The organism is Labrys sp. ALF-8 (assembly GCF_059699065.1).
The window spans coordinates 1-85,160 of the sequence record NZ_AP048539.1; the positions used below are offsets into that span (position 1 = coordinate 1).

An 85,160-nucleotide genomic window follows, 5' to 3' on the forward strand; every position below is an offset into this window, starting at 1 on the left:
TATGGCCCTTGTGGCCTGGACGTACGATCGGCATCTCGATGGGTGTCTCGGCTTTGCGGTTTATCGACAGGATCTGGGTGCTGGGACGGAGGCGCCGTTGCCAGCCCTGGCCCGGTTCAAGGCCACGCAGAACCAGAAAGATGCGACGACTGCAGACGCTCCGGTTCAGAAGTTCTGGTGGAAGGATTTGGGTGTCAGGCGGGGAGCGCATGTTCGCTACCGCATTGTTCCGCTTGGTGGGGCACCAGGGTCACTTAAGCCGCTCCCGGGTGTTCAGCCGCTCCTCTCCAATTCCGTCACCGTCACGGCGGATCGAGGTCTGTTCAAGGCCTATTTCAACCGTGGCATCGTTGCGACGCAGGCGGTGACCCGCGCTCTCGGCGACAAACCGGACGTTGCTCTGCTGAAACGCCGGATTGCCGATCCCGCCGACAGCATCCGCAAAGGCCTAGAGGGCGAGCTTTTTACGGGTGTCACCTCGCTGCTCGACGAGGCCGATGCGCATGGTTCATCAGTCCTTGCGGCTCTGTACGAGCTGAACGACCCGAAAGGTCTGGAGGTGAGACTGGGTGCAAAAGACCACGGCAACCCCGCCTCGCGCAAAGTGATTCTTGGCAACGAGCGCGATACGAAAACGGGGGCTGAGGACGTTGACACTGATAATCGCCAAGCCTTGAAAGCCGCTGGGGTCGACGTGACAGACCGGATACTAGGGAAGAATGCGATCCCCCATAACAAATTCATGGTGCTGCAGGAGGGCAATGCGGGCGCCGCCGTCCTGACCGGTTCCACCAACTGGACGGCGAGTGGACTTTGTACCCAGACGAACAATGCCTTGGTGATCCGATCAAAGCGGGTTGCGGCGCTCTACATCAACTATTGGAACGCTCTCCAAAAGGATATCAAGGACGCCGCGGGCGCTCAGAAGGACCTGCAGGGCGCCGACTTCCGCCGCACAAATCACGCCGGCAACGCGAGGCTGCTGCAAACGCCGATCGAACTCGAGGACGGCAGCGCACATCTCGAGATCATGTTCTCCCCGAACACGAACCACCAGCTGGCGAGCCCGCCACGCGAGAAGCCGAACGATATGGGGCGGTTGTTCGATCTGGTCGCGGCCGCCAAGCAGGCGGTGCTTTTTCTCGCCTTCGATCCTGGCAACAATTCGATCCTGGACGCCGCTGGCGCGGCGCTTCGAAATAATCCGAGCTTGTTCGTCCGCGGCGCGCTGACCAGCCCCGCGCGCGCTGTGAATTTCACCGATGCTCTTCACGGCAAGGGCGACCAGCAGCCGGACGACAAAGGATTCACGGTCGGCGTCGTCGGAGAGCCGGCGGGACCCAAAAAAGCGGTGGGCAAACGCGGCGGCGAGCCGGATTACCGCGCCATCCCGGCAGGACGCATCACCCCCGACGACGCCTTCGGCGCCTGGGAAGCCGAGATCTACAATGCCGGCTTCGCCATCATCCACAACAAGGTCCTTGTCATCGACCCGTTCAGCGACGAGTGCGTGGTCATTACCGGGTCACACAATCTCGGCTTCCGCGCCTCCCACAACAACGACGAGAACATGGTCATCATTCACGGCCACCGACCGCTGGCAGAGGCCTACGCCTGCCACGTGCTCGATCTCTACGATCACTACGCATGGCGCTATTGGCTGCAGAAATTCCCCGACAAGTTCGGTAAGCCGCTCGATGAGAACGATCGATGGCAGGAGCGCTACATCGCACCGGACGGTGTGAAATCGCCGGAGTTGCGTTTCTGGCTGAGCGCCGAGGCGAGCGCCGCCTAGTGGATAATATCGAAGCCAGGGCGGCTGATGGTGGGCGACTCAATCATGCTGATGCGACTGCGGGCGGCAGCATACGCCTTACGTTGCATCCTGACCGATAGACCGTACATTGGAAGCTGACGGCGCGAAGAACTTCATCATCGTCCGGCGAAGGTCTCGGTCGGCACGGACTGGAAATTGCGAAGCGACCGTGAGCGCGGCAAAGGCAACCGCGGCGAATGACTGCAGGTCGTGCAAGTTCTCCGGATGCAAGCTCCTTTACAGCGGTTGTAGCCTGCGGGCTAAGGACTGACGCGACACAATCCCGGGCGCCAGCGATCCTCAACCAGATTGGACTACAATTGACCCACTGATTTTCGATGGGTCGCCCGCATTCGTCATGATGACCGTCCGGAGGGAAGCGGGCTGCGGAGTTCGGGAAGCGATCGAGCTCTATTCGGATCGCTATTGCATTCTACGAGAGGAGCATCCCGAGAAATTTAAGCTCCCGCATGAAAAGCATTGGGAAGGATTTCACAACTGACTTTTGGGGTGAGAGGATGCGAAATTCAGTTTCCGCAGTTCAGGCATGCCGCACCGCCGAGTAAACCATGGAATTGATTCGCTTCGATTGTAATGTTCAGCGTCACGCCTTGGTCATGGAACTGAGAGGAGACTGCGGTTCGTACCTTCTATCTCGGTTAATCAGAGAGTGTGAACGTTGGCATGTCGTTTTACCAGGAGCTGGCAGAACATATCGGCCATCGCGTGCATCGTTGTGGCAGGTGGAGCTGTGTGCATGGAGCGTCCGTATGCTCAGAGTGCGGGTGGTGAACCGCCTCCGTCAGCATTTGTGGTCCATGGCTAGGAGTTCCAAGGGAAGGGTAGGCCTGGAGATTTCACCTGGATGATTGGCAAGCCGGCGTATCGCGGCACGCTATTTGTGTTCAACGACAATGAGGAGCAATTCCTTGCTCACCAGGCCGATGGCAATGATCCATTCGGTTGTACGGCTGGCGACGGAAACGGAGCAATGCGGCCGTACCAATGTGAGGATCCGCCTAGAGCCGTGGGAATTCCGACTGGCGATTGAAACGGCGGCTATCCGTCGCTCACACTTCATGCGAAAGCAGTTATCGATCGGGCACTTGCGAAAGTGAAAGCTGTGGCGCTGCAAAGCCATGCGAGCGCCATAGCTTATAATAGTACCAGCCCAGACGGCACCATCGGTCACGGAATCTTTTCGCCTGGGAGTGATGTGTTGGCATACATCACCGTAGGCTTAAAAAACTGCGAGGCGGGGGTGAATTAGTTCGTGAAGGCTTGTGTGAGTGCTTTTTAACGTGAGCCAGAGTGCGATTTGTAAAGAAATGAACAATATAACATAGAAAATTTTCCCACAAAGTTTGCATATGCATCCGTTGTTGCTAGGTCTTCCAGTAAATGTGGCTGATCGCCAACAATCCTTTAAGGTTTGAAAATTAAATGCACAAATTTCTATATTAATATCTATGTGTATAGCAGGACTCAATGAAATATACATTTGGAATTTCGATTAACGTCGATGTCACGCCCACCATGTCGTGATGATAGCGCATAACGTCATGGGGGAATAACATGTTTAGTTCGGGGAGAGTCACAAATATTTTCGCGGCGGCAATATTAATATCGGTCATTGCCGTGAGTTATGTCTCGGCGCAAGGAGCTCTTACGGTTGGAATGATTCAGAGTGCACTGACAGATGCACTGAGTAGTCTCAGAGAAGGCATGAAGGAAGCAACTTACGATGCGCAATCAGTAGGTAATTCGTTTCAGGCTAACGCCCAGAATGTTCTGAGTGACATGAATAAGATGTTTAAGGACAATGTCAATCTGACATTCGATAAGCTTACCGACCAACAGCGACAGCTAGTGCAAAATGCTCAGCAACTCATTGCACTGACAAAGGAAGCGACTGATGAAGTTACAAAGAAGAACTTCGATCGTGCTCGCGTCCTGATGATCCAGGGCGATATTGTCGCGTACAACGCAAGCTACTCGCTGCCTTGTCGCTCGGCTACGCCGAGGGTCATGATGATTGAGCCGGAAACACTGGACCAAGGTGCTGACACCGCTGTTGTCAAAGTCAGTGGCAATTTCCTGATGCAGGGTAAGGACCTTAAGGTCATAGTCGGCAAGGATGAAGCGCCGATCCTTCAGAGGGCCGACACTCAGATTAGCTTTTCAGTTCCTCAAAACACCCTGGACGCCGCGAAAAGCAAACAGATCACAGCGACAGCCCGCATTGATGGCCTTGTTAAAATCAATCGCAGGGTCGGTCTGCTATTTGGATGTAAGGAAAAAAGCGAGGCATTGGCTAGCTCCCCGTCGGTGCAGTTTTTTGTCAATCCACCGATCTCGTATAGAGTTTCGGGTACGTTGGTGACCACTCATCTCACCACAGCAGTGGTGAAAGATCTAAATGGCTCTTTCGCCAATACCGGCGGCGATCACTGTGACGATTCCTACGCCGTGAACCAAAATTTCTGCCTGATCAATAAAACAGGGACCTTTGACCATATTGATATTACTGGTCAAAGTGCCAATTGCGGGAGCAGCATTGGCCCCGTCAATCCGTCTGGTGATCACTGCGTCTTTGTCGGAGGTCACGTGCAAGGTTGCGGGGCCAACAGAGGGCCCTTCAATACTTGGCTTGGCTGCAAAGGGCGCGGCTGGGTAAAATATTCCTATCAGCTTTGGAGGAAGGACACCGTTCGGGAGGAAGCGAGCAGAACGGAGATTTCAAAAGAGGGCATTCCTGGCGAGAGCCAATTTGCGTTCGCCTTTCCAATCGCAAAGGAGGAGCCTCAATACCAGTTCAGTGTGGTGGTGGAAAAGCTTCGCGGTGACCGTATTCTGGAGCGCGCCACCTTAACGGATGCCGCGGCGGTTCACGGCACTTGGCGGGCGGATGTAAAGGACGGCCAATTGTCAGTCTCGGTCCAATGAAGCTGCGACATTAGTCTCTGGATGTCGTGGGTCTATATAGCTGGAGATTGGGGAAGTCCGGAGTCTGGGCTCCCCCTTTTTTGAATTCAACTGGTTCGTCCAGCATCGGCGAGGAAGAGATCTTGAGGGCAATATGACCAAGTCGAATCTAACTAAGCTCTTCCAGGCGATTGCGTTGGTCGGCTTCGCCATCGCCCTCAATGCCCTTCTGATAGGGCAGGGCGGCAAGGCGTTACTCAGCCAGCCCATTCTTGGTGAGGACCGGATTACACAGGCGTTCTTCGCCATTTATGTGGTCTCGGCCTTGCTGATCCTGATGTCGATTGTTGGAATCTGGCATTCCCTTCGCTTCGGTCGCAGGTGGCACGAGCGCATGCCAGTCGTGTGGCTGGAAGGTGTGGATACCTCACGCTTCGATGCGAGGATCTATCAGGCCGTGATCATCGTGCTGCTCGTGGTCGCGCCGGCGGTCGGCCTGCTCAAATTCGAGGATACCCTGCAGGACGGCAAACTATGCGTGACCGATACCGGCAAGGTGCAGTTGGTCAAAGATATGTGGCAGTTGCCCAACGCGGCCGGCCCGGGCCAACAGGTCCGCCTGTTGGCGGACCGCCCTAAAATCGATGGCAAGGAAGTGTGCGCCGGCGGCGCACAAGTTTGGCCAGTCGAGCAGTTCACCTGGCTCTTGCGCCTGCAGAAGCTCGCTATTGGCCTAGTGATCCTGTTCCTGGCAAGCTTGCTGCGAGGACCGTTCCTGACCGGGCCTCAGGAGGACGTTTCTGGGCCAGCGCCAGTCAACACCTGATAATGGCTTCCTTCAGGCGGCGTGGAGTTCCCATTCGTCAGGCTGGCCGGCTACCGGATCGGCCGTCCATTCAAATTTCTTGTTGCCTAGGAGGCCGACCGGGAGCGGCACTTTGGCGAGCGCGTTGTGGACCGTATAGGTTTCGAATTTACCATTGCTAAGCCGTTCTCCCGCGCATCCGAGCACGGCGCTGACATGAGCATATTCGGGCTGAAGGAATGGCGTTGTCGGTACGTCCGCGCCGTTCCGGTTTTCGATCGAGAAGCGGAGCGAGGTATACTCACCGCCGATAAATTTACCGCTGCTCCGATCGACTTTGAAGGCCCGGGGCTCAACGGGGTATACCGCCTCGCCCCCGAATGGAAACCCGTGATGCCTTCTACGAGCGGCTGCGGCGTGGCGACACGCTGGCTGCGATGGAAGATCTCGACGGTTCGGCTGGTGGCACGAATATCGACCTGCTCGCGGATCAGGACATGAGGTACCGAATAGAAGAAGCCGTCGAACTCGACATGGTAGTCGAGCGAGACACGGGCCAGGCGCCATTCGACGAACTGGTAGTCGGCCTCGGGCAAGGCGGCGAGTGCCGGCCGCTCGATCGTCTCGAACAGATGCCGGCCGCTGACGCCAAGCCTGCGCTTGACATGGGCGTTGATACGGTCGACCGCCATCGCGATGGCTGCGTTCGCCTCGGTCAAAGAGAAGAAGGTCTGCTTGCGCAGGCGCCCGAGAATATAGCTTTGGGCAAAGCGCACGCCGGCTTCGATCTTGGCCTTGTCGCGCGGTTTGCGTGGGCGGGCCGGCAGGATGCCGACGCCAGAGTGGGAAGCCATCATGCCGTAGGAACGGTTGATCTCTGGATCGTAGAACGAGGCCTTGTTGACGCCTGACTTCAGATTGTCGGGCACCACAAGCCGCGGCACACCGCCGAAGAAGCGGAACATGCGCGCATGGGCCCCGATCCAGTCTGGCAAGGCCGGTGTCCAGCTCTCGTAATCAGGTCACTACGATCGAGCTCAGGGTTGTTCCGGGCTCGGTATTAAAGGACGCAGGGTAGTCGAGGCCTGGCTCAAACAGGCAGAGGGCGTGCGAGCAGAGGGTGACGTTCCGCCTGGGCGAACGGCTTAGGTGCGAAGCCGGCCCGCATGACGGGACTGCCGCATGGGCTCCTGGCCCGAAGGCGGAGATCCTCAGGAGTTATCTGTGCACCGCCAATAGAGCCTGCCCGTACACAGGGACAGAGGGACCACTCGGCGACCGGTTGTCTGCGAGCTTTCCCCGGCGAGCGGCGCCGGCGCCAATTCAATCGAGAGGAAGGAGAGGGGAGCCAACGGTGTCGATATGCGCCTGGTTGAAGGCGTCAACTGCATCGTCCCGGATGGTGAGCACCTTGCCAGAGGGCGCGCCGGCGATTCCGGGCATGTGCCGCCGCTCTATAATGCCACGTGCTTCCATCACCTTTGCCAGCAACTCGGTTTGAGAACCGTTCGAGCCCACGCCACGCGCCAGATTCGTCGCAGTCGGACGATTGCCCATGGTGACCTCGGCCGAGATCATATTGACGAAGGCGATCTGGCGATATCTGGCCGCGCCGGTGTCACCTTCGAACCGGGATTTGTGAATCATCCGCGACAGTACGAGGAGATCGGCCTTGGTGGGAGCGATTTCCGGCGGCTGCAGATCCAAGGGCTTGGCTTTCTTCCCCTCGAGCGTGGCAAGATAGGAGACCACGCACTGGCCGATCACGACCGGGATCCGTTCACCCAACTCCTGCGCGATTTCGACGAGCTTTGCGTGTTCTTCCCGGGGGAGGAAGAGTTTCGTCTCGACGAATCCTTCTTCCAGGGACTTCGCCCTCCACTCTTCCCGCCACTTCGCGTATTTGGACTTCGACTTCATTTTCTCGGTATGCGGTCTTTCATGGCGTTGAACAGAATCAGGTTCGGGTGGGGCAGGTCGGTAAACGCCCATAGCCCGGCCCGGGCCTGTTTCGCGGTTGCCTCTGCGACAAGGTAGGGCATGTAGACAGGTTTTGCCTCATTTGTAAAAGCCGCAAAGGCAAAGCCTCTTGAAACCAATATGGTTCCCAGGTCCAGCGAGTTATTGCCAATATGCGCCGAACATATGACCAAAATCTCCGGTATCCGGGAGTTTGGTGCAAGTGGAAGCTGCGCGACAGCCGAACATGTAGGCTTCGTATCGCGAACCAAAGCAGCAAGCATCGCTAACGAGACTGTACCGCAGTCCTGTTTATTCCCGACCTTGTCCGTGTAATACGTCCCGCGGAGGCAAGACTGTATTCCATAAAGCCGCATTATTTGCGTGCCCTGTTGCCAGGAATCTCCCGTCAGGAAACGAACGCCACTTTGAGGAATCGGAAAAACTGGCGCCGCAGAGCCGTTGGGGGCGGATTGTTGCTGTCCATATACAGGATTATTGACCCAACAAAGGGCGAGCGAGAGCGCGAGCAGAATAGATTTCACGAGCGACGTTCCTTGAGGAAAATTAATGTGGGAATGAGGCCGATGCAGGCCACGGCCGCCGCTGCCAGCCAGCCGAATGGATAGGGAAGCCTAGCCCGCCTTCAAGCAGCCAGCTGAAAGCAATTGCTGAAGGCTCGGGTTTTAGTATCAACTCGGCCCCTCGAAAAACTCCACCTGAACGATTGTACTTCAAGCGCCCCAGGGAGCGTCTTGGCCGCACAGAGCAATTGAGCATGCGAGTCACGGTGGAAACGATCAACCATTTCCGTGAGTGGTGCGCGCAAAATCGCTTCACTGCAGTCGACGGCTTCACCCATATCGTAAGCCAACTGGAATTGAAGGCTACGGATTAGGGCAGTGGCCGTCCTCAGCCCTACTGCACCGGTACAACAATCGAGCATTTTTGCTCTGTATTGCTTTTTCTCGCGGCCGCGCGACAGGATCGCAGGGCGTCGACATTGGCATTCAGCAGGCGTGAGGTCGCCCAGAGCTCATTGGATCCTGCTGGGTTGTCCACCTGCATCAAGCTCGCGCCCGCTTGCCAGCGATCGACAATCCCCATCGCGAGCGCGGCCAGATAGCTGCCGCCTGGCGCGAAAGCTCCGAGCAACGGGAACAGCACCAACCCAGCCGCCAGACCTGCCGCGAGCGTCCAGAGCAGCGCTCGCCTTTGCGCGTGCCGGGTACGCGTGGTTCCAACGATCTCTGCCAGCTGCCGCCGCTCGCGTCCCAGATCCTCGCTTTCGTCCCGCAAGGCTCGGGCTGCTTCTCCAACGAGTCCGGCACCGGCCCTGCTCATCGCCTGCGCATGCTGCTCGGGCGTCAATTTCAGCGCCGGCTGTTGCTCGATGCCGGCAAGCCGCTTCTCGACGGTGCCAAGCGTCTGCTTGATGGCACTGAGGGAAGGCGTGTAGTCCGGCCTTATCATGCTCTCCAGCACCGGCAGCAGCCCTTCCAGGGCGGAGCGCATCCCTCCGACCTCGGTCCTCAACCTTTCGAAGGCAAGCGTGGCGCTATCCTCCTCCTGCTCGATCGGTACCAGATCCCGAGCCTTGTCGTCCGCCATGCCGTCTTCCTCCGTCATCTCGATAGATCCTGTCCACGTTGCCGCTCGCCACGCTCAAGGGCGCGCTCGAGCGCTTGTCCGGGCTGCTCCTGGCGCAGGGCGCGGCCGAGGGTGCTGTTGTGGGTAATGCCGAGATCCTGCTGCTTGTCCCGCAGCACGGCCTCGACGGGAGCATCGCGCTTGATCTCGCCGGCGATGGCCCGCATGCCGCTCTCAACCTCTTGGCGCTCCTCACGCTGCTGCCAGCCTTTCAGTTTGCCGTGCTCCTGCTCGAGCTTGTTCCAGCGTGCCACCAGGCGCTCGGCCCTGACATTGGGATCAAGCTGGGCCTGGCGCTCACGCTCCATGCCGGCGAGCAGCTGTTCGGCCCGCTCGTCTCCTCGCATTTGCGCCAACGCGGAACGGGTCTGGGCGTCATGCTGCAGGGCAGAGGTCAATTCCTGCGTTCCGCCCGGCCGAACCGCCTCCAGCGCCGCGCCAGCCTTCCGCAGCGCGATTTCCTGGTGCTCGACCACCGGCAGGCCCTGGTCCTTCATGCGGGCGACATCGACAAAGGCCCGCGCCAGGTCTTCCGTCGCGCGCAGCAAGCGGCCATGCTCGTCGTTCTCGGCAAAAGCAGGGCCTCTTTCCGGTCGCGCTTGTGCATTCTCTGCCCCTTGCCGCGCCCGGTCCTGTGAGGGCGTTGGTCTGTCAGCCCCGGCATTGAGCTTCAGGCCGGAGAACATGCCCTGCCGCCTTGCCGGCCTTTGCGGGCCAGGCTCCTCGGTCTCGCGGGGCAGGGCAGGGGGCTGCGCCTCGTGCTCTTGCCGCGCCGGGCGAGAATCCCCGCGCTGCGACGGAGTGGCATCCTCGCGCAAGCGCTCGCCGCCCGGCCGCGCCTGCGCCGGGATTTCCAGGGCCAGCTTCTCCTGCATCCGGCCTTGCTCCGGACGCTCGATCTCGCTGCGCAGGCCCAGCTGCTCGGCGATGCCGCGCCGCTCGGCATAGCCGGCGGTGTAGTCGAGCGTGGTCTCCTTCGAGCCGTCCCGGCTCAGCCGCGCCGCCAGCGCCGGCATGCCGCCCTTGAACTCGTCCTGGCCAGCGTAGAGCCTGGCCTCGTCGCGATGACGTGTCATCGCCACATAGGTCAGATGCCGGTCCATGGTGCTCGAGGCCAGCACGAAGCCGCGATCCACCGTGGCGCCCTGCGTCTTATGGATCGTCGTCGCATAGCCATGGTCAAAGGATTGGTAAGTTTTGGGATCTATCGTCACCTGACGGGCCCCTTTAGATCCATGCGCCCCGCCGTCGAGCCGAATGCGTATCGAGTGCGGCTCGACGGCCTCCACCTCTCCCAGCATGCCATTCTTCACCCCGAGATCGCGGTTGTTCTCCAGGAACACAAAGCGGTCGCCCGCCGCAAAGCTGCGCTCTCCGTCCCTGGTCTCATAGATCTGCTCCCGGCCAAGACCCGCCTTGTCTTGCTCGCCGGTCTCCCGCCCCCCTTTGGCCAGCTCGCCGCGCGCCTGGCGGGCAGCGCGAATATCCTCGTTCAAAGCCCGGACATCGACCCGCCGATGCGCCATGGCCAGACGCGTGCCCTCCGGACGACGCTCGAGGTCCGCCATGTAGTCGCGCACGATCTCGGCCCGGGCCGCCTCGCGGGTTTCCTTCAGCGAGACCGCGCCGCGCTCGGCATAGGTTGAGAGCGCTTCGCCTGTGCGATGTCGGGCAAAATCCCGTGAGGCACCGCGCTGCCAGTCCTCGCGCTGACGGCGCACCTCCGAGAGTTCGGCAAAGCCGATGCGCTCGGCGATCGCCCGAAACGGAGCGCCGGCGCCGATCGCCTGCAACTGCTCATGGTCACCGACCAGCACCAGCTTGGCGCCCGACCTCTCCGCCTCGCCGACAAAATGCGCGAGCTGGCGCGAACCCACCATGCCGGCTTCGTCGATCACCAGCACGTCCCTGGGACCGAGCCCGCCACGCCCGGCCTGCCAGCTGTGCTCATAGGAGGCGAGGGTACGGCTGGCGATGCCGGAAGACTCCTCCAGCCCCTCCGCCGCCTTGCCGGCGAGGGCAGCGCCCCGGACCGTATAGCCCCGCGCTTCCCAAGCCTCGCGCGCCGCCGCCAGCATGGTGCTCTTGCCGGCGCCCGCCAGGCCCACCACCGCCGCGATCCGCTCGCCCCCGGTGACATGCTCGACCGCTTGCCTTTGCTCATCGCTCAACCGCGCCGAGGCGATCTCAACCTCGCCGGCGGATCGCGACATCGTGCCTGCCTCAATCTGTCGCTTCACATGCGCGCGTACGCCCGTGCGGATCGCCCAGTCATGGCGCTCCAGCGCAGCCTCGACATGACGCGACTGCACGCCATGGCTGGAGGCCTCCGCCATGCGGCCAGCGTCTTGCACCAGGCCGCGTTCGAGGTTGATCATTTCCTGGGTCGAATAGCGGGCCGGCGAGATCTCGCCATACCGATCGACGCGCTCGGCCTGCAGCTCCACTAGGGCAGGGGACGCCATTACCTTGGCGAAGGCATTCTGGAAGGCTTCGGGCTCATCGATATAGCGATGCAGCGCGCGGGCGACATCGCGCCGATCGAACACGCTCTTCTCCCCGGTGATCAGCGTCAGCACCTGTTCCGGCTTTTGCCGGATCAGCTCGGCATTGCGCCTGGCCGCCTCGGCATCGAGACGCGCACGCGAGACATCAAGGCCGCGCCGCTCCATCTGCGTGGCATGCACGCCCATATGCTCGGTCGGCTCGATCTCCAGCCCGCGCTCCTGATGCGAGCGATGATCGATGGTAAGATCCAATCCCGCCGCGGCGAGACGCTCATTGGCGATCTCTTCCCAGGACTGCCGCAGTTCGCGAAGCTGCATCGGCGGTGTCGGCTGGCCCTGCGCCAACAGCCATTTGTTCTCGCGCTCCAGCAGCGTCTTCTCGCCAAGTCCGTCTCGGCCCACAGCGCGAACCGTCATCATCACATGGGCATGATGATTGCGGATATCGGTCTCGCCATGGGGAGAGTGAATGGCGAAGTCGACCGCCGCGCCATAGCGATCCGCGAGGGCCTGGGCGAAGTCGCGCGTGGCCTGCAATCGTTGCTCGGCCGTCAGCTCATGCGGCAGGGCGATCTCGAACTCGCGGGCCACGCGCGCGTCCTTGCGTTTCTCGGCCCGCTCGGCCGCGTTCCACAGCGCCGATCGATGCTTGGCCCAATCGGCTTCCACGCCGGCGGGCAGGATGATCTCGGCATGCTCCACGCCCTCGCGCCGGGTGAAGTCGTGCGTCAGGCCATCCCGTTCATTGGTCAGGCATTCGCCGGCGCGATAGGCCGCCGCCGCCACGGCGCTGCGGCCGGAGGCCCGGCTGATCGGCTTCATGCTCAGATGATAGATCGGCAAATCGAGACTTCCGCTTCCGATCTCACGGTAGCGCGCCTTGAGTTGCAAAGCAACTCGTAAGTGCGCCCTTAATCTCCTTTCGCTTCGCTTTGTTCGATTATCGGTATCTTCCTACGACATGAGACGTATCATAACTTCAACACGGTAAAAACAATTGGCATTTCCCTGGTGTAAAACTCACCAGAGAACCAATCTCAAGCCTCGACAATCGGATATCTTTGACCTAATGCGCGATATCCACCAAGGGAAACCGCGCATGGCCCGTATCACGATCGAGGAACGCATCGCCCAGCTCGAAGCTCGCAAGAAAACGCTGCAGGCCAGACTAAGCAAGCAGGAGCGTGTCAACGATACCCGCCGCAAGATCCTGCTTGGCGCCTTGGTACTCGACCGCCTGGAACGCAGTGACGATGCGGATTTCGCCAGGCGCCTGCGCGAATGGCTGCGCCGCGAACTGCCGGGCTTCCTCAGCCGCGAGGCCGACAAGGTGTTGCTCGAGGATCTGATCGCACCGAGCGCGCCGGCTGATCCTGTTTCCTCTCCCGCCTCCGCGCCCGCCGAGCAAGGGCTGGGGCAATGACGCAAACCTGGATCGCGTTCCGGAACATGCTCGCCGCCGCCCGGCGCGATCCGCTCTGGGCCGTCATGCGCATCATCATGGCTCCCTTCAAGGTCGGGCGCTATCTGTTCGGCTTCCTGCTCGTCTGGCTGGTTGCTATCGTCATCCTGATATTTGTCTCCAGCTATATCGGTTCGCGCCTTGGCATCTCCTACAACAGCTGGTGGAATGGTCTCATTGCTCTGCCAGGTTTTGTGCTTGCACTCGCTCTGCTCTGGCGGGTGATCACCTTCCCCCTGCTGACGCATTTTGGCGGCGACGGCGGCGACAGCCATGGCTCCGCCCGCATCGCCAGCCAGGCCGAGATGGCCCCTCTCTCGGCCACCAATCAGGGGCTCCTGATCGGACGCGATGGCAAAACGCGCAAGCTTCTGCGCTACGACGGTCCAGCCCATCTTCTGACCATCGCGCCCACGCGCAGCGGCAAGGGCGTCGGCACCATTATTCCGAACCTGTTGACCCTCGACCGTTCCGTGATTTGCATCGACCCCAAGGGCGAGAACGCGCGTGTCACCGGGCGCGCCCGGGATCGCTTTGGCCGCGTCCATATTCTTGATCCCTTCGGTGTCACCGGCAAGGCCACAAGCGCCTTCAATCCGCTGGCCGCCATGGACCCCTATGGCCTCGATATTGCCGAGGAGGCCGCCACACTCGCCGAGGCGCTTGTCTTCGATACCGAAGGCAAGAGCGACGACGCGCATTGGAACGAGGAGGCCCGCGCTCTGATCGGTGGTCTCATCCTTCATATCGTCACGGCCGAGCCCGCCGATCGGCGCAATCTCTCCACCCTGCGCACGCTACTGACCCTGGCGCCCGATGGCTTCAAGGCGCTGATGGAAAACATGCAGGACTCGAACGCGGCTGGCGGCCTGGTGGCCCGCGCCGCCAATCGGCATCTCAGCAAGGCGGAGCGGGAAGCCGCCAGCGTTCTGTCGACGGCGCAACGCCATACCCACTTCCTCGATTCACCGCGCATGACCGCCGTGCTCGAGCGCTCGGATTTTAAGTTCGAGGATCTGAAAAGCCGGACGGCAACGGTGTTCCTGGTGCTGCCGCCCGATCGCCTTGCCACCTATTCGCGTTGGTTGCGCCTGATGATCACCCAGAGCCTCAAGGACATAGCGCGCTCGTCCGCCAAACCCGCCACGCCGGTGCTCTTCCTGCTCGACGAGTTCGCCGCCCTCGGCAATCTCTCAGCCGTCGAGCGCGCCATGGGCCTGATGGCCGGCTACGGCGTGCAGCTCTGGCCGATCCTGCAGGACATCCATCAGCTGCGCGCCACCTACGGGCAGAGAGCGGGTACCTTCCTCTCCAACGCCGGCGTGCTGCAGGTCTTCGGCGTCAACGATCACGACAGCGCCCGCTTTGTCTCCGACCTCCTCGGCCAGACCACCGTGGCCTTCCAGACCATAGGTCGAGCGCTCGATAGCGAGAAAACCGGCATCAGCTACAGCGAGCAGCGCGTCGGCCGCGCGCTCATGACGCCAGATGAGGTTCGTAATCTGCCGGCACAGGTCGAGCTATTGTTCCTCTCGGGGCAACGGCCGATCATCGCGCGCAAGCTGGCGTACTACGAGGACAAGGAATTCGAGGGGCGCTTCGATGCTCTATAGTCCCCTCACCAAGATGCTATGCCTAATTGCGAAATCCATATGATGAGCAGCTATTCCCCTGTCCCCCGATTCAGGTAAGTTGGCGAAATGAAAATGAATCTTGCCCTCGACCCTAATTCGGCCAGCAATGTAATTTCCTTGCGAGCCCCCGTGCCTTCAAAGGCATCCCAAGGCTTGCCGGATCTCGCAGCCCGGTATCCTGAGTTGCGTTACATGGGGTCCAAGAAGCGGCTTTTGCCATGGATCCATCAGGTGCTAGATGCACTCGACTTTGAGACGGCACAGGATCCCTTTTCCGGAACCGGCTGCGTGCCTTACCTCATGAAGGCTATGGGTCGCCGCGTCGTCGCATCCGACTTTTTGAACTTTTCTACTGTCATCGCCAGGGCAACCATAGAAAACAGCCACCATCGTCTCGATGGCAAAGCAATTAAGCAGCTGATCGACCGCACGCCCACCGTTCACAAATTCATCGAGAAGACCTTCGCCGGCGTCTTTTACACCCGCGACGATTTGCAGTTCCTCGACCGCGTTTCCGGAAACATCCGCCAGCTCGAGAACCCCTACGAGCAGGCGCTGGCCTTTGCCGCACTGTTCCGTTCTTGCCTCAAGCGCCAGCCCCGCGGTGTTTTCACCGTTTCCGGCGATCTATCTCGGTATGACGATGGCCGGCGCGATTTGCGGCTCTCCCTCGAGGAGCACTTTCTTGAGCAGATTGAGGTATTCAACGCGGCCGTCTTCGACAATGGCCGCAAAAATCACGTCATTCGGTCGGATGTTTTTGAATTATCCCGGCGCAAGGTCGACCTGGTCTATCTGGATCCCCCTTACGTGCCGCGCGCCGATGATAATTGCTACATTAAGCGCTACCATTTTCTGGAGGGGCTATCCTGCTACTGGCAAGGCCTGCCGATCGACACTTCCACTAAGGTCAAAAAGATTGCGAAGCGCTACACCCCCTTCAGCTATCGACGCACGGCCGTCGATGCGTTCGATCGGATGTTCGCCCGCTTTGCCAAAAGCACAATCGTCCTTTCTTATAGCTCGAACGGTTTTCCCGACCTTGAGCAACTCGAGGCGCTGCTCCGCCGCTACAAAGACTCTGTCCGGGTATTCGAGAAACCCCACCGCTACCACTTCGGCACCCATGGGGCCGTAGAGCGCGCCAGCGTTACCGAGTACCTCATCGTGGGACGCTGATGCAGGTTGTTGATCAGACCTTTGAGGAAGTAATTGCAAACTTAAGCCCACTCGCCGTCGACTGGATGGATGAGATGGCTGCCAATGCGATTGCTAAACTTGCCGATATTCCACGCAAAGCTGCGTATAGTCGCGATGATATTGCTGCTCTCCTTGATGGTGACTTCGATGAGGGGATCCTGTGTTGCAGGCTGTTTCTAGCGCTTTCCAAGGATACAATGGAGGGCGAACTACGCAAGGAGCTGAGTGGCGGCATCGGTGTGAAGCGTTTTCAAGCAGAGCGTGAGGGCTACCTCGATGTGTTGGAGCGTCTCGGTCTGCTGGACGCGATGGCTAGCACTATCAATTACGAACCGATCTGGAGCGACATTCTAGTCGAAAGGCTGCGCTCCGGGCGTGGTTCCGCTATTCAGGGTCAGAAGCGGGGTCGCGGCCTTGAGGATTTTGCCGAGGCACTTGTCAAAGAGGTGTTTGGCACGGGGACCTACGAAACCCGCTGCACCTTTACAGGCGCCGATAACAAGACGGCCAAATGCGACGTCGCTATTCCCGGTCGCGAGCGGCCGCGGATTATCATCGAGGTGAAGGGTTACGGCGCCACCGGCTCCAAGATGACGGACATCATCGGCGACCTCGATGCGATCATTGATGCCAAGCGCCACGACACGGCGCTTTTGTTTGTCACGGACGGCACAACCTGGAAGGCAAGGCCTTCAGACCTCCGCAAGATCGTGAAACGCCAGAATGAAGGCAAGATCACTCGTATCTACACGACGAAAATGCGCGAGCAATTCCTTGAAGACCTCAAATCGCTCAAGCAGGAGTTTCATATCAGCTAGTGAATCCTATCGAATTCTATCAAACAGTTGTAGAACTGTTGGCGGCAGAAGATGCTGCCTAACCGGTGATCCTGAGAACAAGGGGAGGATCATGGATTTCGATCTTGCGGCGTCATTTGACGACAACATGGCGGTATTCAGAGCCGAAGCTGATGGACTTGATCCCGAATGCGCACGGATCCTGTTTGACAATCTCGCAATCCTCTCCCGAGATGGTGATGCAGCGCGTAGCCGTCAGGCCATTCAGGAATTCCATCGTGCCGTGCTGGCGGCTGTAGAGGCCCTACCGGACCCGCCAGCACAATGAGCCGGTATTTCTTGTCATCCGTCACCATTGAGGGGTTCCGGGGCATCAATAACGATGGCGACCCCTTGGTGCTCCGGTTTCGCCCCGATGTCGTCAACTCGGTCCATGCCCCCAACGGCGTCGGAAAAAGTTCGATTTTCGAGGCTTTGCACTTCGCCATCCATGGAAATGTGGCTCGCCTCGAAGCACTGCAGGGGGCAGAGCAAGGGGATCGCTACGTCGTCAATAAATTCCATCCCGCCCAACAGGCAACCGTCGCCTTGGTCTTCGCGAGTGACGACGGGTCAGCCGACATTGCGATCACCGTCACCCGTCAGGCTGCTGGGGGAAGGGTCATCACATCACCTTCCGGCCATGCTGATCCAGAGGCGTTCCTCGCGAGCCTGCGCGAAGATTTCGTTCTGGTCGATTATCCGCGCTTTGCATCGTTCGTTGATTGCTCCGCTCTAGATCGTGGGAGGTCGTTTGCGTCGCTCGTCGGTCTAAGCCGATACTCACGTCTGCGTCAGGCGCTTGATGGCACAAGAAACACCCGCAACATTAACAGCGATCTTGGAATCTCGACCTTCGAAACGGAAGTCACGACGGAAATTCGATCCATCGCCGGGATCGAAACTCGCCTTAAGACCGCGTTTCAGGCCGTCACGGGGAGGCAAATAGCAGCGATAGACGATGCGAGCTTACTGACGGCCGAAGTAACGGCTGCGCTTGCCGGAATTCCACTGTTCGCTCCACTGTTGAACAATATCACAGTCATGGAATTGGATTTTGATGCTGCCGAGCAGGCGATCGACCGAGAGGAGGGCGGCCAGGCTCGAAAAGCGCTTGATGCCCTGAACAATACCGTCGTGGCACTCGCGAGCCTGCAGGTCACGCAGGCCGATCTTGACGATGCCGACGCCCTAGTAGCTTTCGCCCAATCTCGCGATGAAGCAATGAGGAAGGTTGGCGCCGCCTCTATCCACGCCCTTCTTCGGGACGCTTTGGCGGTCGTCAACGGTGACGATTGGCACGATCCACGCCAATGCCCCGTTTGTGAGAAAATCTCAGACGCGCCACTCACCGATCATCTCGCCGCACGCATCGCCCTCTATGACGAAGCCGATAGGCTCGACACTGATTTAAAGCGGCACGCTGCTGCCTCGGCCAGCCTGACGAAACTAAGGCAGCTTGAAGAAAATGTCGCTTTTGGCATTTCCGCTGACAACCGTATCACATCGGGAATTGCGCCTGCGTTGCGGCAAACCTCGATAGCTACAGGTGATCTGGAGCGTGCCAAGGCACAGCTCGTCGAGCTGGAAGCTCGACGCGTGACCGCGACCGATACCGCCAATGCCGAAATCGCTCAACTCCAAGCAACGCTTCCCCCCTCGCTCGTTGCCGTCACGCGCACACTGGGCCAGGCAAAGCAGTATCGCGATGCGGTGCGCGAGCGAGAGAACGGCCTTCCGCGATTGATAGAAAAGAAGCGGAAACTCGCCAAGCTCAACCGCTGGAAAACATTCATCACCAATGCTGCCCAGAGCTTTGCGACGGCAGAAACCACCCTGGCAAATGCGCGGGTGGCCGAAATACAAGCGGATTGCCAGGCTCTGTTCGGGGATCTTGTACGCGGCGGTCCCGATGTGCGGCCAACCCTAAATCGCGCTCAAAACACCGAACAGGTGGATTTGAAGCTAGTTGACTTTTTTGGTTTGCCTGATCTGAGCGCACGCGCCTTGCTGTCGGAAAGTTATCGCAACGCAGTCGCGGCCTCGATCTTCCTAGCTGCAGCCTCAAGCCACAAGGGTGTACCCCGTTTTATGGTGCTGGATGATGTCACGTCCAGCTTTGACGCGGGACACCAATTTGCCCTTATGGAGGCGATCCGCTGCAAGCTTCGGAATGGCGCCGCGGGCGGCGTGCCGGATGGCCTGCAATTCATCATCTTGAGCCACGACACGTTGCTGGAGAAATATTTCGACCGTCTCAATGGCACCACAGAGTGGCATCATCAGAAGCTGCAGGGGATGCCGCCTCGAGGGCGTCTCATGGTTGCTGCCCAGCAGGCCGATCGTCTTAAGGGCCAGGCAGAGCACTATTTGAACGCAGGACAAATCGACATAGGCGAGCCGTTCTTGCGGCAATATCTCGAATACAAGCTCGGCCAGATCATATCTAGACTGTCGATACCCGTACCACCCGATTACGCGACTCGGGGCGATAAGCGCACGCTTTCGACATTCATGGACGCAATCACTGATGCCGTTGGCCTTTTTCGGGCCGCCAATAGGTGCGTTCTCACAGCGCAGCAGGTTGCCGATCTGCAGCAGCGCCATGCACCATCAATCATTGCGAATTATGTCAGCCACTACGAAACCGGAGCAGGTAATCCGTTCAATGCCTATGCGCTCTTGGGCGTCCTACAGAGCATTGACGATCTTGCGAACTGCTTCACTTGGATAGACCCTGCCAATCAGCAAAAGAAATATTATCGACGTATAGATCAACGGTAGATCTCGAAAACCTCAGTTCTGGCCCTCACTCGCGCCCGTACTGGGGAGCGATAGGGTGGCACGCGAACTTCGTACTCAGTCCCGGCGGCGCGCCGCATATTCCGCTATTCTAGTTTGGATTTGGCATCACTAGCCCAAATCGGGATCGACTAATGTGATATATTGCCTCAACTTGGGGCAGAAGGGGTCTGACAAGATGTGGAGCGATCGCGAGAGCGCGAAAGATTTCCTGAACTTCACAGAGCTGGCGGACCAGATTGGCGTACTCGCGACGACGAAGGAGATGCTGCCGCTTTCGATCGGCGTGTTTGGAACATGGGGAACCGGCAAGTCGACTGTCTTGAGACTGGTCAGGGGCAAGCTTGAAGGTGGCGACTCGCCACCACTCTTTATCGACTTCGACGCCTGGCTCTATCAAGGCTTCGACGATTCCAAGGCCGCTTTAATGGAGGTCGTCGCCGACACCCTGCTAAAGGCCGCAAAAGACGACGAGAAGCTGATCGAGAAGATCAAGCGACTCGCGTCGCGCGTGAATTACTTCCGTGCGATCGGCATGGCAGCCGACTTCGGCATTGGGATGGCGTTCGGCGTGCCGCCCGGGCTGTTGACCAAGGCTGGTTCGGCGATCTCGTCGATTGTGGCTGGCGCTGGCGGTGGCGACGATGCGGAGCATTTGAAGGAGGCGGCAAAGGAAGCACAGGAAGGCTGGTCCAAGCTGATCAAGCCCGAGGAGGCTAAGACACCGCCGAAGGAGATCGCGGCGTTCCGCAAAGAGTTCGGTGAGATTCTCGACGAGCTTGGCCGGCCACTGATTGTCTTTGTCGACAATCTCGATCGCTGCCTTCCGGATGTCGCGATCGGCACGCTTGAGGCGATCCGTCTTTTCCTGTTCCTGCCCGGCACTGCCTTCGTGGTCGCGGCGGACGAGGATATGATTCGCCATTCCGTCGCCAAGCACTTCAGCGATCCCAACGCAAAGCACGTACACGACTATCTTGACAAGGTCATACAAGTGCCGTTCCGGGTCCCCCGTGTCGGAGTCGACGACGTACGCGCCTACATGTACTCTCTATTTACGCAGCAGCTCGCGCCCGACGCGCTCAGCGATGTCCAAGAAGTTCTACTCCAGGCGCTACAGAACGCGTGGAACGGCGCCAGCTTCACAGCCGACCAGATCGACGGGGTCGCCGGGCGTCCCGCTGGCCTTCTCGAGATGCTAGGCACTGCCGATGGCCTCGCGCCGACGCTTACCACAGCAGAAAAGATCGACGGCAACCCACGCATCATCAAGCGCCTTCTCAATGCAGTAATGTTGCGCAGGGCCCTGGCCGCAACGAGGAAGATGAAGATCGACCTTGGGACCTTGGCGAAGCTTGCGATCTTCGAGCGCGGGACGAACGCTGATGCGACCCAAGCTCTCTATACGATGATCATGGCCGGCGAGGAAGGCGCCGACCTGCAGCTCAAGGCGACCGAGGACTTAGGTGACGGCATTGATCGCCCGCAGACCCCTCCTGCATGGAAGGCGCATGAAGCGTTCATCGAGGAATGGCGACGGCTGAAGCCCCGTTTCGATGATGCCAAGGCTCTGCAGCCGGCACTGTTCCTGAGCCGCGACGTGATGGCCTCGCCCACCAGATCGAGGGCGAACGACAGCGTCGGGGCGGCCGTGAAGGCCCTGCTCGGCGTGACCAGCGTAAATTCGCCGGTCGCGACGGAAGTGATCGACCGACTAAGCGTTGACGAGCGCGTCGCCGCGATGGCGGCAATGGTCGCGAGCCTGCGGGAGGGTGACTGGACCGCCAAGCTACCGGGTATCCAAGGGGCCATACTGCTGGGCGAGAAGTCGGAAGGGGGTAAGCGCCAGCTGCAAGCGCTGATCGATGACATTCCGCAGGATACGATGAATTCGGGGGTGAAGTTTGCCCTCCGCGGAAAGGGCTATCTCGGGGGGAAGTAAATGGGCACATCGCAGTCGAAGCCGTCGACACCGGGCGGATCGCCCCTCGTCGCACCTTGGGCGGATCAGGATCCGCCGGCGCCGGATCAACCACAGCCGGCGCCGGCGGTGCCTGACGTGCTACCTGCGGCACCACTGTCCGGAGTGCGCCGGGCGCTCAGAGAATACATGAGCACCGGCGATAGAGCAGCAGGCCGCCGCGCGCTCGGGCGGTACGCCAGGGCCATGGGCGGCTCGCGAGCGTCGGCGCGCCATGCGCGGGCCGCGCGGACGGGCGGGGCCGCTTTGTCGGCCCTGGCGTCCGTTGCGCAGGCAAACGGCGCAGCAGTGGTCATCGCTGGGTTCGATCTCGGGACTCTCGCCGGCCGGCCGCTGGAGGAGGCAATCACCGCGATCGTCGATGAGTTCTGCCCGCCAGGCATCCTCGACGAGGACCTGGTTCGATCAGCGATAGCCGAGGCGCTCTTCGACGCACTCGGAGATCAGGCGGTGTTCGACCTTAACGCCGTGACCGACCACGTGGTCGTTGTCGCAACGGTTTGCTTCGTAGCGGAGCTGGTGTTCGCGTCGGTCGCCGCCGAGCAAGGCAAGTCAGCAGAGAACGAATCGCCTGCGATCGCAGTCCAACGAGAGAATGCCCTCAGGGACTTGGTTCGTGCCGCCGCGGATGAGATCGCCACGCCGATCGTCCAGCGGTCTGGCGGCTCGCTGGATCCGGCGGGTCTTGATAGGATCGTGACCGAGATAACGAGTGCAGTCTACGGGGAAATGGCCAGATGGTAGACCTCAGTGTCCAGGCGACGCCTGTCATGGCCGATGCTGTCGCGGCCCACCGTCGACCCAACACGATCGGCATCCACCTCTTCGCGAGCGGGAGCCCGGACCTGCCGGGCCTCGGTGCCACGTTGGCCGAGCGCGTAAGCTTGGGGATCCCTGGCGCGCCTAGCGTGGCGGCCTGGGACTTTATGTCGATTGCGATGTCGGTGTTCGCGGCCGACCGATTTGTAACACGGTACGGATCCCCGAACGGCTGGACGCGCGTCATCGGCCTGGATGTCGCCGTGGTCGACCCGGCACCATGGACGGCGCTCGCCGCTGAGCTGGCCGGGGCGCTTCGCTTTCTCACAGGTGACGTGTGGCATCTTTCCTTCCGGGCGGGCGGGCGCGCTTGTCCGCACGTCGAGGGGCAGCTCCACGACCGCGACGTAGTCTGCCTCTTCTCTGGCGGGCTCGATAGCTTCCTGGGCGCGCTCGCAACATTGAACAGTGGCGGCCGGCCACTCCTAGTCAGCCAAGGATCGAGTAAGGAGATCGGACCGCAACAGCGTCTCGCTGCCGCCTTGGAACTCGGAGCCCATCGCTTCGAGGGCCGGGTCGCTGAACGTTGGCGCCAACCCTACGAAGGCTCGACCCGCGCGCGGTCGATCTTATTTTTCGCCTACGGGGCGCTGGCGGCGACGGGTTGCGGGATCCGCGAAGTGCTGGTGCCGGAGAACGCGCTGATCGCCATTAATCCACCGTTTACAGTCAGGCGGATGGGATCTCTCAGCACGCGGACGACCCACCCCCATTTCATGTCGCGACTGAATGATATCTGGGCCAAGGCGGGGATCGACGCGGAGCTGCGCAACCCGTTCTATGCAACTACCAAGGGTGAAATGCTGGCTCAGGGGCATCACCCGCGCTTGGTCGAGCTTGCCGCCACCACCTATTCCTGCGGCAAGGGCAAGCGTGCTAATGGGCAATGCGGCAGGTGCGTACCCTGTCTCATCCGGCGCGCATCTTTCCACGCCGCCGGGATGCATGACGGCACAATATATCTAAACAACCTGCGCGACAGCTCGCGCAACGACGACGTGCTGGCGGCACGGCATACGGTAGCCGCCCACGACGGAGCCAATCTACGCGATCTCGACCGGTGGGCCGCGCGGGCCGGTCCGCTGCCCGCGGATGCGGCGACGCGCGCCCTCACCGTTGGTGCCGTCGGCCGCGGATTGGCCGAGCTCGGCGCCCTGTTCGGTACTGTGCGATGGCGCTGATCGACTTCCACTGCCATCTGGACCTCTACCCCGATCCGGCGGCGACAGCCCGTAAGGCAGTCGAGGACAAAATATACATCTTGTCGGTTACAACGACGCCGAGCGCGTTCGCCGGGACGTCGGCGCTCGCACCGGCCGGCGGCAGGATTCGTACCGCGCTCGGGCTGCACCCCGAGCTGGCGGCAAGCCGGAGGAGCGAGCTGAGTCTTTTTCACGACCTGCTGCCGACCGTCGCATATGTCGGTGAGGTTGGGCTCGACGGTTCGCCACCACACCGCGAAAATCTGCCAACCCAGGCCGAGGTGCTGCACGAGATACTTGACGCCTGTGCCGCCGCTGGGGGCCGCATCATTTCCCTGCACAGCCGCGGCGCCGCCGACATGCTGCTCGACATGCTGGAGTTCGAACCGCTAGCCGGGACGTTCGTGCTTCACTGGTTCTCGGCAAAGCCTGCGATCATCGAGCGTGCCGCCCACATTGGGTGCTGGTTCTCATTCGGGTCGGGCATGATGGCCAGCAGGTCGGGGCGCGACGCCATCGACGCCATGCCCATTGATCGCGTTTTGCCCGAGACCGACGGCCCCTTCGGGATGGCGGATGGTGTCCCGCTCGCTCCCGGCGGCGGTGGTTCGGTCTATCGCGACTTCGCCCGACTAAAAGGTATTTCCTTCAAGGCCGCAGAGCGCCTCATGACCAAGAATTTTTGCCGGTTGGTAGCTTCAGGTTCGTGCGCAGCCGAAGGTTCAAGCGGATGATCGATAGGCATCGCGAAACCCGGATGTCCAGCACTCGGCGTCCGCTGAAGGCCGAGGTGGCGCGAAGTCAGAGGGCCGCTGTACCGTACAAAAGAAAGGCGCTCGACCCTTGCGGGGAGCGCCTTTCACATGGTCCGGCCCGGATCGCAGGGGGAGCGACCGTAAGCGAAACCACTTGCTCCGATATAAGCGCGGCGATCCGGTTTTCAAGGCGCCACCATATATGATAATATCCTTTATCAGTTAAAAGGAGATGCCGCGTGGAGGCATTGCACGATAAGTTTGGCCACGTCCGCGCGTGGCTCGATTTGAACACTGGACGCATTTATGGCTTGCGAGGAGAGAACCTCGCTTTCGTAGACGGCGATAGCATCTATGACTGGCATGGCCGCCATGTCGCGTGGTGGAAGGACGCCCATGTCAGGGATAGATTTGGTGCCGTGGCCTACTTCACTGCGGACTCGGTAAACCTTGGAGTTGCAAGGCCTGTGAAGGCAGTTAAGCCCGTGAAGCCGGTGAAGGCCATTGCGCCAGTGAGACCCATCAAACAGGTTAAGCCTGTGAGACCCGTCAAGCGCTTGTCTTGGTCGGGCGAGTTACCGTTTTGATCGGCGACGTTGCTACCCGTCTGCACTTCTACGTGCCAGCTGCTTTTGACCAAGCTGGCGAACGCGCTGTGCAACGCTTCCTCGAGTTCTTCACCGCCCATATCCGCAACCCACACACCCGACGCGCCTATGCCGGCGCCGTCGACGACTTCTGCGAATGGCTTGAGCGCCAGGGTCTGCTCTCGATCGCCTCCGTCACCTCGCTGCATGTCGCCACCTATGTCGAGCTGCTCGGCCGCGAGGTCTCGGCGCCGACCGTGAAGCAGCATTTGGCCGCGATCCGCTCGTTGTTCGACTGGCTGGCCAGCGGCGGCGTGCTGCCGTTCAATCCAGCCTCGGCCGTGCGCGGACCCAAACACACGGTGAAGCGCGGCAAGACGCCGGTGCTCGCTCCGGAGGAGGCGCGCCAGCTCCTCGATGCCATCGACGTCTCAACGCCGGCCGGGCTGCGCGATCGCGCCCTGATCGGGCTGATGGTCTATTCCTTCGCCCGCATCGGCGCGGCGCTCGCGATGAAGGTCGAGGATATCTATGTGCAGCAGCGCCGGCTATGGGTGCGGCTGCATGAGAAGGGCGGCAAGCGCCACGACATGCCCTGCCACCATAATCTGGAGGCTTATCTGCAGGCTTATATTGATGGCTGTGGCCTTGGCGATGATCCGAGGGGCTTCCTGTTCCGAACCATCGGCCGCGGCACCGGCAAGCTGAGCCAGACGCCGCTGCCCCAGGCTAATGCCTACGCGATGATCCGCCGGCGAGCCGAGGCTGCCGCGATCAAGACGAAAATCGGCAATCACACCTTCCGGGCGACAGGCATCACCGCCTATCTCAGGAATGGCGGCACCCTGGAGAAAGCGGCCGCCATGGCCAACCATGCCAGCACGCGCACCACGCAGCTCTACGACCGCCGTCAGGACGAGGTCAGCTTCGACGAGGTCGAGCGCGTGCTGATCTAACCTGAAAGAGAAAAGAGAGCCTCATGCTGAAAACAGCTACCCGCCAGGCGAATTGGCGCCGCGCCAATCCCGACAAATATGATGCTCACCTTGCTGTGCATAGAGCAGTGAAGGCGGGGGAGCTTGAGAAGCAGACTTGCGAGGTCTGTGGAAATGAAGCGGTTGATGCCCATCACGATCAGTATGGCGAGCCTTTGAGGGTTCGATGGCTATGCCGACGCCATCATACCAGGCTCCATAGCCATGGAGAGGACATGTTCCCGATCCGGAGCAACCCTTAACGGCTCGTCGTGACGCCGGTCTGCCTTTGCCGAGTTGACCCGTAAACAGTTGAGAGGGAGCGCCCGGGTCAATTTTGCAGATCTCGAGCTCGTCGATGCCAAAAGACTTCTTGCGCACCGGACAGCCGTGGTGACGTCGATCGAAGACACCCTGAACAATGGCGGCGACACCACGATCAAGCCGGGATGGCGGCCCGGAACCAGCGGCCACATCGGGTTTGAGACGACCTGGATCTTATTTGTTGTACCACGCGTCACTGTCGAACCCCGCCAGCGAAAAGATAAGCCGTGCGGCAATAACGATATTATTCAACAAAGACATCAATGCCAGCGGCTCAGATTCGCAACCGACTCCCACGCCGTATGAATATTTGACCAAGTATTGGTAATATCCACAAATATTCACTTTATTGGCCAGTTTTTATCTGTAACACCAAGGAAATGCCCGCGGCGCCGGGTTAATTATCGAGCGCTATCAGTCGTTTTATTTAAATACTAACTTAGTATATACTTGATAGTGACGCGCGTAGCAGAGTCGAATCTGAATCATGCCCTTACGTTATGTTCTATTGACTCTAGAATAATTACTCATTAACTCGACGTAATATGACGCTTCATCCCCGGAACGGTGCGGATTTGTCTGGCGACTGCAATAATGTTCGAGCATTGAGCGACAATGGGCATGTGGACGGTGCTACCGCTTCGAGGATCTCGGCTCTTTGCGTCGCCGCCGCCATAGTAATGGGTTGCAACGGTGCTCTTCGCGCGGAGGAGGCTCCAACTTCTTCCTCACAGCCTGTGGAGTCGAGTAGGCAGGAGCATCCGCTGCTTGAACAGCAGCCCTCCCCTTCCTCCAAGATCATGCAATTTGGCGATTGGGAGGTCTCATGTGTCCTCCCGACAACTTCACCATCTGCGCCTGCACCGCCGCCAGCCGCGGCAGCGGCAAACGCCGCTAACAGCACCGCGTCCTCGACAGCCGCCTGCCGCGCGATCCAGCGCCTTGTTGTCAAGGAAAGCGGTGAGACAGTGTTCGCCACCACGATCATGCCGAATACCGCAGCCAAGCCCGGAGAGGCCTTCATCGGCATCGTGTCGGTGCCGCTCGGCGGCTATCTCGCTCCCGGCATGCAGCTCTCGATCGACAAGGGCAGGGCTTACAAGATCCTGTTCGAGACCTGCAACGAGGCCGGATGCCATGCAGGCTTTCCCATCGCCGGTCCCGTGCTCGCTTCCTTCAAGAAGGGCAAGGCTGCTTCCTTCCGGCTGTGGACGACCAAAACCAAGCCGGCAACGGTTTCCGTTTCCCTGAAGGGCCTGCCCGAAGCCCTTGTCGCGCTCACCAAGGGCGGAGTCTAACATGTCCGCTGTCTTTCAAATCCATCTCTCCTCATTGCGCCTCGGCCTCATCAATGGTGCCGGCGCCGCCCTGCTGATCTGTCTGCCGGCGGTCGCCCAACAGGTGATCCCCGATGGCGGCACCGCCACGCAGATGGGCGCAACGACACCAGCCGGCCGGCCGACGGTCGAGATCGCCACGCCCAATGCGAGCGGCATCAGCCACAATACCTATACCGATTTCTCCGTGGGCACGGCCGGCCTGAACCTCGACAACAGCACGGCCAACCCAAACCTCAAGGGCTCGCCCTTCGCCACCACCATCGTCAACGAAGTGACTTCCTCCAGACGCTCGACGCTCAATGGGCCGATCGAGGTACTGGGATCGAGTGCCCACATCATCATCGCCAATCCGAACGGCATCACTGCCGACGGCGTGTCCTTCGTCAACACTGGCGGCGTGGTGCTGTCCGGCGGCACGGTTACCTATGCCCCCTCGTTGACCTCTCCGGGCATGGTGAACGCCATCGTCTCCTCGGGCTCCGACATCGAAGTGAGTGGCAAGGGCCTTGCCGGCGCCATGCCGACCCTCCAGCTGCTCGCCTCGAAGATCAAGATCGATGGCCCGATCACCAATACCGATCCGAGCCCTAACGCCGACATAAACGTGAATGCCGGCGACGCGCAATTGACGCTCGACTCCACCGTTTCGCCAAATTCCACGGTGAAGACCTGGGCCACGAAGACCAAATCCGGTAGCGGCAGCGCCAGCGAGATTCTCGTCGACGTAACGCCCGAAGGCTCGCTCTCGGCGAGCCGCGTGCAGATTGCCGTCAATGCCAAGGGGGCCGGCGTCTCCTTCGCCGGCAGCGGCAATGCCGCCATCGGCGGCTTCTCAATTACGGCTGATGGCAGGGTCGGCATAACCGGCGCCAAGATCAAGGCGGAGAAGACGGTCAAGATCGTCGCCCGCTCAATCGATATCCGCAACAGCGCGGCCGCCCAGTCGACCGTCACATCGGTCACGGGTGGGGTTACGCTGCTCGCCAATGATGGGGACATCAATCTGGAAGGGCAGGTCTCCGGCGCCCAGCGACCATCCGCCGACCCGACCGACCCAGACTATGATCCCAATGCCGAGGGCGCGGTCACCATGGTGGCCACCGGCGACATCAACCTGCTCTCGCAGAGCGCCGATCGTCTCGCGATCGCCTTCGCCGACAAGGGCGACCTGTCGATCACCGCCGGCGGCGACGTCAACAATGACACCGGTCGGCTCCTCTCCAACCATAACGTCATCATCAAGGCCGGCGGCGCGGTGAACAACACCGTCGACGTGGTCGGTGCGGTGAATGGGGGGCAGCCGGTGACACGGGTCGTGCATGGACCGAAGTTTTTCTTCGGCCTGTTCGGCGGCCACCGATCGCGACGCGTCACCACCGTGACCTACGGTGATCTGCGCTTGGCCAACCAGCTTGGCTACATCGTCGGCCAGGGCGTTTTCATTGATTCCGACAGTGTCAACAACACCGGCGAGATCGATGCCCAGGACGGCGCCATGAAGATCACCACCGGTTCGCTCGTCAATGGCGGCGTGGCGACCGGCTCGATGACGCTGATCCGAAAGTGCAACATCTTCTTCTGTACCACCCGCGGTGGTTCCACGATCTCCAACACTGGCGGTAGGATCAACGCCTCTCTCAGCCTGGAGATCGACGCCGCACGGTCAATCGCCAACGACGGCGGACAGATCGTCAGCTACGGCAACATGATCCTGAACTCCCCGCGGATCACCGCCACGGCCTTCTTCGCGCCCGACGTGATGACACAGGCCGGCGGACTGTCGAAGTTCTTCTCAGGCAGGCGTGGCTGGATTGTCGAGCAACCGATCGGCGGCCAGTTCATCGCTCCGGTCGGTTCGATCACGGTCAATACCAGCCAGCCGGTGGTGCTGGACGGCGGCGAACTCCTGGCCGGTACCACCGTGATCAATCCGGCCGGCGTCGTGGTGAAGGCGCCCGCCCAGCCCCGCTTTGTCGGCCAACCGCCGCATATCGGCGTCTTCCGCGGAGCATTCGAGTAGATCGCATGCGGGGACCGGAGAATTCATCGACACGGTGGATGGGCACACCATCCTGGTCGCAGCCGCTCGTGTTCGCCACCATCGTGGCGCTGGCCGTGACCGGCCCGGTCAGGCCGGCCGGCGCCCAGCCAGAGCCTGAGACACTCAATGCCCCACCGGCGGACACGCTCAATTCTCCCGCGACAGCCGGCCCGCCAATCCAGCGGCGGCCAAAGCCGCGCCCGGCCAGGCATGTCGCCAGACCGATCCAAGCCAAGAGCGCCGTGCGGGCCGATCTGCCCAAGCCGGATCCTGATGCACCCGTTCTTGTGATTCCAACGGCGGCGAAGAGCCAACCCAAGATCAAGGATCTGGCCGGAGATCGGTGCTTCGAAGTGCGCGAGATCGAGATCCGCGGTGTCGGGCTCATCGATCCGGAGGGCGTGCGCAAGGCGGTCGAACCGCTGGCCTGGCACTGCGTCGGCAATGTGCTCGCCAACAATATCGCCGGTGTCGTCAACAAGGCCTATGCCGACAAGGGCTACATCACCACGCAAGCTTATGTCGTCGAGGGGCAGGATCTCGTCAGATCCCGTCGTTTTGCCCTCAATGTCATCGTCGGGCGCATCGGGACGATCCGCTACCGAGAGCACCAGAAGCAGGAAGGCTTGCTCGAGGCCTGGCGTCGCACGCGCGAGGCACACAATCCCTGGCAGGTTCTGTCGGGCTTGTCAGGCATGCTGGATGCCCTCGACAATCCGCTCGATCGCTTCCAGCTTCTCAGCGGCAAGCGCTTTCCCGCCATCAAGCCCCGGATGGCGACACCCGTCGGCCTGCGCGATCCCCTGCAGCTGGACCGCCTCCAGCAGGGCCTCGACCAGATCAACACCGCGCCTTCGTCCCATGCCGGGGTCAAGCTGACGCCCGGAACGCAGGTGGGAACCTCGGATGTGGTCATCGACAATCCGATGGACGACAGCTTCCGGCTGTTCGCCGGCTACGAGATCAATGGCGGTTCGCTCAACGGCCTCGGCGGCACCACAGCCGAACGTTTGCGCGTGGATGCGGCCAAGGACAATCTGCTCGGCATCAACGACAGCTGGAATGCCTCGCTTGCTTCTGGCCTCGACACCAACGAGCTGCGCGGATCAGTCTCCGTCCCCTGGCGCTGGTGGACCTTCTCCTATGCGCAGGGCTATTCGGAATCGCTGCAGCCAATCGGTACCACGGCCGAGCTGTTCATTCGCACTTATACCTCAAACCTGGCGGCCTCCTACCTCGCCTGGCGCAGCAGCGATCTGCAAGTCTCGCTCGATTCAAGCCTCTCCTGGCGCCGGAAAAACCGCTATATCGATGTCATCAACCTAACGCCGCAGTCAGTGACGGCCCCGCGCTTTGGCCTCTCCGGCACCAAGCGCTTCGATAGCTCCCAGCTCACCCTCGGGCTCGGCATCAGCCATGGCATCGCCGCCCTCGGCGCCATGCATGATCCCGCCAATCCCGCCGACAGCACGCCGCGCGCCCAATATCTCAAGATCGACGGCTCGCTGAACTATGCCTATGCCTGGCAGAAGATCGGCGTGTTCAAGGCCGATCTTTTCGGGCAGTGGACCAACCATCCGCTCTACCAGGACGACCAGATCACCCTGGGCTCGCCCACCACCGTGCGCGGCTTCACCTCGAACGCCGTAACGGTGGACAGCGGTTTCGTGCTGCGCACCGAATATGCGCCCGCCATTCCCTTCGGTCTCTTCCTCGACATGCCCAAGCCCAGCGCCGACGGCAAGGACGGCGCCAAGGCCGAGCCCGGCTTTCTGGCCTCCGTGCTGCCGCCGCTGCAGCCCTATGTCTTCCTCGACTACGGCTTCGGCCGTGACATCGCCAACAGCACGAATATCGCCCGCGCCGGCGTCGGGGCGGGCATCCGCTACAAATATGAGCGCGTCAACCTCGATTTCAGCGCCGCCCAACCGATCTATCGGGCCGGCAGCACCGGACGATTCCGGCGCGATCCCGAGCTCTATCTAACCCTTTCCGTCAAGGCCTTCTAAACGCGCCCCGCCCTCGAAACAGGTTCGCACATGTCCAAGCTCTCCCTCCTCGGCTTCGCCTCCCTCTTCCTCGCCGCCACCGCTTTGCCGGTACAGGCCGATACCAAGCCCGCCAAGCAGCCGGCGGCGCCCGCCTCCGAAGCCCAGCAAGCCGCACCGAGCGCCGATGCGCAGGCCAGGATCAAGGACGGGTTGAAGGCGCTCGACGACAAGAAGTTCGACGTTGCTCTCAAGGCCTTCAACGATGCCTTCGCGGCCGGCAATGGCGACGGGGCCTTCTATCTCGGCCGCATGGTCGAGCTCGGCGTCGGTCTGAAGGCGGACTTCGACAAGGCCCGCGTGCTCTATCTCGCCGCCGCCAACAAGGGCAGCACCAAGGCGATGAACCGCCTCGGCCTGATGCATTATCGCGGCGAGAAAGTGCTGCAGGACTACCAGGCCGCCTATGAGCTGATCTGCAAGGCCGCCGATCTCGGCGACGCCGATGCCCAGTTCAACTGCGCCGGCCTCTATGCCGATGGCCGCGGCGTGACCAAGGACCTTTCCAGGGCCCTCGCCTACTATGGCAAGTCGGCCGACCAGGGGAATATCGGCGCTCTCAATGCGCTCGGCTTTGCCTATTACCAGGGCTTGGGCGAACCGGTGGATCCGGCCAAGGCCGAGGGATATTTCGAGAAGGCTGCCGCCAAGGGCAATCCGGTCGGCCTGTTTGAGCTCGGCACCATGTATGAGCGCGGCCAACCGATGGGCCGCGATCTTTCCAAGGCGCACCTCTACTACAACCTCGCGGCTGCCCGCCAGCACCCCGCCGCCTCGGCCGCGCTCCAGCGCGTCACGGCGCTGATGTCGGCCGACCAGGTCGCTTCCGCCCAGGCTGCCGCCAAGAACTGGAAGGCGACGAACTGAGCCCTCACCGCTCCCTCCCGTGCGATTTTCCCCTTCCGCTCACAGGTATTGCACCATGCGCTTTCCCACCCTCGCGTTCGCTTTGGCGTTCAGTTGCAGCTTCGCCGCGATCTCCCAGGCCGATGACGCCAGCCGGCTGACGCTCGCCCGCCAGGTCGTGGTGGACTCCCACGCCGCCGACACCATGCGCCAGGTGCTGCCGGCGATGCTCAACCAGTTGAAGCCGATGCTCGCCCGCCAGGGCGCCAGCCAGCAGATGATCGACGACATCATGGGCCGCTTCCAGGCGAAGATCGAACCGGAGCTCGGCAAGTTCGCCGATCTGGCGGCGCAGATCTACGCGCGGGAATTCTCGGAAGAGGACCTGGCCAATCTCGACACCTTCTACAAGTCTCCCACCGGGCAGAACCTGATCGCCAAGCAGCCGGCCATCGTGCAGGGCATGACGGTGCTCGGCACGCAATGGGGCCAGAACATGGCCCGAGAGGTGCTCCAGGACTATCAGCGCGAGAAGCTGAACGGCGCCGGTACGGCGACGCCCTGAACTCTCCCTCAAGCCACTTCACGGACAGTATGATGAATAAGTCTTTCAGGATTGCCGCCCTCGCCCTCTCAGGCGCGGTGCTGGCTTCATGTGCAACCGGCCGCAATTTCGCGGAAGTCTCAAGCGCGATTCCTCACCTGAAGCCGGGGAACGGAAGAATCTACTTCGAGCGCCCCGACTACATGGCTCTGGCGATCCAGCCCCAGATCCGTCTCAACAACGAGGTCGTCGGTAAATCGCAGGCGGGCGGCTTCTTCTATGTCGACCGCCCGCAGGGAGACTACACGGTCGCCCTGACGACAGAGACGACGAATTCGGTGGCGTTCCACCTCTCCGCGGGTGAGACGAAGTATATCAAGACGGCTCCGTCCATGGGCCTTTTCGTGGCCCACATCGTGCCGACGATCGAGTACCCGGAGCAGGGTCAATCCGACCTCCGCAATCTCAAATACACCGGCACCGCGGCCCCCGGCAGCTAATCCCGACCATTTGATCGACATCGCTCGCGGCAGGCTTGCCTCGGGCCTTCTCAGCTCCTCGACCTTCCCTTACGGAATAAAGAAGAGCCGAACCGCCCAGATTGAAGTGGGAATGACGTGATGACCAGCAAGCGCAATCGGCAGCAACGGGATCGGACTGCGATGCCTTTGACGGATGAGGTTGGCCTCCCATTGCTCGAAGAGCGTGGCGGCTATGCCCGGCGTCGTCTGTTCGCCGCTTCTTCGGACCTGTCCCCTCTTTCAGGCTGGCAGCATTTCGGGAGGGCGCTGGTGTCCACCGCGCTCAGCCTGGCGCTGGTGGTGCAACCCTTCCTGACGCAAGGGACCTACGCGCAGGTGATCTCCGACCCGAACGCGCCCATAACGTTCCGCCCAACGGTCGGCACCTCGTCCAATGGTACGCCGACCGTCAACATCGTGACGCCAAGTTTTGGCGGCGTGAGCCACAACAAGTACCAGAACTATAACATCGACACGCGCGGAATCATCCTGAACAACAGCGCTTTGGGTGGAACGTCCGTCATTGGCGGTCAGGTGTCCGGCAATCCCAATCTCGTTGGATCGGCGCCGGCGCGTGTCATTATCAACGAAGTTACCGGTTCCGGCTCGTCGCTAATCAACGGTCCGACCGAAGTGTTCGGTTCGAAGGGCGACGTGATCGTCGCCAATCCGAACGGCGTCTCCTGCATATCTTGCGGCTTCATCAATGCCGGCCGCGTAACCCTGACCACCGGCACGCCGACCCCCAACTACGATACCGGCGCCGTCAGCTACAACGTGACCAAGGGCACCGTCTCGATCTCGGGCGCCGGCCTCAACGGCGGTCCGGGGGTCGACGCCAATGGCCAGGCAGGCCTGGTGGCGCTCGGCGATATCGACCTCATCGGGCGGCAGCTCCAAGTCAACGGGCCAGTGCTTTCCAAGGGCGATGTGCGCCTGCGCGCCGGGGCGATCAATTACGACCAGAACGCCGATGTGACGACGCCGATAGCTGGCGCCGACGCGGTGAGCGGCCCCGCAATCTCCTCCAGCGCGTCCGGCACCATCACAGCGGGCTCGCTCTCGGTGCTCTCCTCGGATGTCGATCTGGCCATCGACCTCTCCGGTAACATTACCACGCTGGATGGCAACCTCACCGTCAAAGGCGCCGGCGATGTGACTCTCGCGACCGTCGGCAGCAACAAGGATATTGCCGTCACCGCCGCCGGCACCGCTACTTTCGAGGGCCTGGCGCAGGCGTTCGGGCGCATCACCGCCAACGCCCGGGCCATCACCGTCACCGATCCGGCCGTCCTCGCCGCCAACGATGCGATCATCCTGCAGGCGCTCGACAGCATCTCTTCGACCGGCACGGTGGAGTCGGGAACAGCAGTGAGCCTGACCGCGGGCGGCGACATCACCGCCTCCGGCGTGATCGTCGCCAACGGCCAGGTTGCCATCGAGGGCGCCAGCGTCCATGCCGACAATCTCAGCGCTGCCGGCACCACGGTCACCGTTTCGGGGTTGAGCGCGGTCTCGCTCGACGACACCGGCCTTGCCGCCACCGGCGACATCCGCGTCAGCGCCCCCTCGATCAGCCTGGGCCAGCAGACCGGCTTCCAGGCCGGTGGCACCATCGCGCTCCAGGCGAGCCAGGACTTTTCGACGGACTCGATCCTGAACTATCCCAACCTCGACCTCATCGTCCGCGACAAGCTCAGCATTGGCACCCATGGCGGCATCGTCGCCGACAATCTGGCTTACTCCGTTACCGATACCATCGACAATGCCGGCCTCATTTATGGCCGCCTGTCCACCGTCCTCGACGCCGCCACGATCACCAACGAGACGAGCGGCATCATCTACGGTCCCGACGTCACGCTCAATGTCGGCTCCAGCCTCACCAATCTCGGCAAGATCCTGTCCGACCACACCATGGCGGTACTGGCTGGCGGAGCCGGCGTCAGCAATAACGGGCTGATCCAGTCCAACGGCACGCTCTCGCTCACCTCGGCGAGCTATACCACTCATTCGGCCGAGGGCGCGCTTGCCGGCGCCACCGCGACGCTGATCGTCTCCGGCGTGCTCGACAACGCCGGCTCGATCCTCGGCACCGACAGCCTCGACATCACCGCCGGCTCGCTCGACAATGAGGGCACCGGCAGCATCCGCGGCGCCACCGCCCGGCTCGCCGTTATCGGTGACCTCGTCAATGCCGGCCTTGCCGGTGCCGTCTCGGACCTGACCATCAAGGCAAGCACCGTCGCCAACAGCGGCAGCCTGATCGCCGCCCAGGGCGCGCTCGATCTCGATGCCGGCTCGACCACCTCCTCCGGCACCATCGCGGCCGGCGACACCGTGAAGCTCAGCGGCGGCAGCTACGATGGCGGCGCGGGCTCCGAGCTCGGCGGCAAGGCGGTTAGCGTCGATCTCTCGGGCCTGTTCCACAATGCCGGCCTGGTCGCCGCCAACACCACGCTGACGCTCCAGGCCGGCTCGCTCAGCCAGGATGCGGGCGGCACGCTCTATGGCGGCGACAGCGCGAAGCTCACCCTTTCCGGCGACGCCGGTAGCACCGGCGATGCCGACAATGCCGGCGCCATCATCGCCACCGATCTCACCCTCACCGCCGCCGAGCTGACCAACCAGGCCTCCGGCACGATCAAGGCCGGCATCGCCGATCTCACCACGGCCGGAGACCTCACCAACAAGGGCAGCATCGCCGCGCTCGGCCTGCTCGGCATCACGGCGGGCGGCGCGCTCGACAATGAAGGCAGCCTGGAGTCCGACCAGGACATGGGGCTGGCCGTCACCGGCGCCTGGACCAACAATGGCACGGCGGACGCCGCGGGGACGCTGGTCGCCAGCGCCGCCTCGCTCGCCAACGGCCCGGCCGGCCATATCCAGGCCAACGCGCTGCAGCTCGGCCTCACCGGGGACGCCGTCAACCACGGCACCATCGTCTCCGACACCGACCTCGTGCTCCAGGCCGCCAGCCTCGCCAATGCCGGTAGTGCCGATGGCGCGGTGGCCGAGATCTCCGGCCAGGACCTGACCGTCGTCGTCACCGATGCGCTGGCCAACGGCCCCTATGCCGTCCTTCAGGGCGGCAAATCGGCGACGGTCGCGGCCGGCACCTCTAATCTCGACCTCACCCATTCCAACGATATCGCGGCGGGCCAGTTCAACTTCGGCAAGAGCCTGACCTATGAACTCACCAATTCCGGCCTGACCATCGACGCGGGCAAGACGCTGGAGGTGGACGGCAAGCTCGCCATCCAGGTCTCGGGCGATATCGACGTCCTCGGCACCGTCGCCGCGGCGGGCGATCTCTATTTGCAGTCGACCGGCGGTTCGATCAACATCGGCAATGCCGATCCGAACAATCCGGGCGGGGCGGAGGTGTTCACCCTCGGCAACGCCACGCTGGTCTCGGCCAAGGACATCGTCAACAACAACTCGATCATCCAGGCCGAGGGCGATATCGTGCTCTCGGCGGCGGGCAGGGTCGAGAACCTGCGCATGGGCGCCATGGTCTGGCCGGACGAGTTCCAGGCCTGGCTGGACGGGGCCTATTCCGCGGATGCCCATCGCGCGCCCACGGGCTGGTATGAACGCGATCCCGGGCCGAAGGACGGGCAATACCTGTTCTACTATGCCCAGATCGACGAGTTCCCCAACCTGTATTCCTCGATCGAGGCCGGTGGCTCGATCCAGATCGTGGCGCAGGAGCTGGATAATGTCGGCTCCACCATCGCCGCCAATGGCGACCTTATCGTCCGGGCCCAGACCGTCAACAATACAGCGCGCACGTCCGAGGTCTACCGCCAGGAATGGCGCGTGCAGGGCGACGACAAGGGCGCGCGCGGCGGGCCCGTCAAGGTCACCGCCGACGAGGATTCCAACGCCATCGTCCAGACCCCGGCGCTGCCGGTGATGTTCGCCGGCGGCACCATCGACATCGTCGACGCCAACGGCACCTTCAATCTCGCCGGGACGCTGCAAGGCCAGTACATCCATATCGACGGGCAAACCGTCACCACCGGCATCTCCGATCCCAACGAGTTCGTGCTGCCCAACAAGGTGCCGGACACTTCGATCGACCTGGCCTCCTATTATGTCGGCGCCGGCGCGGTGAACGCCGCGGGCGGCGGCTTGGGCGCGCCCGATCCGGTCACCGAGAACGGCGTCACCTACCTGCACGGGGCTCCCCTCGCCCCGGCCGGCCAGCGCGATCCCTCCTGGATCCTCGCCCAGGTTGGCAACACCAGGGGCGATCTCACCTTCTTCGCCGATCCCCTCACCGAGCAGCATCTGATCGAGCAGGCTCTGGTCGACCAAACCGGCCGCGCTTTGCTCGACCCGAAGTACAAGGATCCGGCCCAGCAGCAGGAGGCGCTGTGGCAGGGCACGGTCGACTTCCTCAAGGCCCATCCCGACATTCATCTCGGCGATGAGCTGACCGACGCGCAGAAGGCCTCGATCACCGAGCCGCTGCTCTGGTACACCAACGACAATGGCGTACTGACGCCCGAACTGCTGCTGCCCAAGGACCAGGTCGACGCCCTCACCAAGCAGATGGGCGGCATGGTGCTGGGGCGGGACATCTACATCTCCGGCGACCTCGTCACCAATACCGGCAACCTCGTCGCCTCCGACCAGCTGTTGATCACCGCCGGCGGCTTCATCAACAACCAGCGCGCCGTCTATGACGGCTGGGACGCCCATCTCCAGGACGGCGGCTCGATCAAGGCGGCCGACATCGGCATCCTGACGATGGGCGATCTCGATGTGGTCGGCGGCTCGCTTGCCGCCTCCGGCGACATCACGCTGCAATCGCTGATGGGCGATGTGAACATCCTGCCCCAGATGGAGCAGGTGGTCACCCGCACCGCCGACGACGGCGAGGTCACCACCGTGACCCGCACGATCGCCGCCGGGGCCGACATCCAGGCGGGCGGCGCGCTCGACATCGTCGCCAACACTGGCAACATCGTCATCGAGGCGAGCAACCTGAAGGGCGATGGCATCGTCATCGATGCCGCGCAGGCGGTGAAGTTCCTGGCCGGCACCGACGAAACCCTGGTGCAGGTGACCGGCAAGCGCGACAACGGCATCACCGTCACGCATTTCGACCACGGCTCCTACGACACCAGCCTGGTCTATGACACCATCGACGCCGGCGCGGGCGGGCTCACGGTCAGCGCGCCCGGCGGTGTCGTCATCGACTACGAGAAGCCGGCGGGCGCCGGGGCCTGGCCGAGCGGCCTGCCGCCCTCCTTCGCCGAAGCCATCGCCGGCACGCTCTCCGACGGCCTGCAGTCCGGCGCGCTCGCCGGGGCGGGACAGGCCCTGACGCCCGAGCAGGCGGGCCTGGGCTGGATGAGCCAGGTCGTCAACGACCCCGCCCTCGCCGTCTCCTTCGACGGCCTCACCACAGAACACCAGACCTGGAACAACGACGTCACCACCATGAACCCGGTGGCGGCGGCGATCATCGGGGTGATCGCCGGCATCGCCGTGCCCTTCGCGCTCGGCGCCATCGGCCTGACGGCCGGTATCGCGAGTGCCGCGACCTCGGCCCTGGGCAGCATGGGCGTTTCCGCCGCTACTGCCTCCATCATTGGCGGCGCCATCGCCGATGGCGTGGTGGGCTTTGCCACCAGCCTGACCACCGGCGTGCTGGAAGGCGCCATCACCGGCAACATGGACATGGGCGCCATTCTGATGGGCGCCCTCGCCGCCGGCCTGACCGCAGGCCTCATCAGCGGCGTCAACGCCGAGCTGTTCGGCACGAACGGCACAGGCGTCATTGTCGATGCGAACGGCGACGCGGTCGGAAACGGCCTGTTCGGCTCGACGGTCACCGGTGTCCTGGCGCCCGAGAGCATGAATGGCCTCGGCATGACCCTCGCTGATCTCAGCACCGGGGATATCGTCAACAGTCTCATCAAGATCGGCGTCGACGCCCCCATCCAGGCCGGCGTCAGTTCACTGCTGAACGGGAGCGACTTCGAGGATGGCCTCGTATCCGGCCTGCGCTCAGGCCTCTCCAACGAGATCATAGAGCCCATCGGCTTTGCCTATGTCGGCGACATCATCGGCTCTCAGGGCGCCGGCAGCCTGGAGGCCGTACTGCTCCATGCCGTCGTCGGCGGCGCAGGCGGCTTCGTCGTCAACGGCGTGAAGGGGGCCGAAGGCGGCGCTCTCGGCGCTGCGTTCGGGGAACTGCTCGTCAACGTCGACGGCAGCCTGCCCACTTCCGGCCTCATCACTCAAGCAAGCCTGACACAGCTCGCCGGCGCGCTCGGATCGATAATTGTTGGCGACGCTACCCTGGCAGGCCAATCGGCAGCCATGAACGGCTTTGAATACAATTATCTAAGCCACAAGCAAATAGACGAAGCAATTAAAGAGTTAGAAAATTGTAAGTCGGATTCGGATCCGAAGGCGTGCATGGATGCCGTTGATGACAAGTATTTGAATCTGTCCGCCAAGCAGCAAAATGACCTATACAACTGCCCAGACGAGGCCTGCGTTCAAAAGGCAATTGCCGAAATACAAGACGAATATGCCAATATCGATGAAGACATGGCAAGGTTGAAAGCTCTCGGCGATGATTATTTTGCGGACTCGCTATTGAAGAGCTTGCAATATCCCAACGGAGGGGGAGCGCTCGCCTTCACCGCTGGGATGAGAGGGGTGTCAGCCGATGAGCAATTGGCCAATCTGGCGCTGGATGCCGTCAGCGTCTGCCATGGCGATATTGCTTGTACCAATAGCTACATCGATGCCCGCTCGGGAGGAATTGGGCTCAGCGGCATATTGGCGATCGCAGGCGGAAAGCTGGGCGGTCTTCCGGAAGAGTCCGCGGGGACAGGCTGCTCCTTCGATGGGACGACCCTGGTTGAAACCAATCATGGCTTCATGGCCATCCGCGATGTTCGCCCCGGCATCGATGAAGTGTGGTCCCGGGACGCGGACGGACAGGCTGGGTTCAAGGTCATCCAGAAGCTGTTCGAAGACTGGCATCCGACCCGCCTCTACCTGACGATCCGCTCGCTCTCCAACGCTGCCGAGCAGACAATCACCACAACGACGAACCATCCCTTCTTTGCCGTGCCGAAAGAGGGTGCACCCGTCTCTGTTGCACTCAAGGATGAAGCCCATGCCTATAATGGCCCGATCGAGCATGGTGGTTGGGTACCCGCGCAGGAGCTAACAGCCGGATACCGCTTGCTCGATGCCGGTAATGGCTGGGCAGAAGTCGTTTCGACGCGAACTGAGGCCACACCGCTTGTAGCCTACAATCTCACGGTCAAGGACTTCCATACCTTCTTCGTCAAACAAGCTGGCAACGATAACGCTCCTGCCGTTCTGGTGCACAATGCTTGCGCGGGATCATCTCGGCCTGCTGGAGCGAATACCCTATATGACGCCGATGGGCCGGTGATGGTGACGGAGGTCGAGGGCCTGCCCGCCGGAGTGACCGTTGATGACGGCCTGGCTGATGTGGAAACGGCAGGAGGCAAATATTACGTCAAGGCCAGCGACGGAAATTATTACGAGGTATCGAAATCTGAAAATGGAACGTGGAGCAATACGCCCACGCCTCAATCAGTCAGTTCGGCTATAACGTACACTAGCCCAAAACTCGCAAGCATTGGAGACACAATAGATCTGTCCGCGTTTACGGTTAAAACTAAAATAGATGGAGAATACTATTTGGAAGACCCCGCCACTGGTTATTACATTCAAGTAGATACCGCTGGCCATGGCGGATCCGCCTATAAGTTGTATCAACCAGGTCCAGGTAACGTGCCTCCATCGCGAATATATTCCGTCGGGTCGGACGGAACAATCTTCAAGCGCTGACTTTTTCTAGGAGAAAATAACAATGAAATACAAAAAATACATGATATCAATTCACGATCATATTTTATCTTACGAAGAATCCACGATGACCCCGATGACTATGAAAGAAATACCGTGTAATGATAGAAATGTCATAGCTCTTGAATTTAACGATTTGTACCAAAAACAATTTTTCGATAGAGAATTTATCGACTACTCCTCAAATATTAACCTTGCAGCGAGAGAGAGAAATATAGATATTATAAATTACATAAATATTTATTATAAAAAGGCCTTGCGTAATAATTCTAACCGCCGTGGCGCTAGTATAGATAATTTCTTATCGGAGAGGCGTTTATCTGTATTCTATTCGAAAAACATTAAAGGTTATATTGTTGAGTTACATGATCTTAGTTTGATAATTTATTCTATATCAGATAAAGCAATGGATTTTTCTGAATATAAAAGTTTGCATATATTCCGCCTATAGCAAAGGCTTTTGGTGGCGCCCCCCGAATTCCGTGGCCCGGAGATAAGCCATGGCCTGAAAACAAAACGGCCTGTAGAAAATTGGGCAGAACCGCTATACTCAGATTACCCAATTGATCAAGGCTTAATTCTGGATTGGCTTTTACTTGGCGTTCGCTGCCGCCAACCGCTAATGCGACAGTTCCTCCCCCCAAAATTACAATCGTCTGGACTGCCCCCGGTCTGGCAGACAACTACCAGCCTCAAGCCGTGGCGCTTTCGAACGCCTCGGGACTGACGCCGCCGAGATGACTATGGCGGCGGGCTCGATTGTAGAAGACCTCGTTATAATAGAAGATGTCGGCTTGAGCGAGGTCTCGGGTAGATGCCTTTTCGTATGCGTTCCTTTTTTCAGGCTGCTCGTGTCTAGGAGGCAGCCCTGGCGCTGCCTCCCCCAACTGGCTGCGTCTCACCCTGCGGTGGCAATGGCGATACCTGCCTCCATCAGCTCTTTAAGAGCCTTCTGGATCTCAGGGTCATTAATGGTGTTCGCGAGTTTGCTCCACTCATCTGGCGTCGGAAGTGGCCCGTGGGACAGAAACACAAACTTAAACCCGTCCCCTTCCCGAAAGGCCATGTAGTGATCATGACCCGGCGTGGTGAAAATCATGAATTTACTGGAGTGATCTCCCAAATTACCGCTGGCGCTCACACGGTGATGGAAGAATTGGCCGTCTTTCCAGGACGCATCCCAGCAGTCGTTCCCGTCGGTTGAGTACTGTATGAAATCCCCATCATGCGAAGGCCCATTATGAGCCGTAGGTACAAAGTGAAAGCGGTCCCCGGCGATCCAAGTGGCGTCCCAATCACCACTCCCACATGAATCAGCCCTGAGAGTCTTGTCATAGTGAACTTGACCAACCTCCTGGGCGGAAGCGAAGTTTGGAAAATAAAGACAAACGATGGCGGGTATCAGCAAAAATGTTCTCACTCGATCCTCCTCTGTTTTCACTTTTCACTAAACACTTCTGCAGAACCACAATGTGCCTATAGTTGCGTTTCAGCAATAGTGCAGGCTTGGAGAGTATACGGCCGTGTTTCGCCTCTCGATGTCCGCCTGCGCTTGAGTGTCAAAAGCGCCGCTCTGCGATGATGCGGGCAAGGGCCCTGAAATATCCACCTGCGTCTCGCAACTGCTGGGCGCCGGAGGCCGCGTCATCGATATGCTTCTGGAGCACTGAAGCCAGCAGCTACAGTGTCCACGATATGGACCTATCGGGTCAACGCCTCCGGCCAGGCTGACTCATGCGCTGCAAAGGCCAGCGACGATCGCTCCCACTTCATCACTGATGGGTAGCTCGACACCAGTTCGTCTGGCGCTGACGGCTCAGTTTCTCGGTACCACTGAGCAGGCTCCGCCTGCCAGCGAAGCACGAACAGGGCTTGCCCGTGCCGGCGCAGCAGGCTGGAGGGGTGAACGCGCTTTCATATTGCGCCGAAGAGAACCCCGACAGACTGTGGGCAAACCCGCCCAAATTCCAAGTTTCGGTGGCACAACGTTGTTTTTAAACCGGCAATCCAAGAGCATTCGGGCCGCTTCATCCCATCAATTCCCTGAATCCTACGAGGCCGAACGATTCACAGAATGAATTGGATCGGCGTGATGCGGCGGGCAAGAATGGCTTATGGCAAAGCCCCCTGCCCTCCCCCGGCTCCATTATGTTCTCGAGCGCATCGATGCCTCGAGGAACATGGCCCGCTACTATGTGCTCTCGATCGAGCCGACCCTGTTCGAGGAGACCGCTCTTGTCCGGGAATGGGGCCGTCTCGGCGCACCTGGCCGCAGGATGAGCAATCTGTTCGATCTGCCTGCGAGTGCCGTCGTCGCGCTCGATATCTGGCTGGCTCGCAAGCAGAAGCGAGGATACAGGCGTATCGGCTGACCCCTGCGCCCCAGCGATGCGCCTGGACATCGCCAGCCGCTGCTCCATTGCCTTCCCCTCACGCACTACGCCGCTCCTTGCCGAGCTTCGATCGGATCAGGGCCATCAACATGGGACCGAGCGAGAACTGCCCTGCCCTCGCCCTCTGCGTAAGGTTGCGCAGATAACCGCCCGGGCTCTTGATCGCCTCGCCCTTCTGCAGCATAGCGGCAATGACGATATTCGCACCCTCTGCACCCAGGGCTTCCAGCGCCTCCTCCCAGGCGCTCGGGCTGACACCGAGGAATTTGCGCACAAGCGCCACCGCACCTGCCAGATCGCGCCAGGATCGAATGCCGTCCGGAGCATAGTCGGCGATCTCGGGGCAGGCCTCCAGCACCATGCCCAGCGGATAGGTCTTCGACGCAGGTTGCGGCCGGGGCATCTCTCCCGGTCCATCGGATATCCGCGCGCTCGGAGGCGCATCCGGCCCCGGCGCCGTGCGGCCTGGAGCGGTCGCGGCTTCACCCGGCGGGTCGATGATCAGGAGGGGCACTGCCTTCGCCTTTGCTTTTTCGAAAGCAAGTTCAGATTCAATAGGGGAGTCTGGGTTTGAATTCTGTATGTGGCGCTCACTTTGAGACTCTTTGGCGCTTAGATTCCTGGAAAAGACATGCGTTTCCAGGATATTGCGGATCCTCGCCGCCATCTGCGCCAGTTCCGCCTCGACAGGCTTGAGTTCCTCATACGTCGCAGAGCGCGGAATCCCGCGCGTGAGACCGAGATAGCCCTCGTGCAGGCCTTCCCAGTTCCCAGGAACCCCCTCCTCCAGCCCGGCCGCGATCATCTTGGCAATGTCGCGCCGAAGCAGCGTGACCCTTTCCCGCAGCAGCAGCATGGCCTGCCTCTCCGCCTTCACCGCTCCCGCGAGATGCTCGAACTCTCCGGCGCGGGCCACGAGCGGCGCGAGATCGAAGCCGAAGGCATCCTCGATGGTTCCCCCCTCCCCTTTTCGCGCATAGCGCTTGCCGTTGGGACTGTCGCGGCGAACGATGAGGCCCCGCTCGACCAACACCGCAAGGTGGCGCCTCAGCGTCGCCGGCGCCATGCCATGCGCCCGCAGCGACAGATGACGGTTGGACGGGAAGACCACCAGGTCCCCCTCCCCTGTCAGGGTCGTGTCCGGATGGAAGCTCAGCAGCGCGTTCAAGACCGCCAGCGCCCGGTCGGAAACACCCAGCCGCGTCTTCGCCTCGCAGATCGCATGGAAGACCTGCCATTTATGAACGACCGCATCCGGCGGACAGCCGCGCGCGGTGACCTGCGCTGCGATCATGCCAAGCGACAGCGATCGGCGCCCAAAGGGCGTCGTTGCGATTTCTGTCATGTGTCCTTTGCCTTCAGTTAGGCAAAAGAATCCTGCTCGCCAAAACGACGCCAAAAAAACTTGACTGCAAATCGTGGAAGTGTGATTCTCTCAATCGTCACATATCGAGAAGGGCTTCCATGACGGCGACGTTTTGGGGGCCTTTTCTTTTGCTGCCTCAGTCTCCTGTTGATGACGTGCCGGACGAAGTAAATGAGCTGTAGAGTTCATCCAGACGTTCAGCGATGTATGCTGCAAATCGCGGGCCATTCCGGGCACTTATAGCTAGGGTGGCTACCGTTCCGTTGTTCCTAAGAACGGCACTTACGGATCTATCGGCAGCCGACCAGGCATGCGTCGTCGGTTTCTTGACGGGTTTTTCTTGCGCCGCCAGTGCCATGGCCTCGAACGCTTTCATAAAGCGATCGTCAGTGGACGCACTGCGAAACGCGTCCTGTTGAGTGAGATTGGCCAACAAGGATGGAGCTGGCTGCGCTTCGTATCGCTTTAAAAATTCTTCCCAGCGCCCTCGTCCAACGCCGGGGGCCTTTCCAATGGCCGTCAAGATAGCGCGTGGTACCTGGCCAGCTATCTTAATCATTTCGCTCACGTGAGATTTGCCGGTAGACAATGACGCGCAGATCGTATCTCGACCGAAACCAGCCTGCTCTTGCGCCAGAGCAAAAGCACACTTCTCAATGAATGAGAGATCTTCTCTGGCGGTGTTTTCCTCGCCCTGGAAGATGATAGCCTGTTCGTCAGTAAGGCTTCGAACGACGGCCCGGAAGGGCAAACCAAGTTGCCTTGCCGCCTCAAGTCGCCGACGACCATAAACGATCTGAAAGCTGTACTTGCCACCTGAAGTTGGTCTGACAAGCCCAGGTACAATTTGGCCCCGTTCGCGAATCGACTTCAGAAGCTCAGTGACCGCTGACGCCTCGTAGGCTTCATCGAAGCGATCGGCGATGAGCGAAGGGGCAACCTCTGCCGGCTCAATTTCGACAACCTGATCCCCGGCCTGCAACAGCCTCTCAGCCAGGTCGCTGCGCTCTTGCATCTGGCGGACACCGGCCGCTACTTTAAGCAGATGGGGAGACGGCGACCGTCCTGCATTGCTCTGGTTAGAGGTCTCCTCCTCCAGTTTGCCTAGAACAGCTGCGAACATTCCTTTCGATTCTTTACGACTCATGGCTCACGGCCCCACGCTGTCATAATTAGACCTTCGATTTCGGCGTTTGCGGCGTTAATGGACTCCATTGCTCGATCGTAGGTCTTGGGTGCCGAAAAACGCGAGCGATGCACCTCATAAAGACTCTGTTTCCAAGTCAACGCGTCCGCGACAGCAGTCGATTTTGCAACAGCATTCAAAAGCAGGTCCTCACCAAACACTTGGCGCATCAGCGCCTGCATGTTGGCCTGCGGGTGATCGTTGGGCTCAAATTTAGTGATTAGAAATTTCGCGAAGTCCCACGTTGCCGTCGCGCCAACATTGTCCAAGATCTGCATATAAGACGCAGCAAGCTCGAGAAACTTACCGGTGGAATCCACGTCCAACATATGTGCAGGCACCGGAACCAGTACACCTGTGGCCGCAGTAAGCGACGACAGGGTTAGGAAGTTGAGAGACGGAGCGCAATCGAGCAAGATTATGTCATAATCCTCTGCGACCTGATCCAGCGCTTGAGAGACGCGCAACAGGAACCCGGTGCCCCCGGTCTTGCGCATCTCAAGTGCGACGGCAGTTTCAAACTCCGTGAGCTCTAGGCCGGCACATATGACGTCGAATCCTACAATGTGGGTCTTTTGGACTACGGTCTCTGTTGGAACAGGCTCCTCGAAACGAATTGCTGCGTAAAGAGTGTCACTTTCACGATAGTCAAATCCGGGTAGCGCTCCATGCAGGCTGGTAAGCGATGCCTGCGGATCCATATCGACAGCGAGCACACGATATCCGCGCAGGGCTAGGTAGTGGCCAAGATGGATTGCCGTGGAGGTTTTGCTGCTGCCGCCCTTAAAGTTTGTTACGGCGATAATCTGGCAGGGCTCTCCCTCGGTTCTGCGAGGGTTGATCCACTTCTTGCGGCCCTTCTCCGCCAGAAGCATCCGTAGCTCAAGGATTTGCTCGAGAGAATATAGGCGTTTCCCGCCAGCTGACGTATCCGGATCTGGTCCCTGCCCTCGCAGTGATACCTGGCGCACATAAGCTTCACTAACGCCGAGCAGTGCCGCCACCTCCGTTGAAGTGAACTTTCGCATTGATCGAACGGCGTTCGGCGGGAACTGGGCAAGCGAAAGATTGTTGAGTGCCGTCTCAAGCTTGGCTGAGAAAGTCCCCATGAAATGCAGGCTATTAAGCTGCCTGGCCACACCGATTCTCCATTATGATTTCACGCATGTAGCATCGGTGCTCGTGGTAAAAAGAGAATTAACGAACGTCCAACTACGCAAAATCGACGAAATGCGAGAATTCTCCGTAGCGAGAGATCTCATGATTCGGGGGAGGTTGGCAAACAATCATACCGCTCAGTTCCCAGCTGGGAACTCAAGTACCATGTGTGTAATACTGAGTTGCTGCGCGGTCAGAAGCTCTACAGCACCCTCCGGTTCCCAGCTGGGAACTTCGCCTCGGTAGCCTACTTTCCACCAGAACCATGAACTCCAAGCCCAGACACGCGGACGGCTCAGAGTCGCGATCAGTGCAGGGACCGAGGAGGGAGTGGGAGCCAGGGAATCGAAGATTGAGATTCCCCTAGGCAGTGGTCCGCTACAGCGTGCAATCGACGCGGGGTGACACTCATCAGCAGCGTCAGCGGATAAACCGCTTATCGAACCAGAAGTTCTCGATCGGTCCTTCCGCCAAATGAGTCAGCGCCTGTGGATGGCCAGGGTTAATGAGATAGTTCGTAGAGTGGGCCAGGATGGCCGAAGGTACAGGGATGAGCAAGGCCGACACGCCGGCTAGCCAAGCGTCACCGACGGCCCGACTGGTCGGTTCATTGGCCTGCCAACCCGTAGGCAAGGACGGCGGCTCGTCGACGATGGCAGAGACTGCAACATCGATAGGTATCAATTTAAGGGTCATAGGGATGTTGGTCACACTCAGTCGCAGATGGGCCATCACTTCCACCATGGCCAACGCCGGGTGTTCGGCGGCATAGATCACTCTCTGACCGCGAGTGTGCCAACGACCATCGACGTGCATTCCACCTTCACCCGAAAGGCCTGGCCAAGCTGAAATTCGCCAAAGCCGCATCAAAACACGCCGTACGCCGTGCGCTGCAGCAGCGACTCTACAATTCGTGCGCCGGAGTCCGTCTCCGCCAGCTTCATCGGCGTCGTCGTGACGCCGTCCTGCAGATAGTCACCTGGTGTGTTGAGCCAAGCCAGCGCCGCGTCTTCTTCGCCGAACAGCTGTGTGGCTTCGGAGTACACGCGAGCCAGGCGGACGAGCCGTTCGCTCTCGCCCGGCGTTAACAGAGCTTCGGGCGTTATTTCAGGGGAATTCGTCTTGCTTGAGCGGGCAGCCGGATCCACTCGCCCGGTAACGCGTCCTTCCTTGTCCACAATCACGTCTTTGAGACGGCGCCGGATAGTGCTCGCCGCGCCGATAGAATCGATAGTGAGGTGCAGCCGACGGGCAACAGCAACGAATTGGCTGGCGGGAATACCAGCTCGGGCCACGCGCAGGGCGTCGGCCTCAGATGACAAAGGCATGCCCAGCAGTTGCCCCATCCGGGTGTAGGTCGTCTCGGCTGGGACTTTGGCCTGACGGCTGGCATCTTGACTCATAATAAGCTCCATTTGAGCGTAACCATACCCCATATGGTGCTCGCTGTCGTTATATTCTAGGAGCGTCGAGGTGATACATCGGCTCCAGTTTACAATCCGACAGCCTTGGTGAGATTGATCCGGAAGCGATCACGCCGGCGCTGATAGCGGCGCGTCATCTCGGCGGACGCGTGACCGAGTTGCTTCTGGACATAGCGCTCGTCGACCTCGGCTGAGGAGGCAAGACCGGCGCGCAACGAATGCCCGGAGAACTTCATCTGCCGTTCTCCCTCGCTGAGGTCCGGCCGCACGCCGGCGGCGAGCGCCGTGCGTTTCACCAGCCGCGCCACCTCCTGGTCAGCAAGGCGGTTCGAACCGACGTCCTTGCCCCGGCCGGTGACCCGGCGGAATAATGGCCCGTGACTGATCTTCGCCAGACTGAGCCAGGTTTCAACTGCCACGATGGGGCAGGTTAGGTCCGAAGAACCACGTCCGATCTCGACTTCGCGCCAGCCGGTCTTGCCACGCAAGGTGACCAGCATCCCCATATCGAGGATCTCGACCCAGCCTCGGCTATCCTCGGTGTCGTCGCGACGGAGGTCGAGACCAACAATCTCGGATCGCCGCAAGCCGCCGGCGAAGCCCAGCAGCAGCATCGCGCGATCGCGCAGCCCGCGCAGTGTGCCGCGGTCGAGCGTCTCGAGCATGGCCATGACGTCTTCCGGCAGAACCGCTTCTTTCTGACGGGGAGGGGAGGCGTGCGTGTTGCGAATGCCGGCAAGAACGGTAGCGATGTGTCGGTCCTTGCGATCCAGCGGCATGCCACGCTGGAGATAGTTCCAGCTTAGGGCGGACAGGCGGCGTTCGATCGTCGCGACCGAATTCGGCTTGCGATCGGCTGCCGCGGCGCCGGAGGCGCAGGCGGTGATATAGAGACCGGTGATTTGCGGGGAGGGCGGCAGCAGCTCAAAGCCATGGCGCCGGCACCAGGCAACAAAGTGCTTCCAATCGGACGCATAGGCGCGGCGGGTATTGGCCGAGCTCGCCGCTTCGAGGTATTGGCGGGCGCGATCTGCAAGGTGCCCAAGATGCCCCGGCACCACAGACTCGATCAGGGGAGGGGAGGGTTGGTTCAGGCCCTCGGCCGATGTCTGCACGGTTGAAAGATCGACGGCAATCGCCGGTGGCTCAGGCGAAGCCGAGCCTTCCGGGGTGTGATTTTCGGGGTTGTGGACGCTGTCTTGCGGCATTCCCTATATAAAGCAGAAAACGAACGATAATGCAATCTTATCGTCCATCTCTTTGCGCAGACAAGTGCGGCGGTTTGGTGGATTTGCCGTAGCATAAACCGCCGCGTCGGTTTAGCGTTACCATGCGCGGACCCAAAACCATTGTACCATCGACCGCCACCCTGCGCCCTGTGCCGGCCTGGGGCAGGGTTAAGAAGGCACTCACCAGCGATACGGACGCCGCCTTCGCCGCCGGTACCGGCCTGGCGGTGCTCGATGCTGTCGTTCGGACCGAGCCGGTCTTTGCAGGCGTCTGGCGCCAGCGTCTGGCGCTTTCAGCCGCTGCAGCTACGGCACGCCTCACCGGCCGACGCGAGGACGAGGCCGCCTTGCGCGATGCCTGGTGTTTCTGCACCAGCGGCGCGGATCCTGGGCCAGCCGGTGCCATCCTACGGATCTGGCGCCAACTCGCTACTCGATCGTCCGGCTGGTCGGACACCGCGATCGAGGAGGCCGCCCGAACGATGGGGATCGATCTCGAGGGCAGGGCCGGGGAACTTGTCAAGCTGCTCGATGCCCGCGCCCCTGCCTCGCCGCCTGCTGTCGCAGCCGCGATGAGCACGGCCGTGGTCCGCATCCTGCCGGAGGCCGAGTTGCTGGCGCTGATGCTGGCTGACCTGGTCCTGGCGATAACAATGCGCTGGCGGATGCCGGTGCCTCTCCTGAGGCCCATCACCCTTGCCACCGCCTATGCGCTGGCAGCCACAGCTGCTGTCGATCTGGCCATCGATCTCGATCGGCGAGCGGGGCTCTGCAAAGGGCGGTGCCCAAGCTCCGCGCCAAGGGCGCGGAGAAAATCGTCGCGGCGCTGCTCGACGATGACGCGCTCACGCCGGCCTCGGCCCCCGGGCAGATGAGCGACCGGGCGCTCCGCCGACTCTTCGATCGTCTGACCGAACTCGGCGCCGTGCGCGAGTTCAGCGGCCGGCCCAGCTTCCGTGTCTACGGCCTCTAGCCATGGCCCGGTCAAAGCCCACCCCCGCGCTCGACCGCGACCTTGCGGACCTGCCGCCGGCGGCGCGGTGGCGCCAATGGATGGGCCGCGTGGAGGCGGTGATCTTTGCCTCGCCCAAACCAGTCGGCCGCGAGGACCGGGCCAAGGTTGTGGGGGAGGGCGCTAATCTCGATCTTCTCATCGACGACATCCGCGCCGAGCTTGGGGACCGGCCCTATGATCTCGTTGCTGTTGCCGGCGGTTGGCAGCATCGCACCAGGCCGGCTTATGCCAGTGCCATCCGCGCCACCGACATTGTCGACCCACCGCGGCCTGAGCTGACGCCGTTGGAAGCAACTGTTTTGCTGGCTATCGGATATTTCCAGCCGGTGACCAGGGGAGAGCTAAGCCAGATGTTCGGCCGGGACATCAGCCGCGATCTGATTGCGGCGTTGCGCGGCGACGGCTTCGTCGCCGCCGGGCCGCGCAGTCCGCAACCTGGCGCGCCCTACACCTATGTCACCACGCCGAAATTCCTGAGCCACTTCGGCTTCCAGACGCCACGGGATCTGCCCGATCTCGAGAGGCTCGAAGACGCCGGCTTGCTCAGCAAGGAAAGGCTCCTCGCTGAAGCCCTGGTCGATCTGCCGGGCTTCAGCAATGACGATGCCTCTCACGGTGATAATGAGGAGGAGGAGGATCAGATCGAAGCATAGAATTCGCGGGATAGCCCGCCTTGTCAGGCGACGATGATCGGTTCAGGTGTGGGCTTTGGGGAGTTTCGTAGGTTCAAATCCTGCCCGGGGCGCCAAAATCCGCCCATCACCCCCCACAGCAAGTATACCCGCCGAGGCGACGCCCGTGCAAAGAGCGAGAGATAGCCCGTGCTATGGAAAAGGGTAGAAACGGCGGCATTTGGCGGTGAGGAAGTTCGAATCGCTTACGGTCGTTGCCCCACAGAGGCGTCGAACATGAGGCCTTGAATGCCCGCTTTGCGCCCCAAGCCGGTCATAGCAGGCTCTGATCCCATCGCATAAAAGCCGTCATTCGCTCTTCTGGCTGCCACCAAACAAAAATTACCGTTTATGGGATATTTTCGGCCGATTTTCTTACGGATAGAATAATAGGAAGCAGTTGCTAAATCCAGGAGCGCACTCATTCTGTTAAAAGAGCAAAGGCCACCTTGCTTTATGCTCTCGAAAGTCGGCGTATGCTTGCCACGAGCGCATTCACTTCGAATAATCGATTGACGTTTGCACTTAACAGCCTATGCCAGGATGGGTATCTACGAAGCGAAAAGTGCGATAAGCGATATTTGTTAGATCAATAAAGGCTAGGGTGAGGCGAGTCGGAGAAATTCTCGCGAAGACAGTGCTGGCGATGCCATCGAAAAGAGTCGAATTATAACCGAGCGATCACTCTTGCCGCCTAGCCACGAAGCGGATCTTACGCTATTCTTTGGACGGGGTCGAATATTACATTCGAACTGTCGCCCCTTGATTCCGCTCGGGCGGGGGAATTGCAATGCTCGATATTCCGCGACCATCACTGCGACCATTGCGGATCTATGCGACGGATCCAGCGCGCGGTTACAAGGCCGCTCGAATGACTACCATCGGCGTTGACAACGAGCCGCTTGATGCCGGGCCAATCGGCGCCCGCCTGGAGGTCGTTGACTACGACGCTGAGAACGATTTGTTCTACGATGCCGTCAATCTCGACCACCCTTCTATCTTGATGCAGTCTGGCCTCGCGCCTTCTGAATCTGATCCGCATTTCCATCAGCAAATGGTCTATGCGGTCGCCTCCCGAACCCTGACGAACTTCGATCGGGCGCTCGGTCGCCGAGTTTCGCTTAAAAAGAGCAGCGCACGGGATAAGCTGCGCCTGCTTCCGCACGCTTTCGAGGGTGAGAACGCCTTTTACGATCGCGATCTACATGCGGTGCTGTTCGGCTACTTCTCCGCCGACCCGGCCAAGCCCGGACCGAACATCCCCAATCAGACGATTTTCACCTGCCTCAGCCACGACATCATCGTTCACGAGATGACGCACGCGATCGTCGATCGGCTGCGTCGCTATTTTCTGGAACCATCAAATGTCGACGTCCTGGCATTTCACGAGGGCTTTTCTGACATTGTGGCGCTTCTTCAGCACTTCTCTTACCGGGATCTGCTGATCGATGAAATTCGGCTTGGGGGAGGCAATATCGTCGATGGCTCGCTTCTGGTGAACCTGGCAAGGCAGTTCGGCGAAGCAACCGGCACCGGCAAAGCTCTTCGCTCGGCGATAGACACGGAAACGCCAGATCCGCGCCGCTATGGCAACGTGACTGAGCCGCACGCGCGGGGCGCTATCCTGGTCGCAGCGGTGTTTGATGGGTTCCTGACCACCTTCAGGTCGCGCATTGCGGACCTTGTTCGCATTGCAACAGGGGGCAGTGGTAAGCTTCCGCCAGGCGAACTCCTTCCCGATCTCGTCGCCAGGATCGCGAGCGAAGCGTCGCAGACGGCGCAACGCCAACTCAATATGTGTATCCGCGCCTTCGACTATCTGCCGCCGGTCGACATAACTTTTGGGGACTATCTTCGAGCGTTGGTGACCGCGGATTTCGAACTCGACCCAGACGACGCCTGGGGGCAACGCGCGGCGCTCATCGAAGGATTTAGGCGACGCGGCATCTATCCTGATGGTGTGACTTCGCTCGCAGAGGAGTCCTTGCGCTGGCCTGCCGCTGAGCCTGGAACGGCACCAGTAGTCGACAGCCTCAGCTCCGTCTTGCCGAAACTGTTGCAGGGCGAAGCAGCTCGCTTCACAAAGATCTCGAGTGACCCAAAGATTGCGAAACAGTCTGCGTTACTAAGCGATGATTTGAATGAGGAAAGCGCCAGCGCCGCGTCGAAGACGATGCGAGACGCGCTCGTCGCTTATGCACAGTATAACAGCGCGGCGCTGCAGCTCACAGGCCGCCGGGACGTGTATGTGTCGGCATTCAACGCCGTTTTCCGCGTCGCGCCCTCCGGTGCACTCCAGATCGAACTCGTCGCCCAATTCGTCGAAACTGACAAGAAGAGCGCCTCCGACCCCGAATGGGGAGGCGTTCCCGTGAGGGGAGGCACCACTGCAATCATCGGCGTCGATGGGACCGTACGGTACATCATAGCGAAGCCATTGCCAGCGCACACACTCGACGCTGCGAGTGCGGCCCGAGCGGATGCTCGAGTAGCCAAGCAGCGTGCTTTCGTAGAGGAACTCGATGCAGCCGATCCGCGAACCAACTATCTCAACCGGTCTGAGTATGGCGACCGAATGGCAGCGCGGATGAGCCTTCGCGCGCTACATGAGGATGCGCCGTGATGCGACGCACAATCCGGATGTATGAGGTCGGCTTCGGTGACTGCTTCTTGCTCGGGTTTCACGACGCTGCTGAATCGAAATATGTCCTAATCGATTGCGGAACGATCACTGAAAAGAAGGCGCAGCTCGATAGGATTGTTTCCGACATCATCGAGACTACCGGAGGGCGGCTTGCGCTTGTGATCGCGACGCATCGGCATAAGGATCACGTGTGGGGCTTTGATGATCCGCGCTGGGCCGACGTCGAGGTCGGCGAAGTTTGGATGCCTTGGACGGAAGATCCGAAGGATCCGCGCGCCACCCGCATCCGCGAACGCCATTCGGCTTTGGCGTTAGCACTTGCCGGCGCACCAAGCATTCAGAATCCGCTCGAGCGCACGCCAGCACGAGAGACGATTGCTCAGGCGAGAATGCGCAGCCTCCAAGCCATCGCGCTGAATGCGTTGACCAATGAAAGAGCGATGACCACGCTCCACAGCGGCTTCGCCGGGGCGCCCGCTCGCGCGTTTTTGCCCACTGCTGATGCAGCCTACGAAGCTCGGACAGTCGCTGGTCTAGCGGGCGTTACCTTTCATGTGCTCGGCCCGACACGCGACGAGAAGGCGTTGGCAAGCATGGATCCGCCCGAGGGCGCGGGATATCTGAAATGGCCAACACGCATTCCTAAGCGCCGCGTCGGCCCTCCGTTTTCCCAGCGCTACCAGATCAGCGACTCAGATTATGTGCCCGTCGTAGGCCGGCAAACGTTTCGCTTGGACGATAGGGCAGCAGTCAAGAAGTCGCTGATTCAACCCCCCGGCGTGTTGGCGGCGGCTTTGGACAAGGCGATAAACAACACGAGCCTTGTCATCGTCTTGGAGGCGGATGGACACTTCATGCTGTTCCCGGGCGACGCGCAATGGGGCTCGTGGCAAGCGATCATGGCTGAGCAGAAATGCCGCGAGGTCCTTCAAAAGGTAGACCTGCTCAAAGTTGGACATCACGGCAGCCATAACGCAACGCCGAGGGCTTTGGTCGAGCAGATCATCCTCAAGCCATTGACCGCGTTGTTCTCGACCAAGCCGGTGAAGCAATGGCCGAACATTCCGCGCGCAATGTTGCTAGCCGCTCTCAACGAACGCCACGCGAAAATCGCGCGGACGGACGCTGAACTAGATGTAGCCGACGCGGCGTTCCAGGTGTCGAAGGGGCTTTACATCGACTGGACAGGGTAAGGGGCGAAGCAATCGATCGAGGGGGATTGGATCTTGGAAGACGCAGGTTGGGTCATTTTGATCACGCTTGGCATGAGCGTCATCTGCTTTATATTGTATGTCGTACAGAGCTTTGGGCTTTTCTCTCCAAAGCCTGTTGCACCGGCTAAGGCTATGGCCGAGCGGGCAGGAGGTTTGGCGCCGGCGTCGGTCCCCGAAATGACCGACCTCTTGAAGGCAACCGCAGCGCTCGCCGACACCCTCGGGAAGATCGGACCAGCTGTGACTTCGTTGATCGGCGCGATTCTCTTCGCCACGATCGCTGCCCTTGCGACGCATGCTTTGCCGGGCACTGAACCCAAGCCGACGCCACCAGCCAAGGGCACGTCCGAGCCTTCATCAAAACCTGATAAGCCTGCGGGCCAGTCCGACAACACAAAACAATAGGACTTCGGCCCCGGCGGCCTTGGTGCCGCCGACCCAGTGATTTGCCGATTCACAAAGGAGACGGGCAATGACGATCCGATTGACCTGCACACCCCGGCGGCTGCCTGACCACATCATCGATGAGCTGCTACGAACGGGGGTGGCCGCAAATCGCGCGACTCTGTCAGTTCTCATTCCCCGACGCTGGCCTGCTGGTGGGGTTCGACTCACAGTCGGCTTCCTTGACGACGCGCCGGCTGATTTGCGCGCACGCATTGTGCTGCACATGAATGCTTGGGCCAAGACCGCAAACGTCTCGTTCGTCGAAACGCGAGAGCAGGCGCAGGTCCGGATCGCTCGCATCGTTGGCGGTGATCAGGGTGGCTATTGGTCGTATCTTGGTACCGATATCCTTCATATCGAGAAGGATCAGCCGACGATGAACCTTCAAGCGTTCACGATGGCCACGAGCGAATCCGAGTTCAAACGCGTCGTGCGCCACGAAACCGGACACACGCTCGGCTTCCCTCATGAGCATATGCGTCGGGAGCTTGTGGATCTGATCGACCGCCAACGCGCTTTGCAGTATTTCTGGAAAACGCAGGGCTGGGGTCAGGATGAGGTCGAGCAACAAGTATTGACACCAATTGAGGACAGTTCGCTCCTCGGCACACCCCGCGCCGACAGCAACTCGATTATGTGCTATGAAATCCCTGGTGAGATCACGAAGTCCGGCGATCCAATCGCGGGCGGTACCGACATTGATGAGCTCGACTACGAGTTTGCCGGTTCCGTCTATCCTAAGTGAGTGCTCCACGTGAACGTGCTTGGTTCGATTCTTGAGATAGGGCGCGTATGGCGGTGCCTTGGCTAGCCAGTTCGAAATCCATGCTGAGAACGGGCACTCTGCTATGGAGTGACTACCTTAATCCGCGCGGTGGAATTACTCGATTTAATGGCGGCCGGTGTTGCACTGTAATCTGACACTAGCCCGGATATCTCACGAATAGAGGTACATTGCGGCTAAGAATCAGCAAAAGTTCTTTTGCGAGAACAACTTAAGCTGTTTTCAGAGGTTCCCCAATGCCGACAGAGTGTAGCACGGAGCTTTTCGATTTTGCTCCTGTCGCGGGTCATAAACTTGTGGCCAGCTTCGACGGTGGCACGATCACCTCGGATACTGGTGCCCTGCTGCTGGGGCAGGCGGATCGGGTGTTGGGTCTGACGCGCCGGCTCGCGGCGTGCTTTGTCGACGCCCGCTCGCCGGAACGGATCGAACACAGCGTGGCGACGCTGGTGGGCCAGCGCCTGTTCGGTTCGGCGCTGGGCTATGAGGACCTGAAGGACCACGACCAGTTGAGGCATGATCCGGTGTTCGCGCTGCTGGCCGGCAAGCTGGAGAGCCGACGCCGGCACTGCGCGGCGGTAGCGGGCAAATCGACCTCGAACCGGCTGGAACTGTCGAAGGCCGAGGCGACGCGCTATCACAGGATCAGCCATGATCCGAGCCGGGTGGAAACCCTGTTCGTCGATCTGTTCCTGGAGGCGCATGCCCGAGCGCCCGAGGAGATCGTGCTGGACCTAGATGCCACCGACGATCCCTTGCATGGCGAGCAGGAGGGGCGCTTCTTCCATGGCTATTACGACAGCTATTGCTACCTGCCGCTCTATATCTTCTGTGGCCGGCACCTGCTGGCGGCCACGTTGCGGCCCGCCAACTAGAATGCCAGCGCCGGCGCGGTGGAGGAAGTGGCCCGCCTTACCGAGCGGATCCGAGCCCGCTGGCCGAAGATGCGCATCCTGCCGCGGGCCGATTCCGGCTTTGCCCGTGAGGCACTGATGGCCTGGTGCGAGACCAACGGGGTCAACTATCTGTTCGGCCTGGCCCGCAACGAGCGGCTGAGCGCGGCCATCGAGGGGGAGATGGAGCAAGCCTGCCAGGCCAGCGCAGCCAGCGGCAAGCCGGCCCGCCGCTTCAGAGGCTTCACCTATCGCACCCTCTCCAGCTGGAGCCGCCAGCGCCGCGTCGTCGGCAAGGCCGAATGGATGGGCCCTTCGCTCGCCGAGAGCCAGGCCTATCTCGCCGCAGCAGGCCGGGCCAATCCCCGGTTCGTCGTCACCAGCCTGGCTGCCGACACCTATCCCGCCCAGACCCTCTATGAGCAGCTCTATTGCGCGCGCGGCGAGACGGAGAACCGGCTCAAGGAGTGCCAGCTCGACCTGTTCGCCGACCACACCTCCACCCACACCATGGCCGGCAACCAGCTCAGGCTCTGGTTCGCCTCCTTCGCCTATGTCCTGGTCAGCGTCGTGCGCCGCATCGGCCTCGCCAGTACCCGCCTGGCCCACGCCACCTGCGCCTCCATCCGCCTCACCCTATTCAAGATCGGCGCCCTCGTGCGAACCAGCCTGCGACGCGTCAAGCTTTCCATGGCCTCGGAAGGCCCAAGTCGCGATCTGTTCCGAATAGCCTGGGCCGCCCTCGACAACGCGGCGCGATAACGGCCCTTGGCCCACAGGAGACCTCAAAATACCAATCTGCCTGATCTGAACAACAAAACCGCACTCGCCGGCCGCCTCCATGCGCACCACGCAACCGACACGCGCGACATGCCACTCAATCGGCTCCACCCAGCCCGTTCGCAAAAATTGGTGAGAAATGCGGGCTAGGGCCGCTTGCCCTTCTGAAAAATTGGCTACTACATCGAGTTTGAATTCCGTGCCTACCGCCTTTTACGCCAGGATTAATTTGATTATCCAGCGCGGTCATCCGCCGAGCTTCACTCGAAAACTGGCTAGCCAATCCCGGGCCATGGCCGAGTAGGGCGCATGGGGCTCAGCCATCGCTGTCATTTCGTTAAGCAGTCGCTCGCGCAGTAGTCGCAAACGTGCGGGAACCCGCTCGATTCCTCGCTTTCGAGATGGTGGGAGGCTATCGACTTTTTCGGCGATCTCCGTGACCTCCAACACCATATCAGCCAGAAGTTCAAGCTGTCGCAGTAACCTTGTGCGATCCTGAACCAGTCCGAGGCGGTTCAATCCGTAAACTTGGATTGAGGCGTTTCCACGCGAATCCACCGTCGCAGCATCAACCGCGTGAGCGATTGCCGGTACACCGCCGCCGTCGATCGCAAAGGAAAGGAATTCCTCCGGTTTGTCGACGCACGGATTTATAAGTAGCGCCTGTTCCCGCCCGAAATCGACCTCTTCGTTCACAAGCCGGATGCCTGCCGAGGCCAGAGGAAAGCTGTCCTTCTTTCCTGCTTGCGCGCCTTGGAAGTTTCGGACGTCCTTTCCGAACCGCCACAGTTCTTCCAACGTGGTAGCGTTGGAGACGACTTTCTGTTTGCGCTTGCGATTGCAGTCGATGCAGCTTGGCAGGAGGTTCTCGAAGCGCATCGCGAGCCACCAGTAACCTGGATGATTTTCCTCCTCGGCAACAGCACCTTTTGGGCGGTAATGTTCAATATCAACCGGTGCGCTCGCAGAATAGAACGTCTCGCAGTAGGCACATTTCCCGTGGAAGAGCTTTTCGAGTGCCTGTTTGATCACTTCCGTCTTGTAGACTTTGAATTCAAAGGCATCAGGCTTCTGCTTGTAGGAAGCAAGTTCAGCATCGGCTTTTGCAAGCACCTCAGCGCTGACCGTGACATTGCTTCGATTGACATATCTCATCCGGCGACCCCCTGCAGGATTGCCAGAATTTCGTCCTTGGTTTCCTTGCGCAACGTTCTTAACCGAGCTTCCGATGCGGTCCGTCTATCTCGTAGGAACGTCGCTATCGCCTCCTGGACGAGGCGATGTGCTTCCGAAAGGCCAACCGGCAATGCCTGATTGATATCATCGTCAAACGCAGCCAACGTCCGAGCCTCGTCTGCTCGAAGAACTTCGCCGCGTCGGCGTTTGGCCAAGATGTCCCCCAAGGCTGCGTATCTTCCTTCGATCTCAGGCGCGTCTGCCGAATAGAGCTGAAAGAAGTCCGAGGTAAGAAGTTGTTCGACTGTAAGCTCTGACGTCTTCGGTAACTTCGAGAGCCGCTCGACGAACACAGGAAGCTGACTCACTTTCTCAGCAGGTCCTCCCGCATCGCGTCCAGCCCGCTGCAGGACCATAACCTCATCATCTCCCATGCTACGCAAGCACAGAGGATCATGAGTGGTCGTGATGAAGGTCACGTTCGGAAGCGCCAAACGAAGGCCACGCATAATTCCCATCTTCCACCGGGGATGCAGATGAGCTTCTACCTCATCGATTAAAACCACTGCGCTCGCCTGCGCCAAGGTCTCAATCTTGCCGCTTACGCGTTCGTCAAGAAGCCCCTGAAATATGTCGCATACGGTCGCGAGGACTGTGCGAAAGCCCGACGAGGCGACCTCCAGAGGGGTCAGATTGAACTGCTCTTCGTTAGATTTGCCGGCGAGAGCGGTGACGATGTAGCAGCGCCCTTGTTTCTGATCACGCCTGATAACCTCAAATTCGCCCTCGATGCTCAACACATGTCTCAGCTGCCGCACCACCATCGCAAACGTCGCCGGGTCCAGGCTGAGCAACCATTTTTCCGGGTTTGACAGGACCTCGTCGGACCGCATCAGGTTTTTGATATACTTCGCCGGCGTATAGCTGCGCTGCCTGCGGAGATAGTGTCGGAAGGCTCCGTAGGCGAAAACCGGTGGCAGGAGCGACTGCTCGATCCTGGACCTTATATCAAAGCCGCCACGGTCGATGCTCAGAACGTGAACCGTTTCGTCCTTAAAATGAAGCTCGACCACCGCCTCATCCGGCGGAGCCTGCTTGGGCGCGCCCATATAGCTTGGGTTGAGAACGTAATCGTTGGCTGCGAGCGCAAGCTCCTCTCGTGCCGCGTCAGTCGCCAGCGCCAAAGCCACCGCCTCAAGGATTGAGCTCTTGCCCGCAGCGTTCTCCCCGAGAATGAGCAGCGACGGCGAAAAGAACGTTGGTCCATCGAACTGCCACCCGCTTTCGGGTAACTCGAATTCAAGGCTTTCCAAAGCCTTGAAATTCCGCAGGGTGACTTTGCGCAAGCGTGCCTTTCCGGTGCGCCCGATAGGGCCTGCAAATTCAGCCTCGACGCCATATTGGTCGGCTTCGCGTAATGCCTCGATCGCGGCGGAGAACACGAGGAGAGCATCCGCACGGCTCTGCAAGCGCCTTATGAAGCGCCTAATACGCGTCATAGAGAGCGGCTGCGTCGGGCCGCCGCCAGACCCGATGGTCATGCAGATGCGACGCAGAAGTAGAAACCAGGTGCCGCCAAATTCGAGACTTCCGAAATCGACCAAGGGATCGATATCGTCAGGCCGGCCCCGATCCAGCAAGTCGCGAAGCTGCGCTATCAAATCGTCAAAGAGTGCGGCACGTTGTGTGACCCGTTCCGGTCTATTCAGATTGAAATGTGATATCGTCTCCTGTGCGATGCGATTTTTGTGGTGTATCACGCCGGACAGTTGAACACTAAAAAACGGAATGAAGTCCTTTTTCTCGCAAGGGTCGATCAACAAAGCGTTTTCTGTAGGAGGATAAGTCGGCCAAAGTCCGGTCGCATCTATCACGAATCGATCGAGCTCCTCCGCCTTCGGCAAAGGGCATCGACGGCCGGCGACCGGGAAATGACTCAGCTGCGCGCGCTCCTCGGGAACGCAACTCAAGCAGATCGGGTAGATGTTCTGCCACGCATCCGCCAACCACGCGTAGTAGAGATGATTATTGACGTTTGATGTCTCCACGGGCGTTGCTTCGGACGTTGGCCGGAAGCGGTAAGGTCTCGTGTCGGTGCGAGCCTCGCAGAACGCGCATTTTTTTTGAAACAGACGATCGAGAGCACCTCGCACGTTCGCCTCTTCCAAAGACAGAAAGTTGCGGGGCGCGAAAGATTGAGACAACTTCTCGCCGTTGAAATCGAAGAGAGTGCGCAACCACTGGCGATTGTTATCGGCGATGGCGCTCGTGAAAACAGCCGGTGGCGGCACTGACAACCGATTAAAGTATTGCATGGACTCCCCCGAATGTAGAGCCGGAATAACAAGAAGCTTTGATCTCGAACACGTGGAAATTCGGTTCGAATTTGCTCCCGCCCGAGACAATTTGGATTTTGCTTGACAGCACCCTCGATACGATCAAATACTGAATATATTTCAAGTTTCGGGTTTAGGCCACGCCGCCCAGTACTGCTCTGACTCTCGGAAATCATGCCCAGTTGGGTGGGCATCGCCATCTTAGCTGCTGATAATCAAAATAGCACGGTGTAGAGCCGGGCCCACCCTGCAGGTTAAGTCCTAATCCTTGCAATGGCGGTGGTGGAAGTCTTGCACTCAACTGATAATCGTGATGCATTTGTGTCAACGCGGCTATCATCTTTGTCTCTGGAGTCGAAGACGCCGACAATTTGAGCGCTACAAGGTGGTGAGTATGATTACCGCACGGTACCGTTTTGATATATTGGATATCTTGGATCACCTTGAGGTCAATTTTGGTCCAGTGCTCACACGTCGTCGGCAGTGCGTATTCCAGCGCGGTTTCATCTCCGTTTATTGGCCTGATTAAGCCCACCAACTGTACAGATTTACCCGCAAGATCGAGCTTTGAAAATAGGTCCGTCGAGGTTTTTGGTTTCACCGAAGTGGTCTCCGTCTTTTCATTTGACGGGGTACAGAATTAACATAACTTCGTTTGCTAGGTTACATGAAAATTAAAATCGGCTGAGCACTGCCAGCACTTGGGGACAAATCAGATGCGGTTCTTTGAATCAGGTGCGTCCTTACCTTACTGTGTCTTACTTTCTTTACCTTGTATAATGGCAATTTCAGGGTGCACCATCGCTGATCAGTTCGGATCTCGCGCGTCGATTTATAATCGAGAGGTGGCCGAAACTACGAGCAATACGGTTTTGACCAATATTTTGCGTTCTGCCTATAGAAAGCCATTGCAATTTACATCTTTACAAAGCGTAACCGGATCAGCATCTGTTAATGCGGGAATTCAATCTAGCTTGCCCGCGTTTCCCGGTCCCGGAGATACGACACGTACCGGAACGTTGAGTCCTTCTATATCCGCGCAGGGCGGGCCCACCTTCCAAGTCGCCAACCAAAATAATCTAGAATTCTACAATGGAATCAAAGCGCCCATTTCAGCTCAGTTGATGGCATCCTACATAGCCGACGGGTACAACGCTCATGTTCTTTACCCGCTTCTTTTTAATGACATTGAGATCGATGCCGGTGGCGATGTAGTGCATATTTCAAATTCGGGCAATTCTCCAGCCGAGTTCGCAGGATTTTACTCAGCGGTTAATCAGCTTCTCGATGCTGGCCTAACTGTTGAGCAGACAAGTCAGGAGGCTCAGATCGGCGCGACTATGTCTGCGGCCGAAGTGAAGCAGCCCGAATTTTTGGGACGCTATCTGCAAGCGAGCGCTCAAGCTACCAAGCCATTACCAGTCCCCAAGCCCCTTCCCAACTCACAAGGCAAATTGTTTGGCCTAATCAAGTCCGGTAGCAGCTATCGATTTTGTTTTGACGGGAGGATACGTCAACATAACCCATACCCTGGGATCGATTACACTGTAGGCCCCACCAAGATCCAAGGTTTCTCATTCCCGTTAGCAAAGGCTAACAACGAACCAATAATCGGCGGTCTAATTAAGGTTACGCCGTCAGACATGTGCGGAGGGAAGGCTGCTGCACGCGACGAAGGCAAGCTGACGCAGAACATGCGCATTCGGCCTCGCTCCGTTGAAGGAGTGTTTCGGTTTCTAGGTAATATCGCTCGAAGAGAGCTTGAATCGCCCCACAGCGCTGCTGACTTTGCGGTTCCTGGGGGTAAAGCTCCCTTCGGTCTGTTTCGTGTTGCCAGGGGCGGCGCAGACAGGCATGGGATACAGACCGAGTTCGAAGGTGACACTTACTCGATTAAGGCAGATCCTACTGGCTATGATGGTTCTTCTGAAGTTATACAGATACTAGTTTCCCTTATCGCCTTGAACAGCTCGTCAAAGGATTTACCAACACAAACGTTAATTGCAGTTGGCAGCGGCGGTTGACAGCACCTTCCCTGTTTGAGCAATGGGCGTCTCAGTCAACTCGCTTCAAGCCTGGCGTCGCTCACCTCCCAGCGCGAGCAGAAGCTGACGGAGCAGGCGCGGATCGGCGAGACCATCGAGACGCAGAGGTCGCTAATCGCAACGCTGCAGGACCGCGTCACCATGCGCTCCACCGCCGCCGCCAAGCAGGCTGACACCAGGTCGAGCGTGATCGACGCCGCCGAGACCCTGAAGTACCAGGTGACGCAGCTCGCCGTGCAGCAGGGCCAGATGTCGGATGCCCTGGCCGGCGCCGGCGTGCTGGAAAAGGAGATCGACAAGACGACGCAGAGCTTCGTCAGCGATAACGCCCAGAAGCTCGGCAATGCCGAGCGCCAGATCGACGACCTCATCCAGAAGCTCGCCAAGGCCACGGCCGAGCGGGAGCATAAGACCATCCTCGCCCCGATCTCCGGGACCATCCAGACCTCGGTGATCACCAATGTCGGCCAGGTCGTCACCGTCGGCCAGGAGGTGATGCGCATCGTACCGGATGATTCAAAGCTGGAGCTGCAGGTCTATGTCCTCAACGCCGACATCGGCTTCGTTAAGGCGGGCCAGGAGGCAGTGGTGAAGATCCAGTCCTTCCCCTTCACCCGCTACGGCACCATCACCGCCAGGGTCACCAATATGGCCAGGTATAGCGTGCAGCTTTGGCCCATCCTGCAGGACATCCATCAACTGCGCGCCACCTACGGGGAGAGGGCAGGAACCTTCCTGTCCAACGCCGGCGTGCTGCAGGTCTTTGGCGTCGGCGCCGCACGGTCTCATAGGAAACGACGATGCCGCGCTCCAGCAGCGTCTCCTCCACCTGGCGCAGGCTCAGGGGAAACTGAAAATACAGCCACACCGTATGAGCGATGATCGCAGGCGGAAACCGGTGACGCTTGTAGCTAACGGATGGCTGGCTCATGCGAGCCCATCTACACCGATTGCCACCACGCCGCGGTCAACGTGACAACGCCGATGCTCGATGTCGCGGCAGCTTAGGCAAAAGCGAAGATAAAGCCAGACCGCATACTGAATAACCGTAGGCGGAAAACGATGGCGAGCGTAAGAACTGGACGTCAAACCTCCACGTTACGTGCGCCCAGACGTTTGCGTGACAATGCCCTCGCGGGACCAGATTGCCGATCTTCCCAAAGATCGCTTTATCGGGGCCAAACTGTGTAGCCCCGAAGCGCGAGCGCCCTATACCTATGGCACCATGAGAATTCCACGACAGGAGAAAGAAACCACCTCCGATTGTACCATTATCCCTAATACTACCACCTCTTGCATCCCCGTGACTTGAGCGTGACATAGATTGCAGGTGAGTGGACGGGTCGCCTTAAAAAAAACTAGAGGTCCCTAATGCTCGTTGACGTTCAGAAACAAATCTGCAAACATTGTGGCAACTTAGGGGCATGCAAAAAAATTAACGGATTACCGTGAGTGTCGACAGTATATATTAAGAAGGTATCCATTCCATCTTCGCTCAAAAATGCATCCGTGCTTCGTTTCATTTCATCGCTTACGCTCATAGCCCTATTCTGTTCAGTATAAAGGTATGGTTAGCTCTCGCGAAGCTCCGAGGCAATCCGCCTAGCGCAACCGAAGGCTCTTCGCGTTGCGTATTGAAAATACGCGAACTTAATATATACAATATTTCTTGGTACTATACCAGGGTAAGGAGAACCCACTGTCACGTTTTTATTCAGCACATTCACCGCCACTGGGACTATATACCGCACGATATGCTACGATTTCTCAAACCTGTCATTTGAAGCAGCGTGTACTGATCTTGATTCACACCCGGGGGAACCTAGAGATCGGCAGTAGGAAAAGAGACTCTCTCTGATCTCAAGGCTAACGGTGACACTTTCACGGCGGCAAAAGCAAATATCCGCACTATCCATGAACGAAATCACACAGCAGAGCTTTAGAAATGACAATGAAATTATCTGGAAAAGAAAGCATAGACAAGTACTTGGTGAGCCTTGTGTGTAATTCTGATGAATTTAAAATGGGTCCGGCGGGAGGGCGTCCTGAAATTGGCATAAGTTATTACTATACAGACAAGAATTATAGTTTCTTTTTGCTCGTAGATGTACAGAGTACTAAGTTTAACAAAAGTGGATATGTCATGAGTATAGTAGACCTCTCAGACAAACCACCATTCAGTGAGAATAATTACGCATGCGTGCTACCTACGGCTGCTGCCGATATGGAAGATATTAAAAGAAACGTTTATGCGTATTTCTCTAAATATCCATGCCTAACTATATTTGTGATATTTAAAGATATGGACCAAATGCCCCTATCTTCCATTGAATTTAACTGGCACTTGGGGCAATAAGATGGCTTCCGTTTCGTCTCTGACTGTTAGTGAAGCCGTTTCGCAGGCGATGTCAGCTACTTCGCTGGCTGAAATCGACGCTATCGCGGCAAAGCTGAGTGCGGCCCCGAGCGGGCCAGGAGCCGTATTGTACAGCGGTCGAGTACCCGGCGTAAATGTCAGTGCCCTGGTCAGCGGAATATCACAGCAGACTGGTTATTCCGTTATTGACAATACAGACAGGGCGAAATTTCTTTCTGAAATTCAGGCTACGGTCGAATCTAAGTTTGGGAAGCTTGGGCTAGATCATCTTTATGACGCAGTAAATGGACCATGGGCCGTCGCGTCAAGAGAGTTTGCTAGCTCTGTATCGGGCGAAATTATTACGATAACACCAAATGCATCGATAGATAGAACTTTCGCACAGGTTGAAGTTCCTTCGTTATTAAATAATCCTAAAGTTAATAGTGTAAACGGCATTCCACGCAGTGATTTGGTGGGAATAAGTAACGCTTCCGGTATAACTGCAGTTGTAGGAGCGCTAAATGACGCCTCCAAGTCCGCTTTAGGTACAAATGGTATATATAGTGCCGGCTCGCTCTACGCGCTGACTGAGGAAGGTCTTTCACGATTTGGAATTACTGACGCCGCCGCAATCGGGGCGGTCCGCACGCTGAGCAGCACAATGAAGGCTCTCGGGGTCGCAGGAACTATCCTTGGTGTCCTGACTACAACTGCTACGGCGGCGGATCAGGTTCATAAGGGAGACTATGCAGGCGCCGCTACAACTGTAGCCGAATTTGGAGGTGGGCTGGCTGGCGGGATTGCGGGGGCTGCTGCGGCGGTTGGTGAATTCGCGCCGTACGCCGCAGCATTAGCTGCAGGCGGTGGACCGTTAGGCATTCTTGCAGGCGGTGCTTTGGAGCTCGGAGCCGGCCTGGTTGGGGGCCTGGTTGGGAGCGGCATTGGAGAAGAAATCGTTGATGTTGCTGCAAGCGTTCTGCGCGAGCAGGCCTCAAATGGGCATAGCACACCGGTAGGTTCCGGCGACGGAGGCACTCATGGAGGCCAAAACCAATCTACTGGAAAGGGCGTCGGAGGCACGGGTACCGCTTCACAACAACAGGGGAGTGGCCAAACTCAACAAAGCGGCGGGACTGGTGGTGGAAGTCGGACGCCTGGACAAGGCACAGGGAACGGCGGAGGCGGCCAAGGGCAGGCAACAAGCGGGCCTGGCGGCGCTCCTGCCAACCAAGACCCTGGACATGGGGCCTGGAAGGATGGTGTGGGTCCGACGCACCCCGCCCATCAGTACGCTGGTACTGCAGCCAATTCCACCGACGATGCGCAAACTGATGGGAACCTCGTGGGTATGCGGGTTCACAATGACGATGGCGAACCGGGAAATTATGGACCGAATTATGGAAAAAAGGGAACAATTGTAGCAAATGACGCTGAGAGAAACATTTATACCATACGATATGATGACGGCACGTTAGACTATGTAAGCGACTATCAGGTTGCGGGCTCGTGGGCCAATACTACGCCGAATGGGTATGTACACCTTCTTTCCGAGGTCAATCCACCTCAATGCTTTCCACCTGGAACTCCGATAACTCTTCCAAATGGCGGTTCCATCCCAATCGAGAGACTATCGCCCGGGGACCATGTAATTGCTTATGACTCTGGCGATGGAAGCAACCAGGATCTCTTGCTTGTCAAGAAAATCGTCCGAGTATTTTCAAATATTACGAACGAATGGCTTATTCTTTCTAATGGAATCATTGTTACGCCAGGACATTATTTTCTAAACGAGCATGGAAAGTTTGAGCAAATCAAGACACTCGTGGAGCGTGGCGGTAGCATCGTAACGGCGGAGGGCCGGCTTGAGACGGTATCTGGTGCACGAATCCATTACTCCGAAGAGACGCATCATCTCTATGAGGAGGCCGAGCAAGTATACTATCCCTCAGTCCGTGGAGTTGCGCTCGAGCCTTTAACTAAGCGCGGATGGCGAACCTATAACTTCGAGGTTGAGGAACTTCATACCTACATCGCTGGCGGATATCGAGTGCATAACGACTCCGTTGCCGATCTAGAAGGCTACATGGCGCAATTTAACGGAGCGAATTACGGCTCAGCCTTTTCGGCGATGATGGCAGATCCGAATGAGGGGCCGCCTGCTACACAATTGGCTTCGTGGACATTGGCCGGACAAGTCGATCCGAATGCGGTGGAGGATCTGAGTGCGATATCGGATCCTGCAGTTCGCTCCAGGTTTGCAAATGCTCAGGCCGCGCTTGGCGCGCAGATTCCAGCCCAATTTATGACGCCAGTCACGGAGCCTTCATTAAGCGTGGGCGATGTTGTCAATGGGATTGCCGGTTCTGTTGAAGGATTGGTGAGTGGCATAGTTGGGGGGCTCGCGCAGCTCGCGAAGGGAATACTAAGCGGCGAGCCTCTTACATATACCACTGCGGATACTCATCCAGCGGTTGGAAAGCAAGGTGGCGATCCGATCAACTCAAGGACGGGTGCAGGTTATCGAGATGCATACGGAGTGTATCATAACACCTACGACGAAGCTCTAGCGGCAAGCCAGAACGACGCAGCGGGCTCGAAAGGACGATTCGATCCATCCGGATCAAATCCAGCCGCCGGCGATGGTGGCGCGCTGGCTCACGCGTTGGGCCTCCCTGGTCCGGCTGATACCAACACCGGGTACGGATATGGCGGCGGTTCTAACGGCGGCCCGGGCGGAAGCAGCGGCGGCTCCGCCGGAAGCTCAAGTAGCAGCAATAGTTCTTCAAACGGCGCAGGTGGGCGCCCGAGTGCCTCGAGCGGCAATAATGGCGGCAGTAAGCCGGTCATACTGGACCTTGACGGGAATGGCCTGAGCGTGACGCCCTTGTCGGCTTCCACCCAGTTCATCGACATGGAAGGGGATGGCTACCAGTCACGCACTGCCTGGGCGGGTGCGGGCGATGGTGTGCTAGTACTGGATCTCGACAATAATGGTCAGATCTCATCGCAGAACGAATTTATCTTCACCAATTGGGATTCTAGTGCGACGTCCGACCTCCAGGCATTAAAAGATGTATTCGACACCAATCATGATGGCAAACTTGATGCGGGGGATGCCGATTGGTCGAAATTCAAGGTCATGGTCAATGGCCAAATGGTATCTCTGTCATCGCTCGGTATCACCTCGATCGACCTGACCCCAGCCGGCAGCGGGGAAGTTTTCAGCGACGGGTCGGCGATTAGCGGCGTGACGACCTATACCAAGTCCGACGGTTCCACGGGGCAAGTTGGCGATGCCACGCTGTCGACGGACAGCAATGGTTATAAGCTCCATCAGAGCCAGACCGTCAACACGGATGGATCAGTGAAGACTGACATCAAAGCAAATAATGCCGATGGGTCCGAGGCGTTTGAGAACCTTGTGACCGTCAGCGCTGATGGTCTTTCTAAAACCATTGAATATGACGACAATGGCGATGGCGTCTTCGATCGTGTTCAGACAGACAATATCGTTGCCAACAGTGATGGTTCCTCAACCGAGTCACTCAGCAATTTCAATGCCGATGGATCGTTGCAGAATCGCACCACAACTACGACCAGCGCTGATACCAAGACAGTAACGACGCTGGTCGACCAGAATGGCGATGGTATCTGGGATCAGTCCGAAGTCTTCCTGACCAATGCCGATCATTCCAGTTCCACTACCATCAAGAGCCTTGCTCCTAATGGTACCGCAATCAGTCAGACGCAGGTGGTCACGAGCGCCGATGGGCTGACCAAGACGATCAAGACGGATAATACTGGGTCGGGGACATTTGATCAGATCACTATCGATGCTACCGTTATCAATGGCGACGGCAGCCGGACCGAAACGGTGACAGACACGGGTCACGACGGCACCATACTCGGTACGACTGTGACGACGACCAGCAGCGATAGCCGTTCGAAAACCGCGCAGGTGGACCACACTGGCTCCGGCACCTTCGATCTCGTGACCATTTCTTCTGTCGTCGTGAATGCGGACAATTCCGTAACGACCACCTCGCAAGAAAAAAACGGCGACGGTTCGCTGAGAGATGAGAGTGTCGCCACCATCAGTGCAGACGGGCTTTCGAAGACAGTCTCGATAGACGTCGATGGGGATGCAAGTTTCGATGACGTTTCTTCGGACGTGACGGTAGTTGCCGTTGGCGGCGGCCGAACCGAGACGCAGAGCGACAGGAGCGGCAACGGCACGCTGCTCGACCAGAGCGTCACGGTGACGAGCGCCGATCAAAAGACGATCACGACGACGATCGATGCCAACGGTGACGGGGCGACGGACGCGGTCAAGACCATCGTGGTGAATGCCGACGGTTCGAGCACGACCACGGTGTCCGACTATGCGTCCAACGGCACGCTGATAGACCGTACCCTCACCACCACCTCCGCCAACGGTCTTTCCAAGACGGTGAAGACGGACGTCAATGGCGACGGCACCTATGACGACGTCACGAGCGATGCCATTGTCCTCAATGCTGACGGCTCGAGCACGGAGACGGTGACGGACACCAGTGCCAACGGCACGCTGGTCGGCAAGAGCATCATCACCACCAGCGCCAACGGCCTGACGCAGGTCGAGCAGGACGACCTGGACGGGAATGGCACGATCGACCTGACGACGACGGATGCGATCGTGCTGAACACCGACGGCAGCCGGGTGGAGACGGTATCGACGGCCAGTGGCAATGGCACTTTGTTGTCGAAGACGGTGACCACCGATAGTGCCGATCGTCTGACCACGACGGTGGCCATCGACGCGAACGGCGACGGGCATGTCGACGAGACCCGGGTCGCGGTTCTCAACGCGGATGGCTCGACCACCACCACCGTGACCGACACGGCGATCAACGGCACCGTGTATGGCAAGAGCCTCACCACGACCAGCGCCGATGGACTGAGCACGACGACACAGAAGGACGCCAATGGCGACGGCACCTATGACGGCTCGAGTAGCGACGTCCTGGTGCTGAATGCCGACGGCTCGCAGACCGAGACCCGGAGCGTTCAATCCGGCAACGGCACCTTGATGAGCAGGAGCGTGACCACGACCAGCGGCAACGGGCTGTCCGTCACCCGGCAGCTGGATACCGACGGCGACGGCAGCTTCGACGGCAAGACCACGGATGTGATCGTCCTCAACGCCGACGGCTCTCGGACCGAGACGATCTCGAACTACAATGGTGCGGGCACCACCCTCATCAATCGAACGATCACCACGACATCGGCCAATGGTCTGGCGAAGACCACTTCGAGGGATATCGACGGCAACGATACGATCGACCAGGTATCGTTGGACGTCGTTGTCATCGCCGCCGACGGTTCGAACGCCGAGACGCAGAGCGACAGGAGCGGCAACGGCACGCTGCTCGACCAGAGCGTCACGGTGACGAGCGCCGATCAAAAGACGATCACGACGACGATCGATGCCAACGGTGACGGGGCGACGGACGCGGTCAAGACCATCGTGGTGAATGCCGACGGTTCGAGCACGACCACGGTGTCCGACTATGCGTCCAACGGCACGCTGATAGACCGTACCCTCACCACCACCTCCGCCAACGGTCTTTCCAAGACGGTGAAGACGGACGTCAATGGCGACGGCACCTATGACGACGTCACGAGCGATGCCATTGTCCTCAATGCTGACGGCTCGAGCACGGAGACGGTGACGGACACCAGTGCCAACGGCACGCTGGTCGGCAAGAGCATCATCACCACCAGCGCCAACGGCCTGACGCAGGTCGAGCAGGACGACCTGGACGGGAATGGCACGATCGACCTGACGACGACGGATGCGATCGTGCTGAACACCGACGGCAGCCGGGTGGAGACGGTGTCGACGGCCAGTGGCAATGGCACTTTGTTGTCGAAGACGGTGACCACCGATAGTGCCGATCGTCTGACCACGACGGTGGCCATCGACGCGAACGGCGACGGGCATGTCGACGAGACCCGGGTCGCGGTTCTCAACGCGGATGGCTCGACCACCACCACCGTGACCGACACGGCGATCAACGGCACCGTGTATGGCAAGAGCCTCACCACGACCAGCGCCGATGGACTGAGCACGACGACACAGAAGGACGCCAATGGCGACGGCACCTATGACGGCTCGAGTAGCGACGTCCTGGTGCTGAATGCCGACGGCTCGCAGACCGAGACCCGGAGCGTTCAATCCGGCAACGGCACCTTGATGAGCAGGAGCGTGACCACGACCAGCGGCAACGGGCTGTCCGTCACCCGGCAGCTGGATACCGACGGCGACGGCAGCTTCGACGGCAAGACCACGGATGTGATCGTCCTCAACGCCGACGGCTCTCGGACCGAGACGATCTCGAACTACAATGGTGCGGGCACCACCCTCATCAATCGAACGATCACCACGACATCGGCCAATGGTCTGGCGAAGACCACTTCGAGGGATATCGACGGCAACGATACGATCGACCAGGTATCGTTGGACGTCGTTGTCATCGCCGCCGACGGTTCGAACGCCGAGACGCAGAGCGACAGGAGCGGCAACGGCACGCTGCTCGACCAGAGCGTCACGGTGACGAGCGCCGATCAAAAGACGATCACGACGACGATCGATGCCAACGGTGACGGGGCGACGGACGCGGTCAAGACCATCGTGGTGAATGCCGACGGTTCGAGCACGACCACGGTGTCCGACTATGCGTCCAACGGCACGCTGATAGACCGTACCCTCACCACCACCTCCGCCAACGGTCTTTCCAAGACGGTGAAGACGGACGTCAATGGCGACGGCACCTATGACGACGTCACGAGCGATGCCATTGTCCTCAATGCTGACGGCTCGAGCACGGAGACGGTGACGGACACCAGTGCCAACGGCACGCTGGTCGGCAAGAGCATCATCACCACCAGCGCCAACGGCCTGACGCAGGTCGAGCAGGACGACCTGGACGGGAATGGCACGATCGACCTGACGACGACGGATGCGATCGTGCTGAACACCGACGGCAGCCGGGTGGAGACGGTGTCGACGGCCAGTGGCAATGGCACTTTGTTGTCGAAGACGGTGACCACCGATAGTGCCGATCGTCTGACCACGACGGTGGCCATCGACGCGAACGGCGACGGGCATGTCGACGAGACCCGGGTCGCGGTTCTCAACGCGGATGGCTCGACCACCACCACCGTGACCGACACGGCGATCAACGGCACCGTGTATGGCAAGAGCCTCACCACGACCAGCGCCGATGGACTGAGCACGACGACACAGAAGGACGCCAATGGCGACGGCACCTATGACGGCTCGAGTAGCGACGTCCTGGTGCTGAATGCCGACGGCTCGCAGACCGAGACCCGGAGCGTTCAATCCGGCAACGGCACCTTGATGAGCAGGAGCGTGACCACGACCAGCGGCAACGGGCTGTCCGTCACCCGGCAGCTGGATACCGACGGCGACGGCAGCTTCGACGGCAAGACCACGGATGTGATCGTCCTCAACGCCGACGGCTCTCGGACCGAGACGATCTCGAACTACAATGGTGCGGGCACCACCCTCATCAATCGAACGATCACCACGACATCGGCCAATGGTCTGGCGAAGACCGTTCTAACCGATATTGACGGTGATGGCACAGCCGATCAGGTCACTGGCGACGCCGTAACCATCAATGCCGATGGGTCAAGCGTCGAGACAAAGACGGCAAGCGACGCAAACGGCGCTATTGTCGCTAAGAGTGTGACGACGACGTCCGCGGATCGCAGAACAGTGACGACGAATACCGACCTCGATGGCAATGGGATCGCCGACATCACCTCGACCGCTGTGCTGAACGCCGATGGATCCACCACCGTGACGACCTCAGCCTTTGACGGAACCGGCACGTTGAACTCCAGATCAGTGAGTACAGCCAGTGCGAACGGGTTGTCGATTTCGCTTCAGAGCGATGTTGACGGCGACGGGACAATGGACCTGTCGACGACTATTCTCAAAGCTATCAACGCCGACGGCTCAACAACGCAATCGGTCGCTGAATACGATGGCTCCTCGACGCTCAAGAACAAGGTGATAACAGCAACAAACGGCAACGGACTTTCGTCCACCACAACGTGGGACAACAACGGTGATGGAACCGTTGACCGGACCGAGACTGACGCCAAAACCTTGAATGCCGATGGTTCGACGACAAGAATGGTAACCAACACAGGGAGCCAAGCCAACAAGACGACGACCACCGTCAGCGCAAACGCGCTGACCACGACGATCACGAAAGATATCGACGGCAACGGGACGGTTGATCAAACCATCCTGCGTCAAGTCAATACGGACGGCTCAACAACCATTTCATCAATGGACGGCACGGTTAGATCGGCCTCCGGCCGCAGCTATGGTGCCACTGACGGACAGTACGAAATCGACAGCGCAGATGGCCTCTCGAAGACCATTCAGTACGACAGCGATGGCAATGGCCTGGCCGAAACGCAAACGTCTGATGTGACCGTCATCGACGCAGATGGCTCTCAAGTTGAGACGTTGACTGTCTCCGCTCTATCCGGCGGTGTCGCGACCTCCGCCAGCCCAGCATACACCGTGACCCGGAAGGACCAGGAAGTCATCACCACCAGTGCCAATGGTCTCATCAAGACGATGCAGTACGACCTGACGGGTGGTGGCACCCTCGGCGAGACGATAAGCGACCAGACGATCCTCAACGCAGATGGATCCAAGACAGAGACAGTCACAGAAACAAATGCAGGAATGCAAACCGATCGCTATGTCGAGACCAAGAGCGGTAACGGTTTGAGTATTAGCAAACAATGGTATTTCGGTAGTGCGACAACGCCGAGCGAAACCCTGACCGACATCATAGCGGTCAGTTCGGACGGCTCGACGACAGAGACCGTATCGAGCCACAGGGCCGATGGCTCTCTGCTGTCTACTACTGTTAAAACCACGAGTGCGGATGGCCGGACGGTCTCTGTCCAACAGGACACCACTGGCTCAGGGAGCGTGACCCAGGGCAGCACGACCAGGACCTCGACACTTGCAGATGGCTCCAAGGTTATTGCCGTTGACGATTTCAATGGTGACGGCAGCCTGAAGGACGCGGTGGCCACTAGCATCAGTGCAGATGGACTTACGACGACCATCAAGCGCGACGCCAATGGCGACGGGATCAATGACCAGACGGAGACCATTACGAAATCCGTCGATGGAAGTTCGACCGACGTCGTAACGAGCTACGCGCCTGATGGCGTGATGGTCAGTCAGATGACGAGTTCGGTGAGTTCGAATGGTCTGGTTACCAAGATCAATTGGGATCTCGATGGTGACGGAACCACGGATAGGTCGAGAACGATTACCGACAAGCATAATGCCGACGGCTCTACCCAGGAAACAGTTGCGGAGACCTACTTCGACAACCCCGCAACCGCGTACTTTTCGGGCCTTTACACTGGCGCATCCGCGACATATCGAGCTCCACCCGTAACGACGACTGTCAGTGCCGACGGTCGAAAGGTGACATCCACACAGTCATTCTCGCAAACGGTTGACGTTCCCTCGACCGAGCGTACGGGGGTCCATGGTGAGCAGGAGGGATATCCTGAGCACTATGTCACCGAAACCGGCACCCGAACCACGACGACAACCTACAATATCGACGGTTCTTCCACGACCACCTTATCCAATATTGTGACCACAAGCGGCTATGACTCCGTGGCGGGCGGTACCCTTTCTGGAAGCATCGATCTCAGACCGCAATTCACGGACCAGGCGGGGGCGGTCCTCTGGATCTCGCCGGTGCAGACGGGAACGACCAAGCTGGCGGCCAAGCTGAAGATCACCACCAGCGCGGACGGCCTGTCGAGCACCGTTCAAGCCGACTACGACGGCAATGGCACCTACGAACATACCGAAGCCTGGCAAACCCAGATCGACGGTTCGAAAGTGGCGACAATTCAGGACGTGAACGCCAGCGGAGCCGTTATTGCATCCGGTACGGAAACCGTTAGCCTGGACGGCCTGACCACGACTTTGAGGGAAGATACCGATCACAACGGGACCATCGATCATATCGATGCCGCGATCACCCATGTGGACGGCAGCATCACGCGAACGACCACCGACTACAACGCTGATGGGTCGCTCAAGCAAACCAAGGTCACACAGGTAAGTGCGAACGGGCAGTCGACGGCGACCGTCAAAACACTTCCTGCGACGACGACTGGGGCCATGCCGACATCCAACGCCTCCTTTAAAGGAGATGGCATGATGGCGGTTGCCAGCGGCTCCAATGACACCGCTACCGTGACCGGCGATAACAACGTGCTCGCGCTCGACCACGGTACGGATACGGCGACCGTTACCGGCAAGGGCAACACTTTCAGTCTTGGCGACGCGGTAACCCTGAGCATCAGCGGAGGCACCAACAATGTCGTCAACGTCAGCGGTGTAGCGGACGCAATCACGGCAAACTTTGCGACAATCAATGTCGCCAGCGGACTGAGCGCCACTGTGACGGGCGCCTCGAACAAAGTGAGTGTCTCGGGGGCTGGAGCCGTGACGACGACGGGCGCCAGCAATACGGTGACCGCGGAGAACGACGGTGCGACGGTCACGATGATCGGAGCGAGCGGCGGCAAGGCAACGATAACCAATGGCACCTTGATCCTTGGCGCGAATACGGCGGTCGCATTGACCGGTTCCGGCAATGCCATCAGCGAAGTGGGTGGCGATTCCCTGACCGGGACAGGCACGGGAGGCACGCTTGATGTCAGCGGCGCTGGCAACACAGCGACCTTGTCCTCCGCCGCCGTTACGGTCGAGAACGCAGGGGTCCTCACATTGACCGGAACCAACGATGCCGTGCAGGTAAAGGGCAGCGGCAAGGTGACGATCTCAAGTGCGACCAACACCGTTGATCTTGTCGGTAGCAACGGCACGGTCACGGTGACAGGCGGTGGTGCCACGGTCACTGTAGAGGATGGCGCAGGCGGCTCCATCAGCGACGCCAATGGAACCATCGGTATCGGCAGCAACGCCACGCTCACCGTGTCGGGCACCGGCGCCACCATCAATGTCACTGGCACCGGCAACGTCCTATCGGCGAGCTCCGAGACGATCAACGTCGCGGCCGGTGCCAGCGTGACGGTGACGGGAGCCAGCAACACCATCAACATCACTGGTGACGGTTCAGCGACGTCGTCGGGCAATTCCGATCACGTTACAGTGGTCGGTGATGGAGCTATCGTCACCATTGCCAGCGGCACCAGCGATACGGTCCTCGTCTCCAATGGTACCCTTATCCTGGGGGCCTCGGTCACTCTCACAGAGGCCGGCTCCAACGATGCCCTGGTCGAGAATACCAACGACACGATCACCGGTACCGGCACGGGCTATACATTGGATGTCATCGGCGTCGGCAACAAGGCGACGCTCTCCAATGCCGCGGTGACGGTGGAAACCGGCGGCGTGCTGACGCTTACCGGAACGGGCGATACCGTGACCGTTAACGGCGCCGGCAAAGTCACGGTTTCCAGCGCGACCGACACGATCGACATGACGGGTGCCGGTGAGACCGTAACGGTTACGGGTGGCGGTGGCACGATTACCGTGGAAGATGGGGCGGGCGGCACGATCACCGATGCCAATGGCAACATCGCTGTCGGCAGTAACGCTGTACTGACCGTCTCCGGTACCGCAACCACGCTCAACGTCAGCGGGACGGGCAATGCCATGTCGGTGGGCTCGGCAACCATCAACCTCGGCGCCGGGGCGGGAACTTCCGTAACCGGCGCCAGCAACTCCATCAATGTTGGCGATAATGCTTCGGTGACCGTCTCCGGCAATTCGAACCACGTGACCGCCACTGGCACTGGCGCCTCGGTGACGATCGCCAGCGGCGCCAGCGATACGGTCAATGTCTCGAATGGCACAGTCGCTCTTGGCGCGTCGGTAACCTTGACGGTAAACGGCTCCAACGATGCCTTGATCGAGGGCACAAGCGATACCTTGAGCGTGACGGGCTCCGGCTACACACTGGACGTGACCGGCACGGGTAACAAAGCCACCCTCTCAAATGCCGCGATAACGGTCGAGGATGGCGCCGTCCTGACACTAACCGGCGCGAACGACACCGTGACCGTGAAGGGTACCGGCAAGGTCACCGTATCGGACGACACCGATACGATCGACATGATGGGTGCAGGGGAAACAGTCACGGTCACCGGAGGCGGTGGCGAAGTGACCGTGGAAGATGGTGCAGGTGGCACCATCAGCGACGCCAATGGAACGATCGATGTCGGGAGCAACGCCACGCTCACCGTGTCGGGCACCGGCGCCACGATCAATGTCACTGGCACCGGCAACGTCATTTCGGCAAGCTCCGAAACGATCAATGTCGCGGCCGGCGCCAGCGTGACGGTGACGGGAGCCAGCAACACCATCAACATCACCGGTGACGGTTCAGCGACGTCGTCGGGCAATTCCGATCACGTCACAGTGGTCGGTGATGGAGCTATCGTCACCATTGCCAGCGGCACCAGCGATACGGTCCTCGTCTCCAACGGTACCCTTATCCTGGGGGCATCGGTCACTCTCACGGAGGCCGGCTCCAACGATGCCCTGGTCGAGAATACCAACGACACGATCACCGGTACCGGCACGGGCTATACATTGGATGTCATCGGCGCCGGCAACAAGGCGACGCTTTCCAATGCCGCGGTGACGGTAGAAACCGGCGGTGTGCTGACGCTTACCGGAACGGGCGATACCGTGACCGTTAACGGCGTCGGCAAAGTCACGGTTTCCAGCGCGACCGACACGATCGACATGACGGGTGCCGGTGAGAGTGTCACTGTCACTGGCGGTGGCGGCGCCGTCAAGGTCGAAGAGGGTGCCGGCGGCACGATCAGCGATGCCAATGGCACCATCAACATGGGAGGAAGCTCGACACTGACGGTGTCAGGGGCAGGCACCACCCTCAACGTCAGCGGGACCGGCGACACCGTCACCGCCAGTTCCGCGTCGATCCACCTTGGCGACAACGAGACGTTCTCCACGACGGCTAGCAGCAGCTCCAATACGTATTATCTGGGGGCGAACGACACCGTGAACTCGCCCAGTATCTACGGAGATACCTTCGTCTTCCAACCCAGTTTCGGGCACGAGACGATCAATGGCTACACCGCACAAGCCGGCTTTGGAACGACCGCTGACCAGATCAAAATCGACCATACAGTCTTCGCCGACTGGGCCACGCTGCTTTCCCATACCACACAGTCGGGCAGCGACGTGATCATCACGGCTGATGCCAATGACACCATCACCCTGAAGAACACGACGGTGGCCAGCCTGCAACAGGCCAACTTCCACTTCACCTGATCACATCGGTAAGCCTCAGGGCAGCATTGCTGCCCTGAGGCAGAGATTGCATCCCCATTGATTTCAACCTCGTCCCAAGATTGCCACTCCCGTGACTCAGCAGCTCAATTTCCTGGCCGATCTCGGTCTGCACGAAACTCCCTCTGCCCCTGGTAATAACGAACCCCAGCCGGCCGCCAATGGCGCTGACCAGCCAGGCCATGTCTTCGGTTTTATGCAGCCGTTTGTTTACACGCCGGCTCCTGTCAGTACGCCCAACGCGGACTCATCGCCGGCAAAATTCTTCTGGGACTCCCTCAAAGGCGCCGTCTTCGCATCACCGCCCGCCACGAGCGAGCCCGCCCAGCACCTCTTCGACAGCTGGATCACCTGGTTGGCCCACTGGACACAGGCGGGAAGTGCAACGATCGAGCCTCATCCCGGGAACCAGTTCGGCGATCATCCGCTGGCGTCCAATGGCATCGACACCAGAACCCATGGCGGCTGGAACTGACCTGGCGCTTCTGGCTGACAAGAACGCCCGATTTCCGAGTAATCATGAACAGCTCCGCTTCCGCCGCCCCTCCGACCGATCCGCCCGATTCCGGCCTGCGGGCGCTCTGCGGTATCGCGGCCTTCTACCGCATCGCATCCGATCCCAAGCATCTCGCCAAGGAATTGGCGATCACCGATCATTTGGCCACGGAGCGCGATCTCGTCCGCGCCGCGGCGATGATCGGCCTCAAGGCGCGAGTGGTCACAAGGGTGACGGCCAAACGCATCGAGACCATCCCGGTGCCCGCCATCGTCAGGGTGGCGGACGGCTCCTTCCATGTCTTCGGCGGCAAGAACCCCAATGGCCGCTTCCGCCTCGTCGATCCCATCACGCGCGCCGATCGGGAGCTCACCCTGGATGCGCTGTTGCGCGAGATCGGCGGCCAGGTTGTGCTGGTCGGACGGCGCCTGCGCGGAGCGGGTTCGGATCCCCGCAGCTTCGGGCTTGGATGGTTCCTCCCTTCGATCTGGCGCTACCGCAAGCCGCTCGCCCATGTCCTTCTCGCTTCCCTCTTCGTGCAGATCTTCGCTCTCGTCACGCCGCTGTTCTTCCAGGTCGTGGTCGACAAGGTGCTCACCCACAAGGGCTACTCGACCCTGTTCGTGCTGGTCGCCGGCATCGCCCTGATCGGCATCTTCGACGTGGTGCTGCAATATCTGCGCAGCTACGCTCTCTCGCATACGACGAACCGCATCGATGTCGAGCTCGGCCAGAAGCTCTTCCATCATCTCCTGCGCCTGCCGCTCGGCTATTTCGAGACACGCTCTGCCGGCCAGACCGTGGCACGGGTGCGGGAGTTGGAGACCATTCGCGCCTTCCTGACCGGGCAGGGGCTGTTTTCAGCCATCGACCTCGTCTTCACCATCGTCTTTATCGCCGTGCTCTGGGCTTATTCCTGGAAGCTTACCCTCATCGTCGTGGGCTCGATCCCGCTCTATATTCTCATTGCCGTGCTGGTGCGCCCGTCCCTGCGCGAGATGATCAAGGAGAAGTTCAACCGCGGCGCCGTCAGCCAGCAATTCCTGGTGGAGGCCATCGTCGGCATCCACACGGTGAAGGCCGGCGCGGTCGAACCGGTGATGCAGGCCCAATGGGCCGAGCGGCTCGCTTCCTATGTACGCACCGCCTTCGATGCCACCATGCTCTCGGCCGGCGGGCAGAACGCCATCCAGTACGTCTCAAAGCTCTCCACCGCCCTGCTGTTGCTGTTCGGCGCCAAGGCAGTGATCGATGGTGAGCTTTCAGTCGGGGCGCTTGTCGCCTTCAACATGATCGCCGGTCAGGTCACGGCACCCGTGCTGCGCCTTTCCCAGCTCTGGCAGGACTTCCAGCAGGTGCAGATCTCGATGGACCGGCTCGGCGACATCCTCAACACGCCCATGGAGCGGGCGCCGCAGACCAGCCTGGTACTACCACCGCCGCGCGGCTTGATCGAACTCAGACAAGTTACCTTCCGCTATCGGCCCGGCGCACCCGAGGTGCTCAAGGGCGTGTCGCTGGCGATCCAGCCAGGAGAGGTCATCGGCATCGTCGGCGCCTCGGGTTCGGGCAAGTCGACGTTGACCAAGCTGATCCAGCGCCTCTACCTGCCCGAGGAGGGCCAGGTGCTCCTCGACGGCGCCGATCTCAGCCAGGTGGATCCCGCCTGGCTGCGCAGCCAGATCGGCGTGGTGCTGCAGGAAAATCTCCTGTTCAATCGCACCATCCACGACAACATCGCCTTTGCCAATCCGGCGCTGCCGCGTGCGAACGTCATCGCCATTGCGAGGCTCGCCGGTGCCGACGAGTTCATCGCCAAGCTCCCGGCCGGCTATGACACCATCATCGAGGAGCGCGGCGCCAATCTCTCAGGTGGCCAGCGCCAGCGCATCGCCATTGCAAGAGCGCTTGCCACCAATCCCCCCATCCTGATCTTCGACGAGGCGACCTCGGCGCTCGACTATGAGAGCGAGCGGGTGATCCAGACCAATATGCGGGAGATCGTCAAGGGACGCACGGTTGTTATCATCGCTCATCGCCTCGCCGCGGTCAGGCCCTGCCACCGCATCGTCGGCATGGCTGAGGGCCGTATCGTCGAGATCGGCAGCCATGCCGAGCTGCTGGCCAAGCCGGACGGGGTCTACGCCCGTCTATGGGCGCTGCAGAACGACCAGGCGAGCGCCGCATGAACGTCCAGGCACCGCCGCCCTCCGGCACTCCCATTCCGCCGCCACGCCGGCTGAAGCCCCGGCGCTCGGACCAGGAGTTCCTGGCTCCGGCCCTGGAGATCCTGGAGACCCCGCCTTCCCCCATCCGCATGGCGTTGATCCTGGTGATCTGCGCCTTCGTCACCGTATCGCTGGTGTGGGCCTATGTCGGGCGCATCGACATCATCGCCTCCGCCCAGGGCAAGTTCGAGCCTACGGGCAAGGTCAAGATCATCCAGCCCCTCGAGACTGGAAAGGTCAAGACGCTGCCACCGCGCGATGGCAGCCATGTCAATGAAGGCGACGTCCTGCTCGAACTCAACGACGATGAGGAGATTGCCGATGAGGTCAATTTTGCCAGGAGCCTTGCTTCGTACAAAGCCGAGGTGGCGCGCCGGTGGGTCGCGATCAAGGCAGCCCATGACCGAGTTCTCATGCCTCCACCAGCCATTGCCTGGGACGAGGATGTCGACATTCTCCTGCGTCAGCGCGAGCAACACATTCTCGATAGCGATCTGACCAGTCTCTCCGCCAACCTCGCATCACTCCATGCCCAACTTCAGGGCAAGCTGATTGCGCGCGATCGCTTTGCAGCCACCATCGACAGTCAGAAATCGCTTATCTCCACGCTGCAGGAACGCGTCACCATGCGCGAGACCGCCCAGGCCAAGCAAGCGGAAACCAAGGCCAGCGTCATCGATGCCACCGAGACGTTGAAGTATCAGGTCACCCAGCTCGCCATTCAGCAGGGCGAATTCGCGGACGCCAAAGCGGGCGCTGCCGTGCTCGAGCGCGAGATCGACAAGACGGTCGAGAGCTTCGTATCGGACTATGCGACAAAGCTGGGCGATGCGGAGCGGCAGGTCGACGACCTCACGCAGAAACTGGCCAAAGCAACAGCGGAGCGCAGGCGCAAGACCATTCTCAGTCCGATCTCCGGCATCATCCAGGCGTCCGTCATCACGACCCCTGGTCAGGTTGTGACCGCGAGCGAAGAAGTTATGCGGATCGTGCCGGACGGATCTCAGCTGGAGTTACGGGTCTATGTGCGAAACACCGACATCGGCTTTGTGAGGGCAGGGCAAGAGGCAGTCGTCAAAATCGAATCCTTCCCCTTCACGCGATACGGCACCATCGCCGCAAAGGTCACGAACGTCGCGACGGACGCCATCCCCGAGCCCGACGCCAGCCAGCTCGAAGGCAATCCAGCCGCGCAGATCAGCACGTCAACTTTCGCGGGTGCCGAGCGGATGCAGAATCTGGTGTTCCCGGTGACGTTGGTGCCGGACAAAACTGTCATGAGCGCCGATGGTCATGAGGTGGCACTAACACCCGGCATGGCGGCGACAGTCGAGATCAAAACCGACAGCCGCAGAATCCTCGAATACGTGTTCTCGCCCATCGTCGAGGTTACGAGCGACGCAATGAAGGAAAGATAGTTGCGTCAGTCCGAAGGAACCCTACCGAGCGCCTGCGTCGCACACATTTGGCATCGACGAGAACGAGACCGGTTTATGATATTCTCAGACTTTGAAAAGAAATGGAAAGTGGTTAAATGCCGAAAAAAGCTGGCCGTTTCCTCGTTGCTTTCTGCAGTCTGTCGTGTGAGCATTAGCAACTAATGTTTTTTGCTTCACGTAATATATACGCCATGCCTTTACCATACTAAGTTCGATTTGAGCATCGGATGATTGACCAAAAAGATCCGCAGGCGAAAACTGACGAACCACCTCGTACCCGCTCTGTCGAGAGCAGCAGCATCCGCATACACTGGGAAACCTTCAGTGATGATATGCGCGCTGAAAGATCGCGACGGGGCCTGACCCTTCGAGAATTCTCAAAGGTTACTGGGGTTCATTACAGCACTCTGTCGCGCCTGGAGACTGCGTACGCGCCCTGCAATGCGGAAGCCTTTATGGCTTTAGCAATCGAAATGGGTAGGGATCCTCGAGACTACATCTTCCCAAAACCCAAGAATTTCCGTTCATCCCGCGTCGTTCGGCAACACAAACCCGCGAGTAGCTAGTCGCCTGCTTGACGAACCGATAAAAGCTCAGCCGGGGCGAAGTACATGAAAGCAATGGCCATGCGCTCAAGCTCGACGGCCGCCAATGCGGTGGATGCTCAGTGCCCGCCGGAAACGGAGCCACATTTCACCATTCGTGAGAGCGCCGCCGCAGGCGCGAATAGACGCAGTGCGGTTTCTGAGAGGGCCTACGCTTCGATGGCCCGCGCGTCACGCTGCCGTAACGCAGGGCCCTGCTAAATCATTGGTGGCTGAGATCAGAGGCAGCACGTTTCGGAGGGATGCATGGTCAAGGTTCTTTGAGAGACGTTCTCGGCTTGGATCGACACGCAGTCGGCGTGCCAAGAAGCTGATCGCTAAGGGATCAGTCGAATGTCCGAAGGGAGGATGGATCGTCTCACTCACGAGAGCCAACCCTTAGGGATCAACCCGCTGATTGACATC

Annotated in this window: 51 protein-coding genes and 6 pseudogenes; 41 read left to right on the top strand and 16 right to left on the bottom strand. The window is 59.7% G+C overall.

The window, feature by feature from the left end; all coding sequences use genetic code 11:
- The first annotated feature begins 1 nt into the window (after nt 1).
- From AC6H34_RS29745 to AC6H34_RS29755, 3 genes are all read left to right on the top strand, one after another.
- Nucleotides 2–1,795 (top strand): phospholipase D-like domain-containing protein, encoded by a 1,794-nt coding sequence (locus tag AC6H34_RS29745; RefSeq protein WP_497541296.1) that lies wholly within the window; start codon nt 2–4, stop codon nt 1,793–1,795.
- Between the two features lie 1,746 nt (nt 1,796–3,541).
- Nucleotides 3,542–4,762: a hypothetical protein gene (locus AC6H34_RS29750; RefSeq protein ID WP_497541297.1), complete on the top strand. Its 1,221-nt coding sequence runs from the start codon at nt 3,542–3,544 to the stop codon at nt 4,760–4,762.
- 133 nt (nt 4,763–4,895) lie between these two features.
- Nucleotides 4,896–5,567: a hypothetical protein gene (locus AC6H34_RS29755; RefSeq protein WP_497541298.1), complete on the top strand. Its 672-nt coding sequence runs from the start codon at nt 4,896–4,898 to the stop codon at nt 5,565–5,567.
- Between the two features lie 389 nt (nt 5,568–5,956).
- Here AC6H34_RS29755 and AC6H34_RS29760 read toward each other — a convergent pair.
- The 5 genes and pseudogenes from AC6H34_RS29760 to traA all read right to left on the bottom strand — a co-directional run.
- Nucleotides 5,957–6,556 (bottom strand): annotated as a pseudogene (locus tag AC6H34_RS29760) (Mu transposase domain-containing protein); the annotation flags it as partial.
- Between the two features lie 313 nt (nt 6,557–6,869).
- Nucleotides 6,870–7,538 carry a hypothetical protein gene (locus tag AC6H34_RS29765; RefSeq protein ID WP_497541299.1) on the bottom strand — a complete coding sequence of 223 codons (669 nt, stop codon included), beginning with the start codon at nt 7,536–7,538 and terminating at the stop codon, nt 6,870–6,872.
- Nucleotides 7,463–8,050: a thermonuclease family protein gene (locus tag AC6H34_RS29770; protein ID WP_497541300.1), complete on the bottom strand. Its 588-nt coding sequence runs from the start codon at nt 8,048–8,050 to the stop codon at nt 7,463–7,465. Before AC6H34_RS29770 ends, AC6H34_RS29765 begins: the two co-directional genes overlap by 76 nt.
- A 373-nt stretch (nt 8,051–8,423) precedes the next feature.
- Complete coding sequence (locus AC6H34_RS29775) at nt 8,424–9,116, bottom strand: DUF6118 family protein (RefSeq protein ID WP_497541301.1); 693 nt, start codon at nt 9,114–9,116, stop codon at nt 8,424–8,426.
- A gap of 14 nt (nt 9,117–9,130) precedes the next feature.
- The gene (traA, locus tag AC6H34_RS29780) at nt 9,131–12,505 is read right to left on the bottom strand and encodes a Ti-type conjugative transfer relaxase TraA (protein WP_497541302.1); all 3,375 of its coding nucleotides are present in this window, start codon (nt 12,503–12,505) and stop codon (nt 9,131–9,133) included.
- 256 nt (nt 12,506–12,761) lie between these two features.
- Between traA and AC6H34_RS29785 the strand changes: the two genes are divergently transcribed.
- The 22 genes from AC6H34_RS29785 (at nt 12,762) to AC6H34_RS29890 (ending at nt 41,901) form a co-directional block, all read left to right on the top strand.
- Nucleotides 12,762–13,085: a mobilization protein gene (locus AC6H34_RS29785; protein WP_497541303.1), complete on the top strand. Its 324-nt coding sequence runs from the start codon at nt 12,762–12,764 to the stop codon at nt 13,083–13,085.
- The gene (locus AC6H34_RS29790) at nt 13,082–14,737 is read left to right on the top strand and encodes a type IV secretory system conjugative DNA transfer family protein (protein WP_497541304.1); all 1,656 of its coding nucleotides are present in this window, start codon (nt 13,082–13,084) and stop codon (nt 14,735–14,737) included. The genes AC6H34_RS29785 and AC6H34_RS29790 overlap by 4 nt, the downstream gene beginning before the upstream one ends.
- Before the next feature lie 93 nt (nt 14,738–14,830).
- Nucleotides 14,831–15,937 (top strand): DNA adenine methylase, encoded by a 1,107-nt coding sequence (locus AC6H34_RS29795; RefSeq protein WP_497541305.1) that lies wholly within the window; start codon nt 14,831–14,833, stop codon nt 15,935–15,937.
- Complete coding sequence (locus tag AC6H34_RS29800; protein ID WP_497541306.1) at nt 15,937–16,776, top strand: DpnII family type II restriction endonuclease; 840 nt, start codon at nt 15,937–15,939, stop codon at nt 16,774–16,776. The genes AC6H34_RS29795 and AC6H34_RS29800 overlap by 1 nt, the downstream gene beginning before the upstream one ends.
- Nucleotides 16,777–16,867: 91 nt before the next feature.
- Nucleotides 16,868–17,083 carry a hypothetical protein gene (locus tag AC6H34_RS29805; RefSeq protein WP_497541307.1) on the top strand — a complete coding sequence of 72 codons (216 nt, stop codon included), beginning with the start codon at nt 16,868–16,870 and terminating at the stop codon, nt 17,081–17,083.
- Between the two features lie 11 nt (nt 17,084–17,094).
- The gene (locus AC6H34_RS29810) at nt 17,095–19,578 is read left to right on the top strand and encodes an AAA family ATPase (RefSeq protein ID WP_497541308.1); all 2,484 of its coding nucleotides are present in this window, start codon (nt 17,095–17,097) and stop codon (nt 19,576–19,578) included.
- Between the two features lie 196 nt (nt 19,579–19,774).
- Nucleotides 19,775–21,538, top strand: a complete 1,764-nt coding sequence (locus AC6H34_RS29815) for a KAP family P-loop NTPase fold protein (RefSeq protein ID WP_497541309.1) — start codon at nt 19,775–19,777, stop codon at nt 21,536–21,538.
- A 168-nt stretch (nt 21,539–21,706) separates the two neighbouring features.
- Nucleotides 21,707–22,321, top strand: a complete 615-nt coding sequence (locus tag AC6H34_RS29820; protein WP_497541310.1) for a Qat anti-phage system associated protein QatB — start codon at nt 21,707–21,709, stop codon at nt 22,319–22,321.
- 26 nt (nt 22,322–22,347) lie between these two features.
- Nucleotides 22,348–23,577, top strand: a complete 1,230-nt coding sequence (gene qatC / locus AC6H34_RS29825) for a Qat anti-phage system QueC-like protein QatC (RefSeq protein ID WP_497541311.1) — start codon at nt 22,348–22,350, stop codon at nt 23,575–23,577.
- Nucleotides 23,568–24,332, top strand: coding sequence for a Qat anti-phage system TatD family nuclease QatD (gene qatD, locus AC6H34_RS29830; RefSeq protein WP_497541312.1), 765 nt, complete (start codon nt 23,568–23,570; stop codon nt 24,330–24,332). Before qatC ends, qatD begins: the two co-directional genes overlap by 10 nt.
- Before the next feature lie 260 nt (nt 24,333–24,592).
- Nucleotides 24,593–24,940 (top strand): 4-fold beta flower protein, encoded by a 348-nt coding sequence (locus AC6H34_RS29835; protein WP_497541313.1) that lies wholly within the window; start codon nt 24,593–24,595, stop codon nt 24,938–24,940.
- 20 nt (nt 24,941–24,960) lie between these two features.
- Nucleotides 24,961–25,896: a tyrosine-type recombinase/integrase gene (locus AC6H34_RS29840; RefSeq protein ID WP_497541344.1), complete on the top strand. Its 936-nt coding sequence runs from the start codon at nt 24,961–24,963 to the stop codon at nt 25,894–25,896.
- Between the two features lie 23 nt (nt 25,897–25,919).
- Nucleotides 25,920–26,177 (top strand): hypothetical protein, encoded by a 258-nt coding sequence (locus AC6H34_RS29845; RefSeq protein ID WP_497541314.1) that lies wholly within the window; start codon nt 25,920–25,922, stop codon nt 26,175–26,177.
- Nucleotides 26,178–26,307: 130 nt separating this feature from the next.
- Entirely contained in the window at nt 26,308–26,544 is a 237-nt protein-coding gene (locus tag AC6H34_RS29850; RefSeq protein ID WP_497541315.1) for a hypothetical protein, read from the top strand.
- A 494-nt stretch (nt 26,545–27,038) separates the two neighbouring features.
- Nucleotides 27,039–27,536 carry an invasion associated locus B family protein gene (locus AC6H34_RS29855; RefSeq protein WP_497541316.1) on the top strand — a complete coding sequence of 166 codons (498 nt, stop codon included), beginning with the start codon at nt 27,039–27,041 and terminating at the stop codon, nt 27,534–27,536.
- 1 nt (nt 27,537) lies between these two features.
- Nucleotides 27,538–29,598: a two-partner secretion domain-containing protein gene (locus AC6H34_RS29860; RefSeq protein ID WP_497541317.1), complete on the top strand. Its 2,061-nt coding sequence runs from the start codon at nt 27,538–27,540 to the stop codon at nt 29,596–29,598.
- 38 nt (nt 29,599–29,636) lie between these two features.
- Nucleotides 29,637–31,628 (top strand): ShlB/FhaC/HecB family hemolysin secretion/activation protein, encoded by a 1,992-nt coding sequence (locus AC6H34_RS29865; protein WP_497541318.1) that lies wholly within the window; start codon nt 29,637–29,639, stop codon nt 31,626–31,628.
- Nucleotides 31,629–31,658: 30 nt separating this feature from the next.
- The gene (locus tag AC6H34_RS29870; RefSeq protein ID WP_497541319.1) at nt 31,659–32,534 is read left to right on the top strand and encodes a tetratricopeptide repeat protein; all 876 of its coding nucleotides are present in this window, start codon (nt 31,659–31,661) and stop codon (nt 32,532–32,534) included.
- Nucleotides 32,535–32,589: 55 nt separating this feature from the next.
- Nucleotides 32,590–33,078: a DUF2059 domain-containing protein gene (locus AC6H34_RS29875; RefSeq protein ID WP_497541320.1), complete on the top strand. Its 489-nt coding sequence runs from the start codon at nt 32,590–32,592 to the stop codon at nt 33,076–33,078.
- 29 nt (nt 33,079–33,107) lie between these two features.
- Complete coding sequence (locus AC6H34_RS29880; protein WP_497541321.1) at nt 33,108–33,557, top strand: DUF2846 domain-containing protein; 450 nt, start codon at nt 33,108–33,110, stop codon at nt 33,555–33,557.
- Between the two features lie 162 nt (nt 33,558–33,719).
- Entirely contained in the window at nt 33,720–41,432 is a 7,713-nt protein-coding gene (locus AC6H34_RS29885; RefSeq protein WP_497541322.1) for a two-partner secretion domain-containing protein, read from the top strand.
- A 22-nt stretch (nt 41,433–41,454) separates the two neighbouring features.
- The gene (locus AC6H34_RS29890) at nt 41,455–41,901 is read left to right on the top strand and encodes a hypothetical protein (protein ID WP_497541323.1); all 447 of its coding nucleotides are present in this window, start codon (nt 41,455–41,457) and stop codon (nt 41,899–41,901) included.
- Nucleotides 41,902–42,142: 241 nt separating this feature from the next.
- On the opposite strand, the pseudogene AC6H34_RS29895 reads toward AC6H34_RS29890, so the two are convergent.
- Nucleotides 42,143–42,290: pseudogene (locus AC6H34_RS29895) on the bottom strand (IS3 family transposase); the annotation flags it as partial.
- 58 nt (nt 42,291–42,348) lie between these two features.
- Nucleotides 42,349–42,870: a hypothetical protein gene (locus AC6H34_RS29900; protein WP_497541324.1), complete on the bottom strand. Its 522-nt coding sequence runs from the start codon at nt 42,868–42,870 to the stop codon at nt 42,349–42,351.
- A 694-nt stretch (nt 42,871–43,564) separates the two neighbouring features.
- Here AC6H34_RS29900 and AC6H34_RS29905 point away from each other — a divergent pair.
- Nucleotides 43,565–43,822: a WGR domain-containing protein gene (locus AC6H34_RS29905; RefSeq protein WP_497541325.1), complete on the top strand. Its 258-nt coding sequence runs from the start codon at nt 43,565–43,567 to the stop codon at nt 43,820–43,822.
- A 58-nt stretch (nt 43,823–43,880) separates the two neighbouring features.
- On the opposite strand, the gene repC is transcribed toward AC6H34_RS29905, so the two are convergent.
- From repC to AC6H34_RS29935, 6 genes are all read right to left on the bottom strand, one after another.
- Complete coding sequence (repC, locus tag AC6H34_RS29910; protein WP_497541326.1) at nt 43,881–45,188, bottom strand: plasmid replication protein RepC; 1,308 nt, start codon at nt 45,186–45,188, stop codon at nt 43,881–43,883.
- 157 nt (nt 45,189–45,345) lie between these two features.
- The gene (gene repB, locus AC6H34_RS29915) at nt 45,346–46,356 is read right to left on the bottom strand and encodes a plasmid partitioning protein RepB (RefSeq protein WP_497541327.1); all 1,011 of its coding nucleotides are present in this window, start codon (nt 46,354–46,356) and stop codon (nt 45,346–45,348) included.
- Nucleotides 46,353–47,534 (bottom strand): plasmid partitioning protein RepA, encoded by a 1,182-nt coding sequence (repA, locus tag AC6H34_RS29920; RefSeq protein WP_497541328.1) that lies wholly within the window; start codon nt 47,532–47,534, stop codon nt 46,353–46,355. Before repA ends, repB begins: the two co-directional genes overlap by 4 nt.
- 439 nt (nt 47,535–47,973) lie before the next feature.
- Entirely contained in the window at nt 47,974–48,420 is a 447-nt protein-coding gene (locus AC6H34_RS29925; protein WP_497541329.1) for an RES family NAD+ phosphorylase, read from the bottom strand.
- Nucleotides 48,420–48,956 (bottom strand): Xre family toxin-antitoxin system antitoxin, encoded by a 537-nt coding sequence (locus AC6H34_RS29930; RefSeq protein WP_497541330.1) that lies wholly within the window; start codon nt 48,954–48,956, stop codon nt 48,420–48,422. Before AC6H34_RS29930 ends, AC6H34_RS29925 begins: the two co-directional genes overlap by 1 nt.
- Before the next feature lie 89 nt (nt 48,957–49,045).
- Nucleotides 49,046–50,185, bottom strand: coding sequence for a site-specific integrase (locus tag AC6H34_RS29935; protein WP_497541331.1), 1,140 nt, complete (start codon nt 50,183–50,185; stop codon nt 49,046–49,048).
- Nucleotides 50,186–50,307: 122 nt separating this feature from the next.
- Between AC6H34_RS29935 and AC6H34_RS29940 the strand changes: the two are divergent.
- The 7 genes and pseudogenes from AC6H34_RS29940 to AC6H34_RS29970 all read left to right on the top strand — a co-directional run bounded on the left by AC6H34_RS29940 (nt 50,308) and on the right by AC6H34_RS29970 (nt 58,636).
- A pseudogene (locus AC6H34_RS29940) lies at nt 50,308–51,179 on the top strand (DUF1403 family protein).
- A 2-nt stretch (nt 51,180–51,181) separates the two neighbouring features.
- Nucleotides 51,182–51,874 carry an SMC-Scp complex subunit ScpB gene (gene scpB / locus AC6H34_RS29945; RefSeq protein ID WP_497541332.1) on the top strand — a complete coding sequence of 231 codons (693 nt, stop codon included), beginning with the start codon at nt 51,182–51,184 and terminating at the stop codon, nt 51,872–51,874.
- A gap of 808 nt (nt 51,875–52,682) precedes the next feature.
- The gene (locus AC6H34_RS29950; protein WP_497541333.1) at nt 52,683–54,515 is read left to right on the top strand and encodes a hypothetical protein; all 1,833 of its coding nucleotides are present in this window, start codon (nt 52,683–52,685) and stop codon (nt 54,513–54,515) included.
- On the top strand, nt 54,515–55,729 hold the full coding sequence (locus AC6H34_RS29955) for a ComEC/Rec2 family competence protein (protein ID WP_497541334.1): 1,215 nt from the start codon (nt 54,515–54,517) through the stop codon (nt 55,727–55,729). Before AC6H34_RS29950 ends, AC6H34_RS29955 begins: the two co-directional genes overlap by 1 nt.
- A 33-nt stretch (nt 55,730–55,762) precedes the next feature.
- Nucleotides 55,763–56,155 (top strand): hypothetical protein, encoded by a 393-nt coding sequence (locus tag AC6H34_RS29960; protein ID WP_497541335.1) that lies wholly within the window; start codon nt 55,763–55,765, stop codon nt 56,153–56,155.
- Nucleotides 56,156–56,222: 67 nt separating this feature from the next.
- Nucleotides 56,223–56,942 (top strand): M12 family metallopeptidase, encoded by a 720-nt coding sequence (locus AC6H34_RS29965; RefSeq protein ID WP_497541336.1) that lies wholly within the window; start codon nt 56,223–56,225, stop codon nt 56,940–56,942.
- 275 nt (nt 56,943–57,217) lie between these two features.
- Nucleotides 57,218–58,636: pseudogene (locus AC6H34_RS29970) on the top strand (IS1380 family transposase).
- Between the two features lie 264 nt (nt 58,637–58,900).
- On the opposite strand, the gene AC6H34_RS29975 reads toward AC6H34_RS29970, so the two are convergent.
- Together AC6H34_RS29975 and AC6H34_RS29980 are read right to left on the bottom strand one after the other, a co-directional pair.
- A complete protein-coding gene (locus AC6H34_RS29975; protein ID WP_497541337.1) occupies nt 58,901–59,809 on the bottom strand; it encodes an HNH endonuclease family protein in 909 nt (302 codons plus the stop codon).
- Nucleotides 59,806–62,145 (bottom strand): AAA family ATPase, encoded by a 2,340-nt coding sequence (locus AC6H34_RS29980; protein WP_497541338.1) that lies wholly within the window; start codon nt 62,143–62,145, stop codon nt 59,806–59,808. Before AC6H34_RS29980 ends, AC6H34_RS29975 begins: the two co-directional genes overlap by 4 nt.
- Nucleotides 62,146–62,882: 737 nt before the next feature.
- Between AC6H34_RS29980 and AC6H34_RS29985 the strand changes: the two genes are divergently transcribed.
- The gene (locus AC6H34_RS29985; RefSeq protein ID WP_497541339.1) at nt 62,883–64,190 is read left to right on the top strand and encodes a hypothetical protein; all 1,308 of its coding nucleotides are present in this window, start codon (nt 62,883–62,885) and stop codon (nt 64,188–64,190) included.
- A 516-nt stretch (nt 64,191–64,706) separates the two neighbouring features.
- Nucleotides 64,707–64,931, top strand: a pseudogene (locus tag AC6H34_RS29990) (beta-barrel domain-containing protein); the annotation flags it as partial.
- 52 nt (nt 64,932–64,983) lie between these two features.
- Here AC6H34_RS29990 and AC6H34_RS29995 read toward each other — a convergent pair.
- Nucleotides 64,984–65,142, bottom strand: a pseudogene (locus AC6H34_RS29995) (IS6 family transposase); the annotation flags it as partial.
- A gap of 2,465 nt (nt 65,143–67,607) precedes the next feature.
- On the opposite strand from AC6H34_RS29995, the gene AC6H34_RS30000 reads away from it, so the two are divergent.
- The 6 genes from AC6H34_RS30000 (at nt 67,608) to AC6H34_RS30025 (ending at nt 84,716) form a co-directional block, all read left to right on the top strand.
- On the top strand, nt 67,608–67,991 hold the full coding sequence (locus tag AC6H34_RS30000; protein WP_497541340.1) for a hypothetical protein: 384 nt from the start codon (nt 67,608–67,610) through the stop codon (nt 67,989–67,991).
- A gap of 266 nt (nt 67,992–68,257) precedes the next feature.
- Entirely contained in the window at nt 68,258–79,969 is an 11,712-nt protein-coding gene (locus AC6H34_RS30005) for a beta strand repeat-containing protein (protein ID WP_497541341.1), read from the top strand.
- A gap of 91 nt (nt 79,970–80,060) precedes the next feature.
- Complete coding sequence (locus AC6H34_RS30010; RefSeq protein WP_497541342.1) at nt 80,061–80,462, top strand: hypothetical protein; 402 nt, start codon at nt 80,061–80,063, stop codon at nt 80,460–80,462.
- Between the two features lie 44 nt (nt 80,463–80,506).
- Complete coding sequence (locus AC6H34_RS30015) at nt 80,507–82,672, top strand: type I secretion system permease/ATPase (RefSeq protein ID WP_497541343.1); 2,166 nt, start codon at nt 80,507–80,509, stop codon at nt 82,670–82,672.
- A 128-nt stretch (nt 82,673–82,800) separates the two neighbouring features.
- A complete protein-coding gene (locus AC6H34_RS30020) occupies nt 82,801–84,129 on the top strand; it encodes an HlyD family type I secretion periplasmic adaptor subunit (RefSeq protein ID WP_497541345.1) in 1,329 nt (442 codons plus the stop codon).
- Nucleotides 84,130–84,482: 353 nt separating this feature from the next.
- Complete coding sequence (locus AC6H34_RS30025) at nt 84,483–84,716, top strand: helix-turn-helix domain-containing protein (protein WP_497541346.1); 234 nt, start codon at nt 84,483–84,485, stop codon at nt 84,714–84,716.
- Nucleotides 84,717–85,160: the final 444 nt, after the last annotated feature.

Excerpts from the sequence above, each read along its gene's own strand:
- AC6H34_RS29745 (WP_497541296.1), top strand. The coding sequence starts at position 2 with ATGGCCCTTGTGGCCTGGACGTACGATCGGCATCTCGATGGGTGTCTC.
- AC6H34_RS29750 (WP_497541297.1), top strand. The coding sequence starts at position 3,542 with ATGAAGGAAGCAACTTACGATGCGCAATCAGTAGGTAATTCGTTTCAG.
- AC6H34_RS29755 (WP_497541298.1), top strand. The coding sequence starts at position 4,896 with ATGACCAAGTCGAATCTAACTAAGCTCTTCCAGGCGATTGCGTTGGTC.
- AC6H34_RS29765 (WP_497541299.1), bottom strand. The coding sequence starts at position 7,538 with ATGGGCGTTTACCGACCTGCCCCACCCGAACCTGATTCTGTTCAACGC.
- AC6H34_RS29775 (WP_497541301.1), bottom strand. The coding sequence starts at position 9,116 with ATGGCGGACGACAAGGCTCGGGATCTGGTACCGATCGAGCAGGAGGAG.
- AC6H34_RS29785 (WP_497541303.1), top strand. The coding sequence starts at position 12,762 with ATGGCCCGTATCACGATCGAGGAACGCATCGCCCAGCTCGAAGCTCGC.
- AC6H34_RS29790 (WP_497541304.1), top strand. The coding sequence starts at position 13,082 with ATGACGCAAACCTGGATCGCGTTCCGGAACATGCTCGCCGCCGCCCGG.
- AC6H34_RS29795 (WP_497541305.1), top strand. The coding sequence starts at position 14,831 with ATGAATCTTGCCCTCGACCCTAATTCGGCCAGCAATGTAATTTCCTTG.
- AC6H34_RS29800 (WP_497541306.1), top strand. The coding sequence starts at position 15,937 with ATGCAGGTTGTTGATCAGACCTTTGAGGAAGTAATTGCAAACTTAAGC.
- AC6H34_RS29805 (WP_497541307.1), top strand. The coding sequence starts at position 16,868 with ATGGATTTCGATCTTGCGGCGTCATTTGACGACAACATGGCGGTATTC.
- AC6H34_RS29815 (WP_497541309.1), top strand. The coding sequence starts at position 19,775 with ATGTGGAGCGATCGCGAGAGCGCGAAAGATTTCCTGAACTTCACAGAG.
- AC6H34_RS29820 (WP_497541310.1), top strand. The coding sequence starts at position 21,707 with ATGAGCACCGGCGATAGAGCAGCAGGCCGCCGCGCGCTCGGGCGGTAC.
- qatC (WP_497541311.1), top strand. The coding sequence starts at position 22,348 with ATGGCCGATGCTGTCGCGGCCCACCGTCGACCCAACACGATCGGCATC.
- qatD (WP_497541312.1), top strand. The coding sequence starts at position 23,568 with ATGGCGCTGATCGACTTCCACTGCCATCTGGACCTCTACCCCGATCCG.
- AC6H34_RS29845 (WP_497541314.1), top strand. The coding sequence starts at position 25,920 with ATGCTGAAAACAGCTACCCGCCAGGCGAATTGGCGCCGCGCCAATCCC.
- AC6H34_RS29855 (WP_497541316.1), top strand. The coding sequence starts at position 27,039 with ATGCAATTTGGCGATTGGGAGGTCTCATGTGTCCTCCCGACAACTTCA.
- AC6H34_RS29860 (WP_497541317.1), top strand. The coding sequence starts at position 27,538 with ATGTCCGCTGTCTTTCAAATCCATCTCTCCTCATTGCGCCTCGGCCTC.
- AC6H34_RS29865 (WP_497541318.1), top strand. The coding sequence starts at position 29,637 with ATGGGCACACCATCCTGGTCGCAGCCGCTCGTGTTCGCCACCATCGTG.
- AC6H34_RS29870 (WP_497541319.1), top strand. The coding sequence starts at position 31,659 with ATGTCCAAGCTCTCCCTCCTCGGCTTCGCCTCCCTCTTCCTCGCCGCC.
- AC6H34_RS29875 (WP_497541320.1), top strand. The coding sequence starts at position 32,590 with ATGCGCTTTCCCACCCTCGCGTTCGCTTTGGCGTTCAGTTGCAGCTTC.
- AC6H34_RS29880 (WP_497541321.1), top strand. The coding sequence starts at position 33,108 with ATGATGAATAAGTCTTTCAGGATTGCCGCCCTCGCCCTCTCAGGCGCG.
- AC6H34_RS29885 (WP_497541322.1), top strand. The coding sequence starts at position 33,720 with ATGCCTTTGACGGATGAGGTTGGCCTCCCATTGCTCGAAGAGCGTGGC.
- AC6H34_RS29890 (WP_497541323.1), top strand. The coding sequence starts at position 41,455 with ATGAAATACAAAAAATACATGATATCAATTCACGATCATATTTTATCT.
- AC6H34_RS29905 (WP_497541325.1), top strand. The coding sequence starts at position 43,565 with ATGGCAAAGCCCCCTGCCCTCCCCCGGCTCCATTATGTTCTCGAGCGC.
- repC (WP_497541326.1), bottom strand. The coding sequence starts at position 45,188 with ATGACAGAAATCGCAACGACGCCCTTTGGGCGCCGATCGCTGTCGCTT.
- repB (WP_497541327.1), bottom strand. The coding sequence starts at position 46,356 with ATGAGTCGTAAAGAATCGAAAGGAATGTTCGCAGCTGTTCTAGGCAAA.
- AC6H34_RS29925 (WP_497541329.1), bottom strand. The coding sequence starts at position 48,420 with ATGCGGCTTTGGCGAATTTCAGCTTGGCCAGGCCTTTCGGGTGAAGGT.
- AC6H34_RS29930 (WP_497541330.1), bottom strand. The coding sequence starts at position 48,956 with ATGAGTCAAGATGCCAGCCGTCAGGCCAAAGTCCCAGCCGAGACGACC.
- AC6H34_RS29935 (WP_497541331.1), bottom strand. The coding sequence starts at position 50,185 with ATGCCGCAAGACAGCGTCCACAACCCCGAAAATCACACCCCGGAAGGC.
- scpB (WP_497541332.1), top strand. The coding sequence starts at position 51,182 with ATGGCCCGGTCAAAGCCCACCCCCGCGCTCGACCGCGACCTTGCGGAC.
- AC6H34_RS29950 (WP_497541333.1), top strand. The coding sequence starts at position 52,683 with ATGCTCGATATTCCGCGACCATCACTGCGACCATTGCGGATCTATGCG.
- AC6H34_RS29955 (WP_497541334.1), top strand. The coding sequence starts at position 54,515 with ATGCGACGCACAATCCGGATGTATGAGGTCGGCTTCGGTGACTGCTTC.
- AC6H34_RS29965 (WP_497541336.1), top strand. The coding sequence starts at position 56,223 with ATGACGATCCGATTGACCTGCACACCCCGGCGGCTGCCTGACCACATC.
- AC6H34_RS29975 (WP_497541337.1), bottom strand. The coding sequence starts at position 59,809 with ATGAGATATGTCAATCGAAGCAATGTCACGGTCAGCGCTGAGGTGCTT.
- AC6H34_RS29980 (WP_497541338.1), bottom strand. The coding sequence starts at position 62,145 with ATGCAATACTTTAATCGGTTGTCAGTGCCGCCACCGGCTGTTTTCACG.
- AC6H34_RS29985 (WP_497541339.1), top strand. The coding sequence starts at position 62,883 with ATGCGGTTCTTTGAATCAGGTGCGTCCTTACCTTACTGTGTCTTACTT.
- AC6H34_RS30000 (WP_497541340.1), top strand. The coding sequence starts at position 67,608 with ATGGAGGCCAAAACCAATCTACTGGAAAGGGCGTCGGAGGCACGGGTA.
- AC6H34_RS30015 (WP_497541343.1), top strand. The coding sequence starts at position 80,507 with ATGAACAGCTCCGCTTCCGCCGCCCCTCCGACCGATCCGCCCGATTCC.
- AC6H34_RS30020 (WP_497541345.1), top strand. The coding sequence starts at position 82,801 with ATGGCGTTGATCCTGGTGATCTGCGCCTTCGTCACCGTATCGCTGGTG.
- AC6H34_RS30025 (WP_497541346.1), top strand. The coding sequence starts at position 84,483 with ATGCGCGCTGAAAGATCGCGACGGGGCCTGACCCTTCGAGAATTCTCA.